General features: G+C 44.3%; 113 protein-coding genes and 1 other RNA gene (2 of these 114 only partly in view). 38 read left to right on the top strand and 76 right to left on the bottom strand.

What is annotated here, in order from left to right:
• The 4 genes in view from uvrB to ACPD8L_RS06930 are tightly spaced (at most 49 nt apart) and all read right to left on the bottom strand, a layout consistent with a single transcriptional unit that may run on beyond the window.
• Window positions 1–780: the start of an excinuclease ABC subunit UvrB gene (uvrB, locus tag ACPD8L_RS06945; RefSeq protein WP_423942667.1), read on the bottom strand. Its footprint begins 1209 nt before the window's first position; 780 of the gene's 1989 nt are visible here — the first part of the coding sequence; its start codon is at window positions 778–780; the stop codon falls past the left edge of the window.
• A gap of 49 nt (window positions 781–829) precedes the next feature.
• Entirely contained in the window at window positions 830–2560 is a 1731-nt protein-coding gene (locus ACPD8L_RS06940) for a T9SS type B sorting domain-containing protein (protein ID WP_421809815.1), read from the bottom strand.
• A gap of 27 nt (window positions 2561–2587) precedes the next feature.
• The gene (locus tag ACPD8L_RS06935; RefSeq protein WP_116218251.1) at window positions 2588–3421 is read right to left on the bottom strand and encodes an ABC transporter permease; all 834 of its coding nucleotides are present in this window, start codon (window positions 3419–3421) and stop codon (window positions 2588–2590) included.
• 12 nt (window positions 3422–3433) lie between these two features.
• Complete coding sequence (locus ACPD8L_RS06930; protein WP_293301748.1) at window positions 3434–4330, bottom strand: ABC transporter ATP-binding protein; 897 nt, start codon at window positions 4328–4330, stop codon at window positions 3434–3436.
• Between the two features lie 74 nt (window positions 4331–4404).
• On the opposite strand from ACPD8L_RS06930, the gene ACPD8L_RS06925 reads away from it, so the two are divergent.
• Entirely contained in the window at window positions 4405–5481 is a 1077-nt protein-coding gene (locus ACPD8L_RS06925) for a hypothetical protein (protein WP_116218249.1), read from the top strand.
• Here the strand turns inward: ACPD8L_RS06925 and ACPD8L_RS06920 are convergent.
• Genes ACPD8L_RS06920 through ACPD8L_RS06885 form a run of 8 tightly spaced genes read right to left on the bottom strand, consistent with a single transcriptional unit; the run spans window position 5478 to window position 13226 of the window.
• Window positions 5478–6536 carry a nucleoid-associated protein gene (locus tag ACPD8L_RS06920; RefSeq protein WP_423942665.1) on the bottom strand — a complete coding sequence of 353 codons (1059 nt, stop codon included), beginning with the start codon at window positions 6534–6536 and terminating at the stop codon, window positions 5478–5480. The genes ACPD8L_RS06925 and ACPD8L_RS06920 overlap by 4 nt on opposite strands.
• A 46-nt stretch (window positions 6537–6582) precedes the next feature.
• A complete protein-coding gene (locus ACPD8L_RS06915) occupies window positions 6583–7083 on the bottom strand; it encodes an IS1096 element passenger TnpR family protein (protein ID WP_293301743.1) in 501 nt (166 codons plus the stop codon).
• A 43-nt stretch (window positions 7084–7126) separates the two neighbouring features.
• Window positions 7127–8140, bottom strand: coding sequence for a COX15/CtaA family protein (locus tag ACPD8L_RS06910; protein ID WP_423942663.1), 1014 nt, complete (start codon window positions 8138–8140; stop codon window positions 7127–7129).
• Window positions 8137–9567, bottom strand: a complete 1431-nt coding sequence (locus ACPD8L_RS06905) for a CCA tRNA nucleotidyltransferase (RefSeq protein WP_421809811.1) — start codon at window positions 9565–9567, stop codon at window positions 8137–8139. The genes ACPD8L_RS06910 and ACPD8L_RS06905 overlap by 4 nt, the downstream gene beginning before the upstream one ends.
• A 1-nt stretch (window position 9568) precedes the next feature.
• The gene (locus ACPD8L_RS06900) at window positions 9569–10141 is read right to left on the bottom strand and encodes an L-threonylcarbamoyladenylate synthase (RefSeq protein ID WP_421809810.1); all 573 of its coding nucleotides are present in this window, start codon (window positions 10139–10141) and stop codon (window positions 9569–9571) included.
• The gene (locus tag ACPD8L_RS06895; protein WP_116218243.1) at window positions 10142–11011 is read right to left on the bottom strand and encodes an N-acetylneuraminate synthase family protein; all 870 of its coding nucleotides are present in this window, start codon (window positions 11009–11011) and stop codon (window positions 10142–10144) included.
• On the bottom strand, window positions 11001–12173 hold the full coding sequence (locus ACPD8L_RS06890; RefSeq protein WP_423942660.1) for a cytidylyltransferase domain-containing protein: 1173 nt from the start codon (window positions 12171–12173) through the stop codon (window positions 11001–11003). Before ACPD8L_RS06890 ends, ACPD8L_RS06895 begins: the two co-directional genes overlap by 11 nt.
• Window positions 12174–12182: 9 nt before the next feature.
• A complete protein-coding gene (locus ACPD8L_RS06885; protein WP_423942659.1) occupies window positions 12183–13226 on the bottom strand; it encodes a glycosyltransferase family 52 in 1044 nt (347 codons plus the stop codon).
• An 86-nt stretch (window positions 13227–13312) separates the two neighbouring features.
• On the opposite strand from ACPD8L_RS06885, the gene ACPD8L_RS06880 reads away from it, so the two are divergent.
• Window positions 13313–14125: a glycosyltransferase family 2 protein gene (locus tag ACPD8L_RS06880; RefSeq protein ID WP_421809809.1), complete on the top strand. Its 813-nt coding sequence runs from the start codon at window positions 13313–13315 to the stop codon at window positions 14123–14125.
• On the opposite strand, the gene ACPD8L_RS06875 is transcribed toward ACPD8L_RS06880, so the two are convergent.
• Window positions 14107–14910: a glycosyltransferase family 2 protein gene (locus tag ACPD8L_RS06875; RefSeq protein WP_293301728.1), complete on the bottom strand. Its 804-nt coding sequence runs from the start codon at window positions 14908–14910 to the stop codon at window positions 14107–14109. The two genes, ACPD8L_RS06880 and ACPD8L_RS06875, sit on opposite strands and share 19 nt — an antisense overlap.
• Window positions 14911–15164: 254 nt before the next feature.
• A complete protein-coding gene (locus tag ACPD8L_RS06870; RefSeq protein WP_293301726.1) occupies window positions 15165–15980 on the bottom strand; it encodes a 2,3,4,5-tetrahydropyridine-2,6-dicarboxylate N-succinyltransferase in 816 nt (271 codons plus the stop codon).
• Between the two features lie 100 nt (window positions 15981–16080).
• On the opposite strand from ACPD8L_RS06870, the gene ruvX reads away from it, so the two are divergent.
• The 3 genes from ruvX to ACPD8L_RS06855 are packed head-to-tail and all read left to right on the top strand — an operon-like array spanning window position 16081 to window position 17586.
• Window positions 16081–16491, top strand: coding sequence for a Holliday junction resolvase RuvX (gene ruvX / locus ACPD8L_RS06865; RefSeq protein WP_421809808.1), 411 nt, complete (start codon window positions 16081–16083; stop codon window positions 16489–16491).
• A gap of 3 nt (window positions 16492–16494) precedes the next feature.
• Complete coding sequence (gene def / locus ACPD8L_RS06860; protein ID WP_293301722.1) at window positions 16495–17085, top strand: peptide deformylase; 591 nt, start codon at window positions 16495–16497, stop codon at window positions 17083–17085.
• A gap of 54 nt (window positions 17086–17139) precedes the next feature.
• The gene (locus ACPD8L_RS06855) at window positions 17140–17586 is read left to right on the top strand and encodes a DUF5606 family protein (protein WP_116218234.1); all 447 of its coding nucleotides are present in this window, start codon (window positions 17140–17142) and stop codon (window positions 17584–17586) included.
• On the opposite strand, the gene ACPD8L_RS06850 is transcribed toward ACPD8L_RS06855, so the two are convergent.
• Together ACPD8L_RS06850 and ACPD8L_RS06845 are read right to left on the bottom strand one after the other, a co-directional pair.
• A complete protein-coding gene (locus ACPD8L_RS06850) occupies window positions 17587–19164 on the bottom strand; it encodes a family 20 glycosylhydrolase (protein ID WP_423942657.1) in 1578 nt (525 codons plus the stop codon).
• A gap of 2 nt (window positions 19165–19166) precedes the next feature.
• Window positions 19167–19829, bottom strand: coding sequence for a GDSL-type esterase/lipase family protein (locus ACPD8L_RS06845; RefSeq protein ID WP_423942656.1), 663 nt, complete (start codon window positions 19827–19829; stop codon window positions 19167–19169).
• 285 nt (window positions 19830–20114) lie between these two features.
• Between ACPD8L_RS06845 and mazG the strand changes: the two genes are divergently transcribed.
• The 6 genes from mazG to ACPD8L_RS06815 all read left to right on the top strand — a co-directional run bounded on the left by mazG (window position 20115) and on the right by ACPD8L_RS06815 (window position 26423).
• Window positions 20115–20900 (top strand): nucleoside triphosphate pyrophosphohydrolase, encoded by a 786-nt coding sequence (mazG, locus tag ACPD8L_RS06840; protein ID WP_116218231.1) that lies wholly within the window; start codon window positions 20115–20117, stop codon window positions 20898–20900.
• Window positions 20901–20935: 35 nt separating this feature from the next.
• Window positions 20936–22480, top strand: coding sequence for a sulfatase family protein (locus tag ACPD8L_RS06835; protein ID WP_423942654.1), 1545 nt, complete (start codon window positions 20936–20938; stop codon window positions 22478–22480).
• A gap of 85 nt (window positions 22481–22565) precedes the next feature.
• Complete coding sequence (locus ACPD8L_RS06830; protein ID WP_272609628.1) at window positions 22566–23933, top strand: MATE family efflux transporter; 1368 nt, start codon at window positions 22566–22568, stop codon at window positions 23931–23933.
• A gap of 37 nt (window positions 23934–23970) precedes the next feature.
• Entirely contained in the window at window positions 23971–24198 is a 228-nt protein-coding gene (locus ACPD8L_RS06825) for a hypothetical protein (protein ID WP_116218229.1), read from the top strand.
• Window positions 24199–24768 (top strand): phosphatase PAP2 family protein, encoded by a 570-nt coding sequence (locus ACPD8L_RS06820; RefSeq protein ID WP_293301709.1) that lies wholly within the window; start codon window positions 24199–24201, stop codon window positions 24766–24768. It begins immediately after the preceding gene.
• Window positions 24765–26423, top strand: a complete 1659-nt coding sequence (locus ACPD8L_RS06815) for an ArnT family glycosyltransferase (RefSeq protein ID WP_423942651.1) — start codon at window positions 24765–24767, stop codon at window positions 26421–26423. The genes ACPD8L_RS06820 and ACPD8L_RS06815 overlap by 4 nt, the downstream gene beginning before the upstream one ends.
• Here the strand turns inward: ACPD8L_RS06815 and ACPD8L_RS06810 are convergent.
• From ACPD8L_RS06810 to meaB, 3 genes are read right to left on the bottom strand one after another with little or no spacing between them, the layout of a single operon-like run.
• Window positions 26420–27292, bottom strand: coding sequence for a lysylphosphatidylglycerol synthase transmembrane domain-containing protein (locus ACPD8L_RS06810; protein WP_423942650.1), 873 nt, complete (start codon window positions 27290–27292; stop codon window positions 26420–26422). The genes ACPD8L_RS06815 and ACPD8L_RS06810 overlap by 4 nt on opposite strands.
• Window positions 27273–28235: a glycosyltransferase family 2 protein gene (locus tag ACPD8L_RS06805; protein WP_152131093.1), complete on the bottom strand. Its 963-nt coding sequence runs from the start codon at window positions 28233–28235 to the stop codon at window positions 27273–27275. Before ACPD8L_RS06805 ends, ACPD8L_RS06810 begins: the two co-directional genes overlap by 20 nt.
• A gap of 35 nt (window positions 28236–28270) precedes the next feature.
• Entirely contained in the window at window positions 28271–29314 is a 1044-nt protein-coding gene (meaB, locus tag ACPD8L_RS06800; protein ID WP_423942648.1) for a methylmalonyl Co-A mutase-associated GTPase MeaB, read from the bottom strand.
• Between the two features lie 227 nt (window positions 29315–29541).
• On the opposite strand from meaB, the gene ACPD8L_RS06795 reads away from it, so the two are divergent.
• The 4 genes from ACPD8L_RS06795 to ACPD8L_RS06780 all read left to right on the top strand — a co-directional run bounded on the left by ACPD8L_RS06795 (window position 29542) and on the right by ACPD8L_RS06780 (window position 32644).
• Entirely contained in the window at window positions 29542–29967 is a 426-nt protein-coding gene (locus tag ACPD8L_RS06795; RefSeq protein WP_293301701.1) for an Ohr family peroxiredoxin, read from the top strand.
• Between the two features lie 152 nt (window positions 29968–30119).
• On the top strand, window positions 30120–30662 hold the full coding sequence (locus ACPD8L_RS06790) for an RNA polymerase sigma factor (RefSeq protein ID WP_116218221.1): 543 nt from the start codon (window positions 30120–30122) through the stop codon (window positions 30660–30662).
• The gene (locus tag ACPD8L_RS06785; RefSeq protein ID WP_423942645.1) at window positions 30646–31233 is read left to right on the top strand and encodes a hypothetical protein; all 588 of its coding nucleotides are present in this window, start codon (window positions 30646–30648) and stop codon (window positions 31231–31233) included. Before ACPD8L_RS06790 ends, ACPD8L_RS06785 begins: the two co-directional genes overlap by 17 nt.
• Window positions 31205–32644 carry a hypothetical protein gene (locus ACPD8L_RS06780; protein WP_423942643.1) on the top strand — a complete coding sequence of 480 codons (1440 nt, stop codon included), beginning with the start codon at window positions 31205–31207 and terminating at the stop codon, window positions 32642–32644. Before ACPD8L_RS06785 ends, ACPD8L_RS06780 begins: the two co-directional genes overlap by 29 nt.
• 105 nt (window positions 32645–32749) lie before the next feature.
• Here ACPD8L_RS06780 and msrA read toward each other — a convergent pair whose 3' ends face one another.
• The gene (gene msrA, locus ACPD8L_RS06775; RefSeq protein WP_423942641.1) at window positions 32750–33442 is read right to left on the bottom strand and encodes a peptide-methionine (S)-S-oxide reductase MsrA; all 693 of its coding nucleotides are present in this window, start codon (window positions 33440–33442) and stop codon (window positions 32750–32752) included.
• Window positions 33443–33846: 404 nt separating this feature from the next.
• On the opposite strand from msrA, the gene ACPD8L_RS06770 reads away from it, so the two are divergent.
• Window positions 33847–34083, top strand: coding sequence for a hypothetical protein (locus ACPD8L_RS06770; RefSeq protein ID WP_421809799.1), 237 nt, complete (start codon window positions 33847–33849; stop codon window positions 34081–34083).
• Between the two features lie 179 nt (window positions 34084–34262).
• Here ACPD8L_RS06770 and ACPD8L_RS06765 read toward each other — a convergent pair whose 3' ends face one another.
• From ACPD8L_RS06765 to ACPD8L_RS06720, 10 genes are all read right to left on the bottom strand, one after another.
• Entirely contained in the window at window positions 34263–35840 is a 1578-nt protein-coding gene (locus ACPD8L_RS06765) for an amidohydrolase family protein (RefSeq protein ID WP_421809798.1), read from the bottom strand.
• A gap of 15 nt (window positions 35841–35855) precedes the next feature.
• Window positions 35856–38378, bottom strand: a complete 2523-nt coding sequence (locus ACPD8L_RS06760; RefSeq protein ID WP_423942639.1) for a M14 family metallopeptidase — start codon at window positions 38376–38378, stop codon at window positions 35856–35858.
• A 43-nt stretch (window positions 38379–38421) separates the two neighbouring features.
• Window positions 38422–39639 (bottom strand): sensor histidine kinase, encoded by a 1218-nt coding sequence (locus ACPD8L_RS06755; protein WP_116218214.1) that lies wholly within the window; start codon window positions 39637–39639, stop codon window positions 38422–38424.
• Window positions 39640–39806: 167 nt separating this feature from the next.
• On the bottom strand, window positions 39807–43169 hold the full coding sequence (gene secA / locus ACPD8L_RS06750; protein WP_293301685.1) for a preprotein translocase subunit SecA: 3363 nt from the start codon (window positions 43167–43169) through the stop codon (window positions 39807–39809).
• 135 nt (window positions 43170–43304) lie between these two features.
• Window positions 43305–43529, bottom strand: a complete 225-nt coding sequence (locus ACPD8L_RS06745) for a DUF2795 domain-containing protein (RefSeq protein WP_013551418.1) — start codon at window positions 43527–43529, stop codon at window positions 43305–43307.
• Between the two features lie 122 nt (window positions 43530–43651).
• Window positions 43652–44212: a cob(I)yrinic acid a,c-diamide adenosyltransferase gene (locus tag ACPD8L_RS06740; protein ID WP_421809795.1), complete on the bottom strand. Its 561-nt coding sequence runs from the start codon at window positions 44210–44212 to the stop codon at window positions 43652–43654.
• Between the two features lie 48 nt (window positions 44213–44260).
• Window positions 44261–44422, bottom strand: a complete 162-nt coding sequence (locus ACPD8L_RS06735; protein WP_423942635.1) for a hypothetical protein — start codon at window positions 44420–44422, stop codon at window positions 44261–44263.
• A 16-nt stretch (window positions 44423–44438) separates the two neighbouring features.
• Window positions 44439–44795, bottom strand: a complete 357-nt coding sequence (locus ACPD8L_RS06730) for a hypothetical protein (RefSeq protein WP_293301682.1) — start codon at window positions 44793–44795, stop codon at window positions 44439–44441.
• Window positions 44796–44941: 146 nt separating this feature from the next.
• A complete protein-coding gene (locus tag ACPD8L_RS06725; RefSeq protein WP_423942634.1) occupies window positions 44942–46819 on the bottom strand; it encodes an ABC-F family ATP-binding cassette domain-containing protein in 1878 nt (625 codons plus the stop codon).
• Window positions 46820–46834: 15 nt separating this feature from the next.
• Window positions 46835–48004: a lipoprotein N-acyltransferase Lnb domain-containing protein gene (locus tag ACPD8L_RS06720; protein WP_423942632.1), complete on the bottom strand. Its 1170-nt coding sequence runs from the start codon at window positions 48002–48004 to the stop codon at window positions 46835–46837.
• A gap of 90 nt (window positions 48005–48094) precedes the next feature.
• Between ACPD8L_RS06720 and ACPD8L_RS06715 the strand changes: the two genes are divergently transcribed.
• Together ACPD8L_RS06715 and ACPD8L_RS06710 are read left to right on the top strand one after the other, a co-directional pair.
• Window positions 48095–48829, top strand: a complete 735-nt coding sequence (locus ACPD8L_RS06715) for a CDP-alcohol phosphatidyltransferase family protein (protein WP_116218208.1) — start codon at window positions 48095–48097, stop codon at window positions 48827–48829.
• A complete protein-coding gene (locus tag ACPD8L_RS06710; protein ID WP_423942631.1) occupies window positions 48816–49271 on the top strand; it encodes a PH domain-containing protein in 456 nt (151 codons plus the stop codon). Before ACPD8L_RS06715 ends, ACPD8L_RS06710 begins: the two co-directional genes overlap by 14 nt.
• On the opposite strand, the gene lptB is transcribed toward ACPD8L_RS06710, so the two are convergent.
• Genes lptB through ACPD8L_RS06690 form a run of 4 tightly spaced genes read right to left on the bottom strand, consistent with a single transcriptional unit; the run spans window position 49268 to window position 52213 of the window.
• Complete coding sequence (gene lptB, locus ACPD8L_RS06705; RefSeq protein ID WP_293301672.1) at window positions 49268–50008, bottom strand: LPS export ABC transporter ATP-binding protein; 741 nt, start codon at window positions 50006–50008, stop codon at window positions 49268–49270. The two genes, ACPD8L_RS06710 and lptB, sit on opposite strands and share 4 nt — an antisense overlap.
• Window positions 50009–50065: 57 nt before the next feature.
• Window positions 50066–50416: a carboxymuconolactone decarboxylase family protein gene (locus ACPD8L_RS06700; RefSeq protein ID WP_293301670.1), complete on the bottom strand. Its 351-nt coding sequence runs from the start codon at window positions 50414–50416 to the stop codon at window positions 50066–50068.
• Window positions 50406–51248, bottom strand: coding sequence for a twin-arginine translocase subunit TatC (gene tatC, locus ACPD8L_RS06695; RefSeq protein ID WP_116218204.1), 843 nt, complete (start codon window positions 51246–51248; stop codon window positions 50406–50408). Before tatC ends, ACPD8L_RS06700 begins: the two co-directional genes overlap by 11 nt.
• Complete coding sequence (locus ACPD8L_RS06690) at window positions 51248–52213, bottom strand: KpsF/GutQ family sugar-phosphate isomerase (RefSeq protein ID WP_293301668.1); 966 nt, start codon at window positions 52211–52213, stop codon at window positions 51248–51250. Before ACPD8L_RS06690 ends, tatC begins: the two co-directional genes overlap by 1 nt.
• Window positions 52214–52399: 186 nt before the next feature.
• Here ACPD8L_RS06690 and recQ point away from each other — a divergent pair, with 186 nt between their 5' ends.
• Window positions 52400–54601 carry a DNA helicase RecQ gene (gene recQ / locus ACPD8L_RS06685; RefSeq protein WP_116218202.1) on the top strand — a complete coding sequence of 734 codons (2202 nt, stop codon included), beginning with the start codon at window positions 52400–52402 and terminating at the stop codon, window positions 54599–54601.
• Here recQ and ACPD8L_RS06680 read toward each other — a convergent pair.
• The 4 genes from ACPD8L_RS06680 to ACPD8L_RS06665 are packed head-to-tail and all read right to left on the bottom strand — an operon-like array spanning window position 54598 to window position 55924.
• Window positions 54598–54993: a DUF2752 domain-containing protein gene (locus tag ACPD8L_RS06680; protein WP_423942629.1), complete on the bottom strand. Its 396-nt coding sequence runs from the start codon at window positions 54991–54993 to the stop codon at window positions 54598–54600. The genes recQ and ACPD8L_RS06680 overlap by 4 nt on opposite strands.
• Window positions 54977–55246: a CD225/dispanin family protein gene (locus ACPD8L_RS06675; protein WP_220344575.1), complete on the bottom strand. Its 270-nt coding sequence runs from the start codon at window positions 55244–55246 to the stop codon at window positions 54977–54979. Before ACPD8L_RS06675 ends, ACPD8L_RS06680 begins: the two co-directional genes overlap by 17 nt.
• Window positions 55247–55280: 34 nt before the next feature.
• Window positions 55281–55604 carry a CCC motif membrane protein gene (locus ACPD8L_RS06670; RefSeq protein WP_293301662.1) on the bottom strand — a complete coding sequence of 108 codons (324 nt, stop codon included), beginning with the start codon at window positions 55602–55604 and terminating at the stop codon, window positions 55281–55283.
• An 11-nt stretch (window positions 55605–55615) separates the two neighbouring features.
• Window positions 55616–55924 (bottom strand): DUF2752 domain-containing protein, encoded by a 309-nt coding sequence (locus tag ACPD8L_RS06665; protein ID WP_116218199.1) that lies wholly within the window; start codon window positions 55922–55924, stop codon window positions 55616–55618.
• A gap of 72 nt (window positions 55925–55996) precedes the next feature.
• On the opposite strand from ACPD8L_RS06665, the gene ACPD8L_RS06660 reads away from it, so the two are divergent.
• Entirely contained in the window at window positions 55997–56548 is a 552-nt protein-coding gene (locus ACPD8L_RS06660; protein WP_423942628.1) for a Smr/MutS family protein, read from the top strand.
• Between the two features lies 1 nt (window position 56549).
• Here the strand turns inward: ACPD8L_RS06660 and ACPD8L_RS06655 are convergent, their stop codons facing one another.
• Window positions 56550–57524: a hypothetical protein gene (locus tag ACPD8L_RS06655; RefSeq protein ID WP_421809792.1), complete on the bottom strand. Its 975-nt coding sequence runs from the start codon at window positions 57522–57524 to the stop codon at window positions 56550–56552.
• Between the two features lie 110 nt (window positions 57525–57634).
• Here ACPD8L_RS06655 and ACPD8L_RS06650 point away from each other — a divergent pair, with 110 nt between their 5' ends.
• Window positions 57635–58783 carry a cysteine desulfurase family protein gene (locus ACPD8L_RS06650; RefSeq protein ID WP_293301658.1) on the top strand — a complete coding sequence of 383 codons (1149 nt, stop codon included), beginning with the start codon at window positions 57635–57637 and terminating at the stop codon, window positions 58781–58783.
• Here the strand turns inward: ACPD8L_RS06650 and ACPD8L_RS06645 are convergent, their stop codons facing one another.
• The 3 genes from ACPD8L_RS06645 to ACPD8L_RS06635 are packed head-to-tail and all read right to left on the bottom strand — an operon-like array spanning window position 58784 to window position 63608.
• On the bottom strand, window positions 58784–59434 hold the full coding sequence (locus ACPD8L_RS06645; RefSeq protein ID WP_116218713.1) for a hypothetical protein: 651 nt from the start codon (window positions 59432–59434) through the stop codon (window positions 58784–58786).
• Between the two features lie 9 nt (window positions 59435–59443).
• Window positions 59444–61912: a TonB-dependent receptor gene (locus ACPD8L_RS06640; protein ID WP_423942625.1), complete on the bottom strand. Its 2469-nt coding sequence runs from the start codon at window positions 61910–61912 to the stop codon at window positions 59444–59446.
• 4 nt (window positions 61913–61916) lie between these two features.
• Entirely contained in the window at window positions 61917–63608 is a 1692-nt protein-coding gene (locus tag ACPD8L_RS06635; RefSeq protein ID WP_423942623.1) for a M23 family metallopeptidase, read from the bottom strand.
• A gap of 167 nt (window positions 63609–63775) precedes the next feature.
• On the opposite strand from ACPD8L_RS06635, the gene ACPD8L_RS06630 reads away from it, so the two are divergent.
• The 4 genes from ACPD8L_RS06630 (at window position 63776) to rny (ending at window position 66161) form a co-directional block, all read left to right on the top strand.
• Window positions 63776–64066, top strand: coding sequence for a hypothetical protein (locus ACPD8L_RS06630; RefSeq protein ID WP_116218712.1), 291 nt, complete (start codon window positions 63776–63778; stop codon window positions 64064–64066).
• Window positions 64067–64079: 13 nt separating this feature from the next.
• On the top strand, window positions 64080–64373 hold the full coding sequence (locus ACPD8L_RS06625; RefSeq protein ID WP_116218193.1) for a cell division protein ZapA: 294 nt from the start codon (window positions 64080–64082) through the stop codon (window positions 64371–64373).
• A gap of 53 nt (window positions 64374–64426) precedes the next feature.
• Window positions 64427–64536: non-coding RNA, 6S RNA (gene ssrS, locus ACPD8L_RS06620), on the top strand.
• 53 nt (window positions 64537–64589) lie between these two features.
• Complete coding sequence (gene rny, locus ACPD8L_RS06615) at window positions 64590–66161, top strand: ribonuclease Y (RefSeq protein WP_116218192.1); 1572 nt, start codon at window positions 64590–64592, stop codon at window positions 66159–66161.
• 3 nt (window positions 66162–66164) lie between these two features.
• Here rny and ACPD8L_RS06610 read toward each other — a convergent pair whose 3' ends face one another.
• The gene (locus ACPD8L_RS06610) at window positions 66165–66989 is read right to left on the bottom strand and encodes a class I SAM-dependent methyltransferase (protein ID WP_423942621.1); all 825 of its coding nucleotides are present in this window, start codon (window positions 66987–66989) and stop codon (window positions 66165–66167) included.
• A gap of 271 nt (window positions 66990–67260) precedes the next feature.
• Between ACPD8L_RS06610 and ACPD8L_RS06605 the strand changes: the two genes are divergently transcribed.
• A complete protein-coding gene (locus tag ACPD8L_RS06605) occupies window positions 67261–68799 on the top strand; it encodes an IPT/TIG domain-containing protein (protein ID WP_423942620.1) in 1539 nt (512 codons plus the stop codon).
• 95 nt (window positions 68800–68894) lie between these two features.
• Here the strand turns inward: ACPD8L_RS06605 and ACPD8L_RS06600 are convergent, their stop codons facing one another.
• The 11 genes from ACPD8L_RS06600 to ACPD8L_RS06550 form a co-directional block, all read right to left on the bottom strand.
• Window positions 68895–71033 (bottom strand): DUF349 domain-containing protein, encoded by a 2139-nt coding sequence (locus ACPD8L_RS06600; protein ID WP_423942619.1) that lies wholly within the window; start codon window positions 71031–71033, stop codon window positions 68895–68897.
• Between the two features lie 141 nt (window positions 71034–71174).
• The gene (locus ACPD8L_RS06595) at window positions 71175–71927 is read right to left on the bottom strand and encodes a shikimate dehydrogenase family protein (protein ID WP_423942617.1); all 753 of its coding nucleotides are present in this window, start codon (window positions 71925–71927) and stop codon (window positions 71175–71177) included.
• The gene (locus ACPD8L_RS06590; protein ID WP_116218188.1) at window positions 71881–72918 is read right to left on the bottom strand and encodes a DUF368 domain-containing protein; all 1038 of its coding nucleotides are present in this window, start codon (window positions 72916–72918) and stop codon (window positions 71881–71883) included. The genes ACPD8L_RS06595 and ACPD8L_RS06590 overlap by 47 nt, the downstream gene beginning before the upstream one ends.
• A gap of 18 nt (window positions 72919–72936) precedes the next feature.
• The gene (locus tag ACPD8L_RS06585) at window positions 72937–73854 is read right to left on the bottom strand and encodes a DUF368 domain-containing protein (protein WP_293301644.1); all 918 of its coding nucleotides are present in this window, start codon (window positions 73852–73854) and stop codon (window positions 72937–72939) included.
• Window positions 73855–73876: 22 nt separating this feature from the next.
• Window positions 73877–75277, bottom strand: coding sequence for a tetratricopeptide repeat protein (locus ACPD8L_RS06580; protein ID WP_293301642.1), 1401 nt, complete (start codon window positions 75275–75277; stop codon window positions 73877–73879).
• 86 nt (window positions 75278–75363) lie between these two features.
• Window positions 75364–76560, bottom strand: a complete 1197-nt coding sequence (locus ACPD8L_RS06575) for an aspartate aminotransferase family protein (protein ID WP_423942614.1) — start codon at window positions 76558–76560, stop codon at window positions 75364–75366.
• Complete coding sequence (locus ACPD8L_RS06570; RefSeq protein WP_293304802.1) at window positions 76560–78215, bottom strand: OstA-like protein; 1656 nt, start codon at window positions 78213–78215, stop codon at window positions 76560–76562. Before ACPD8L_RS06570 ends, ACPD8L_RS06575 begins: the two co-directional genes overlap by 1 nt.
• Before the next feature lie 139 nt (window positions 78216–78354).
• Window positions 78355–78831, bottom strand: a complete 477-nt coding sequence (locus ACPD8L_RS06565) for a Dps family protein (RefSeq protein ID WP_116218184.1) — start codon at window positions 78829–78831, stop codon at window positions 78355–78357.
• A gap of 318 nt (window positions 78832–79149) precedes the next feature.
• Entirely contained in the window at window positions 79150–79578 is a 429-nt protein-coding gene (locus tag ACPD8L_RS06560) for a DUF1801 domain-containing protein (protein ID WP_423942612.1), read from the bottom strand.
• A complete protein-coding gene (locus ACPD8L_RS06555; RefSeq protein ID WP_423942610.1) occupies window positions 79571–80044 on the bottom strand; it encodes a GyrI-like domain-containing protein in 474 nt (157 codons plus the stop codon). Before ACPD8L_RS06555 ends, ACPD8L_RS06560 begins: the two co-directional genes overlap by 8 nt.
• Before the next feature lie 46 nt (window positions 80045–80090).
• Complete coding sequence (locus ACPD8L_RS06550; protein ID WP_293301633.1) at window positions 80091–80810, bottom strand: helix-turn-helix transcriptional regulator; 720 nt, start codon at window positions 80808–80810, stop codon at window positions 80091–80093.
• A 125-nt stretch (window positions 80811–80935) separates the two neighbouring features.
• Here ACPD8L_RS06550 and ACPD8L_RS06545 point away from each other — a divergent pair, with 125 nt between their 5' ends.
• Both ACPD8L_RS06545 and ACPD8L_RS06540 read left to right on the top strand, forming a co-directional pair.
• Complete coding sequence (locus tag ACPD8L_RS06545; protein ID WP_293301631.1) at window positions 80936–81226, top strand: hypothetical protein; 291 nt, start codon at window positions 80936–80938, stop codon at window positions 81224–81226.
• A 25-nt stretch (window positions 81227–81251) separates the two neighbouring features.
• Window positions 81252–81452, top strand: a complete 201-nt coding sequence (locus ACPD8L_RS06540) for a tyrosine-type recombinase/integrase (RefSeq protein WP_421809777.1) — start codon at window positions 81252–81254, stop codon at window positions 81450–81452.
• 1 nt (window position 81453) lies between these two features.
• Here the strand turns inward: ACPD8L_RS06540 and ACPD8L_RS06535 are convergent, their stop codons facing one another.
• Genes ACPD8L_RS06535 through ACPD8L_RS06515 form a run of 5 tightly spaced genes read right to left on the bottom strand, consistent with a single transcriptional unit; the run spans window position 81454 to window position 87519 of the window.
• On the bottom strand, window positions 81454–82722 hold the full coding sequence (locus tag ACPD8L_RS06535) for an adenylosuccinate synthase (protein ID WP_421809776.1): 1269 nt from the start codon (window positions 82720–82722) through the stop codon (window positions 81454–81456).
• Between the two features lie 12 nt (window positions 82723–82734).
• The gene (locus tag ACPD8L_RS06530) at window positions 82735–83190 is read right to left on the bottom strand and encodes a Fur family transcriptional regulator (protein ID WP_116218179.1); all 456 of its coding nucleotides are present in this window, start codon (window positions 83188–83190) and stop codon (window positions 82735–82737) included.
• A 43-nt stretch (window positions 83191–83233) separates the two neighbouring features.
• Window positions 83234–85438 (bottom strand): RelA/SpoT family protein, encoded by a 2205-nt coding sequence (locus tag ACPD8L_RS06525; RefSeq protein WP_116218178.1) that lies wholly within the window; start codon window positions 85436–85438, stop codon window positions 83234–83236.
• A 44-nt stretch (window positions 85439–85482) separates the two neighbouring features.
• Complete coding sequence (locus tag ACPD8L_RS06520; RefSeq protein WP_423942608.1) at window positions 85483–86715, bottom strand: M48 family metallopeptidase; 1233 nt, start codon at window positions 86713–86715, stop codon at window positions 85483–85485.
• Between the two features lie 3 nt (window positions 86716–86718).
• Window positions 86719–87519 carry a TrmH family RNA methyltransferase gene (locus ACPD8L_RS06515; RefSeq protein WP_116218709.1) on the bottom strand — a complete coding sequence of 267 codons (801 nt, stop codon included), beginning with the start codon at window positions 87517–87519 and terminating at the stop codon, window positions 86719–86721.
• Window positions 87520–87589: 70 nt separating this feature from the next.
• On the opposite strand from ACPD8L_RS06515, the gene ACPD8L_RS06510 reads away from it, so the two are divergent.
• Window positions 87590–88393 (top strand): DUF6503 family protein, encoded by an 804-nt coding sequence (locus ACPD8L_RS06510; protein WP_423942607.1) that lies wholly within the window; start codon window positions 87590–87592, stop codon window positions 88391–88393.
• Between the two features lie 56 nt (window positions 88394–88449).
• Here the strand turns inward: ACPD8L_RS06510 and ACPD8L_RS06505 are convergent, their stop codons facing one another.
• From ACPD8L_RS06505 to ACPD8L_RS06480, 6 genes are all read right to left on the bottom strand, one after another.
• Window positions 88450–89742 carry an amidohydrolase family protein gene (locus tag ACPD8L_RS06505; protein WP_423942605.1) on the bottom strand — a complete coding sequence of 431 codons (1293 nt, stop codon included), beginning with the start codon at window positions 89740–89742 and terminating at the stop codon, window positions 88450–88452.
• Between the two features lie 10 nt (window positions 89743–89752).
• Window positions 89753–92692 carry an amidohydrolase family protein gene (locus ACPD8L_RS06500; protein ID WP_423942603.1) on the bottom strand — a complete coding sequence of 980 codons (2940 nt, stop codon included), beginning with the start codon at window positions 92690–92692 and terminating at the stop codon, window positions 89753–89755.
• Window positions 92693–92751: 59 nt separating this feature from the next.
• On the bottom strand, window positions 92752–93825 hold the full coding sequence (locus ACPD8L_RS06495) for a DUF3810 domain-containing protein (RefSeq protein WP_423942602.1): 1074 nt from the start codon (window positions 93823–93825) through the stop codon (window positions 92752–92754).
• A gap of 70 nt (window positions 93826–93895) precedes the next feature.
• Entirely contained in the window at window positions 93896–95002 is a 1107-nt protein-coding gene (locus ACPD8L_RS06490) for a peptidylprolyl isomerase (protein ID WP_423942601.1), read from the bottom strand.
• A 13-nt stretch (window positions 95003–95015) separates the two neighbouring features.
• A complete protein-coding gene (gene gldI, locus ACPD8L_RS06485) occupies window positions 95016–95564 on the bottom strand; it encodes a gliding motility-associated peptidyl-prolyl isomerase GldI (RefSeq protein ID WP_293301614.1) in 549 nt (182 codons plus the stop codon).
• Window positions 95561–96577: a DHH family phosphoesterase gene (locus tag ACPD8L_RS06480; protein WP_423942599.1), complete on the bottom strand. Its 1017-nt coding sequence runs from the start codon at window positions 96575–96577 to the stop codon at window positions 95561–95563. Before ACPD8L_RS06480 ends, gldI begins: the two co-directional genes overlap by 4 nt.
• Before the next feature lie 75 nt (window positions 96578–96652).
• On the opposite strand from ACPD8L_RS06480, the gene ACPD8L_RS06475 reads away from it, so the two are divergent.
• The gene (locus ACPD8L_RS06475; RefSeq protein WP_423942598.1) at window positions 96653–97666 is read left to right on the top strand and encodes an alkaline phosphatase D family protein; all 1014 of its coding nucleotides are present in this window, start codon (window positions 96653–96655) and stop codon (window positions 97664–97666) included.
• Between the two features lie 49 nt (window positions 97667–97715).
• Complete coding sequence (locus ACPD8L_RS06470; protein WP_129652885.1) at window positions 97716–98135, top strand: nucleoside-diphosphate kinase; 420 nt, start codon at window positions 97716–97718, stop codon at window positions 98133–98135.
• A gap of 51 nt (window positions 98136–98186) precedes the next feature.
• On the opposite strand, the gene ACPD8L_RS06465 is transcribed toward ACPD8L_RS06470, so the two are convergent.
• Genes ACPD8L_RS06465 through recF form a run of 3 tightly spaced genes read right to left on the bottom strand, consistent with a single transcriptional unit; the run spans window position 98187 to window position 99986 of the window.
• Entirely contained in the window at window positions 98187–98483 is a 297-nt protein-coding gene (locus ACPD8L_RS06465; protein WP_116218166.1) for a DciA family protein, read from the bottom strand.
• Entirely contained in the window at window positions 98483–98905 is a 423-nt protein-coding gene (locus tag ACPD8L_RS06460; RefSeq protein WP_423942595.1) for a hypothetical protein, read from the bottom strand. The genes ACPD8L_RS06465 and ACPD8L_RS06460 overlap by 1 nt, the downstream gene beginning before the upstream one ends.
• A gap of 1 nt (window position 98906) precedes the next feature.
• Complete coding sequence (gene recF / locus ACPD8L_RS06455) at window positions 98907–99986, bottom strand: DNA replication/repair protein RecF (protein ID WP_293301600.1); 1080 nt, start codon at window positions 99984–99986, stop codon at window positions 98907–98909.
• Window positions 99987–100112: 126 nt separating this feature from the next.
• On the opposite strand from recF, the gene ACPD8L_RS06450 reads away from it, so the two are divergent.
• The 7 genes from ACPD8L_RS06450 to ACPD8L_RS06420 all read left to right on the top strand — a co-directional run bounded on the left by ACPD8L_RS06450 (window position 100113) and on the right by ACPD8L_RS06420 (window position 106307).
• Window positions 100113–100874, top strand: coding sequence for a tetratricopeptide repeat protein (locus ACPD8L_RS06450; RefSeq protein WP_116218163.1), 762 nt, complete (start codon window positions 100113–100115; stop codon window positions 100872–100874).
• A gap of 3 nt (window positions 100875–100877) precedes the next feature.
• Window positions 100878–101360 carry a 6,7-dimethyl-8-ribityllumazine synthase gene (gene ribH / locus ACPD8L_RS06445; RefSeq protein WP_423942593.1) on the top strand — a complete coding sequence of 161 codons (483 nt, stop codon included), beginning with the start codon at window positions 100878–100880 and terminating at the stop codon, window positions 101358–101360.
• Between the two features lie 184 nt (window positions 101361–101544).
• Window positions 101545–101829, top strand: coding sequence for a riboflavin synthase subunit beta (locus ACPD8L_RS06440; protein WP_116218161.1), 285 nt, complete (start codon window positions 101545–101547; stop codon window positions 101827–101829).
• On the top strand, window positions 101829–103667 hold the full coding sequence (gene mutL, locus ACPD8L_RS06435) for a DNA mismatch repair endonuclease MutL (protein WP_423942591.1): 1839 nt from the start codon (window positions 101829–101831) through the stop codon (window positions 103665–103667). The genes ACPD8L_RS06440 and mutL overlap by 1 nt, the downstream gene beginning before the upstream one ends.
• Entirely contained in the window at window positions 103668–104402 is a 735-nt protein-coding gene (locus tag ACPD8L_RS06430) for a rhomboid family intramembrane serine protease (protein WP_116218159.1), read from the top strand. It begins immediately after the preceding gene.
• Window positions 104403–104405: 3 nt separating this feature from the next.
• Window positions 104406–105269 (top strand): rhomboid family intramembrane serine protease, encoded by an 864-nt coding sequence (locus ACPD8L_RS06425; protein WP_423942590.1) that lies wholly within the window; start codon window positions 104406–104408, stop codon window positions 105267–105269.
• A 3-nt stretch (window positions 105270–105272) separates the two neighbouring features.
• The gene (locus ACPD8L_RS06420; protein ID WP_423942589.1) at window positions 105273–106307 is read left to right on the top strand and encodes an endonuclease/exonuclease/phosphatase family protein; all 1035 of its coding nucleotides are present in this window, start codon (window positions 105273–105275) and stop codon (window positions 106305–106307) included.
• On the opposite strand, the gene ACPD8L_RS06415 is transcribed toward ACPD8L_RS06420, so the two are convergent.
• From ACPD8L_RS06415 to scpA, 8 genes are all read right to left on the bottom strand, one after another.
• Window positions 106296–106604: a DUF6122 family protein gene (locus ACPD8L_RS06415; protein WP_423942588.1), complete on the bottom strand. Its 309-nt coding sequence runs from the start codon at window positions 106602–106604 to the stop codon at window positions 106296–106298. The two genes, ACPD8L_RS06420 and ACPD8L_RS06415, sit on opposite strands and share 12 nt — an antisense overlap.
• Window positions 106597–107229, bottom strand: a complete 633-nt coding sequence (locus tag ACPD8L_RS06410; RefSeq protein WP_423942586.1) for a WbqC family protein — start codon at window positions 107227–107229, stop codon at window positions 106597–106599. The genes ACPD8L_RS06415 and ACPD8L_RS06410 overlap by 8 nt, the downstream gene beginning before the upstream one ends.
• Before the next feature lie 29 nt (window positions 107230–107258).
• Window positions 107259–109001 carry a signal peptidase I gene (gene lepB, locus ACPD8L_RS06405; protein WP_423942584.1) on the bottom strand — a complete coding sequence of 581 codons (1743 nt, stop codon included), beginning with the start codon at window positions 108999–109001 and terminating at the stop codon, window positions 107259–107261.
• Between the two features lie 48 nt (window positions 109002–109049).
• The gene (gene dapB / locus ACPD8L_RS06400; RefSeq protein ID WP_423942582.1) at window positions 109050–109751 is read right to left on the bottom strand and encodes a 4-hydroxy-tetrahydrodipicolinate reductase; all 702 of its coding nucleotides are present in this window, start codon (window positions 109749–109751) and stop codon (window positions 109050–109052) included.
• 3 nt (window positions 109752–109754) lie between these two features.
• Window positions 109755–110411: a DUF5683 domain-containing protein gene (locus ACPD8L_RS06395; RefSeq protein WP_293301578.1), complete on the bottom strand. Its 657-nt coding sequence runs from the start codon at window positions 110409–110411 to the stop codon at window positions 109755–109757.
• Window positions 110404–111312, bottom strand: coding sequence for a ParB/RepB/Spo0J family partition protein (locus tag ACPD8L_RS06390; RefSeq protein WP_116218152.1), 909 nt, complete (start codon window positions 111310–111312; stop codon window positions 110404–110406). Before ACPD8L_RS06390 ends, ACPD8L_RS06395 begins: the two co-directional genes overlap by 8 nt.
• On the bottom strand, window positions 111313–112086 hold the full coding sequence (locus ACPD8L_RS06385; RefSeq protein ID WP_116218151.1) for a ParA family protein: 774 nt from the start codon (window positions 112084–112086) through the stop codon (window positions 111313–111315).
• 135 nt (window positions 112087–112221) lie between these two features.
• Window positions 112222–113697, bottom strand: partial view of a methylmalonyl-CoA mutase gene (gene scpA, locus ACPD8L_RS06380; RefSeq protein WP_423942978.1) — the 3' portion only. 612 nt of this gene lie beyond the right edge of the window; only the last 1476 of its 2088 coding nucleotides appear in the window; its start codon lies beyond the right edge, outside the window; the stop codon is at window positions 112222–112224.

Below are 113697 nucleotides of genomic sequence, written 5' to 3'. Positions count from 1 at the left end.
TTGTCGAATGGCATTTTGGAGTATATCCGGGGAGGTAACAAACATGTTTGCCGGATAAATGTTCAAGGAATCATAGATTTCAATGACCTTATTGTTGAAGGGGTCCAGTGCTTCTATTTCCTCGATTTCATCCCCAAAAAAATGAATGCGGAAAGCATGGTCCGCATAACCGGGAAATACATCCACCACATCGCCCTTTACCCTGAAATTCCCATTTCTGAAATCTGCCGTGGTACGGGAATAGAGGCTTTGTACCAATTGTTTCAGGAATTTTGTTCGTGAAATCACCTGGTCCCTATGGATGGTAATCACGTTCTTTTGAAATTCAATGGGGTTTCCAATACCATATAGACAGGAAACCGAAGCGACCACCAATACATCCCTGCGCCCCGAAAGGAGGGAAGAAGTGGCGCTTAACCGGAGTTTTTCAATATCCTCATTGATGGAAAGGTCTTTTTCTATGTACAATCTACTGGTAGGAATATAGGCCTCGGGCTGGTAGTAATCATAATAGGATACAAAATATTCCACGGCATTGTTCGGGAAAAACTGCTTAAACTCGGAATACAGCTGTGCGGCAAGGGTCTTGTTGTGCGCCAATACCAACGTGGGCCGTTGTACGGATTCCACCACATTGGCCACGGTAAAAGTCTTCCCGGAACCGGTCACCCCTAACAAGGTTTGGTGGCGTTCATTGCCTTCAATACCCTCTACCAACTGTTTTATCGCCTGCGGCTGGTCGCCGGTAGGCTTAAAGTCTGATACTACCTGAAATTTCATAGGATAAAAATAGTAAAGGGAGAGGCTATAATAAAGCGAATGGGAAATATTATCGCTTTAGGGCAAAGTGTCCGTGAACTTCCCTGTTGGAGTCGTCAATGGCCTTGAACCAATATTCCCCGGCAGGTAACGGTCGCCCCCGGAAATTGCCGTCCCAACCGATTGAATTTTGGGAGATTTCCTTCAAAAGGGTGCCGTACCGATTAAAAATATAAATACGTTTCAGTATGATTTCATCCGCGTTGGGAGGTTGTATGAATTGCCAGAAATCATTGATGTTGTCCCCGTTGGGGGTGAAAAATTTGGGAAACCCTTCTACGGTAAGGTCTTGGGTGAATGTTTTTTCGGCGATGCCGCATCCGTTTTTATCCCTTACGTAAAAGGTATGCGAGCCCGGTTCCAATCCACTGAAAATATTACTGTTAGAATAGGGTCCATTCCTGTTGTCCACGGCATACTCGTAGTTTCCGGCCCCTGAGGTATGCACGGTAACTTGGAGTGAACTTGTATTCTCAACAAAGTCCAAACGGTCAATGGTCGGAGTTTCGGAAGAGACAACATTGAATTCCATGCTTGTAGGACATTCTATCTCATTGCCGTTTTGGGAAACCAAGGTGTAGGCTTCGTATCTATACGTTCCATGCTCTAGAATGGATGCTTCCCTTGTTTCGGAAATTAAGGTTTCCTGGCCAAACTGATCTATTTGAAACCATCTAAAGCCATCTGCATCATCACTTGAGGAAATGGATAAGGGGGCTTGGTCTTCGCAAAAGGATACGGTTTCCGGAAAATCGATTTTTGGGTTTAGGGTTACGAATTCCCCTGAATCTATATCCAAATAAGGTCCACAACCCAATAAAGTGGTAAAGCTTTCCTGAATGCATCCCAAGGCTTCACCTGCATCGTTGAAAGGAGTTACTTTGATAAAAAAAGTGTTGTTGGGTTCAAAGTCAATTACCAGCGTGGAATTGGTATAAAATGTGGCATTGTCCAAGATGTCCCTTTGGTTGGGTGATGACCCAATGGTTACCCGATACCCTATAGCGTCAGGAACTTCATTCCATTGCAGCAAGGGTGTAAGTGGCACGTTGATTTCACCATTGGGAGGATATATCATGCTGGTACAGTTGGGCAATTCCGAAACGGCACTGGTGGTGAACAGTTGGGAAGAGCAGCCTATGGCTTGCCCAATTCTATTATAGGGTGTTATGGTTACATGGATGGTCTGTTCCGGGGGTAGGTCATCAATAGGGTTGAAGGTCAATGTATTTCCCGCGTCAAAATTGTCCAAAATATCGGTGCCGCCAGCGGTAGTGCCCAAACTTATTCGGTACCCAGTGGCTCCAGACGCATAACCCCATGAGATGTTGGTGGAGGGGTTTATATTGATGTCCATATCCAAAGGATTGGTCAACTGGGTACAAGTGGGGGGTGAGGTCAATAGTCCGGTCCTAAATTGCCTACTGGGACAGGTAATGTTGGGTTGGTCAAAAAAGAACAAGGTAATGGTCACATAAATGTCCGTATCCTCCGGTAGCCCCAAGGGAGGGGTGTAGGATGTTCCCCCGGAAAATTGAGGAGTCAAGAGATCAGAGCCTCCCGGAGTGGTCCCCAAGCTAATAATGTATGCCTGTACATCCTCATCAGGTTGCCAACTGATAGTGGTATCCACGGGGACATTGGAGGAGCCTTCGGCCGGACTGACCAAGTTGGGGCAGACCTGCGCCTGTCCAAAGACCATAAAGGAAAAGGTGAAAAAAAAGAGTACTTTTTTTAACATCCAAGATGATTAAATCATCATAAGATACTACAAATCACGCTTTTTAAGCAGTAGGTAAGACAAATAGATGAATATGGCCGTCCAAAAGATGACGATCAAGAACTCGTACCAATAGGTATGGTAGTCAAACCGAAGGTTTTCCCCGATTTGGTCCCCAATATTCTGTACTGCGGAAAGTCTGGAACCGGGTTCCTTGATCAAGTTCATCATGGATTCCAAAGGAAAGAAATCCTTGACCCGTTTGGCGGCGGGCCAACTCATGACCTTCCAACCCAGTAGGCCAAAGACGACCTGCTCCAATATGGTCCAAAGGATCAAGAACCCAAGGGCAAAGGCCGATCGTTTTACCAAAATGCCCAAAAAGAGACAGAAAGAGAAAAAGCCGACCAACTTTACAAAAAAGGCCAATAAAAACTCCAAATCTGAAAAAATGATGGACAACTCGTTGTAGTCCGAATAGGTCAACCCCAAAATCAAGGACACCACAAACACAAAAACCGTAGAAATCAAGGCAAAGGAAACTACGGTGAGTACCTTGGACATGAGGAATTCCTTTTTGGAAAACCCGTCTATCAAATTTTGTTTGATGGTCTTGTTGCTATATTCATTGGCCATCATGGAGACAATGACTATGGCCAAAAACAGCTTAAAAATGGCAGCCACAAAGGTGTTGAAATGCCATATATAGGGGAAATTAAAAATTCCTTGGTCGGCCAAGTGGAATTGCACCGGGCCAATGTCGAATTTGATGGCGGCAATCAGCGCAATGGAAGTCAATAGGATAAAATAGGAGATGATCAGTACTTTACTGGCCCTGTTGTTCCAAAGCTTTATGAATTCTATTTGTAGGAGACGTAGCATTCGTTTGGTGGATTAGTTGTTTTTGGTCAGGTTTAAAAATTGTTGTTCCAGACTTTCCTTGCGTTTTACCAGATGGGAAAGCACAATGCCTTTTTCAAACAACATTTTGTTGAGGGACTCAGCGTCCATTTCCTCCTTGAGATAGGCGGTAAGGGTGCCATTGTAACTATCGATTTTCCCAAAACTTGCATGTTGCTCCAAAAGGGTCTTGAGTTGGTCCATGTCTTCAGAACGAAGCTCAAAAAAGCCATGACTGGCCATCATGCCGTCCACAAGGCCCGAATACAATTTTTCACCTTTCCGAAGAATGACCACATGGGAACACACCTTTTCCACCTCGTCCAACAAATGGGACGCCAATAAAATGGTGGTCCCTTGCCCGGCAATGGTTTTGATGATCTCCCGTATCTGATGGATACCTTGTGGATCCAATCCATTGGTGGGTTCGTCCAGAATAAGGATTTCAGGGTCGTTGAGTAGGGCAGAGGCAATGGCCAAACGCTGCTTCATTCCAAGGGAATAGGTCTTGAACTTACTATCACGCCTGTCCCAAAGGCCCACCAATTCCAATTTTTCCTGAATCTTGGTTTCGGGTACTTCCTTGATCTTACAGACCAACTTAAGGTTTTGGATAGCGGTCATATACGGGTAAAAATTGGGGCGCTCTATAATGGCCCCCACTTTTTTCAAGGCCTCATGGGTAGAGGTGGAACCATCGAACCAACTAAAATCACCTGAAGTCCGGTTCACCACGTTCAAAATAATGCCCAAAGTGGTGGATTTGCCACTGCCATTGGGTCCCAATATACCATAGACGTTACCCTTCTCTATGGAAAAAGAAAGGTCTTTGACCGCGGTCAATGGGCCAAATTTTTTGGTGAGGTGATTTACGGTGAGTATAGTCTCCAAGATGGAATCGTTTTTTGATTAGTTTATAGTAACTTGACGAGGTATTGTACAATTTGTTACAAAATAGGAAAAGAATGTCCGAGGAAAGACTAATGTCCAAGAAAAAGCCTGCCTATCCGGTTCATAAAAAACTGGATAGTTATCTCCATAAATACAATAGAAAGATAGAGATCCCCATTTTTTATGATGATTTGCTCCGTTTTTCGGGTTCCGTGGTGGTCTACGATGCCAACGAGGAAGATACGCTTTGGGTAAGGGTGTATTATTCGGATTTTGACCGGCAGGAAATCGATCAGAGCTTAAAACAGGTCTATTCCATTTTGCATTCAGATGGTAGTGACCGAATTCTGGAGTACTTAAATGTTGATGCCATTGATTTTTGCACCTTCGGGAATTCTCAACCTTTTCGTATCAAAGTACGGAACATCCTCAACGACAACTACACCTATTTTTATGTGAAGAAGACCGATGCATCACGGGTGTACGGTTTGGAGTTGGAGCATATGCTCTCCCCGTACAACCTTAACTTTTTGGTGTATAAGGGAACGCTTATCGAGGAACATATTGCAGGAATTCCGGGGGATGTCTTCATCAAGGACATGCTGCCCAAATGTTCCGAATCCGAGAAGGCGCAATTGGCCAAGGAGTTTGTGAAGTTCAATGAGCGTTGCATGATCCGCTTGTTGGGCGATATGCGCTCCTACAACTATGTCATTGTCCCTGTCCATGATTTTGACCATGTGGTGTACCGCATCCGGGCCATTGATTTTGATCAACAGTGCTTCGAGGGGAAATTTAAGGTGTACCTGCCCCAATTCTTCAAGGAAAATTTGAAGATGGTGGAACTGGTGACCAATAAATTGCAGGAGTATTCCGTGGATCAATATAAAATTGAGGAACGCTCCATAGTGGCCAAACGTATCATCAGTTCCGGTACCCGAATCAAACGATTGATCAGCAGTGTTAAAATCGATGAGATTTCGTTGCCTGAAAATGTCGAACTTTTGAAGGGTGAACTACAGGATTTTACCCACGATGTGGAGTTTAAAAAATGCAAGAACATGGGCGAAGTGCTGGCCACGGCCTTGGATTTTGTGAAACGGAATTATGAGGATGTAAGTATGAAACAGATTATCGAAAAGAAATTCTAGCTCTTCTGTTCCTTGTTGAAATACACCAAATAGTAGTACATCTGTCGTTCCTCGTCCCAACCTTTTTCCACAAATTTTTGAGCGGATTCAGGATTGATGAAGTCCATTTTTATCTGGATGTTGGTGTCCAGATTAATGACATTCTTGATTTTCTTTCGGGCATCGGATACGGCCTTGTTGGCGATATCAAAATTGGAAACGTCCTCAATGCTGTATTTGGGACCTTTTTCAACCTTGTAGTGCTTAAATTCGGGAATCAATTCCGGGTTTTCCATCACCTCATTTAAAAAAGAGGTCTCCTCAAAGGCATCGTTCTTGGCAAAGTGGTTCACCGCGCGGTTCATGAATAGCACTTCCTGTTGTTTGTCCTCAGCGGGTAATACCACATCCTTGGCAAAGTTTTGGCAGAACTTGAGGTAGTTTTTGGTGTAAAAGTTTTCATCGGTCAGGGGAACAAGGCCCAAAAAGTTCTCCAACCAATATTTGGCGTCGTAACGGTTACTGTCAACGGACAGCACTTTGAAGCCTTCTTCCTTTTCCATGTTGAAAATGATGCAGCCCTTGTCCAGTTTGTTGATGTTGATGCCCTGTCGAATCAAGATTTCCAGATTCTGCTCCTTTTCCTGAAATTGAAGGAAATCATGTTTTAACTCACTTTTAAAAATGCCTACGGCATCGGTTTTTTTATTGTCGATGATCATGTCCGAAAAATGAACCACATACACTTCCCCACTTTTGATATGGGGGTGGTTGGATTGTTCAAACAGGTGACTCGTAATTTTTTTTGAGGCCTCATGTGCCGTTCCGTGGTCCAAGAACAATTCAGCAACCGATTTGTACACTTCGTTGAACTCCAAATCTACATCATTGAAAAATCGAAAATAGTTCTCTTCCTTCTCCCGAAAAGGTTTAAAAAAGTATTCTTTGAGCAATCCGGCCATTTCATCATTCAGGGAAAAAGGCTCCGCTGATAAAAAGGCAGATTCGTTTTTACTCTTGTTGCCCACTCTGTGGAGGGATATACTTTCAATTTGGGCGGAATATAGGTTTAGCATTTTTTAAGTTAGGAGTTAGGAGTTAGGAGTTAGGAGTTAGGGGTTGTTAGTTCCAGTTTTCGTCAAAATCCATGTCGTCATAACTGTCCAGAAGATTGTCAAAATCAACGGAAGCATCAGGGTCAGATTCAAACTTTTTTTCTGGGGGAGAATCAGGGAGTTCCCCAAAACTGAAGAGGACATTGGGATAAATTCTTCCATCTTCCTTGTCCACAATATCGGCCAATTCCACAAAAAAGGTCCACATGCTGAAAAAGTCGTACACGTAGATCATCTTTGGGTTTTTTTCGGTCATGACATCATCCAGTGCGGTTTCATTCATCAACCGGACGTCGGAACCGTTCTCACTCATATCAAACAAAGCGATTTCCTCATCTTGGTTCCATTCCTCGTCACAGGTATAAAAAGAGGCCATTTCACCACCCTCAAAACCAAAGGCTTGGGTTATGGCATTATGGAATTCTTCCAACGTGTTGTTATCCTCAATTTCAATGTCCCTGAAGATATCTTCCTCAGCATCAAGAATAATCCTGATCTTATAAATCATCCAAAAAATTTTAGAGTGGGCACAAATTTACGACAAATAGGTGTTATTTGGTGAACCGATGCAAGGTAAAGGTCATGGCCGCCAAAAGGAAAAATGCTCCGATCTGGTGTGCAATGCCCAACCACAAGGGAACCGCATATATTAGCGTAAGTACCCCCAGAACAAATTGCAAACCAACCAAGGCCAATAACAGTTTCAATCCTTTTTCCTGTAGGGGTGTGCGTTCCACTTTTCGGGTTTTGAACCAAATAAGGGCTATAAATCCAACCACAATATAGGCCAAGTAGCGGTGCACGAACTGCACGCCACTCTTACCTTCAAAAAAGTTCTTTATTACAGGTTGATGTTCGATGTAAACGGTCTCGTGCATCAATTTTCCCTCACTCATCATGGGCCAATGGTTGTGGATAAAACCAGCGTCCAATCCGGCCACAAAGGCACCCCAGATGATTTGGAGCAACAGGATCACATATCCAATCCGGATAAGGTTCCGTATACTGCGGTTGATTTCTTTTTTAGTAGGGTAGATCAGGTCCAAAGCCACCCAAAGGCTGAACGCAAAGGTAAGGAAGGCCATGGTGAGGTGGGACGCCAACCTGAAATGGGAAACATCGGGGTGGTCCACCAATCCGCTTTTTACCATATACCAACCCAAAAAGCCTTGAAATCCACCCAAAAACAAAAGGACCAAACATTTTTTAATGGTAGGCCGGTCCAGTTTTTTTGTGAACAGAAAATACAGAAAGGGCAAAATAAAGACCATGCCAATAAACCTTCCAATAAAGCGGTGCAGCCACTCCCAAAAGTAGATGTCCTTAAAATCCTCAATATCAAAATGGGAATTCAGCTTTTGGTACTCTGGGTACTGTTTGTAAAGGTCAAACGCCTCCTGCCATGCTTGTTCGTTCATGGGAGGAAGGGTGCCGTGGATCAATTTATAATCCGATATGGACAAGCCGGAATGGGTGAGCCGGGTAATTCCGCCTACCAATACCATCACAAAAATGAGCGCACAGCCCGTCAACAACCAATACACCACAGCTTTGTTCGTTTTCATTCCGATTGGACTTTTAAGTTCATTTTTTTGCCTTTTTCCAGCATAAACTGGTAAGCGGCCTCATATTCATTGGGAATTTCACCTTCCAAAATGGCCTCTTTGATGGCTTCTTTGATGATACCGATTTCCTTGGAAGGCTTTAAATTGAAGGTTTTCATGATTTCCTCACCGGAAACCGGGGGCTGGAAATTACGGATATGGTCCCGTTCTTCCACTTCCACTATTTTTTGACGGACGATTTGAAAATTGTTCTTGTACCTTCTTTGCTTCTTGGGATTTTTGGTGGTGATGTCCGCTTCGCAGAGGGTCATCAGGTCGTCCACATGATCGCCGGCGTCAAATACCAATCGCCGTACCGCGGAATCGGTAACATGGTCTTCGGCCAGAACGATAGGCCTGGAACTCATCAACACCATTTTTTGTACAAACTTCATTTTCTCGTTCAAGGGCATCCGCAAACGCTTGAAGAGTTTGTAAACCATTTTGGACCCAACAAATTCGTGGGCGTGGAAGGTCCACCCGATTTTTTTATGGAACTTTTTTGTGGGTGCCTTTCCAATGTCGTGCAGAAGCGCGGCCCATCGCAACCAAAGGTTGTCCGTGGTTTCGGAAATGTTGTCCACCACTTCCAAGGTATGCCAAAAATTATCCTTATGCCGTTGCCCTTCAATTTCCTCTATGCCCTGCAAAGCCGTTAATTCTGGAAGTATAATGGGCAAGAGTCCTGTTTTGTGCATCAACGAAAGACCTACGGATGGTTTTTCACTGAGCAATATTTTATGAAGTTCGTCCACAATGCGCTCCCCGGAAACAATCTTGATACGTTCTTGGTTTTCCGAAATGGCTTGGAGCGATTTCAATTCTATGGTAAAATGCAGTTGGGAGGCAAACCGGATGGCCCGCATCATACGCAAAGGGTCATCGGAATAAGTGATGCCGGGCTCCAAAGGGGTCCGGATGATTTCCCTGTCCAAATCGGCCAGTCCGTCAAAAGGGTCCAGAAGTTGCCCAAAATTGTTTTTGTTCAGTGCCAGAGCCATAGCGTTGATGGTAAAATCACGTCGGTTCTGGTCATCCTCCAAAGTGCCATCTTCCACTATGGGTTTTCTACTGTCCCGGTGGTAGCTTTCTTTCCTTGCACCCACAAACTCCAGTTCCAAATCCTTGTGTTTGATCATGGCTGTCCCAAAATTCTTGAAAACCGAGATGTCCGGTCTCCCCTTTAATTTTTTGGCCACTGCTTTGGCGAGCTGAATTCCACTGCCCACGGCAACGATATCAATATCTTTGGGTGTTTTTCGGTTCAAAAAGTAATCACGGACATATCCACCAATCACATAGGAGTCCACGCCCAGTTCATCGGAAGCTTCTCCAATAAGCTGAAAAATAGGATGTTGTATGGCCTCTGTGTGGAATTCTTGCGTCATTTTATTCCCGGATTACCTTCACCTGCCCGTCATTGCCCAATTTTATAATGGATGATGGGGAAGGATCTTTGTTTTCGTCCGGCAAATTTACCACATAGTCTACTCCTTTTAAAATTTCAGGACCGATATCCTTGAACCGTTTTGGGGTAGGTTCTCCAGAAATATTGGCAGATGTGGATACAATGGGCTTTCTAAATTTATTGATGAGGTATTGGCAAAACTTGTCCGAAGCCACCCGTATGGCCAAAGTATTGTCTTCGGCAACCAGGTTTTGAGCCACACCAATGGGTTCATCAAATACAATGGTTGTGGGTTTGGTAGCCAAATCCATGATATCATAGGCCACTTCGGGGACTTCTTTTACATGGCGCTCCAACATAGCCTGATTGGCCACAAGACAAATAAGGGCCTTGCTGTCCTCCCTGTTTTTAAGGGAATATACTTTCTGGACGGCTTCAGGATTTGTGGCGTCGCAACCAATGCCCCAAACGGTATCGGTAGGGTAAAGAATCAGTCCGCCTTGCTTCAGGACATCGAAGCATTTTTGCAGCTCTTCATTAAAATCGGCACCCATTTATTTTTTGTATTTCAACTTTTCGCGCTGTACACTCTCAATATCCAGAATGTCCTTTTGTTTGTAGGTCAATGCTTTGTGGGTGGCCCTGAGGTCCCTACACAGTTTGCGAAGTCCCATAGGCTCCAAGGAGGCGGCATGGTCGGTACCTTTCCAGGTCCGGTCAAGGGTAAAATGCCGTTCAATGACATGGGCGCCCAGAGTATAGGCGGCAACATCTATGGCAATTCCCAAGTGGTGCCCAGAAAACCCGATGCTTTTTACCTTGTCCCCATATTTTTCCTGAAGGGTTAAAATATCCAAGAGGCAGACATCCTCAAAAGGGACGGGATAGCCCGAGGTACAATTGTAGACGACCAAGTCTTTGCCTCTACCTCGCTCATCAAAAAAGTCCACAAGTATTTTGATTTCGTCCTTGGTGGTCATTCCCGTTGAGATATGGATTTCCCCATGGTAATTATCGCACAGCCATCCCAACATTTCAAAATTGTTGTTGCAGGCGGATGGGATTTTGATAAAATCCGGATTCAATCCGGCAATCTCCTTGGCTGATGTGGTTTCCCAAACCGAAGTGGAGTAAGTAATACCTACTTCTTCGCAATAGTCTTTCAATTCTTGGTGTTGGTCCACATCGAACTCCAAAAATTCTCGGTGTGCCCCATAAGTATCCCCGTAAGAGTTGATGGGATTAGGGTGGGGGGCATTATACTGCGCCTCGGTAAGCAATTCTTTATTGTTCCGCTTTTGGAATTTTACCGCGTTGGCATTGCCAAAAATCTTGGCCATGTTGATCAACTCCTTGGCGATTTTCATGTCGCCTTTGTGGTTGCATCCGATTTCGGCAATGATATAGGGTTCTTTATAGGTCATTGAATCTTAGATTATAGTTGATGATAAATTCGCAAGCCTCGCGAATGGCACCTTGCGCAGATTTGTTCTTTAAGACCATATCCGCATGGTGTTTGATATGTTTGGTTGCGTTTGATGGGCAAAAGGACCAGCCGGCCCTTAGGATGTTGCTCCAATCGTTTACGTCGTCCCCAATATAGGCAATCTCCTTTGGGGAGATATTTCTTTCCGAACAAAGGTTTTCCAGAAACGAATATTTGTCCTTTACACCCAAAAAGGTATCCGCTATCTTCAATTTTTTCATACGCTGACCCACTACTTGTGAATTTTCGGAAGTCATGACCATGACATTGACCCCATGCTCGCGCAATACTTCCAGTCCCATGCCATCGCGCATGTCAAAGCGTTTGGAAAATTCCCCTTCTTTGTTGAAGGTGACGCTTCCGTCCGTGAAAACGCCATCCACATCTAAAATAAAGTGGTTGATGCGTTGGGCGGATTTGTTGGATTTGAAATGGGAAATCAGCAATTGCTCAATAATCTGAAAGTCAGTTTCTGAATCAATCTCCACCAAGGTTTCCTCATGCATTTCAATAAGGCCAATGGAACCGCTCAACCTATTTTTGGACTCCAGAAGTACTTCTTTATTGGTGCAGTAGACCGCCCCATTTTCAATAAGAAGTCCATCAAAATCCTGTCGTCTGGGTCTTGCCTTGTAGTCGTAGTTCAACGGTTTGCCATCTTTGGACCAAGTGAAACGGTGGGTATTCACTACACTGAGGACAGCATCAAAACCTCCATTGTCCAATTGGGCCAAGGCCGCGTTGATGTCGCTCCTTTTGGTGAGGGGCGATGTGGCCTGTAGTAGACAAAAAATATCGAAATCTATCTGTGCGGATTCGCAGAACTCCAACATGGCGGCTTCGGTGGAAGCCGTATCCGAAGCATTTTCATCGGAGCGTTTCAAGGGTTTCACCTTTGGCGCCCATTTAAAATGCTGGGAAATGTAATCGATGATGTCATCGTCATCGGTAAAGACATAGACCTCGTCAAGGTTTGAGAAGATGGCCTCCGTCAAGACCCAAGTGAACAAGGGTCTGCCCAACAGTTTCTTTTTGTTCTTGCCGGGGATGCCCTTTGAGTTTTTTCGTAGTGGTATGAATCCGATGCTTTTTTTTGACATAACTGAATGCTATGGATGAACGTCCATGTTCTTTATCAGGTTCTTGGTTGCTTTAACGGTAAATTTATCCAAATAATCCTTGCCCAGAAAAAATCTGTGCTTAACAATTTCCAAATTGGAGAGTGCGGTGGAAAACAGGGTGTAGCCTTTTTCAAAGTAAAAACCTTGGCGTAGCCCCAATATTTCTATGGGGAAAAGGGCGGGTAACACGGTAATGTCCTTAAAATGTTCTTCGTATTGGGTGGTCTCCCTTGGATGGGTTTTCAAAATAATATTCATGTCCGAAGGGACCTTGGAAATCACATCTCGGTAGATGGCTATTTTTTCGGCCTCGCTCTTTATGACCTTGTCCTCGGATATGGGTTGGGTCAGTATAAGGGCGTTGTTGTCCCCTTTGATGGCAAAGGCATTTTCCGGCAGAAAAATGGAGAAGATTTCCTGTTTGGTTTTTTCATCCAGCTTGGCCACCTCTTTTTTAATATTCAGCTCCACAGCCTTTTTGGGGAGTGGGGCAGGTAACTTTTCAGGGAATTGGGCAAAAATGGTCTTTATCTCTTTATCAAAACCACCACCAATGGGCGTCTTGGTAAGATAGGTCTTTATGAATTGTTCAAAGCCACTGTGCCGCTGGCTATAGGTACGGGCACCATCCTCTATCATATTGAGGTCTTTTTTGCCAAACTCGTAGAGAAAATAGCTTTTGGACGAATCGGTATCGCACAGATAGATGTCCGAATTTTGGATAAAGGGCTTTTCCTTGGCGAGAACAGGGTGTTTGGATTCCAAGTAGGGAATGAGTTTTTGTTTCCTTCGGAATGAATAATTGAATTTTCCGAGGTCGGACACATGGTCTTTTCGTTCCGATATGATATGGACGTCCCGGAAAAAGTGCTTTTTTAGGTTGGGGATAAGGGTTTCGATCATGGGTGTGCTTTCCACCAAAAAAAGAAGATTTTCCCCTAGATTATGCGTTTCGTATCTCGAATCTTTCAGGATATGCAGGAGTGCAAGATAAATATGATATATGGTAGATCCCACATAGGTTCTGGACATACGGGTCAGATTAATAGGAGGAATTTATTGGAGATGAATGGCAAAAAACTACTTTTGTAAAATTACTCAAAAGTAAACAATATTCAGTGATTCAGGTAAGCGTCATAGTAAGTACCTACAATAACCCGGAATGGTTGAAAAAAGTCCTATGGGGTTTCAATTGCCAAACATACAGGGGTTTTGAGCTTATAGTGGCCGATGATGGTTCGGGGCCCGAGACGAAACAGATGGTAGAAGAAATGCGGGAGCAGGTCTTTTATGACATCAAGCATGTTTGGCAAGAAGATGAAGGGTTTCAGAAATGCAGAATCCTGAACAAGGCCATTGATGTTTGCGATGCGGAATACATCATCATGACAGATGGGGATTGTATTCCCAGGGAAGATTTTGTGCAGGTGCATTACATCAACAAAGAGCAAGGTTATTTTATTTCTGGGGGGTATTATATGCTGCCCATGAACATTTCAAAGGCCATTACTTTGGAGGATATTGAAAAACAGAACTGTTTTAATATCCAATGGTTGAAGGAGATGGGTATTCCCAAGACTTTTAAGAATAATAAGCTGACAGCAAGTGGGTTTATCTCAAAACTTTTGAATACGATTACACCAACCAATGCCAGTTGGAACGGTCACAATTCCTCGGCTTGGAAAAAAGATGTCCTTAATGTGAACGGCTTTGATGAACGGATGCAATATGGAGGCGAGGACAGAGAATTGGGAGAGCGTCTGTTCAATTTTGGAATAAAGTCAAAGCAACTCAGGTATAGTGCGGTCTGCGTTCATTTGGACCATAAGAGAGGGTATAAAACACCAGAGGCGATTGCCAAAAATCAATTGATAAGGAAGGAGACAAAGTCCAAAAAGGCAGTTTGGACGCACTACGGCATTACCAAATAGTAGGCCAATTCGTTTTTCTTTTCCAATCGTTTAAGCTCACGGAACCTTTCCAATACACCAAGGGCGTTAAGGTAACAGATTTTGATGCCTTTTTTGCCATCCAAGAAGCCAAGTCTTATAATGTAGTGGTTGAAGAATTTCCAAAAAGGTTTTACGATCATGAGCACATAGTTAAAATGCTTTTCCTTGTAAAAGTCCTCTTTGGCCTTTAACTGTCCGTACTTTAGCATTTTACCTTTATAATCTTCGTAATTTTTATAGCAATAATGGGTAAGCCTCTCTTTTAAGATACCGGAACAACCATCCACTTCCAACGTTTCATGCACCAATTTTTTGTCGGTGAAACGCACTTTGCTTTTCCTGAAGAGTCTATGGTTTTTGTCTGTTTGCCACCCACTGAAATTAAGTGGTGTGTTTTGGAACATGAACTTGCGATAAAACCAATAGGCTTCGCAGGCTTCAGGGTCATTAATGGTGGCCGTAATTTCCTTTTGTAATTTTTGGGTCACTACCTCATCAGCATCCAAAAAAAGAACCCAATCATTTTTGGCCTGTTTTAGGGTGAATGACTTTTGTGCAGTAAAATTCTCAAAAGGGTTTTGGATGACCCTTACTTTGGGATGTGCCAATAAATACTCGTAGGTACCATCAGTGCTGTAAGAGTCAACAACGATGATTTCATCAGCAAATGAAACGGAATCGATACATTTTTCAATGTAACCCATTTCATTGTAGGTAATGATCAATGCTGATATTTTTTGCTTTGGGGTGCTCACTTTGGGCATTTTCAATGGTATAGGGTTTGGTATGTACAAAACTATAACAAAAAAACAGGGATAAAATTGTTTATCCGTTTATTTTTCTTACAACAATTAAACATCAAAATCCCCTACTTTTTGAATGATTTTATGGTTGTTTTGTACATGATAGAGTATGAAAACACAATTGGGTTGCTTCTCTTTTCGGCTTTTTTTCAAAAAAGAAACAACCCAATGGATATACTGGCAATAGTTATTGTGTTTGCCTTCCCTTAAGTGCATTAAACAGCGACATCATGCTCGCGAAGAGCGTTGTTCAATGACGTTTTTTTGTCTGTACTTTCCTTTCGTTTTCCAATGATCAAGGCGCAAGGTACTTGGTATTCACCTGCAGGGAATTGCTTGGTATAACTTCCCGGAATGACCACGGATCTCGCTGGAACCCTTCCTTTAAGTTCTACGGGTTCGTTTCCTGTAACATCAATGATCTTGGTGGAGGCGGTCAAGACCACATTAGCCCCTAGAACGGCTTCTTTTTCAACACGGACCCCTTCCACAACAATGCATCGAGAGCCTATGAAGGCATTGTCCTCAATAATTACCGGAGCAGCTTGTAAGGGTTCCAATACCCCACCAATTCCTACACCGCCACTTAAGTGGACATTCTTCCCAATTTGGGCACAACTACCTACTGTGGCCCATGTGTCCACCATGGTGCCTTCATCCACATAAGCACCAATGTTAACGTAGCTGGGCATAAGAATGGTCCCTTTGGATATGTAGGCGCCATGTCTGGCCACGGCGTGTGGCACCACACGGACCCCTTTCTCCTGATATCCTCTCTTCAATGGGATTTTGTCATGGTATTCAAAAATGCCAGCTTCGAGAACTTCCATTTTCTGGATAGGGAAATATAGGACCACCGCCTTTTTTACCCATTCATTGATTCGCCAACCATCTTCTGTGGGTTCAGCGCATCGCAGTTCTCCCAAATCAATCAGGTTGATTACTTCACGGATGGCATTCTGGGTTTTTTCCTCAGACAACAATTCCCTATTGTCCCATGCTTTTTCAATAAGTGCCCTTAAATCTGTCATTTTTTCTTAAAATTTTGACAAAGATAACCCCCTCCTGAGAATATTACGGCCTATTTTAAGGGCATAACATTTTTAGAGTTATTTTTGCCAAAAAATTGATTTGGCTAGAATTGTGGCTTTGGATTATGGAAAAGTGAGAACTGGGGTTGCGGTTACCGATGAGCTGCAATTGATAGCCTCTGGTCTTACCACGGTCCAGACCAAGGACTTGATTCCGTTCCTTGCCGATTACGTGGGAACCGAGTCGGTGGAGCGATTTGTGGTGGGATTGCCCAAGCAAATGGACAATACCCCTTCGGAATCGGAGGCGTTGATTCAAACCTTTTTGCAAAAACTCACGACCCAGTTTCCGGATATCCCTGTGGAACGCCAAGACGAACGTTTCACTTCCAAAATGGCATTTCAGTCCATGCTGGACAGCGGAATGAAAAAGAAAAAGCGCCAGGACAAGGGCCTGGTCGATGAAATAAGTGCCACGCTTATATTGCAGGCATACCTTAACAGAAATTGATTTATGATTTTACCCATTGTTGCTTACGGGGACCCCGTTTTGCGTAAGGTCGCAACCGATATTACAAAAGAGTATCCCAAACTGGACACATTGATTCCCAATATGTGGGAGACCATGTACAATGCCCATGGCGTTGGGTTGGCCGCGCCACAGGTGGGATTGCCCATTCGCTTGTTCATGGTGGACACCTCACCTTTTTCAGATGATGAAGATCTTAGCAAAGAAGAACAGGAGCAGTTGAAAGGTTTCAAGAAAGTGTTCATCAATGCCAAAATCGAGGAAGAAACTGGGGCCGAATGGGATTTTAATGAAGGTTGTTTGAGCATTCCGGATATTCGGGAAGACGTAAAGCGCAAACCTGAGGTGACCATTAGTTATTTGGATGAGAACTTTGAACCCCATACCGAGACCTATAATGGTCTGTTGGCCCGGGTAATCCAACATGAATATGATCATATAGAGGGGGTTTTGTTCACGGATAAGCTATCATCCCTTAAAAAGCGTTTGCTAAAAAACCGATTGGAAAAAATTTCCAAGGGAAAGATCAGTGTGGACTACAAGATGCGATTTCCCAATATCAAAAAAGCACGTTAAAAAAATCGGCGTTCGCGATAAAAACATATTTTTGCGCGCATAAATTTATTTTGAATGGCATTGGACAAGATTTTATCGATAGGAGGTAAACCAGGACTTTACAAATTATTGACCCAGACCAGGAGTGGTTTTGTGGGGGAATCCCTGTTGGACGGAAAGCGTATTACCGTTGGAATGCGGAGCAACGTGAGTGTCTTGTCTGAAATTGCCATCTACACCTTGGAGGAAGAAATGCCATTACGGGAAGTCTTTCAAAAGATCAAGGAGAAAGAAGGAGGGGAAAAGACCTCCGTTAGCCATAAGGCGGACAAAATAGATTTGGAAGAATATTTCTTCAGTGTACTGCCCAACTATGATGAGGATAGGGTGTATGCCAGTGATATCAAGAAAATTATCCAGTGGTACAATCTTCTTACCGATAACAACATCACGGATTTTGTAGAAGAAAAAACTGAAGGCGAAGGGGAAGAATCCGCCGTCGCCTCCAGTGAAGAAGAATAATTACTCCTCTTTCCAATCCACCAATTTGGTGGGATAATATGCTACTTGCTTTTTATTGAGGTACGCTACCTGTTGTGCCAGGCGTTGTCTGTAGTCCTCCCAATTGCAGTGTTCCGCGGGGGACCAGCCCAATTCGGCATACCCTATGGCACGCGGAAAGGCCAAGTACTCCATTTCGGTGCTATTGCTTATGGTCTCGGACCATAGTGGGGCTTCAATGCCCAAAATACTTTCCTTGGGCAAGCCTTCTATGTAGGTTTCGGGGTCCCACTTGTATGCTTCATCAACAGGAATATAGGCGGCCCAGTGCAAACCAAATTTGGAAAGCGAATCATACTGCATATCCAAATAGGCTTTTTCGGCTGGGGATAGAATGATTTTGGAACCATCTTGTGCGGCCTTGGTGGCATATTTTGCCTCGTTCCAAAGTTGAAGCACACTGGAAGAGCTAATGTCAGCTTGGGCCACTTCGTTCCATCCCACCATTTTTTTGCCGTGTTTTTGGATGATTTTCTCCACCTTTTCCACGAAGAGGATGTAATCACTTTTCTTGGTAACATGGCTTTCATCACCTCCCATGTGGAAGTATGGACCAGGGGTCAATTCAACAATCTCACCGATTACATCATCCAGAAAGCTATACACGGTATCTTTTTGGGCATCAAAAGTACTGAAGCCCACTTGGGTCCCGGTGTAGGTTTTCACAGGTTTTCCATTTCCATTTAGGAATGGATAGCTTACCGACGCGGCATTGGTGTGTCCCGGCATGTCCACCTCAGGGACTATGGTGATGTGTCTATCTGCAGCATAGGCCACAAGCTCCTTGTATTCTTCTTGGGTGTAAAAACCACCTTTACCACCACCTACTTCAAATTCACCACCCACTTCGGTCAATTTGGGCCAGGATTTGATCTCCAAACGCCATCCTTGGTCATCGGTCAGGTGCAAATGCAGGGTGTTGTACTTGTAATAGGCCAAGATATCGAGGTATTTCTTTACTTCATCCAAAGTGAAGAAGTGTCTGGCCACATCCAACATGGCACCTCGGTATTCAAACTTTGGACTATCCACAATTTGTCCCGAAGGGATGGGCCAAAGGGCATGGTCCGTCAAGGTATCGTTGCTTTTTTCAGGGATGAGCTGTCTCAGGGTCTGTATTCCCCTAAAAGCTCCCGCCGCAGATTTGGCATTCAACAGGATGGAATCTTTTTTAATGTCCAATTGATAGGACTCCTCCGTTTCCAAGCTGGCATCATCGGCCAAATTGATGTAGATGAACCGTTCCACGGATTTTGAATCGTCCGTGGCATTCACGGAAAGATCCAGCCCAGTGGACCATTTTATTTTTTCGGAAAGGAATTGCCCGACTTTTTCAAGCTTCGGGTCGGTCGTGGAAGTGTAAATGGCCGTGTTTTGGTCCAATCCGAACGCGCTGTGCGTGGCCACGGTCTTTACGGGTTTTGGAATCAATGGTGCCGCTCCCAAATCGGTCTTTGGGAAATTGATTTCCGGCTTGGCCGGCTGGCAGGCGGCCATGACGACCAATGCCAAAACAATTGCTGAAATTCTGGAGATCATAATTAATTAAGGTTTGTATTAAGGTTGATATAATCTTTTAGGGTTTGCTGCCAAATGTCGTAACCCTTTTTGTTCATGTGCAATCCATCTTCTATGAAGATGTCATCCATTACTTTTCTGTTGTCGAGCATGGGTGTCCATACATCCACAAATTCAATACCATTGGTCTTTTTGGCCAGTCTGCTGAGTTTTCTGTTCAAACGTTTGTACTTACGTCTCAAATGCCACCGGGAAAGGCTGGGTTTGGCGGAAATGAGCACAATCTCCATTTGCGGCCTCTCCTGTTGTAGGGTTTGCAGGATTTCCTCGGATAATTTTAGGATGGCCCTTGGCCTTTTTTTGGCACTGATATCGTTGTCCCCTTCATAAATGAACACTTTTACAGGATTATAGTCCAAAATGAGCTCGTCCAGATAGTGTTGAAGGTCAGAAAATTGGGAACCTCCAAATCCGTTGTTTAGGATTTGATATTGAGGAAACCGTTGTTGTACATCTTTCCACATACGAACACTGGAGCTCCCGGTAAAGACCAGGGTGGGTTTTGTGGCGTCCCAAATGGAATCATTGTTTTTCTGGATGGTTTCCACTTCCTTTTGGTAGCGTTGGATATCTTGGGCGTGTAGTAAAAAGGGTAGTAATAATAATGGTAGGAGTAATTTATTCATTAGAGTGATTTAGTTGGTGTTGGGAACTCGGGTAAGGAGTCATTGCATTGGTAAAGTCTTTCTGTATGATGCAAATATTGCCATGGATAAGAAAAGTTTTGAGCTATCGAAATGATTTCATGCTTGCCATTTTTTCAAAAATACGATTTTCACCATAGCACCCCCTTAGGTTTTTTGGGTCTATTTTAATAAATGTTGAAAAAATGGCGAAACTCTTTATAAATATGGAATAAATTTCACGTTGGCCTTTTCAAGGTCTTTGTATTTTTGGACAAAACCAGATGAATGAACCCAAGAGCTGAACAATTGGCGGCGTTTGACCGACTTCTTACCATAATGGATGAGTTACGGGAACAATGTCCGTGGGATAAAAAGCAGACCATGGAATCCCTAAGGCATCTTACCATAGAGGAAACCTACGAGTTGGGCGATGCCATTTTGGACAATGATCTGGAAGAAGTCAAAAAGGAACTGGGCGATTTGTTGTTGCACATCGTGTTTTATGCCAAGATTGGTTCAGAAACCCAAGATTTTGATATGGCTGATGTGGCTCATGGCATCTGCGAAAAATTAATCAACCGTCATCCGCATATTTATGGTGATGTCAAGGTGAAAAATGAAGAAGAGGTAAAGCAGAACTGGGAGAGCATCAAACTCAAGGAAGGAAAAAAAAGTGTGCTTGAAGGGGTCCCCAAAAGCCTTCCAGCTTTGGTCAAGGCCAATAGGATTCAAGAAAAAGTGGCCGGGGTGGGGTTCGATTGGGAACATCCGGAACAGGTATTTGAAAAATTACAGGAAGAACTGGGCGAATTACAGGAGGAAATCAAATCCAACAATGCCGACCAAATGGAATCCGAATTTGGGGACGTGTTCTTTTCCATGGTCAATTATGCCCGTTTTTTGGGAGTGAATCCGGAAAATGCGCTGGAACGGACCAATAAAAAATTTATAGATCGCTTCCAGTATTTGGAGGGAAAGGCCAAAGAGCTCGGAAAGACTTTAAAGGAAATGACCTTGGCCGAGATGGATGTGTATTGGGAAGAGGCCAAGAAAATGCAAAAAGTTCAATAAGTATGATACGATCCAAACGAGTACAAAATCTGTCAATGCTACTTCTTTTGACCATGGTAACATGGAGCTGCAAGACCAAAGAAGAGCCCAAAGTTGAAGAAAAACCCAACATTCTCTTCATTCTTTCCGATGACCATACCTCGCAAGCTTGGGGGATTTATGGCGGAATTCTGGAAGAGTATGTGCAGAACAACAGCATTGAACGGTTGGCCAAGGAAGGTGCGGTACTCAACAACGCCTTCTGTACCAATTCCATCTGTAGCCCAAGCCGGGCCACCATTCTCACAGGTCAGTATAGTAATCTGAATCAAGTATACACCTTAAGGGAACCGCTTCCGGTGGGCCATCCCAATGTGGCAAAAACCTTTGGCGAGGCTGGGTATCAAACCGCGGTGATAGGCAAGTGGCACTTGTACAGACAGCCCGAAGGCTTTGGCCATTTTGAGGTTTTGCCGGGACAAGGGGTTTATGTGAACCCTATCTTGAAGACCAAGGAAAATTGGGTGGATGGCTCTGATGGAACCCAAGGCAAACAATACGAGGGCTTTTCCACCGATGTCATTACCGACCTGACCATTGAACACCTTAAAAACCGGGATGCTGAAAAACCCTTTTTGATGTTCACCCATTTTAAGGCTACGCATGAGCCTTTTGATTACCCGGAACGATTTGCGGATTTATATGTGGATCAAGAAATCCCAGAACCCGAATCTTTACTGGATTTTGGTCCGGAAACCACGGGAAGGACATTCAATGGACAAATTTTGGAGCGCTTGGCCGATCGTTGGCAGGCCGCAACCGAAAGGCCGGAAGAATTCTGGACCTACTATCCGGGGTTGCCTTATCCGTTGGATGGTTTGGACAGTGTCCAGAAACGTAAAAAAATCTACCAAAAATTGGTCAAGGATTTTATGCGTAGCGGTGCTGCCATTGATGACAATATAGGTAGACTGCTCGATTTCTTGGAGGAAGAAGGTCTGGCCGATAACACCGTGGTCGTATATACAGCCGATCAAGGTTATTTTCTGGGCGAACATGGCTTTTTTGATAAGCGTTTGATTTACGAAGAGTCCCTAAGAATGCCCTTCGTAATCCGTTATCCCAAGGAAATTAAGGGTGGGCAGCGTATAGATGATATTATCCTAAATATTGATTTTCCTGCCTTATTGGCCGATTATGCGGGTATAGAAAAGCCATCTTATATGCAAGGGAGAAGTTTTCGGGAAATCCTAAACGGAAACGCACCGGCCGATTGGAGAAAGCAAATGTACTACCGCTATTGGTTGCATGAACCCAAAAGACCGGCTCATTTTGGCGTGAGAAACCATCGGTACAAACTTGCTTTTTTCTATGGACAGGGATTGGGTATGAGTGGGGCTTCCTCCGAACCTACGGAACCCCAATGGGAGTTCTATGATTTGGAAAATGATCCCAAGGAACTCCACAATGCGTATGGGGAACCCAAGTATGCCGATATCATATCGGAAATGAAGAAAGCCATCGTGGAGGAACGTCAAAAGTATGGCGATACCGATGAAAATTTCCCCGAGATGCAATCCATTTTGGAAGAAGCATTTTAAAAGTTTTTTTCTAGAGATTTAGCATTTTTTTAATTCGGACAACCGTACCAAAGGTTCTATATTTGTCGGTTCCAATTGCATGGCCATGTTTCAACGGTACACCAAGGAATTTAAATACAACCTTAAGCTCTCCTACCCCGTAATTTTGGGGATGTTGGGGCATACGTTTGTGGCCTTTGCGGACAATATCATGGTGGGGCAGTTGGGAACCGCTGAACTGGCAGCCGTATCGTTGGGGAACAGTTTTGTGTTCATAGCCATGTCCTTGGGTATTGGATTTTCAACGGCCATTACCCCTTTGGTAGCCGAGGCCGATGGGGCCAAAAATCAGGCAGATGGCAAAAGTGCCCTCAAACACGGATTGGTCCTGTGTACCTTATTGGGATTGTCCCTCTTCGGAATTATTCTACTATGCAAGCCATTGATGCATTCCATGCAGCAACCCCCGGAAGTGGTGGAATTGGCCATACCCTATTTGGAGTTGGTGGCCTTCTCTTTGGTTCCCTTGGTCATGTTTCAAGCATTTAAGCAATTCTCGGAAGGGTTGTCGCAGACCAAATACCCCATGTATGCCACCATTTTGGCCAATGTGGTGAATATTTCACTGAATTACCTATTGATTTTTGGTTCGTTTGGATTTCCCAAGTTGGGCATCGTTGGAGCGGCAATTGGTACCTTGGCCTCACGGTTTATCATGGTGGGATACATCTGGTTTCTACTGAAAAGAAAAGAGAAGTTTCAACCCTACGTGACCGGGTTCAACTTTAAGGTGATAGAGAAGAAGGTGATGAACAAGATCATCAGTCTTGGGTTTCCTTCGGCCATGCAAATGTTCTTTGAAGTGGCCATATTTACCGCCGCCATTTGGTTGAGTGGGGTATTGGGTAAAAATGCCCAAGCGGCCAACCAGATAGCATTGAACTTGAGTAGTATGACCTTTATGGTGGGAATGGGGCTCAGTGTGGCTGCTATGGTCCGTGTGGGCAATCAAAAGGGATTGCAGAATTTTAGGGAGCTCAAAAGAATTGCGGAATCCATTTTTTTCCTCACCCTATTGTTGGAAATCGTTTTTGCTGCTCTCTTTTTGATCGGGAGACATTGGTTTCCCACCATTTATTTGGATGTGGACGACCTTGTCAATCAAATGGACAATACCGAAGTAATCGTCATTGCGGCCAAGTTGCTGTTGGTGGCAGCATTTTTTCAAATTTCAGATGGATTACAGGTCGTGGTTTTGGGTGCTCTAAGGGGACTTCAGGATGTAAAGATTCCAACCTTGATCACGTTTGTGGCCTATTGGTTGATCGGATTTCCCATTTGCTATTACTTGGGTCTGCATACCCATTTTAAAAGTACCGGGATTTGGATAGGATTGTTGTCCGGACTAACAGCTTCGGCGGTATTGTTGTATATTCGATTCATCTATTTGACCAAAAAATTGATACAGGACTGATTCGGATTTTATTGACCGGATTTAAATCAAAAAACATATGGAACTGCCCAAATTTCTTTTAGCGGATAATACAGATCATCCCGATGCGATATTCATCGTCCATACCGAGTATCCACGGTTCATCATTAACTTGGAGAATGATGAAGTGGAATGGATGGAGGAATTTTCAAAAGAAGATGAGGCAGAACTTGCCGAAGAAGCGGAGGGCCTAATTGAGGCGGCCACGGCATTCTACGATCGCGAAGTTTCCAGATACGACGCGTAGATGCTGGACCAACTGCTGCAATACGACAAAGACCTTTTTCTCTTCCTCAACGGATTGGGGACCCCCACTTGGGATGGGTTTTGGATGTTCATGACCAAGACTAGGAATTCATTTCCCCTGTATGTGCTGCTGCTTTATCTCTCCTATAAAAATTTTGGATGGAAAAAGACAGGCATCATTTTGGTAAGTGTGGCCTTGTTGATTACCTGCACGGACCAACTATCCAATTTTTTTAAATACGGTGTCGGCCGATTACGACCTTGCCATGATCCGGAGATCAGTGAGATTATGCGCTTGGTGAAAAGTTATTGCGGAGGACAGTTCGGCTACTTTTCTGCCCATGCCGCCAATTCCTTTGGACCGGCTACTTTTTTCACTGTCCTGTTCTGCGGAAAGGTAAGGTACATGGGATTTATCCTTATGATATGGGCTTGTTTGGTGGCCTATAGCCGGATTTATATCGGGGTTCATTTTCCTTTGGATGTATTCACAGGGGCTGTTGTAGGCCTGGTGTTCGGATGGTTGTTTGCCAAGTTGGCTATATTTGCATTCCAAAAAATAGGGACATGATTTCAACGACCAGATACTGGTTTTTACTTACCCTGATAGTTCTGGTCTATATCGCTGGAATGTTTGTGACCCTTTTCGAGAACGATTCCGCGCAGTTTGCCGTCATGGCCATGCGGATGGTTCAAGAAAATGATTTTTTGAGCCTCTTCAAAGGACCAGAGGAATATTTGGACAAACCACATATGCACTACTGGTTGGCGGCACTCTCCTATAAAATTTTTGGCATACACGACTGGGCTTACAGGATTCCGGGTATTTTGGCGACCCTGCTGGGGGCCTATAGCTGTCATGGTTTGGGGAAATTGCTCTACAACAAAGATGTGGGTCGGTTTGCTGCCCTAATTTTTATGACGGCACAGACCATTGTGTTGGCGAATATCGATGTGCGTACTGATGCGGTTTTGACCGGCTTTGCCATTTTTTCCATTTGGCAGTTGGTCACATACATCGAAAAAAATACCCTTAAGGGTATAGTCTTAGGTGCTTTTGGAGCTGGAATGGCTTTTTCAACCAAAGGTCAAATTGCCCTAGTGGTCATTGGGGTTTCGGTACTTTGCCACTTGGCCTATACCCGAAAATGGATGCGATTGATGAACTGGAAGGTATTGGTGGCTTTAGTAGTTTTTGGTTTGACCATAACCCCCATGCTCTACGCCTATTATCACCAATTTGATCTGCACCCGGAAAAGGTCATTCGGGGTAAGGACCACCGCAGCGGTATCTTCTTTATTTTTTGGGAGCAAAGCTTTGAGCGCATGAGTGGCGAAGGGGTAGGCAAGAACAGCAGCGATTTCTTTTTCTTCTTCCATACTTTTTTATGGGTGTTTTTGCCTTGGACCGTCTTGGCCTTGATAGCCTACTGGACGAAACTCAAAACGTTTTGGAAAACCAAGTTTGCCTACAGGCCGCAATTGGAGTTCCTGACCTTTGGCAGCATCACCATTCTTTTCTTTCTGATCAGTTTTGCACAGTTTAAACTGCCGCATTACATGAACATACTCATTCCATTGTATGCGGTGCTTTCAGCAGGATATCTGTATCGAGTCCATCATGAACAAAAGGAAAAGGTGGCCAAAGTATTGGTGATAGTACAGTACTTTATTTTGAGCCTGGTCTTCGTTTTTACCGTTCTGGTTTGCTTTTATGTGTTCAAGTTGGAGCATTGGTACGGCTATTTGGTGTTGTTGGCAGCACTTTCTGGCGTTGTCTACTATTGTTTGAAACAAGAGGCGCCTTATCTTAGGATTTTGACCATTTCAGTTTGCAGCTCGTTATTGCTGAATGGATTGCTCAATACCCATTTTTACCCACGCCTGCTTCAATACCAAGCCGGTTCCACCATGGCTGGGAAAGTTGCGGAGAACAACATTCCTGTGGACAAAATCTATAAGATTTCGGAAGGACATACTTGGGCCTTGGATTTTTATAACAAAAAGCCCGTTAAGATTGTTTCCTTATCAGATTTGGCAGATAAGCATGATGTTTGGGTCTATGCTACGGACCATGAATTGGAAAGACTCCAAAATGATAGGTACCATTGGCACGAGCAGATTACCGTGGACCAATTCCGGATTACCCGCCTTCAGATTAAATTCTTGAACCCCAACACCCGTCAAAAGAAATTAAACCGAATGCATTTAGTGCATTTGGATTAGGAAACCGTTTTCATTTCAGGCTTTTTAAAATGATAATACATTCCCATAAGGGAAACCAAGGCCGTGATCAGAAAAAAAGTAAAACTGATGCCAATGGAAGTACTGGCATTCAACCCTAACCACTCCGCACCATATAAAAAGGTGACCTCCCTACTTCCAATTCCACCAATGGTCAATGGAATCACCGATACAATGGAAGAAACCAAGAATACAAAAAGGTACTCCACAACATCCAATCCAATGGACAATGATTTCAGAATGCATAACACGCAGACCAACTGGGCCAATTGTACCAAGGCCGAATAGCCCAAAGATTTCCAAAACACAGGAAACCCAGAAATGAAAAAGCGTTTGTTCACCCACCAAAAGACCACGACACTTAGGGGAATGGCCAGAGCAATAAGTCCGTTCAATCCATTAAAAAAAGTATTGGAAGATAGGAGTGCCAAGGCGCAGGCATAGACAAACAGTAGCAGCATACCACTTAATCGGTCTACCAGCAACACGGAGACCACTTTCTTAGTCCCGGGCTTATATTCTTTTTGGACTACGTAGCCTTTGTAGGCATCACCGCCAATTCCACCGGGGAGAAACAGGTTATAGAACATGCCCAATAGATATAGTTTTAGGTTGGCCAATTGCGTAATTCTTGCCCCGATCTGGTGAAAGTAGAGCTGCAGCCTAAACGCGGCCAAGACTTTTGAAAGGGTAAATAAAAGAATGGCCAAAACCAGATAGATGGGGTCGCTCTTTTTTAACGTCTGCAGAACGTCCTTGAGTTCTATTTTGGTGAAAATAAAGTAAATCAATACCGCACTGATGACAATTTTCAGAGCTGTAATGAGCTTCTTACGCAGCTTTTCCGTCACCGATAGAGATTTTTTTGATGCGATAGGGTCGTTTCTGTTGGGATTCGTAATAGGTTCGAATCAATAGCTCCATCACAATACCGATAGTGAAGAGTTGAATGCCCCCCAAAATGAACATCATCCCAAAAATGAGTAAGGGTCTACTACCGATATCCTCACCAAAACCAAGCTTTACGATAAGCAGATATAGGTTGATAAAGATACCGAGGATGATCAGCAACACGCCAAAAATTCCAAAGAGGTGAATGGGTCGTTGAAAATATTTTCGAATAAAGAGCAAGAGCATCATATCGGCTACCACCTTGAATACCCGTTCCAGTCCATATTTGGAAACCCCGGCATGACGGGCATGATGCTTTACAGGCACTTGCTTTATTTGGGCGCCTTCCAAATGCGCCAACAGTGTGATAAAACGGTGCATTTCACCGTATAGGTTGAGTCCCTTGGCAATATCCTTGGTAAAGACTTTGAGGGCACAGCCATTGTCTTTGATATCGAGTTTGGTTACCCTCCGAACCAAGAAATTGGCAATTTTGGAAGGAATCTTTTTAATGAGGGAATCCTTTCTTTTCTGACGGATGCCCGTGACCACATCGTATTCTCCGCTTACCGCATAGGTCAACATTTGGGGAATGTCAGAGGGGTCATTTTGAAGGTCCCCATCCATGGTAATGATGTATTCCCCTTCGGCGTAGTCAATACCGGCGGCCAAGGCCAAACTTTGTCCGTAGTTCTTTTTCAACTCGATCAAATGGACTTTGGAATCATCCATTTCCTTGACCTTTATGCGGGTCTTGTCCGTTGAAAAATCGTCCACATATACAATTTGATAGTTGTACCCTTCAAGACTTTCATGGATCTTTTGGGTAAGAAGAACCACATTGTCTTCTTCATTGTACAACGGGACTACTATGGATAAAAGGGAATCGGTGACGGTGCTCATTCGTTTTGGAATCTGTGCAAATTTATTGCTTTTATTTAAAGTTCCTTGGTAATATCTTCCAATAGGACCTTTGCGGCATAAAAGGGAGAGATTTTATTCTCATCAATGGCCTTCAGCATTTTTTTCTGGGCCTTTTTAAAGGATGCTTTTTGATGAAAAAACTGCTTGATTTGTTCATCCACGGTTTGAAGGAACCAATTTCGGTTTTGTAGCTGTCGATTTTTTATAAAATGTCCATTCTTTTTATTCTGTTCGACAAAACCCTTGACCATGTCCCAAATTTCTTGAATGCCCATATTTTCTATGGCTGAACATTTTAAAACTTTGGGAGTCCAGCCGTTTGCCTTGGGCGGATAGAGGTGAAGGGCTCTTGAAAATTCGGTAGCGGCCAGTTGGGCCCGTTGCAAATTGTCACCATCGGCCTTGTTGATGGCAATGGCATCGGCCATTTCCATAATGCCCCTTTTAATGCCTTGCAATTCATCGCCAGCCCCAGATAATTTTAACAGCAAAAAGAAATCCACCATGCTGTGTACGGCAATTTCACTTTGTCCCACACCAACGGTTTCCACTAAAATGACATCGTATCCAGCTGCCTCGCACAAGATGATACTTTCCCGGGTCTTTTGGGCCACTCCACCCAAGGAGCTTCCGGAAGGGGAGGGTCTGATAAAAGCATTGGGATCCTTGGAAAGGGATTGCATTCGAGTCTTGTCCCCAAGAATGCTCCCTTTGCTCAGGGAACTAGTGGGGTCTACCGCCAAAACGGCCACCTTTTTTCCTTTTGAGGTCAGAAGGGTGCCCAAGGCTTCAATAAATGAGCTTTTTCCCACCCCGGGAACCCCGGTAATCCCCAGACGGATACTGGAATTAGGTTGGGTAAGGCACTTTTCTATGACTGCGTTGGCCTTTTCAAAATGCACGGGATTGGTGCTTTCCAACAAAGTAATGGCCTTGGCCAATAAGGCCTTGTTTCCTTCAAAGATGCCTTTGGTCAAGGTATCCACGGAAATTTCCTGTTTCCGTAGTTCCTGAATTTTGGAAATGGTACCGGGAGTTGTATTTTTTTTGTTGGCCAAGATGTTTTTTAATGGAGTCGGACCACTAAGGTATAAAGTTTTTGCGGGTTATCCCGTATTGGGGTTGATTGTGGCAACTGCTTTTGAAGGGAGGGAATCCACACTATTTCACACAAATTTAATAACTGTAATTAGGGACATCCGTCTACAAATGGTAACTTCTCATATAAATATGGAAAGCGGGCGTTGCCCCATCCATTTTAGGAACTTAATAAACATTATTACAGATGAAAACTATTTTTGAGAGTAAGGCCACCAATACGGGAGGAAGGTCCGGGCATGTGCAGAGTGAGGACGGGGTAATCGATTTTGATATCAGCATGCCCAATTCCAAGGGAAAACCCAATGCAGCATCCACCAATCCCGAAGAGCTTTTCGCTGCGGCATATTCCACCTGTTTTGCAGGGGCTTTGGAGGCTGTGGCCAAGGAACACCATATTGAAGATTTGGGTGATTATACTGTTACCGCCACCATAGAGTTCAATAAGGAAGAAGATGGTTTTTACTTGGAAGCTACCTTGGATTCCTATCTGCCCACAGTGGATAAGCAAATGGGGGAGACCTTGATCAATGCAGCCCATGAGATTTGTCCGTACAGCAAGGCCACACGGGACAATATTACCGTACACTTGAACCTTCTTATGGACGAGTAAGAGCTTAATGTATATATGTTGAAAGAAATCCCGTTGAACCCTCAACGGGATTTTTTTGTTAAAAAACCGCCAAAAGAAAACTATTTTGCAACGTTGCTTTTTTTCCATCGTCCTTACATAGAACAACAAATTAATCAAACATAGAACCGACCGTGTTTCAAATTGATCTGGTTGAAAGATGCAAGGCCAACGACCGTAAGGCCCAGATAAAACTGTACCGCCAATACTGCAATGGCATGTACGGGGTGGCCATGCGCTTCCTGAAGAATCCGGATGATGCAGAGGATGTGCTCCAAGAATCCTTTATCAAGGCATTTGAACGGATAGATCAATTTAAGGGAGAGGTGACCTTCGGGGCATGGTTAAAGCGGATAGTGGTGAACGGGAGCATTGACTTTTTAAAGTCGAAACACCAAAGAACGGTTGAATTGAACGAGAATTATATGCAGGTAGCTGAAGAGGATGATTGGAAGGTGGAGGATGGAATTTCCATGGAGGAAGTAAAAAAGGCCATTGAGGAGTTGCCTCCCAAATACCAGTACGTGGTACAGCTCTATTTGGTGGAAGGATATGATCATGGGGAGATTGCCGAAATCCTGGACATCTCGGATTCGGCATCAAGGACCCGATTGCTTCGGGGAAAGGCACAGTTAAAAGAAACTTTAAAAAATATGGCTTATGGCACAGGATCTTAAGGAAATGTTCGCCAAAGAGCGGAAAAGGACGCTTAGTATGAAAGAAGGGCATGAGGCCCGGTTTCTGTCCAAATTGGAGAAGGATCTTCCGACTTCTACCCAAAGGAAATCCAACCAGTTGTTCTGGATACGGGTAGCGGCTTCGGTGGTAGTTGCCTTGGGGGTTACTGTTTTCTTTTTGTCAAGAGAGCAAAAGGAACTCCCTGTTACGAACCCAGTGGTGGAAAACGAGACCAAGACTCCACAAATCCTTTCGTTGGGCGATCTGTCCCCGGATTTGAAGAAAGTGGAGAATTATTACCTCACCAATATCAATCTAGAGCTTTCCGATTTGGAGTTCGATTCGGACAATAAGGAAGTGTTGGACAGCTATATGGACCGTTTGGCAGAACTGGATGCCGAATACAGATTGCTGAACAAGGAACTTAATGAGATGGGACCCAATGATCAGACCATTGGCGCCTTGGTAAAAAATCTGCAACTGCGCTTGCAGTTGTTGCAGCGGTTAAAATCAAAGTTAAATCAATTAAAATCATCAAAAAATGAACAGGAATCATCAAATATGGTTTAGTCTGATGCTCTTGGTGATGGCGGGCTCCGCTATCCGGGCACAGGAGAAATCGAAAACGTACAAGGAAACTTTCAATGTGGATAAGGAGGCGGTCATCAACCTCAACACCAGTTATGCGGACATTGAGTTTGAAACCTGGGACAAGGACCAGGTGGAAGTCACTGCTGTGGTGGAACTGGAAGGAGCCACGGAAGAGGAAGCCACATCGTATTTTAAGAAGGATTTGATCAAGATCATGGGCAACAGCAAAGAAATTGAAGTGCGTACCCAAGGGAACAGCTTTGGTCCCATGGTACACGGTTTCAACAATTTTGACTTTGTTGTTTCCGAAGTGCCCTCCGTGGAGCATATCTTGGCTGAGGTTGAAATTCCCGAGATACCTGAAATTCCCGAGATGGTGGTCATTCCAGAACTGCCTCCAATGCCCCCAATGCCTTTTATGGAGTTTGATTATGATGCCTATAAAAAGGACGGGGACAAATATTTGAAAGAGTGGAAAAAGGACTTCGACAAGAATTTTGACAAGGAGTACAAGAAGCGTTTTGAGGAGTGGAGCGATCAATTGAAAGATCGGGCCAAGGAAAGGGAGGAAATGCGAAAGCAGATGCAAGAAGACCGTAAGCAACTTATGGAAGACCGGGAACAGCTCCGTGTGGAAATTAGGGAGGAAGTAAAGGCCCAGCGGGAGGAGATGAGAAACCAACGGGAAGAAATAAGACGCGAGAATGAAAGGGTAATGCGCATCCATAATGATGGTACCAATGTGTTTTATTTTTCTTCAAAAGATGGTGAACACAAGGAGTACAAGGTAAAAAAACGCATCAAGATCAAAATGCCCAAATACATCAAACTTAAAATGGATGTACGGCACGGAGAGGTGAAATTGGCCGCAAATACCAAGAATATCAACGCAAGCTTGTCCTACGCAAGCTTGCTTGCCTCTACCATTGATGGCCATAAGACCAATATCAAGGCTTCCTACTCACCCATTGTGGTACAGCAATGGAACTATGGCCAACTGCAAACGGATTTTGCCGAAAATGTAAACCTGAACGAAGTAAAGGAGCTACAACTGAACTCGGTGTCTTCCAACGTAATCATTGGGCGTTTGAAAGGGAAGGCCCTGGTGAACAGTACATTGGGAGCACTTAGTATTGATGCGGTGTCCGAGAGTTTTACTGATCTGGATGTTTCGGTGGAGAACGGAGAGGTGGAATTTAAAATGCCATCAGTACCATTTTCTATTTATGTGAATGGAACCGCTTCGGAATTTACATACCCGAAAACCATGGTGTTGGAAACCTCAAAAAACCATAATGCCCAAATACACAAGGGGTATTATATCAGTAAAACGGATGATAAGTCCATCACTATCAACTCCAGATACAGTGACGTTGTCTTGAAGCAATAAGACCCCTACTTTCCTTTTCAGGCCTTAAGTAAGGAACCACTCAACTCTTCTACCTGCCAGCATTTCCTTTTGGGCCATCTCTATACTTCTTAATAAAAACACGACTTAGTGGGCATCATCCTTTAAATAGGATTTGAATTTTGCCTTAAATCGATTCAATCGGGGAATGGATACCTGTTGCACGTATGGATTATTGGGGTGATTTTTCTCATAGTCCTGATGGTAATCCTCGGCCATGTAAAATTTATCAAATGCCTTTACTTCGGTAACTATGGGCTTTCCAAATACGTTTGCAGCCTCCAGTTTGGCAATGTAGTCTTCAATGATTTTTTTCTCGGCATCATTTTTATAGAACGCAATGGACCGATATTGTGGACCTCGGTCCGGCCCCTGTCGATTAAGGGTGGTTGGGTCATGGGATCCAAAGAAAACCTGGACCAGTTCAGTAAAAGAGACCACATTGGGGTCGTAATATACCTCCACGGCTTCGGCATGCTTGGTGAGCCCTCGGCCGACTTGCTCATAGGTAGGGTTCTTTTTCTTTCCACCGGAATATCCAGAATAGACTTCTTTGACCCCTTTCACACTTTCAAAAATAGCTTCCACACACCAAAAGCATCCGCTGGCAAAATAGGCGGTCTCGTAGTTTTGAAGCTCATCTGCAGAAAGCCCCGATATTTCAAAACTCTCTTTCTGTTCTTTTTGAGTGAGTTCTTGTTTGTTGGATTTGGTCTTGGACTGGCAGCTTGTGGAAACCAAAAGAAGCAAAACCAAAAAAGGAATCTGTACGATTTTCATGGTGTTGTTTTTTGCTTAGTAGGGATAAGATAGCAACTATTACGACGAGGCGTGTTAAAAAGTGTTAATTGGGGGTTTTGAACATCTTCGAATGCCCCTTTCCTATTCTACAGTAAAAATCAAATTTGTAGGTTTTTTACCACTCAAGATTACATTTATGTATTTCTTTTCCTACAAATAATTCCTTTGTTTACAAGGGTTTACAGGGATGGGGTCTTTAGAATAATCGATGAAATGCACACCCTGTCGGTGTGTTGTTTTTTGACCCGAAAACGTTCATCGACGATAAAAAACACTTTGTCCAAGAAAAGTTTCTACACCGAAAAAAAAGGGGGGTTTAGCGACGGAAATCTGATTCAGGGGCCCTACGGAGGTAGCTTTACTTCGTAATAAAAACCCAAATCATGAAAACAGTTTTAACCATCATCGCAGTAATTTTCTTCGGAACCGTAGCTATGGCCCAGGACACTTCCAACGAAATTAAAGTTGATACCATTACTGAAGGAGTTGAATTGAACATCGATATTCAAAAGCAAACTAAAGGTGAAACTGAAGTGGCTAGATTGTACAAATTCAAAAACTCCAGGGTTAAAAAAGAGCTTTCTTTCAAAACTAAAAAGGACAGAGCTAAATTGGCTTAATCATGATGATGGGTATTATCGTTCTGTTCGCATTGTTTTTAAGCGTTGCTTTTGTGATTGCCTCAATAGTCTTTTCGTTTCGAAAAAAAATGTTCCAATAACAAATACAAAGAGCAGGAATCGTTGACCACATTCCTGCCCTTCATTCTAATTTTAATACCAGACTTATTTAATGGATGCTATTTTGATCCCGGTTGTTTTAGGTTGTAGTTCAATTTTTCTTTTGCTTGCTGTACTTGTTTCTTTACGTCCCGTAAAAGTGCCTTCGCGTCGTAAACGATTCCGTCTTTAACGGTATAGGCAACCCCGCCCACACGGACCACTTCGTTATCCTCGGTAAGTTTAATGGCCCCGGTGCCATACAGAACCTTGAAATTTCGTAGGGGATTTTCCGAAAGGATTACAAAATCGGCCATCTTGCCCACATCCACAGTGCCAATTTTATCTGCAGCGCCCAAAGCTTCGGCACCGTTTAGTGTGGCTGACCGAATGATTTCCAAAGGATGGAACCCGGTTTCACGGAGCAATTCCATTTCCCGGATATAGGCAAATCCATACAGCTGGAATATAAACCCGGAATCTGACCCCGTGGCCACACGACCACCTCGGTTCTTATATTCATTGATGAAGGTCATCCAGAGCTTGTAGTTTCGTTTCCATGCCACCTCTTGTTCAGTGCCCCAATCGTGCCAATAAGAACCATGGGAGATCATACTGGGTTGATAGAACTCCCAAAGGGAGGGTAGGGTATAGTCCTCATGCCATTCGGCCCTTCTGGCACGATGCAAATCCCTACTGGCTTCATAAATATTGAATGTGGGCACTAGCGTAAAATCCAAGCTGATAAGTTCATCCATGACCTTGTTCCAATGCTCTGAGTACGGTTTGGCAGCCTGTTCCCATAATTTCCCCGCTTCTTCAAAGCGATGCTGCTCATTCTGGTAGTTATAGTCCAACGGATAATCCTGAACGGTCCTATCTTCAAAAAGCGCTTCTGGAAGCCCATACCAATGCTCCATGGTGGTTAGACCTGCACGGGCAGAATGGAGGACGTTCCAACGGGCCACATCGGTTTGGGCATGGTGACATGCGGACCGTAGTCCCAATTTTTTGTTTTCATCCAAAGCCGCGGTCATGATTTCCGGTGGAGCCCCAAAGAACTTAATGCCATCCGCTCCCCGTTCGGCATTGGCGCGCACCCACTTCCTTGCTTGTTCAGGGGTACTTATGGCAGAACCGTTCAAGGGGTTGAAATCTCCTCCTTGCTGACCAAAACCGGTATAGGCATAAATACGGGGGGCGATGATTTGGTTCTTTTCACTTTTCCGCTTGAGGTCGAGCGTCCAGTCCACACCCCGGCCACTGGGCTCCCTTATGGTGGTAATACCGTGAGCCATCCAAAGTTTGAACACATAATCGGAGTCAGCACCTTGGGCTTCACCGCCAATATGGCCATGCATGTCTATAAATCCCGGAAGGAGGTACATACCGGAGCAATCCAACTCTTTGCCCCCGGGTTTTAACTTGGGTCTTTTGGACGCATCTATCTTTACCCCGGGATAACCCACTACCTGAATGTTCACAATTTTATTGTTCTCCACAACAATGTCAATGGGACCTCTTGGCGGTGAACCGTTGCCATTGATCAAGGTTACTCCTCTGATGATAAGTTGTGAAAATGGCCCTTCACTCATACTCTCTTGACCTGCGGCCCATAGAAATTGGAGTGATAGTACAAGGAAAAGTATTTTTTTCATGATATCGGGTTTTGGTTATTCAGGAACTTCTATTTTATCCCCCAAAAACAATGCATTCAGAAACAGTCGGTTGGTGCCGTACCATGATCCCCTGAAATTGGGGTTGTCTGCAAACAATACTACACGACCACTGCCTACCTCACTAACTATTAATGAGGCCGAAGGTTTTAGGTTTTCTTCCATATTCTTGGAAGTGATAAAGCCATCCACATGCGGATTTTTGGAATATTTCCCTACGGTGGCATAGGCATTTTTGCTAGGTGCCAACCAAACAGAGTTGTTCTTGTACACAGGAATGGTTGTGTCCCGATACCCAAAGGCCAAGGGGTGGGTCACATCAATATCCACTTTAAAAATAGCACCGCCCACACTTTCCTTGCCGATGTTCTCGGGTGCGTCCACATAAGGTTTACGCTCCACGGTTGCGGTGGAGTCCTTTTCTTGTTTGGTCAATTTTTCCATCACCAATTTCTTGTCGATGGCCCATTCGGAGGCTGTTCCTATCGTAATAAGGGTATTGCCCTTGCTCACCCAATCCTTGATTTTGTTGAATTGACTTTCCGAAAAATGGTATGAGCCGGAGACCATCACCAGCGTATTGTACTTGTCCAAATCCAATCTGCCAAAATTTCGCATGGGAACTTTGGTGATGGGCATATGCACACGGGTGTCCAACAGGTGCCAGACCTCACCGGCTTCATAGGAGCGGGTACCCTGTCCAATAAGCATTACGGCTTTGGGCTTGGTAATGGGAGAAATGTACCTACTTCCCAAATCAACCCCTTGTACACTATAGCCCGAAGGGATGGAATAGGTGGGGACCTGAAATTTTTGTTGTGCCTCTTGGACCAATTGGTACACGGTATCGGCATCTTTCTTTTGCTGTAGGCTAACAGGCACCACCAAGGCCCCGTAGTTGAACCTTTTGTTTCCAACTGTGGTTTTGACCGTGAAGGGCTTAAAGGCAGAGGACAGTGCCAATCCTTTGGATTGTAAATAGTTGAGGGCCGCTACGGCATTGTAATCATCATAATCAATGATATAGGCATACTCGGATTTTTGCACGGCCTGTGGGTTCACCAAACTCTCAGTGGAGGTGACTTTCTCGCCCAAGTTTAAACTGTTGACCGGACTGTATTTCATGTTGTAGAAATTGGCCAATGACCAGGCGGAAGCATCATAATAGACACTGTCCCGGTATTTGTCATAGGTCTCGAACATGGTCTGGACCATTCTGTACTGGGGCTGCCGTGTAGGGACCACAAATCGGTTCCCGGATTTATAGACATCAATTTTGTGCAACAACAGCTTGTCCACAAACGCTTTTACCCGGTTGGCATCGTAATCATCCCCGAACGTATACCCTTGAATTCTGCTTTTGGAGGCATTGGTAAGCCCACTCTTAAAGAAATCTTGTTGGTATTTGCGTAGCATGGCCTTGTTTTCAACAGCGGCTTTTACCGTGGTAATGCTCGAGGTATACTGGTTTCTGATGGTAAAGGGAAAGGTGATTTCCCCAAAATCAGTGGTTTGTTTATGCCCCCTTGAGCTGGCCTGTTCAAACAATATTCCCAAACCACCTTGAAGATCGGGGTAGGAGGAACCGTAACCTGGATACGTGCCATCAAAGACTTCTTTGGTGAAGTAAAACGAGCCGATGCTGTCCAACGCCTCGGAGAAATAATCCCCAAACAGATTGTTGAGGTCCTCGTAATTTTCCTTGGGCATAATGGGGTTTAAGGAGCCATTGGTCTTCATCGGTTCAAAGAAATAGGTACTCTGGCTACCCATTTCATGAAAATCGGTGACCACATTGGGGTACCAGTCATGATACCAGTTGAGTTTACCACGGCTTTCCGGGTTGATGGCCAATAACCAATCCCGGTTCAGGTCAAACCAATAATGGTTGGTCCGGCCCATGGGCCAGTATTCGTTATGTTCAGCATCTGCAGGGTCGGCCACCAATGGGTTGCCTTGGTACATATTGGCCCACTGGGTATGCCTGTCCCTTCCGTCTGGATTGATGGTGGGATCAACAAAAATGACACCTTTGTCCAGATAGTTCAATATTTCCGGATGGTTGGAAGCGGTCAAGGTGTAGGCGGTCAGCAAAGCTGCCTCGGAACTCGAGGGCTCGTTCCCGTGGACGTTATACCCCAAATTGATGAAAATAGGCACCTCATCATAGTTGGTCGGGGTTTGCGAAGGATCTGTAAATTGAAGGTGTTTTTGCTTCAATTGCTCCAAGTTGTTGAGATTTTCCGGTGATGAGATGGTCAGGATGACCAATTTCCGTCCCTCATGGGTCTGTCCATATTGGTGGATACTGGCCCTGTCCGAAACCTCGGAAAGCTTCGTCAAATAGGCCACAATAAGGTCATGGCGGGTATGCCTATCCCCAATGCCATATCCCAAAAATTCTTCGGGTGAAGGTACCTCTGGATTGAAGGGATGGAATTTCTTAAAAAAATAATCTTGAGCGGAGACTGAAAAGGTGATACAGGCAAGGAATATGCCTAGGAGTAGTTTTTTTGACATGCGATGAAGATTAATGATAATCTTCTAAAGATAAAAAAACCGTTTAATCAACCGAGTTGAATTCCTCTATAATTTCCTCAAACTCTATACGATAGTAGGTTCCTTTCTTGTCGTAATCCCGGCTAATGGTGCCCCGGAGCTGGCGTGTGAGGTTGTAAATAAGCTTTAATCCCAAGGAGTTTGATGTCCTTGGGTTGATATCCTCTGAATACCCAATGCCATTGTCTCCCAAATACATCTCGTAGCGGTCATTGGGAAGCTTGTGCAGGGACACATGGATTTCGCCATCATGCCCTTCTGTTATACCGTATTTAAGGGCGTTGGTAATGGTTTCGTTGATGATGAGCCCAAGCGGAATAATCGTATCTATACTCAGTTTGTTATCGTCAATGTCCAGATTTACCTTGACGTTGTTCGAGGTCCCTTTTACGGAACGTACGAGATAATCGCACAACTCCTGAACATAGGGTTTGAGTTCAATCTTTGAAAGGTAATCGTCCCGCTTATAGAGCATCTCGTGCACCATGGCCATGGAAACTACCCTGTTCTGGCTGCTTTTGATGATGTTACTGATCTTATCATCGGCGATGGCCCGGGATTGCAGGCTCAAAAGACTGGATACGGTCTGTAGGTTGTTCTTTACCCTGTGATGCACTTCCTTGAGCAGGATTTCTTTTTCTTCAATACGTTCTTGGATCTCATTTCGGGATTTGTACAACTTATGGTGTGCCCTAAGCAGATTTTTCCCAAAGACCCCTCCCAATAGATATACTGCAAAAACAGCACTTAAAAAGGCAAACCAGTCCCTGGCTTCCAAAGGAATGGTGTTCTCGGTGACCTTAAAGTTGCCTACATCATATAGGAACAAAATGGCTAGAACCGAAAGGTTGATGATCAGATAAAGTTGCCCAAACACTTTGGTGGTGACATAGCCAGCAAAGACCACAATGGCCAAAACAAAAACAAACGGACTTTGTATTCCTCCACTATAAATAGTTACCATGGTGGCCCCGATCATGGCCAAGATGGAGGTGAGGTTATAGGTAAGGATAAGGTTTCCGTGCTTTTTATATAGAACCGTATTTAACAAGTTCAAGAAGGCAAAACCAAAACAGGCATAGGGAATCATGCCTTGAATATTCAAAAAGAAGAGGCATATTATCCCGAGGATAAAAGCGAACACCGAAGAACTATAATTAACTTTAAGTATCAAATCAATCTTATCTTGTAAACGATATCTGTCCTTAATAGGAATCTTCATATGCTACGCTTGGTGTTTTCCTCTACTACACTAAAGGTTGATTCATTGAAGTAGTAAAAGTAGCTCGTTACGGGGTGTTTGTGGTGTAAATCTAAATATGTTTTTTGATATAATCAAAAGCGGCAGCGTAAATCGCTGCCGCTTTTAAAACTTTATGTAGGAAAAAATCAGTCCTCTACGAGTACCCACTCGCCCTTATCGATAAGGGGTTCGGCTTGTTTGTACTTACAGGTCTTGCTTTCCCCGGACATCACATTTTTTATGGTGACTTTGTCATTCCTGCCAATTTTTGGTTTTTCACGGATTATGGTCTCGGTCACCTGTGGCCTCTGTCGCTGGGTTTGTCCCGCAGCCCTGTTCTGTGCGGCCAATTCATCACTGTTCGGGATTTCTTCTTTTGAGGTCTGAAGATTTTCCTTGGGCCTGCGAACGTTGCGTGCCTCTTGGATTTGATTGGTATTTTCTGAAGGAAGTTCACCCTTGAACAAGAATGAAATCACTTCTTTGTTCACTTTATCTATCATTTCCTTGAAGAGTTCAAACGCCTCGAACTTGTAGATCAATAAAGGATCTTTCTGTTCGTGTACGGCCAACTGTACCGATTGTTTCAGCTCGTCCATTTTGCGCAAATGCGTTTTCCAAGAGTCGTCAATAATGGCCAAGGAGATGTTCTTCTCGAAATCGGTGATCAACTGTTTGCCATCGGTGGTGTATGCCTTCTCAAGATTGGTGACCACGTTCAAGCTTTTGATGCCATCCGTAAAGGGAACCACGATACGCTCAAACTTGTTGGACTGGTCCTCGTATACTTTTTTAATGACCTGGAATGCCGCACTGGCACTGCGTTCCATTTTCTGTTGGTAGAAATCGTAGGCAGTCTTGTATATGGTATTGGCAATTTCTTGGAAGCCCAATTTCTTAAACTCCTCTTCGCTGATGGGGGAGGTTATGGAAAAGTACTTGATCAGTTCAAACTCAAAGTTTTTGTAATCATCGGCCATTTTATTGGTTTCCGCAATCACCTCACAAGTGTCATAGATCATATTGGCAATGTCCACTTTAAGGCGTTCTCCTTGCAGGGCATGCCTTCTTCTTTTGTAGACCACCTCTCTTTGGGCATTCATGACGTCATCATATTCCAAAAGACGCTTACGGATACCAAAGTTGTTCTCCTCTACTTTTTTCTGGGCACGTTCAATGGACTTGGTCATCATGGAGTGTTGGATGACCTCACCTTCTTCCAATCCCATACGGTCCATCATCTTGGCCACCCGGTCCGATCCGAACAAACGCATTAGGTTATCTTCCAAGGAAACATAGAATTGCGAGCTTCCCGGATCTCCTTGTCGTCCAGAACGACCTCTCAACTGTCTATCAACACGTCTGGAATCGTGACGCTCTGTACCAATAATGGCCAGACCTCCAGCTTCTTTTACGGTGGGGGTCAATTTAATATCGGTACCCCTACCGGCCATGTTGGTGGCAATGGTGACCACGCCTGCATTTCCTGCTTCGGCTACAATGTCGGCCTCTTTCTTGTGGAGTTTGGCATTCAACACATTGTGCGGAACCTTACGAACGCTCAAGAGTTTGGAGAGCAATTCGGATATTTCCACAGATGTGGTACCAATAAGGACAGGTCTTCCCGCTGAGGAAAGGGTGGTTACCTCTTCAATGATGGCGTTGTATTTTTCACGTTTGGTCTTGTAGATCAAATCATGACGGTCATCCCGGGCAATCGGTCTGTTGGTTGGGATTTCCATCACATCCAACTTATAGATTTCCCAAAATTCACCTGCCTCGGTAACCGCTGTACCGGTCATCCCGGCCAGCTTGTTGTACATTCTAAAATAGTTCTGTAGGGTAATGGTGGCGAAGGTCTGTGTCATGGCCTCGATCTTCACACTTTCCTTGGCCTCAATGGCTTGGTGGAGTCCATCGGAGTAGCGTCTACCGTCCATGATACGACCGGTTTGCTCATCCACGATCATTACCTTATTATCCATGACCACGTATTCCACGTCTTTTTCAAAAAGTGTGTAGGCTTTCAATAACTGTGTCATGGTATGGATGCGTTCACTCTTTACGGCAAAATCCTTGAAAAGCTCTTCCTTGAGTTCGGCCTCTTGCTCAATCTCAAGTTCCTGTCCTTCTATTTTGGCGATTTCGCTACCGATATCGGGCATTACAAAGAAATCTTTGTCCTGGTCCCCGGAGATGTAATCCACTCCTTTATCGGTAAGCTCAATCTGATTGTTCTTTTCATCAATGACAAACAACAATTCGGCATCCACTTTGGGCATTTCCCGGTTGTTGTCCTGCATGTAGAAGTTTTCGGTCTTCTGCAACAATTGTTTCACGCCTTCCTCGCTCAAAAACTTGATGAGGGCTTTGTTCTTGGGAAGTCCACGGTGTACCCGTAGCAAAAGGAACCCACCTTCCTTGGTATCGCCAGCGGCGATAAGCTTTTTGGCTTCTGCCAAAACACCTGTCAGATATTGGCGTTGTTTTTGGACAATGTCGGAAACCTTTGGTTTTAATTCGTTGAATTCATGGCGGTCACCTTCGGGTACGGGACCTGAAATAATCAAAGGGGTCCGGGCATCATCGATCAATACGGAATCCACCTCATCCACAATGGCATAATGGTGGGGACGCTGTACCAAATCTCCCGGAGTATGCGCCATATTGTCGCGTAGGTAGTCAAAACCAAATTCGTTATTGGTACCGTAGGTGATATCGGCATTGTAGGCGGCCCGTCTTCCATCGGAATTGGGCTGGTGCTTGTCTATACAATCCACGGATAGGCCATGGAATTCAAAAATGGGCGCCATCCAAGCGCTGTCCCTTTTGGCCAAGTAATCGTTAACGGTGACCAAGTGTGCGCCTTTGCCTGCTAGGGCATTGAGGTAGAGAGGGAGGGTGGCCACGAGGGTTTTTCCTTCCCCGGTCTGCATTTCGGCAATTTTTCCTTCGTGCAATGCAATACCTCCGATCAACTGTACATCATAATGTATCATGTCCCAAGTGACTTCCTTGCCGGCAGCATCCCATGAGTTCTTCCAAATGGCACTGTCACCTTCCAGGGTTACATAGTCTTTATCACCGGAAAGAACACGGTCAAACTCCGAAGCAGTCACTGTAAGGGTTTCGTTATTGGCAAAGCGTTTGGCAGTTTCCTTCACCACGGCAAAAGCCTCTGGAAGGATAGTGCTCAGTGTCTTTTCCGAAATTTTATAGGCTTCTTCGTTGAGTTTGTCTATTTCAGCATAGATTTCCTCGTTGCGATCAATGTCGGTGGAGTTTTGGACCTCGTCCTGTAAAGCAGAAATTTTTTCATTCACCTCTTTACAGTCTTCTGCAATTTGGGCTTTAAAGGCAGCGGTCTTTTGTCTAAGTTCGTCGTGGGACAGTCCTTCCAGTTGTTGCTCAAAGGATCTTATTTCTTTGACCAAAGGTTGTAGGGACTTGACATCTTTCTCTGATTTATCACCCACAAAAACCTTCAATACGGAATTGATAAAACTCATGAATTGTTTTTTTGTTTGAGTGGCAAAAGCTGTTCCATTGATGGGATTATGTTGGAAATCTTTTGCTAGGCTGCCAAAATTACATAAAAAAAAGCCTCAAATGAGACTTTTTAACGTGCTTTGTGTATTCAGAGGTCAATACTCATCCTCGTTCCAGAGGTAGTCCTCTTCCGTAGGATAATCGGGCCAGATTTCCTCGATGGACTCATATATCTCGCCGCCCTCTTCTTCCATGGATTGAAGGTTTTCAACAACCTCCAACGGTGCTCCGGTACGGATTGCGTAATCTATCAGTTCGTCTTTGGTGGCTGGCCAAGGCGCATCACTTAAATATGAGGCTAGTTCTAATGTCCAGTACATAGTAACGGTTTGATTTTAAATTTTTTGCAAAAATAATTTTTAAACCCAATTTGTCAAGTAAAAACAACATTATTTAAAAATTATTTTGGAGTTGGCAAAACTCTAACGTTAAAAAAACGAATTTATTGGTCCAATTTCTCCGGGATCCACTTGACTTCATCGGCTTTTACATCTTTTGACAACTTTCGTGCCAAGACAAACAAATAATCGGAAAGGCGGTTGATGTAGGAAAGTAGGGTTTCGGGAAGGGGTTCGTTTTCATTCAAATATGAAATCATGCGTTCCGCCCTGCGACAAACCGTTCTGGCAATATGACAGTATGACACGGTTGGGTGTCCTCCTGGCAAGATAAAATGTGTCATCTGGGGAAGATTTTCGTTCATGGAGTCCATTTCCCTTTCCAACAATGCAATATCATCGGCATTGATGCGTGGAATTTTGAGTCGGCTGTCTTTTTTGGGCTCGGTGGCCAAAATAGACCCTACCGTGAACAGTTTTTCTTGGATAAGGGTAATTGTTTTTTTGGAATGGGAATCCATTTCCTGATCGCGGAGCAGTCCTAAGAATGCGTTGAGCTCGTCAATGGTGCCGTAGCTCTCTATGCGGATATGGTGCTTGGGTACGCGAGTCCCCGTGAACAATGCCGTGGTGCCTTTATCGCCTGTTTTGGTGTAAATTTTCATAAGTTTTCAGTAGTCAGATTTCAGATATCTGATATCAGAAGTCAGTGATTATTGTTCATCGTCCCGGTCACGCATTCGTTTTCCATCCATAAATCTTCTGGATTTCCTGCGACGGGTACCGCGCTTGTTTCGGAATATGATAATCAAATAAACGAGCCCCAACACGGCCAGAACGTACCAAATGGTGTTATCTGTTGCTGCATTTTCCATACCTAAAATTACTTCTTTATATCCGAATGGTGAAATGTTCCTTGACCTGTTCTTTTCGAACAAATAGGACGCCACAATGGAATAGGTCCATACTTACGGAGATATTTGGCGATTCAATGAGGTCTTTCCATTCCTGTTCGCTTTCCGGGTCTTCATGAATGGAGTCTATCAAGACCATACTATCGTTGTGCAACTTTCCGCTGGAAAGGAGTCTGTCAAGACCATAAGCGTCCAAATGCTTCGTGAACAATAGGTCTACCGTATTCTCGCTGGGGCGGATATCTGGGTATTGCGCCTTGACCAATTCTTCAAAGTCTGGATTTTCGTTGATGTATAGGGTTTTGATATTGAAATAACCGATGCTTTTCAACAATACATTAGCGGTTTTATCTTGGTCGAATTTTTGTTTACTGTACAAGCATTGGGTTACATAGCTGAACACGAAAGGGGAGTGGACTCCGTGTTCGTTTTTGGATTTGGATAGGAATTTTAGGAAAGAAAAAAGTCTGAACCACATATTTACCCTTCTAAAATAGCGGAAAGTTCGAACCAACGCTCCGTTTTTTCCTCAATGGTATCCGACACTTCTTTGAGCTCAATGGAGAGCTGGTTGATTTCGTCACCGCTTAAATCGGGATTGGTGAACTTGTTCTGTAATACCTGTTTTTGTTCTTCCAGTTTTTGAATGTCCTTTTCCAATTGTTTGTATTCTTTTTGTTCCATGTAGGACAGCTTACCGCTGTTGTCCTTTTCCTTCCAATGGGTTTTTTCCGATTTTTCCGAAGCGTTGCCCTTGTTTTCCCGTTCCTCGGCAATCTTGCTGCTCTCGTACACCCTGTAATCGGTATAGTTGCCCGGAAAGTCTTCGATTACCCCATTTCCTTTGAAAACAAACAAGTGGTCCACGATCTTGTCCATAAAATAGCGGTCGTGCGATACCACGATCAAGCAGCCCGGAAAATCCAAAAGGAAACTTTCCAACACGTTCAGGGTAACAATGTCCAAATCGTTGGTGGGCTCATCAAGAATCAGAAAATTGGGGTTCTGTATGAGCACTGTACATAAGTACAGGCGTTTTCGCTCCCCACCACTAAGTTTTTCAACAAAATCGTACTGCTTTTTTCTATCAAAAAGGAAACGTTCCAACAACTGTTGGGCGGAAATCTGCTTGCCCTTCTTTAGGGGGATATAGTCCCCAAATTCCCGAATGACATCAATGACCTTTTGTCCTTCTTTCTCCGGAATACCTTTTTGGGTGTAATAGCCAAATTTTAAGGTGTCGCCTACTACTACCTTCCCGCCATCGACCTGTTCTTGCTGGGTGATGATATTTAAAAATGTGGACTTGCCCGTGCCATTTTGCCCAATGATGCCCACGCGTTCCCCTTTGGTGAAGGTGTAATCAAATTTGGATAGGAGTGCCTTTTCCCCATACGCTTTGGAGACATTGTGCAGTTCCAGGATTTTACTGCCCAAGCGTTCCATGTTCAGTTCCAGTTGTACCTCATGTTCCTTGCGACGTTGGTGCGCCCGTTTTTTGATTTCGCTAAAATCATCGATTCGGGATTTGGACTTGGTGGTACGGGCTTTGGGTTGCCTTCTCATCCAGTCCAACTCTTTTTTGTACAGTTGTTTGGACTTGTGCTGTTCCACTTCCTCCCGTTCCATACGGGATTCCTTTTCCTTAAGGAAATAGGTGTAATTTCCCTTGTAGCTGTATAGTTGGTTGTTGTCCAGTTCAAGGATTTCATTGCAGACCCGATCTAGGAAATATCGGTCGTGGGTCACCATGAAGAGGGTGATGTTCTCCTTGGCAAAATAGGTTTCGAGCCATTCGATCATTTCAAGATCCAAATGGTTGGTGGGTTCATCCAGAATGAGCAGATCTGGTTTGTTGAGCAAGGCATTGGCCAGGGCCAAACGTTTTCGTTGTCCACCCGATAGTGTTTTTACCTTGGCATCGAGCTGAGTCAATTGGAGTTGAAAGAGAATTTGCTTGTATTGGGTCTCAAAATCCCAAGCGTTGAGCCGTTCCATGGCCTCAAAAGCTTTTTGGTAGCGTTCGGTGTCCTCAGGGTTTTCCACCGCTTTCTCATAGTTGGAAATGACCCTCAACGTTTCATTGTCCGTGGCCAGAATGGTCTCTTCAATGGTAAGGTTGGGGTCTAGATCAGGCTCTTGTTCCAAAAAGGCCATTTTAATCCCCTTGCGCATGGTTATCTGTCCCGTTTCGGTGGCATCCTTCCCGGACATGATGTTGAGGATGGAAGTCTTTCCAGTCCCATTTTTGGCAATGAGGGCTATTTTTTGGTCCTTGTTTATTCCGAAGGAAATATCGGAGAACAAGACCAGCTCCCCATACGATTTAGATATGTTCTCTACCGTTAGTAAATTCATGGATGCGGTTTGGTCCTAAGGTTTGGAATACCGAATGAGATACCCATATCGGATGGCCAGGGTCAAAAATAAGGGAATCAGGACAGGTGAAAAAATCTGCACCTTGAATATCCAGAGCACCAGTGTGAGCCCAATGAGGGCCAATACTGTCCATAGATACTTGGGCGACCATGCAGGCAGTTTGTCCTGAAAGGCAAAAACAAAGGCTACAATTGCATTTAGTGGAAACGCCCACAGCACATTGAAGTTTTTGGGTGTCGACGTATGGTCGGTAGCCAGCCACAACACCAATAAAAAGGTGCCCACCAATCCGGTGATAAAGAATAGGGTGAAATCCAGCCAACGGCTCCGCGTTTGGTGTTTATGGTCAAAATAAGTGATAAGGGCCGTGAATGCCAATAACGAAACAAACCAAAATAATGGGGTCAGCGGAAAAAAGCTTTGTTGTACATGCTCTGCATAATCCAAGACAGATCGCTCCCTTTTCAACAATGGTTTTCCATTTAAGGAGGTATGCCGTATCTGTTCCATGGCATAGTAGGGTAAGAACATATGTTCCTGAACGGTGGCCTTTCGGTCTACCACGGAACCAAAGGCTAGATCTATGCCGAACATGGACCAAGAATTGACATCCATAAATTGCCGGACCAATTGACGGAAGGTGTATTGTTCATCCAAATAAGAACCATCAAAGACAACGGCATCCCCAAATTGGTCTTTTAGGATGTCCCCGGTAATGCTGGAGCAATTGTTCAGTAGCGGGTCGTAAAGATAGTCCCGGTTTTGGGGCAGGTAATTGTTCTCGAAAAAAGCGAGCAGTTGATTTCTCTGCTCAAGGGAGAGGTCCAAAATTTGTTCTTTGACCCATCTTTTCTCCATTTCATATTCAAAAAGAAAATCATCAAAACTACGTCTGGAAAGGGAGTAAATCAATTTTCCCTTGACAAAGTTTAGATAGAAATTGGGTCGGTTGAAATCAAAAGTACCATAGTTGTAGACCACATCTATCCCCAATACGGAATCCTGTACCCGGAACGAACTATGCCCAAAGGCGTAGTAGAGTTCATCGCCAGCGGCGCAGGTAAGGAGACTTATCTGTGACTTTTCCGAGAGCTGGGGAGCTTGGGCCAAGGCTCGCACCCCTAGTAGAAGTAATATGATGAAAAAGAGGGTTCTTGCCTTCATGGTTTGATTTGTCTGGGCAAATATCAGAATAAATACGGCTCAGCCGAACATCAAAATCTTTTTGCCTTATTTTTACGGAAATTGAAGTTTATGAAATCGTACATTCCCAATTTTCTAACGCTCCTCAATGTATTCAGCGGTTGTGTGGCAACGGTTTTTGCGGTGCTCAACCATTTGGAATGGGCAGCCCTGTTTGTTTTTATTGGGATATTTTTTGATTTTTTTGATGGATTGGCAGCGCGTTTGTTGAAAGTGCAAAGTGAAATAGGGGTACAGCTGGATTCCCTAGCGGATATGATCACAAGCGGATTGGTGCCGGGAATTGTTATGTTCCAGTTGCTCAATATGGCGGAACGTGGCGGATGGAACCTCGGTTTTTTTGGACATGACGATGAAATGACCCTGCTACCCTTTTTGGGATTTGTAATCACTTTGGCTTCGGCATACCGCTTGGCAAATTTTAATGTGGACGAGAACCAAGTATCGTCTTTTAGGGGGCTACCCACACCGGCCAATGCCCTTTTGATCCTTTCCTTGCCCCTTATTTTGTTATACCACACCAATGAGGTGCTCAGCGGAATTATCCTAAACCAATGGTTTTTGATAGGCTTGACCTTGGTCAGTGCGTATTTACTGAATTCCAGAATCGAACTTTTTGCCTTGAAATTTGATAATTGGAGTTTTAAGGACAATGCGGTTCGATATTTATTTTTGATAGGCAGCCTGATCATGCTGTTGACGTTAAAGTTTCTGGCAATTCCTTTGATCATTGCGTTTTACTTGATTGCTTCGGTTCTGAACTTCCAAAAAAATGGCCAAAGCTGAACAACGAAATTCCGATAGTAAAGTGTACCCTTCCAAAGTAGGGCTGGAACTGCTTATTCCTGTTCTATTGATTTCTGGTGCGGGCATAGTCCCCGTTATCAAAGATGGGGATTGGATGAAATTGGGTATTCCAATCGTAATTTTACTTTTCGTTGTTGCCGTTTTTTATTCCATTAGTTACGAGGTGAATTCGGAGAGGTTGGTTGTCAAATCCTTTTTCTGGTTCAAAAAAGTGATTCCCATTGCATCGGTTACCGGAATTGAGGAAACCTATAATCCCATTTCAGCTCCGGCAGCATCCTTGAAACGGTTGGAAATACGCTACGACCGATTCAACAGCATCATTATTTCTCCCAAGGACCGGATGGGTTTTATAACGCATTTGAAGGAGTTGTCTCCCTCCATAGAGGTAAAAGTGAAAAAGTGGAAGGAAAAGGACTAAAAGTCCAATTTCTTTTTACGAAGCTCAAAGTTTTGACCCAAGTATACCTTTCGGACCATCTCGTCCACGGCCAGTTCCTCGGGAATCCCAGCTTTTAAGATTCCCCCTTCGAACATCAAGTAAGACCGTTCGGTAATGGCCAAGGTTTCCTGGACATTGTGGTCCGTGATCAAAATACCAATGTTTTTGTTCTTCAATTGGGCCACAATTCGCTGAATATCTTCCACGGCCACGGGATCTACACCGGCAAAGGGCTCATCCAGTAAGATGAACTTTGGGTCGGTAGCCAAGGCACGGGCAATTTCGGTACGTCGGCGTTCCCCTCCGGACAAAAGGTCGCCCCGGTTTTTTCGGATATGCCCCAGACCAAATTCATCAATGAGCGACTCCATTTTCATGTGCTGCTCCTTTTTGCTCAGTTTGGTGAGCTGCAACACACTAAGGATGTTTTTTTCAATGCTCAGCTTTCGAAACACAGAAGCTTCCTGTGCCAAATACCCAATACCGTTCTGTGCCCTTTTGTACATGGGAAAGGCGGTGATGTCCATATTGTCAAGGAAAATCTGGCCCCCATTGGGTTTTATGAGGCCTACGATCATGTAGAACGAGGTGGTCTTACCTGCTCCATTGGGTCCTAGAAGTCCTACGATTTCACCTTGGTTTACTTCGAGTGAAATGCCTTTTACGACCTTTCGGCCACGATAGGCCTTCATGATATTATCTGCGCGTAGCTTCATAGATGTGTGCCAAAACTAAACATATTCTGTTTCTGTGGGGTGGTCTTTTGGTTTTTTTTAAGCATCATGCTCCTCCAAATCTTCCCAAAACTCATAAGCCCTGCGCAAATGGGGAACCACTATGGTACCGCCCACCAAAGTGGCAATACCCAAGGTTTCCATGACTTCTTCCTTGCTGGCCCCTGCCTTTTTGGAGTGCTCCAAATGATACTTCACGCAGTCATCGCAGCGAAGAACGGCAGAAGCAACCAAGCCCAACAACTCTTTGGTCTTTACATCCAAAGCACCGGCCATATAGGCGTTGGTGTCCAAATTAAAGATACGCTTGATGAGTTTGTTGTTCTCGGTAAGCAATTTTTCGTTCATTTTGGAACGATAGGCGTTGAACTCATCTACACTATTTGGCATTTTTTCTCTCTTTTTCTTTTTTGGCTTCCCTCTTTACGACCATCTTGGAAATCCGGATACTGATCTGGTACAAAATAAGCACCGGTACGGCCACCACAATTTGGCTGGTTACATCGGGCGGTGTAATGATCGCAGAAAGGATCAAAACGATCACCAAGGCTATTTTCCGATACTTTTTCAGGATTTCCGGGGTCACCAATCCTACTTTGGTCAAAAAGTAAATGATAATAGGCAATTCGAACATGATTCCACAGGCAATCACCGAGGACCGAACAGCGCCCACGTAGGAGGCCAAGTCGATTTCATTGAGTACCTCTTTACTGACTTGATAGGAACCCAAAAAGTTAATGGATAGGGGAGCTACCACGTAATACCCGAAAAGTACCCCTAAAAAGAACAGGGAAGATGCCGTTAGGATAAAACCACGGGAGTATTTGCGTTCATTTTCATAAAGTCCTGGGCTGATAAACTTCCACAATTCGTACAAAATGTAGGGAAAACCAAGGATGATACCCGCCCAGATGGAGGTCCAGATGTGGGCTGAGAACTGTCCGGCCATCAACCTACTTTGAATGGTAAAGGGCATCTCATCCCCACAAAACTCAGAATCAATGCCAAAATAGGTGGCAATTCGGCAAAAGAATTTATAAGTTGGGAAGTCCATGTTTTTGGGACCGAACAAAATAGTGTCAAAAATAAATCCTTTAAAAATAAACGCCAGACAGGCAATGATCACTACTGCCATAGTTGAACGCAACAAGTGCCATCTCAATTCTTCCAAATGGTCCAAAAAGGACATTTCATCTGGATTCTTCTTTGCTGTTTTTGCCATTATAGGATTCCCTCGTTTATAAGGTTATGGATATGGACTACCCCAGCATAGGCCCCATTGTCAAAGGCCAATAGTTGGGAAATCCCTTTTTCTTGAAGTAGTTTCAAAGCGTTTACCGCCAGGGTGTCAACATCTACCGATTTTGGATTGGATGTCATGATGTCCTTGGCCGTGAGCCCATTGATGTTGTCGTGTTTGCTGAGCATCCTACGGATGTCCCCATCGGTGACCACCCCAACCACTTTATCATTTTCAATGACTGCGGTAACACCCAACATCTTTTCCGAAATCTCAACGATCACCTCTTTTACATTTGAGTTGACGTCGACTTGTGGTTTTTGGTTGTTTACCACAATATCGGCGACCCGCAAATATAACTTTTTGCCCAATGCGCCGCCAGGGTGGTATTTGGCAAAATCGGCACTGGAAAAGCCCCGAAGTTCCAATAGGCAAATGGCCAAGGCATCTCCCATGGCCATTTGGGCCGAGGTACTTGTGGTGGGTGCTAGGTTATTGGGACAGGCCTCTTTTTCCACAAAGGTGTTCAGGACAAAATCGGCCTGTTTGGCCAATACGGATTCCATGTTCCCGGTAATCCCGATCAATTTGTTCTTCCCAATTTTAATCAGGGGGAGCAGTGCCTTTATTTCTGGGGTGTTCCCACTTTTGGATAGACAAATGACAATATCGTTCTCTTGGATGGTTCCCAAATCGCCATGAATGGCGTCTGCGGCATGCATAAAAATAGCTGGGGTACCGGTAGAGTTAAGGGTAGCCACAATTTTGGAGGCTACAATGGCACTTTTGCCCACTCCGGAGACCACAACCCGGCCTTTGGATTCCATGATAAACTGTACGGCATGGGCGAATTCTTCATCGAGCAGACCAATGAGATTGGCTATGGCCTTGCTCTCCGTTTCAAGGGTTCGCTTTGCGATGGATAAAATAGACTGGATGTCGCTCAAGGTAATTAACGGATTAACTGATTGTATTCCTAAAAGAATGTCTTATATTTAAGTTTACAAAGCTAATCAAACTATCTTTTATGTCCATTTATGGAAGATAGAATACTTCCTACTTTTAAATGACGTTGAAAATTTAAAACCCATTTTCCCTTTTCAAGGCATGGGATTAAAATCGAAAATGCTGAAATGAGTCTTACGAATACTGAGTTGCATACCTCACTAAAAAAGATTTTTGGTTTTTCAAAGTTCAAGGGACTTCAGGAAAATGTAATACAGAATGTGCTTGAGGGGAATGACACTTTTGTGATCATGCCAACAGGTGGGGGTAAATCGTTGTGTTATCAACTTCCGGCCATTATGAAAGAGGGGGCGGCCATCGTCATATCGCCCTTGATCGCCTTGATGAAGAACCAAGTGGATGCCATTCGGGGAATATCCGAAGAACAGGGTATTGCACATGTGCTCAACTCGTCCTTGACCAAGACCGAAGTGAAACAAGTGAAGGAAGATATGGTCAATGGTCTTACCAAACTACTGTACGTGGCGCCGGAATCCTTGACCAAAGAAGAGAACATAGAATTTTTAAGAAGCGTTACCATTTCCTTTGTTGCGGTGGATGAAGCCCACTGTATTTCGGAATGGGGGCACGATTTCAGGCCCGAATACCGAAACCTGAAAGGAATCATCAATCGATTGGGTGATGATATTCCCATTATTGGACTTACGGCCACGGCCACGCCAAAGGTGCAGGAAGACATTATCAAAAATTTGGGGATGACGGATGCCAAAGTGTTCAAGGCATCGTTCAATAGGCCCAATCTTTTTTATGAGGTCCGCCCAAAGACCCAAAATGTGGATGCGGATATTATCCGATATGTAAAGCAGAACCAGGGAAAATCCGGAATCATTTATTGCTTGAGCAGAAAACGTGTGGAGGAGTTGGCCCAAGTGCTTCAGGTCAATGGAATCAGCGCGGTGCCCTATCATGCTGGTTTTGATGCCAAGACACGTTCCAAATATCAGGATATGTTCCTGATGGAGGAAGTGGATGTGGTAGTGGCCACTATCGCTTTTGGGATGGGGATAGACAAGCCGGATGTGCGTTTTGTCATCCATCATGATATTCCAAAGAGTATAGAAAGCTATTATCAAGAAACCGGTAGGGCCGGTAGGGATGGCGGTGAAGGACATTGTTTGGCCTTCTATGCCTACAAGGATGTGGAGAAACTGGAAAAGTTCATGTCCGGCAAGCCCGTGGCCGAACAAGAAATAGGCAATGCCCTCTTGCAGGAAATCGTGGCCTATGCCGAAACTTCCATTTCGCGGAGGAAATTCATCCTACATTATTTTGGGGAAGAGTTTGATGAGAAAGATGGGGAAGGGGCGGATATGGATGACAATGCCAGAAACCCCAAGCCCAAAGAGGAGGCCATGGATGAGGTGGTGAAGCTTCTGCGTGTGGTCAAGGATACCAATGAAAAGTTCAAGACCAAGGAAATCGTAAAGGTGTTGGTGGGTAAGGTGAATGCCATGATATCCTCACATAAGACCGATGAAAAGCCCTTTTTTGGAATCGGTTCCAACAAGGACAAAATGTATTGGATGGCCTTGGTGCGACAAGTACTGGTGGCCGGTTTACTGAAAAAGGAGATAGAGCGCTACGGTATTTTGCATCTGACCCAAGCCGGTCAGGAATTCCTAAAGAGCCCGGAATCCTTTATGATGACCAAGGACCACGAGTATACCGAGACGGGTAATGAAGCGGTGGTCACAGCCGGAAAATCTGCAGGAGGTAGTGCAGATGATAACCTTTTAAAATTGTTGAAGGACCTCCGAAGAAAAGAGGCCCAAAAAATAGGTGTCCCTCCCTTTGTGGTGTTTCAGGACCCTTCCTTGGAGGATATGTCCCTAAAATACCCCATTACCATGGAGGAGATGCTCAATATCCAGGGTGTAGGGGAAGGCAAGGCCAAAAAATATGGAAAACCTTTTGTGGCATTGGTCGCCAAGTATGTGGAGGAAAATGACATTATGCGTCCGGACGACCTTGTGGTAAAGAGCACAGGGGCCAATTCGGCCTTGAAATTATATGTGATCCAAAGTGTGGATCGCAAATTGCCTTTGGATGATATTGCCTCTGCCAAGGGGTTGGAACTGCCAGAGCTCATAAAGGAAATGGAGCAGATTGTCTTTAGTGGCACAAAATTGAACCTAGGCTATTGGATCGATGAAATTTTGGATGAAGACCAACAGGAAGAAATCCATGAGTACTTTTTGGAGGCCGATACGGATTCCATTTCACAGGCCGTTGAGGAATTTGATGGCGATTATGAGGATGAGGAACTTCGACTGTACCGACTCAAGTTTATCAGCGAAGTGGCCAACTAAGGGGCCAAATATGCAAAAGGTTCAGCTTTTAAGTTTCGGAGCACCATGTAAAGCAATACAATGGCCAACAATACCAAAGGGGCATATCGATAATTCAATAGACTTTTCCCGTTAAGAATTCCAAATTTTACAAGAAAGTGTTGTGCGAGCACAAACAGTGCGGGCAATATCAGAATATTGTGGCTCATGGCATCCCCGATACGCAAATGCAACAGGTCATGAATGGCCCTTTGGCTTCCGCAGCCGGAACAATATATCCCCAAGTATTCATGTATGGGACATTTGGGAAATAGTAGCCCATTTTCCGGATTGAATGAAAAGTAAAGGAGTATTGCCCCGATGGACAATACTCCCAAACCTACTAATAGTGTTTTTTTAGTAGCTACCCGCATTGGACAGGGCTCCTAAAAAGGCAAATCCAAAAAAGGCGATGTAGATGATCCAAACCAGGGCGGAAACCCCGATTCCGATAAAGGCCCACATCTTTGCATTCTTTGAAGCTTTTTCCGCTTCTTCGTATTCACCTCTGGCGTAGCATTCATTTACTTTGGATGCATAAATGATACTGGCAATTCCCGTTGCAATGCAGCAGAAAATAGTACTTAAGATGGCCAAAACCATATAATTGTTTGGTTTAGCCGGCATGTTTTGGTTATTCTCCATTGTTAAGATTAATTATTTATTGGTATTGTTCCATCATTTGATTTACCCGTTCCATATAGCCATCCCAGCCGCCCATTTGGTTGATTGACCAGAAGGTGTAGATGAGATAAAGTAGACCTAGTACCATTCCTATGATGGCAAGGATCTTGACCGTTTTTAAGGTGCTATAGTTGGAGTATTCCTCTGGATTCTCGGCATAGGACTTTTCATCTTTCTTGACCAAGAAGAAAGCAATGGCCGCCAAAATTAGTCCAGGTGCTCCTCCAAAGCAGCAGCACAGCAAGGATAAAATGGCCAAAACCAAGGCCAAGGTAACGTTGGGTAATTTTTTTTGTTCCATGATTTAAAGTTTTAGAATATCAGTTTTATGGTGTAATTGATCAATATCAGGCCAACACTTGCAATACTGAGCCCAATGACCAAACGGTTACTATACTTCATATTAAATACTTCGCCACCGATCAATACCACAAATAATGGTAGTAACGTGAACAAAGCGGGATACATTTTAAAAGCAGCCCAAAGTTCTCCATTAAATAATAGTAAAACGGAGCGTTGTAGGCCACAACCTGGACAATCCAATCCGAGCAACTCCTTGTTTAGGCAAGGCAACATATAATCGTTTAAACGAAGTGCTTGAATGGTTAATGATAGGTTCATGGCCGCTATAAAGGTCAAGAAAAATACTATTATTTTTGCTTATGGGATTAACTTTTTTGGCATTTTTTTAAGATGGGTCATAGAGAGGGTATTACGATTGGAGATAGGGTAGAGGTCTTGGACGAGGCCATTTCCGGAAAGGTGGAAGCTATTTCGGACAATACGGCAACCATTGTTACCCCCGAAGGTTTTCCCATGCAGTTTCCCATTGCGGAGTTGGTGAAAATATCTGGGGATATCAGGGTTTCCAATTTTGAGGTGTCGCAAGTGAAAAAGGAAAAAGAACTGCCCAAAAGGAAAACGGCCCCAACCACAAAGCCCAAACAACGAAATGCGCCAAAAATGGAAGTGGATCTACACATTCATCAATTGGTAAAATCGACCAAGGGCCTTGAAAAGTTTGATATGCTCAACTTACAATTGGAAACAGCCAAAAGACAGTTGGATTTTGCCATTTCCAAGCGGATACAGAAAGTGGTTTTTATCCACGGGGTGGGCGAGGGCATTTTAAAAGAAGGACTGTACTACCTTTTCAACAAGTACGATAACATCAAGTGTTATGATGCCGACTACCAAAAATATGGACTCGGTGCCACTGAGGTCTATATTTTTCAGAATGGTTAGGCTATTCAGAGGTAGTGGTAAACGTACCAAAAACATAGGCCTCCTCAAATGTACCTGCACTGGAACCGTTCATATCCTGAAGCACAAAATCAGTCAATGAAATGGTATGTGTGTAAGTCACTATGCTATTTTCATCAGGTTCGGATGCGGTGGTGGTTACCGATATCTTGCCTTCCGTAGTGGAAAATTCATTTTTAAGTTCTGATGCATCAATTCCGGAGCAAACGGTTTCCGAAGACAAAATGGAACCCGAAATACCGTTCCTGAACACTATGGTTTCGGATAAGTCCATTTCCCTGGGAGTGTCCCCTGTTTCAGCATTTTCCAATAATGCAACAGGCATGGTCAAAGAGAGGAACTCGTCTTTAAGAATCTTTGATAATACAATTTGGTCATTGGAAACCCCGCAGGAGTTGATGGAAACATCTTCAAAGTTGGTAAATATAAGCCCAACACTACTCTCCACAGTGGTCTCGTAATCTCCGAAATCTATCCCGGTTTGATCTATGATACTTTCATTGGCCCCATTGGTCAATACAACCTCGGTGATGGTAAAGACGTGGTTGTAGGTTTTGGTGGATCGGGTCACCGTATCCAAAGTACTTATGATTTGGACCACCCCATCGGTTGCATTGATTTCTTCAATGACCGTAGGTGAGGCCGGAGGGATTTCACTACAGAAATAGGAACTGGCCACCTCTCCGGAAAAAAAACGGTAGGTCAAGCTAGATTGACTGCCTATGCTGCTGGTGATGGGACTTTGGGAAGGTTCATTTTTTATAAGGTTGGACTGAAGATCCAAGATCAGTGCCTCACTGGTATTAATTTTAAAGAACAATGTGGTTTCAATGTCCTCTTGGCCCGAGCAGAACTGGATGGAGCCTTCATCAAAATCAATAGTCTCGATTTGCAGATCACCATCGCTACAAGACCAAAGCATGGTAAGACAAACACCTAAAAAGAAAAGTTTTCTCATGCGCCAAATTTAAAGCAATTCCAATATAATACCCCAAACCTAAGATTTACTTTAAAAGAAATTAACTTTATTTCCCCTATTTTTGACCCACTTAACTTGACAACTGGACTATGCAAAAAGTATACCTGGACAACGCTGCCACAACACAGGTAAGGGATGAGGTAATTGCACGGATGCAAGAAGCACTTGCCCAATTTTACGGCAATCCGTCCTCTACCCATAGTTACGGTAGATCGGCCAAGACCGCTGTGGAAAAGGCTCGTAAGACCATTGCCAAAACCTTGAACGCCCAACCCTCGGAGATTATATTTACATCGGGAGGAACGGAAGCCGACAATATGATTTTGCGGTGTGCCGTAAGGGATTTGGGCGTCAAAACCATCATCACTTCCAAAATAGAACATCATGCAGTGCTCCACACCGCGGAAGAATTGGAAAAAGAGTATGGTATTACCGTGGCGTATGTGGACTTGGATGAGGTGGGCAATCCTAAAATGGACCATCTGGAACGTCTTTTGAAACAGGATGAATCCAAAAAGTTGGTCAGTTTAATGCATGTCAACAACGAGATAGGAAATATTATTGATATAGAGGCCATTGGTGCCCTATGTAAAGAGCATGGCGCGCTTTTTCATTCCGATACCGTACAATCCATTGGCCATTATCCTTGGGATGTGCAAACCGTTTCCATTGACTTTATGACCGCTGCCGCCCATAAATTTCATGGCCCAAAGGGGATAGGGTTTGCCTTTATCCGAAAAAACTCGGGATTGAAACCAATGATTTTTGGCGGTTCCCAAGAACGTGGGCATAGGGCGGGGACCGAACCTTTTCATAATATTGTAGGCTTGGAAGAGGCTTTTGTAAAAGCCTATGAAAATTTGGAAGAAGAAACCCAATTGGTCAAAGAGCTGAAACAATATTTTATAGAAAAGACACGGCAAGAAATTCCCGATGCCATTTTCAACGGGCTTTCCGGGGATATGGAAAAAAGTACCTATACCTTGGTGAATGTACGTTTGCCCTTTGACAAACAGAAGGGGTTAATGTTGTTGTTCCATTTGGATATGAAGGGGATTGCCTGTTCCAAAGGAAGTGCCTGTCAGTCCGGGAGCAATTTGGGCTCGCATGTACTTACAGAAATTCTTTCTGATGCGGAACTGGAAAAGCCTTCTCTGCGCTTTTCCTTCTCTAAATATAACACCAAGGAAGAGTTGGATTATACCATAGACGTGCTCAGAGAGTTCGCCGAGAGTTGATCATCCTTTGCTTTTACGCTTCTTTTCTTTGTCGTAAGGGAATTTTCGCGAAGCGGTCTTCATCATCTTATCAATGAGTTCCGTGGTGTTCTTGCCTGTTTTTTTGGTGATTTCGTTTTCGTATTTCCACAACAACTTTCCGGTTTCACCATCGCTTATCTTCACCCCGATCCTGCCATAATTGGCATCTCCACTGAAGTAGTCCAAGAGACTGAAATTAGTGGGCACACCTTCGGATAACAGAATATTAAGGTTGAGGTTGCCGCTGATGATGCCATCCACTTTGAGAATGTCGCACAGCTCCTGGGTGGTATGGATGTCAAGATTGTTGTAGTCGATGCCGTTTTGGGCAAGAATGGCATTGGTATTGGCCACATTTTGAAAGTCTACATTGAACTTTTTCCGTTTTTTCCGTTTCGAAAAATAGGTTTCCAAGGCATTCTGTACCGCATACCCTTCCCTCTGGGCCAATGTTTTTAGTTCATCACGATCCACAGCTTCCTTGAGCTCCAAATGGGCAATAAAGGGAATGATGGCCAGCACACGATGGTCTTCGGTGAGTTCGTCAAACTTTATGTTCTCATAGATGTTCTTCTGGGCCATTGCCAAGGAAACGGTGAAAAACACGATAAGAGGAAGGATTTTTTTCATCAGTTGCATTTAAAATCGCATCTCAAATTTGAGATTGAGGACCCGGCTTGTCAGGTAATTGGGTACGGCAAATTGCCTATGGGAATCTACGTCCCTCACCCAAGTATTGGTTATGGAATTTTGGTTGTTGAACACATTGAAAATTTCAAAACCAACGCTGAACTCCTTGAACTTGTGGAGCCAATGTCCTTTAGGATGTTTGTTTTTTTCGTCTGCAAAAATATAGGAAATTCCCATATCGGCCCTTCTATAATCTCTTAATCTATTCTGAAAAATGTAAGGGTCCGCGTTGTTGGGGGAACCTCCGGGCACTCCCGTGTTGTAGACAAGGTTCAGGGAGAGTCTAAGATTGGGTATACTGGGCATGTAATCCTGGAAAAGCATGGCAAACTTTAGACGTTGGTCCGTAGGTCTGGAAATATATCCGCGATGTTCAATATTTTCCTTGGTCTGTAGGTATCCCACGCTTACCCATGATTGGGTCCCCGGAACAAAAGCCCCAGTAAGTCTTAGATCTAGACCTTGGGCAAATGCCGTTGCGTTGTTTTGGGCGGCATAGCGCACCCGAACATCCTCCACAGTGTATGGATTTACATTTTTCAAGTCCTTGTAATAGGCTTCCCCTATCAAGGTGAAGGGTCTATCCCAAAGCTGTATGTGGTATTCGCTTCCCAGTACATAGTGGATGGACTTCTGCGCTTTAACCTCGGGATTCACCTGTCCTGTGATATCCCTGAGCTCCCTATAGAAAGGTGGTTGTTGGTAGCTGCCCATTGCAAATCGGAACAGGACCTCTTTGTTCCAATTTGGTTTGATGGAAACCTGACCTCTGGGACTGAAAATAACTTGGGAATTGTTGTTGATGCCCTCCCCGCTCAAGCTCCAATGCTGGGCCCTTGCCCCTAAGTTAAAATATAGTTGGTGACGGTTCCATTCCATTTGGTGGGTATATTGCAAATAGGCAGAAAATCGGTCTGTCTTTACAAAATTGGTGGCACGTGCACTTTCGTAAGGTAAGATATCGACTGTGAAGGGTTCTTCGGGCTGGTTGTTGATGATCGGGGGTTCGGAGGGGCGTATGATAAAACCAGCTGAATCGATAAATTCAGCTTCCCTAAGTTGGTCACGCACATCTTCATGGGTGAATTTCACTCCCCATTCCAAAGAATTTCCATTTTTGGTGGACTTGCCCTTGTGGGAAAGAGTGAAAATTAGGGCGTCCAGTTGGTTGCGTGCCCGGTTGAATTGGGAGCCAATGCCCCTTGGATTGACTGCTTCGCCCAGTTCCCCATTCCCAAGACCCGTATCCACCTCTCCCAGTTCGTAGGATGCAATGATATCCGAAAATTCTTCTTCTTGGGTATGGTAGAGCGACGAGGTGAACTCCAGTTTTACATCGTTGTCCAAGAAGTATTCCGCCTTAAGGGCTCCAAGTGCATTTTTGTAAGTGCTGTTCTCCTTTCCTTGGTAGAAAATGGATAAGGCTCTGGGTTCATTCAAGGTTCCAAAATTGGTTTGTCGGGTTGAAGGCTCATTTTGGTAGTCATTGATGGATAAGGTGCCCAAAAAACTTAAATGGAACGTATTGGAGAATCGATAAGTGAGATAGTTTTGGATATCGAAAAAATGGGGGTTAAAATTCCCTTGCGTTTGTTGGCTGTTCACCAATAGACTATTGTTTCTGTATCGAGCACCCGTCAAACTTGTCAGTTTTTTGTTCTTGGATGCCGTTTCCAAAGTGGCGCTGCCTCCCAAAAAGCTGCCATGTATCCGAAGTCCAAAAGAGGTTGGTGTCCTATAGGTGATGTTCAGGGCTGAGGATAGTTTATCGCCGTATTTGGCTTGAAACCCCCCGGGTGAAAACTCCAGGTTGGAGACCATATAGCTATTCACAAAGCTCAAACCCTCCTGTTGGGCCGAACGTATCAAAAAAGGGCGGTATACCTCAATATTGTTCACATAGACCAGATTTTCATCAAAATTGCCGCCGCGCACATTGTATTGCGTACTGAGCTCATTGTTGAAAGAAACCCCGGGGAGCAGTTTTAAGATATTTTCCACCCCGGCATTGGCCCCTGGTATGTTACGTATCAACTCTGGAGGTACTATGGTGATGCCTTCCAATGTTCTTTCACCCAAGGCGGAGACTTCCACCCCGGCTATTTGGACAACATCGGTTTTCATCACGGGATTGAGTTCAAAGGTCTCGTTGGGAGCGAGGGTCAGGTTTTCCAACACCACATTTTTATAACCTACATGGGAGAAAATCAAGGTTTGGGGCACGCTGGCATCCAATGAAAGTGTGTAATGTCCATAGCTATCCGAGCTTGTCCCGTTATTTCCCGAAACAATGTTCGCATTGGGTATGGGGGAGTGATTTTCATCCAATACAGTACCGAAAACCGTGGCTGTTTGTCCTTGGAGCGTAACCGTCCAAAGCATCACTAAAAATACGGTTATGGACTTGAGGTGGATCAATGTGTTACTTTCTAAAAAATGTACCCGTATAAGTACTGGAGTTGCCTACATTATCCGTAACGGTTACTTTGAGTTCACATTGTGTGTCGTTCAAGATCTTGTCGTCGAAATTGTAGGTAATGGTATTGGTCTTTGGCTCATACTCCATTAAGATCCATTTGCCATTGATGGTGGCAGAATAGGAGTCTATACCACTGAGGTCATCCGAGATTTTCAAGCTCAGGTAGCTGTAATTGCTCAGCCATTGTTGCTCCTTGAAGTTTTTTGGGGATATCGTGGGGGCAACACTGTCCTTTGCCAAAGTGTACATTCCCAAAGCCCGCGTTCTGGTGGTAAAGGAACCGTCCCGCTTATAGGTTTTGGAATAGGAGGGTCTCATATGGTCGTCCAAACGGGCTATGAACAATTGTCTTCTTTCCTCCAAAGGATATTGCGAGGGGTCAAAGCTGATCGTAAAGTTTCGGTGGGCCGCTACACTGTTGTTGTGTATGGTAATGGTGTCCTTGCCTTTTTGCAGGTTCATGTAGAAATCCTCATAAAAGGTATTTGCAGGAAAGTACACCTTGGCGGCCCCAAGGTCAAAATTGTTGGGTTTGTCCGCCATGATAAAATCTTTGGTGGTCGTATCATCTTTTTTGATTTTGATGGCCTCTTTCTTTCCCTCAACCGGGATGACGAGCTTGGTTTCGTTGCCCTCTATGTCGGAAATCAGCAATTCCACAGTATAGGACATCTCTTCTTCAATATCTATTTTTCCATTATTGTATAGGGTTTTGTAAATGCTTAAATGATTGTAGGGTTCCTTGAAACATTTTTGGATGCGCTGCCTATATTTCCCAAAATGGGCATAGTCTATCAAGGTGTTGATGTAGCGCGTCTCCCCAAAGGAAAAAGATTCAAAATCATACTCCAGATAGACTTGGCCGTTTACGGTTTGTTTAACGGCATAAACGCCATTTTGGTTGGCGGCCATGTCTTGGCGGTCAAAACTGTTGATCCCAAAACCAATGGTGCCATGGGCAGTGACCTTATCGGCCAAAAAAGAACCATCGGCTTGTCTGGTAAAATTCAGCTGTATTTTTTGGGCACTTTGGTTCACCAAAGCGTCGTTGGATAGAGGATAGGCAAAAAGTCCCACCAATGAAGGGTCGGTGGCATCCCTTACCTCATAGCCGTAAAGTAGGGGGTTTGTGGGTTTTTCAGAAACACTGCTTCGTATTTCAAAATGGAGGTGTGGTCCGGAGGATCCCCCTGTATTCCCGGAAAAGGCCACAATATTGCCCTTGGAAACCTTTAACTCGCCATATTCCGGGAAAATTTCAACTTCATAAGACTGTTTGTCATATTGGATTTTTTTGACGTACTCTTCTATTTCGGGGCCAAACTTTTTGAGATGGCCATAAACTGAGGTGTGTCCGCTGGGATGTGCTATATAAAGGGCTTTCCCGTACCCCCAATGCGAAACTTTTATCCGGGTAACGGTGCCATCCGCAACAGCAAGAACAGGCAGACCTTCCCGTTGCTGGGTTTTTATGTCTATGCCGGAATGAAAGTGGTTGGACCGTAACTCCCCAAAAGTGCCAGCTAACACTATTGGGATTTCCAACGGGGACCGAAAAGTGTCCGTTGGATATTTTTCTTGTGCAACAAGGATCAGGGAAAGCAAAAAGAAGACTCCAAAAAAATTGAGACGCATACGATGTTTTATAATTAAATACGAAAATAACCAATGTTTTGATTTGTAAAAAGTGCCAAAGATGGGGCCATGGGCTTAAAGTAGCGCATTAAGAATAAATCCAAAAAGTATTGCGAAGTTACCCAAGGTTGGTTAACTTTGTGTAATACGCATTGATGTTTGCATATATGGGCGAACTTGTTGAGATTGTTGATTCTTTGGAAAACAAAGTGAGCAAACTGTTGCACAAAATGGAATTGTTGCATCAGGCCAATGCCAAGTTGAAAGAAGAATTGAACCTGGAAAAGGAAGAAAACAAACGCATACAGGAAGCCGTTTTGGAATGGGAAGAAAAGTACAATTCCTTAAAAATGGCAAACACAATGCTGGGTAGTAATACTAGCAAGACAGAAGCTAAGCTCAAAATAAATACGTTGATCCGCGAACTGGATGTTTGCATTGCCAAGTTAGCGGATTGATAGTACCGATAAGATGGAAGAAAAGCTCAAAATAAAGCTTTCCATTGCTGATAGGGTATATCCGTTGACGATAGACCCCAAACAGGAGGAAGGATTGCGAAAAGCGGCCAAGAACATAGAAAGTTTGGTCAAAAAGTTCGAGCAAAACTATGCGGTTCGGGACAAGCAGGACGTTTTGGCCATGTGTGCCTTACAGTTCGCTTCAAAAATAGAGCAAGGCGGAATAGACCAGTCCGAAGGAACAAAAGCCGCCATGGAACGGCTCAAGGCCCTGAACGATTTGGTATATTCCAAACTAGGGGAATAAGTTCTTTAAAATAAATATTGTTACTGCCCACGTTGGTATCATTTTTTTGACAAACTCAACACTATTATAATTCAAAAGGGTGAGTTTAGGTTGTAAAAGCAGGCCCTACCTGTATAGGGATCCTTGAGCAGCTTGTTAGCCCTAAACCTGTAATTTGGAGTTTGTACAAAACTTCGACCAATGTGGGCTTTTTTTTTATAACCAAACATAATCGAAATGGATAATATCATAATAATTGTTGCGGCGGCTGTTGTAGGGCTGGCAATAGGATTTGCCATAGCCAAGATGATGGAAAAGGGAAAGGCTACCAAGATGATTTCCAATGCCAAAAGAGAGGCATCGGATATCATAAAAGAGGCAAAGAAGGAAGGAGAGAGCATTAAAAAGGATAAGATATTCCAAGCCAAGGAAAAATTCTTGGAACTAAAGGCCGAGCATGAGAAGGTCATCATCAATAAGGATAAAAAGATAGGTGAGGCAGAAAAAAGGACCAGGGACAAAGAGTCGCAGGTAAGCAGTGAACTCGCCAAGAACAAAAAATTGAACGAACGATTGGAGCAGCAGATCAAGGAGGTTGACTACAAAAGTGAAATCCTTGAGAAGAAACAATCCGAAGTTGAAAAATTGCACAAAAGCCAAGTGCAACAATTGGAGGTCATTTCCGGACTTTCCGCTGAGGATGCCAAAAGTCAATTGTTGGAATCCTTGAAGGAAACCGCAAAGTCGGATGCCATGGCCTATCTACAAAGTACTTTGGAAGAGGCCAAGCTCACCGCCCAACAAGAGGCCAAGAAAATTGTGATCAATACTATCCAACGGATAGGTACCGAGGAGGCTGTGGAGAACTGTGTGTCCGTCTTCAATTTGGAGTCCGATGACGTCAAAGGACGTATCATTGGACGTGAGGGTAGAAATATTAGGGCTTTGGAAGCGGCCACAGGAGTGGAAATCATAGTGGACGATACTCCAGAGGCCATCATTCTTTCCTGTTTCGATTCGGTACGGAGAGAGGTTGCCCGTCTGTCCTTGCACCGTTTGGTGACCGATGGACGAATCCACCCGGCACGTATTGAAGAAGTCGTTAAAAAGACCGAGAAGCAAATCAATGAAGAGATTGCCGAAATAGGAAAGCGTACCGTCATAGATTTAGGTATCCATGGCCTGCATCCTGAACTGATCAAGGCAGTTGGACGTATGAAATATCGTTCCTCTTATGGTCAGAACCTATTGCAACACTCCAGGGAAGTGGCCAAACTTTGCGGGGTAATGGCTGCCGAATTGGGACTTAACCCAAAAATTGCCAAGCGTGCCGGACTACTGCACGATATTGGAAAAGTGCCGTTGGCCGAAGCAGAAGTGGAAACACCACACGCTATTTTGGGAATGCAATGGGCCCAGAAGTATGGTGAAAAGAAAGAAGTGTGCAACGCGATTGGAGCCCACCACGATGAGATTGAAATGACTACTTTGATATCACCTATCGTTCAGGTTTGTGATGCCATTAGTGGTGCCCGTCCCGGAGCCCGTAGACAGGTTTTGGATTCCTATATTCAACGTTTGAAGGACTTGGAGGACATTGCCTTTGGATTCAATGGGGTACAAAAGGCTTATGCCATTCAAGCCGGTAGGGAGCTTCGTGTAATCGTGGAAAGCGAAAAGGTGAACGATGACAAGGCGGCCGAACTTTCCTTTGAAATCTCACAGAAGATACAGACCGACATGACTTATCCGGGTCAGGTAAAGGTTACTGTGATTCGTGAGACCCGTTCGGTGAACGTGGCTAAATAAAGGTCATTTTTGGTAAACCCCGCTTTCCAGTAGTAATACACCTTTTTGAAAATGCTCTAAAAGGTTGGTGAGCTTACGTTTGGTGGATTCCCCCATCAGAACGTTCAATCCCAGAGTTGGAGGTCCGTATGCCTTGATTCGGGCCAACAGGGAGGTGAAAAATTCCACTCCGGCTTCGGTTTGGTCTGTTTTTGATTTCAAAGTAAAGCCCAGTTCTGCCATTATTTTCGCCATTTCTTCACCTTTGAAGAGAAAGCTTAATCCTTCATGGGCGGCCCAGGGCATGGGGTACGTGACAAGGTCATCGTTTTTTCTGAAAATATCGTAATATAAAAAGTGTCCACCGGGGCGTAACACCCTGTACGCTTCGCTGTAGAATTTCTGTTTGTCCGGAATGTTCATCTGTACATGTTGGGTCCAGACCATATCAAAGGAGTTGTCTTCAAATGGAAGCTCGGTGGCGCTACCCTGTACAAAATGGGTTTTTTGGGAAAGCCCTACCAATTTGGACAAAGCATTGGCCGTATGGACAAACTCGGAGCTCAAATCAATCCCAGTGGCATGGCAATCATATTCGTCCGCAAGCATCCTGCAGGGCCCTCCAAGACCGCTACCCATATCCAACACCTTCATACCTTTTAAGGGAATGATGGATGCCAATTCCTTGGAGACTGCGGCCCCACGTACATGGAACTCGTCCACCCCGGCAATGTCGCTGCGTTGAACGTGATTTAGGTCTACGCCTTTCTCTTTCAGTCGGTTTAAAATGTCCCCATAAAGGTTTTCCTTCAGATAATGGGCTTCAATGCTTTGGTTCAATGCATCCATATCTTGGTATAAATGGGTTTAATCCCAGTGAATGGGCTTAGTAGGGGGAATGTTGAAATTCTTACAAGACTTTGCCAGAATCCTTTAGGGAGACTGAATACGTATAAAGAATAAAGTTTCCCCACAAATCTAATAATTCCTCTTTAAAATATGCATTTATCAATTCAAATGGGGTATCTATCAACTCAAATGGAGCATCCATCAATCACTTACTCAAAAACTATGGGTCATTTAATATTTTAATGATGAATAACCATATTATGCCAAAATCATGAAAAGGGCTTTTCATTTAAAATTGATTTTCATGCTTATTGGATTGACAATATCTTCATGTGGAAATGATGATAATGCTCAGCCTGATATTCCGGAGGAAGAAAATAAATCACCAATCATAACAAACATTTCTCCATCAGGTGCAGCGGTTGGGTCGGAAGTAACAATCTATGGAGAGAATCTTGGAAGTGATATGGATGGAATTGCGGTATCTTTCAATGGTATTGTGGCTACAAGTGTTTCATTGGATGAAAATGGCAATATAGTGGTAGTTGTTCCACAAGGGACTACGGATGGGGGAGTGGTCGTTACGGTTAATGATGAAGCCAGTATGGCTTTTAATTTCAATGTACTACCTTCAATTTTGGATTTTTATCCTGTGGAGGCTATGGAAGGTGACCAGATAACGATCAGTGGTACCAGTTTTGGTGACGACATTAATCAAGTGGGTGTTGTATTTGGTGGCTCTGTTATGGCAGATGATGTAATCCTTAATGATGATGGGGACATTGTTGCGGTTGTACCTTCGGGAGCAGAAGTAGGAACCATTACCGTCAGCATAGGTGAGGAAAGTACTGTGAGCGAAGCATTGTTAAAAATATATGGTATTTACGTTGCGGGTCATGTTAATATAGGGGATACTAATATAGCCACCCAATGGAAGAATGGGGTTGAACAGCAATTATCAGAATATAAATCGAGCGCTTACGCTGTATCTGTGGAAGGGACTGATGTATATGCTGCGGGTTATGTCATGAAAAACAATTTGGAAGCCATAGCTACAATATGGAAAAATGGGGAAGTATTCATGGAACTTACAGATGGCTCATTGGAGGCCGTTGCAGTTTCTGTGGCCGTGGCCAATGGAAATGTATATGCTGCAGGTGGCGAATGGGACCCAAATGAGAATTCTTACTTTCCCAAAATATGGAATAATGGAGAAGAAGTCCTTATCGATGAAGTAAACCTTGGGTTGGCACGTTCTGTCTTTGTGGATGGAGATGATTTTTATGTTGGCGGAGATGAGAGGGTAGATGGTAAAGAAGAGGCCGTGTATTGGAAAAATGGGGAACGCCATCTTTTGGAAAGTTTTCCTTACGATATAAGTACTAACCATACTGTTTCGTCTATCCGTGTAAAAGATGGGATTGTTTATGCGGTAGGGGCGATTAATAATTTTGTGGCCAATGCTTGGACAGCGGATAAGGATGGGGGCAATGTAACTTCCACGGTTTTGGTTGAGAATGAAGAACTGTATAGTAGGGCCTCTTCTGTATTCGTGGATGGTAATAATGACGTTTATATCGTAGGGAGATATGACAAAAAAGCGGTGATTTGGAAGAATGGTCTAATGACAGAACTTCCCGATGCTTCTGACCCTAATTTTATCTCTAATGCTCAATCAATATGTATATACAATAATGATATCTATGTAGCTGGAGGTGATGGGAATGCTGTAATTTGGATTAATTCACAACCAATGCTCCTCCCTACAGTGGGAGAATCCGCTTATGCGAAATCAGTCTTTGTGCATTAGGTAAATATTTATGAGTGTTTCTTCCCATTGTACAAATTTTTAAGGTTTGTACACTAAGTAATAGATATGGCTTTTAGTAAGTGATTTATATTTGCCTATTCCTCTTCGGATGAATTTTCCTCTTCTTCCGCTTCCCTGTTCAATTTGTTTTCAAGGATGTTCAGCTTTTTAAGTTTTTCCTTCCAGGTTTGGAGGGCTTCTTTCTGCTTGTTCAGGTTATCGACTACCTGCTTCACCAACGGATTGTCTTCTGAATCTCCTGAGAAAAACTGAAGATTGTTCTCCAATTGTCGTATCTCTGACTTGCTCTCGTCGATTTTCCGTCGGATAAAGACCCGTTCATTGCCAATGGCCCGGTTATCCTCGGTTTGTGCAAGCTCTTGTACCTTATTGCCATACTTGAGCAGTTCGGTCTGCTGTTTTCCTATTCCCAATTTGTTGAAAAGGGCATCCGTAATCTTGTTGAACTTGCCGTTAATGTGTTTTTTGTTGTAGGGGATACGCCCATACTCCTTCCACTCGGCCAGAAATTTTTTGAGGGTCTCCAAATCCTTTTCCCGGTCCCCGCTCAATTGAAAGGCCCGAAGGCGGTCCAAGCAGGCCATTTTCTTATCAAGGTTTTCGTACTCCTCTTTATGGCTCTCGTTCTTTTCGGCATGCAATCGGTTAAAATAATGGTTGCAGGCATTTTTGAACTCGTTCCAGATTTTGTCGGAATACTTTCTGGGCACGTGGCCGATTTTTTTCCACTCGCTCTGGATACGCTTCATTTCTGGGGTTACCGCACTCCAGTCATCGCTGTCTTTCAAGGATGTGGCCAGTTCCAATAAAGCTCTTTTCTTTTCCAGATTTTGGTGTTGTTCCTTTTTCTGGTTTTTATAAAATGCGTTTTTGTTCCTGTTGAACTTGCGTACAGTCTCCTTAAAGGCGTTCCAAGTTTCCTCATTGACCCTTTGGGGAACTTTTCCGGCTTTGAAAAAGGAGTCCCTGAGAGCCTCTACCTCTTTGATTTGTTGTTGGAGGGCTCTATGGTTTTCGGTTACATTTTCGGCAATATTGGCAATTTTACCAATAATCTCCTGTTTTTTTTCAAGGTTCTTTTCATAGACCTTCTCCAGTTCTTGGAAATGCTCTTGCCTTCGCTGGTGCATGGCCTTGGTGGCGTTGCTGAAACGTTCCCAGACCTCTTCGCGTTGTTCCTTGGCCACAGGGCCTATATCTTCTTTCCAGATTTTGTGCAGGGTCTGCAGTTCCCTAAAAGCCTTGGTCAGGTCGGGTTCATTGACCAATCCTTCGGCACGCTCCACCAATTTGAGTTTTTCCTCCAAATTGTGTTTAAAATCCAAGTCGCGCAACTCACGGTTCAAGTGCAGGAAATCATAGAAAATTTCCATATGGTGGTGGTAGGTGCGCCAAACATCATTGTAACTCGCCCTGGGTACCGGACCGGCATTCTTCCAGTTTTCCTGAAGGTCTTTAAAGTTTTTGTAAGTGGTGTTGATGTCCTCTTCAACATCAATGAGTCCTTTTAGTTGTTCAATGATTTCCAAGCGCTTTTGGAGGTTGTCCTTGAGACTTTGCTCCAATTGCTTGTAATAGTGGTCCCGTTTTTCGCGGTAGTCTGCATACACCTCATTGAATTGCCTTTTGGCCACGGAGTTGTATTTAAAATCCACTTCGTTTCCTCCCTTGGACACGAACTCTTCCTTTTTATGTTCCAAAAACTCCTGGAATTTTTGGTCAAACTCGTATTTAATGGAACTTACGTGTTTGCCAATGGCCTGTATTTTTTCATTCCGCACCAAACGTTGCAGTTCACCTACAAGGTTTTCCATGGACATGGAGTGGTAATCCAACATGGGGATAAAATGCCTTTTTTCATTGTCGGAATCCTCTGCATCCTCTGCATTGTCGGCGTCAATTTCATCAATGACCTCATTGGAGTCCTCGGAATCGGACGTGGTATTATCTTCTGACTTGGTATCCTCGGTTTGCTCGGGGGTACTTTCATCAGTGGTATTGGAGACCTCTGGGGTGGCTGCTTTTTCCACTTCTGGATCTCCGGTCTCCTCAGGGTTGTCTTTGGGGGTTGTGTTCTCTATTTGTTCAGGAACGGCATTGTCGGATGGTTTTGGTTCAGAAATGGGGCTTTCTTCCAAGGTTTTTTTTGTAGTGTCCGATATGTTCTCTGCGCCACCTTCAGCTTGCTGAAGTTTATGTTCATTTTCCTGCATTAGTAGTCTCTTTACCGTTGGATTGATGATAATTATAGCCAAGTTAGCAACTTAATTGTCTAATAGCAAAAGTATTGATTCTTCTTTTGCACAACTTTTTTGTTGTATTGATTGCCCTGAACAGTATGTTTTTCGCTTTTTTTAGGGGGTATTCCAAATTTCCCACGCTTTTTCAGCTTGGTATTGCAACATCTTCAGCCCATTGCAGATGGCAGCCCCATTGGCCTCTCCAAGGGCCAAAAAGGTAGTTTTTTCGGGATTGTAGATGAGATCGTACAGTAAATGGTCATTTCCAATGAACTGATACGGCAAGTCGGGTTTGTTCTCCACATTGGGGTGGGTGCCCAATGGTGTGCAGTTAATGATCAGGGTGCATTCTTCAAGGATGCTTTGATCCAATTCCTCATAGGTGAGTTGACCTTCTTTTTTGGTTCTTGAGACGAAAGTGTTGGCGATGCCCAGTTCATCCAAGACAAAACGCACGGCTTTGGAGGCTCCCCCTGTCCCCAGAATAAGGGCTTTGGTATGGTGGGGCTTTAGGAAGGGTTCCAATGATTTTTTAAAACCATGGGCATCGGTATTGAAGCCTTTTAGGCCCAGCTTGGTGAATTTAATGGTGTTTACGGCGCCTATTTTTGCGGCTTGGGCGTCCATTTCATCCAAATAGGGGATGACCTCCTCTTTGTAGGGGATGGTAACGTTGAGTCCCTTAAGCTGATTTTGGGACAAGACCCGCTCCAGTTCGGTGATTTCCTGAAGGTCAAAGTTTTCATAACTGTGGTCGTTCAACCCCAAGTCCTTGAATTTTTGGGTAAAATACCCTTGGGAAAAGGAGTATGAAATGTTCTTACCGAGTAGTCCGTACCTTTTTTCTTTCTTTTCTGTTTTTTCCATACCAGTCCAAGAGCAATAATACCAAAATTCCCAAAATCACAAAAAGTATGGCCCACCATGTTTCGGTAAGGCCCAAATTGGGAAGATAGCGTTCGTAATTGAGGATTATCTTATCGCCATTGGAGTCCAATAATGGATTTCCTACGGCGTCCATTTTGTACATGGTACGTTTCCAAGGCCACAATACCCCTAAAGAGCCGGTAATGAAACCCAAGATGGCTGCGGTTGTCGATGCCTTGTAGTGTTTGAGCACATAACTGAGCAAATGGGAAAAAGTGACTAGTCCGGTTGCAGAACCCAAGGTGAAGATGCCCAGTATTTTTAGGGTCCGCATTCGTTCCGCATTGTTCAAAAAGCCAAAATCCCCAGCGAAAATGTCGGAGAAGGTATCATAGAGTGCGTTTACCGAATCGACCAATAGCAAGACATAATTCCCTAAAAGAATCAATATAAACGATCCAGAAAGTCCGGGGAGGGTCATTCCCGAAACGCTGATGATTCCACAGAAAAAGATAAAAAATAGATTGTCGTTCTCGGTGGCCGGGCTTAAAAAACTGATGGAAATTCCAATCAACAGACCTACAATCCCTACGGGAATGGTCCTTTGGTTCCAAGCATTATAATCTTTGGCGATGTAATAGATGGAGCCCAATATCATCCCAAAAAAGGTGGCCCATACAAGGAGTTCGTTGTGTTCCAAGAAATAATCCAAAATTCGGGAAACGCTGAAATAGCTCACCAGCATCCCGAAAATGAGGAGCATTAAAAATTGGGCATTGGTGTATTGGTAAAAACTCTTGAACCGACCATTGAAAAGGAGTTTTACGGCTTTTGAATTGAGTTTTTGGAGTGAATAAATGAATTCCTCGTAAAACCCGCCCACAAAGGCCACAATGCCTCCTGAAACCCCTGGCACCTTATTGGCCGCTCCCATGCAGAGTCCTTTGATGACCAAAAAGAAATTATCCAGAAATGTTCTCGGTTGATGCATTTGCCCAATTCGATTTGTCTATTTTTTGGAAGCTACCCTTTCCAGGATAAAAATAAGCGAAAAACCGATTATGGCTAGGATTATGGCTAGGATTAACTGATTGTCCCCTTCAAATGCGGAGGGCCAGACATTGATATCGTCCACAACAATGGTCTTGTCACCAAAAGTTTTGGTTTCCAATACTTTTTTCCAAGGCCAGATTTGATTTATGGAACCAATGATCAGGCCTGTTAAAACCGCAAAGGTTTGTGTGTTGTATTTATTCAATAGCCATTTCAGTACTTTGGAAAAGCTCAATAGCCCGATTACGGCACCAGCCACAAAAACTAGGAGTCTCTTGATGTCGAAATCCGAAACGGCGGCGCTCAATGTGCTGTACGCCCCAAGTAAGATTAGGATAAAGGAACCAGAAATACCGGGAAGTATCATGGCGCATATGGCAATTGCCGCACAAACAAAAAAGTATATCAGGTTGTCGCTGGTATGGGCACTGGGAAGGGTTGTCAGCAGATAACCAATAATAATCCCAACACCCATAAGTATAATTGTGGCCAAGCTCCATTTGGGAATTTGTTTTGCCATATACCAAATACTGGCCGCGATGAGTCCCAAAAAGAAGGACCAAATCAATATGGGGTGGTATTCCAAGAGATATTTGGCCAGTTTCATGAATGATACATAGCTGACCAGAATGCCAATGCCCAATGCCAAGATAAAATTGCCGTTAGCCTTTTGCCAAAAATCACGGAATTTTCCTTTGAAGAGTAATTGCAACAGTCCATAGTTGATATTGCCAATGGTTTCTACAAGCTCCTTATAAATGCCGGAAACAAGGGCAATGGTTCCTCCGGAGACACCGGGTACGGCATCCGCGGCACCCATGGCCATTCCTTTAAGGGTAATAATGATGTAGTCGGCTAATCGTCGTACTTGCATGGATTTGGGATGTGATTTTAGATTAGGTAGAGGTCTTCTTGATTTTGGATACAAAGGCTTTTACCCATTTAATTTCGCTGAACTCAGGGAATTCCTCATCAAATAACTGTAGTTTGTCCATATCCAAGTGAATGGCCTCCGCCAATTTTTTCTTGGCTTCTGCCATTTCCCCATTTTTCAGGTAGAGTCCGGCCAATTTGTATGTGAGTTCAGGATTTTCAGGGTAAAACTCAAGCCCTTGGATGACCACTTGGATGGAAGAATCCAAATCCCCGATTCTTTTGAGGGTCTCGGCCCAGTTTCTCCAAGTACTCAACTCATAGTTCCCTAGATCTACGGTTTGTTTGTACGCAAAATCAGCTTCGTCATAATTTTCCATGGCGAAATAGATTTTTGCGGCCTTCTTCCAATACAATGTGTTTTCGCCATCAATATTTATAGCCTTGTTGATGTAGTACAATGCCTTTTCATAATCCTTCAGATTAAAGTGGAAATCGGTAATGGCCAGCCATCCTTTGTCCAATAATGGGTCTTCGTGAACGGTATTGTAATAGTAATATTTGGCCAAATCCGTATTGCCCAATTTTTCATGACATTTACCCAATCGCAGGAAAGCATGGGAGGTTGGGTCCTCTATGGTGATGGTGGTCTCATAGTTTTCAATGGCCTCATTGTAGCGGCCCAGTTTTTCGAGCACCTTGCCTTTTTCAAAATAGGCTCCTATGAAGGAGTCGTCGGAGATGACCGCAAAATCAAAGGCAGTCAACGCCTCCGGATACATATCCATGGCATAGTACATTTTGCCCAATTGGTGCCAAGCGACCTCACAGTAGGGGTTTCGCTCCAAATAATCGTTCAAATAATGGATGGCCCCATCAAAATCTTCCAAAAACTCAAAACAGTATACCACATTGTAGAGCGATGAATAGTCCCGGTCATCATACTCCACACATTTCATAAAGCTCCGTTTGGCCTTCTCATAATCGTCCATAAACAGGTATTCCATGCCCAATAGGGAATGGATATCAAAACTGTCGTCCGTGAGATGCAGGGCTTCCAGAAGCAGGTTTACGGCTTCTTGATGGTTATCTTGCTTGGATTGTAGGTTGGCACGCTGTATGTAGATTTCCTCATTGTAGGCGTCCAAGTTCTGGATTTCGTCCAACAACTTTTCAGCGGCCTCATATTTGTCCTCAAAAGCAAGCACTTCTACCTGTAACAACTTTAATTCAAGGGAATTTGGATGTTGTTCCAATCCAATCTGGATGGCCTTTTTGCCCAAGGAAATTTTACCGTTGTTGAGGTAGTGGTGAATAATCTCTTCAAAGTCCTCTGCATCAAAAAAGTAGACATCATCTGTCCGAAGCATGGACTCGAATTTGCTAATGGATTTGTCAGGATGTTCGTTAGAATCTAACGCCATAGGAACTTGTTTGGTTTGACTATGGACTTAAAATTAACCGTTTGCACAGGTGAATTGGTCCAACTTTGGGGTATGTTATCAACAAATTAGTTAACAGTGGCCGGTTTATAGCGATTTAAAATGTCGAGAATTTGGTCGCAACCTTTCTCAATTTCTTTCATTGAAATGGTCAATGGGGGCGATATCCGAACCGCTTTTGGCTCAAAGAGCAACCAAAAAAGAATCAGTCCTTCCTTGGCGGCGGTCAGGATCAAATGATTAACGATTTCCTTGTTTTGCAATAGCAAGGCGATCATTAATCCTTTGCCCCGTATTTCTTCAATCAAAGGATGTACCAAAAGCTTTCGGAAGAGTTTTTCTTTTTCAAGGGTGTCCCCAATAAGCTGTGATCCAGTGATTTCCTGTAAAGTGGCCAAACTGGCAGCGGCTATGACGGGATTTCCGCCAAAAGTGGTGATGTGTCCCAGTTTAGGATGGTCTTGAAGGGTGGCCATCATTTTGTGGGAGGCCACAAAGGCACCAACGGGCAATCCGGATGCCATTCCTTTTCCAATGACCAAAATGTCCGGGATACAGTTAAAATGTTCAAAGGCAAACAGCTTGCCGGTACGTCCAAATCCTGGTTGTATTTCATCCAAGATCAAAAGGGCACCGACCTCGTTGCAACGCTCCCGGACTTTTTGCAGATATCCATTTTGGGGGAGAATAAAGCCGGCACCACCCTGAATGGTCTCTAAAACCACCGCAGCGGTCTTGTCCGTGATCTTTTCCAAATCTTCAACAGCATTGAAGTTGATGAACCGAACATCGGGCAGTAAGGGTCTAAATGCGCTTTTACGCTCCTCAAAGCCCATGATGCTCAAGCTTCCCATGGTATTGCCATGATATGCCCTGTGGGCCGCAATAATTTGGGTACGTCCTGTATATCTTCGGGCCAATTTTAGGGCGCCTTCCATGGCTTCAGTTCCAGAGTTGACCAAATAAGTGGTCTCCAAATCCTTGGGAAGGTGCGCAGCCAATAATTTGGTGAACTCCACAGCAGGTTGCTGAACGTATTCGCCATAGACCATTACATGCATGTAGCGGTCCACTTGCTCTTTTATGGCCTTTACCACCTTGGGGTGGCAGTGGCCCAATCCACAGGCGGACACACCGGCCACAAAATCCAAATGGGCGTTGCCATTCCTATCATAGATGTAGCTGCCCTTGGCATGGGAAATCTCCAAGCCCAAGGGGTGCGGGGAGGTCTGCGCCTGATATGTGAAAAAGTCCTCTTTTGACATTAGGGGGTCTGCACTTTTTGGACCTGTGTCTTTTTAGGTTTTGTGGCTTTGGAATTGATGTTGTTGACGGGGTCGTTTTCATTCTTGCTCCGCTCCTCTTCCTCGGCATCAATATCAATGGGATTTTCAATGCCCCGAATCTTTACCAGTTCGATGTTATTGTCGTCCTCGTCAAAAATTTCATCCTTGGAGCGGATGCGTTCATCGCCACGCCAGATAAAGCCTTTTAATTTTCTACTTTCAACAGGTAGATCCTTTTCCGGAAAAATGTCACCATCCGGGTTTACAAAAAAGGTGATATCCTCAATATCATTATTGGCCATGAGCAAGCGTATTTTACTGCAAATGGTTTTGTCTATACCAACCAGTTCGTCATCATCATTGTACACGTAATAAATGACTTCGGTGTTTTTGACGAGGTCTATGATTTTGAGCTCATTTTCAACAAACTTTCCAAAAAGGTCCTTGCCCTTGGCCTGGTTGTAGCCTGTTCCGCTGATGGTGTCCAAAGAGATGATAAATGCATTTTCCAACACTTTGAGGGAATCCAATTTTTCCGTTTCCAGGTCTGAAATCAGATGGATACTGTCTCCTGTAATTTGATTGTCCACGTTCCAAAGTATGGGATTGGTGATCAATTGGGTGATGCCTGTTTTTTCGCTAAAGTGGATGGAATCGCATTTTCCACTCAGGTCGGTTTTGTAAAATTTTGCATTGCGAAAGGCGCGCACGATTCGTTCATCGGTTTTGCCTGTCGCCATAAGGGTGTCCCCATGCATATACAGTGAATCGTTTTGCACCAAGCTGATGGAAACCGCCCTTTTGGTGGCAAAAACAGAATCCTTGGCCTTGAACACTTCGGCATAGTGCGCTTTTATAACCCCATCGTTGATCGTGTCCGTAATTTTGATGTTGTTGGTGGCTGAGGCATACTCCGTGGCCTTATCAAAATAAAGACTATCCCCTTTGATGATTTTATTGTCGTAATCAATTCGGGTGTTTTTTATTCCGTACCCTTGCTCCACCTTGGTGTCGTAAAAACCGCGTTCACAGTAGATTTTGTAATCTTCCCCTGTTATGGTGGAGGGGCCGTACATGTATACGTTTTTGGAAATCCTGTAATAATCCAATTGCTCCGAGTCGATGATGTACTCAGGGTTGTCTATATGGACCTTGTTCTTGAACTGGACTTTTTTAAGCTCGGTAAAGTAGGTGCCAATTTTACTGGTAAGCACATTGACCGAGTCCACTACCTTTCCCCCTGAATTGTAGTAGGAAATCTGCTTTTCCCGATCAAAATAGAGGGTGTCCGTGGTCAAGGTCATTTTTCCATCGGAAAGGTCTACATTTTCCCATGCCTTGGCCAAACTGGTATTACCGTTCCAGTCCAGTCGTGCACTGTTCATTTCAATGGAATCGCCCTGCTGCAACCGAACATTGCCCACTGCTCTCAGTCTATTCTCTTTGGAATAAAAAATGGCGATATCGCACCATAAATCGGCTCCTTGGTGTTCAAACTGTACTTGGCGCTGATCGTCCTTACTAAAGATGGATGCTCCTGGATATTCGGCCTCATTCTTGGTGAAGTTGGCCCCATATACAATGTTGATTTGCCTACCTTGGGTCTGTGGTGCTTCCTCTTGGGCCGTGGCCATACAAAAGGAAAGGACCAAAATGAAAAAAGAAATCCTTTTCAAATCCGCAGAATTTTGTCCAAAAGTATGACTTTTAGAGCAAGTTGTACATGGACTTTAGAAAGCTTTGGGATTTGAAGAAAGGATTATCTTGTTTTTGCTACCCGTTCAAGTAGGCGGAATACATCCAAACCAGCTTTTCCTGCTCCCTGATGTAATCACTCATTAGGGCATTGGTGCCCTCATCGTTGGAGTCGCCGGACATTTCCAAAAGCTCCCTTTCCAAGGGTAGAAGCACCTCGTATCCGCTTAAAATTTGGCTTACCGCTTCTTTACCATCCGATACGTTTTTGGCAGTCTTGATGGTGGACAGTCCAGAATAGTCCGCAAAGGTATGGAGCGGGGTAAATCCTAGGGTAAGGATTCTTTCGGCAATCTCATCAATTTTTAAGAGGGAATCGTTGTAAAGTTCCTCAAATTTTAAATGCAGTTCAAAAAACTTTTCCCCTTTGATGTTCCAGTGGAATCCTCTGGCATTCATGTAGAAAATCTGGTAGTTCGCCAGAAGTTCATTCAGTTTTTCGGACAATGCGTTTGACGCTTTTTTATCGAGACCAATTTGATTGAGGTTTGACATGATATTTTCTTTTTAGTGTTAAGGTTTTGTAGTTTTATTACTGTATCAAATTTATGGAAAAGGTATTGTCTTGGGAGTGACCAAGGTTACAGATGTGTCAAAAGTACCTTATTGGTGCTGGCCGAGCGGCCGAAGGCATTTTGCCAACGGTCTAGTGTAATTGTCAGTTACGGGTTTTAAGTTGTTGTTTTTTGGTTAAGTGCTGGCATTAGCAATTCCGAGTGGATTCGATTGAGCCTGCCCCGGGTGCAGTCGACGGGTAGTTGAACCCGCCGTGATTGCGGCTATGGTTTCATATTCATTGTTACCCACTGGCATTCATATTCCTAAAGTTAAATCATTTTTCACTTTATGATATATTAAAGTCGCTTTTATACATTTTTTCAATTCTAATACTGGAATTTCTTGCTCAAGTTGAAATATTATTGCCCTATTCTTCTCGTAAGTGAACAAATCTCCAAATACCAATTTAAAGGTCTTTACCAATCTACTTGTACATTTGAAATACATCTGATATTGTTCTGGTGCCTTTTTCTTCCAATCCATTCTCAAGGTACTTCCAGTTCTGGTTAAAAAACTTGGTTCACCCCATTTCAAGGTCTCTTCCAAGTTTGTGATTTCAGGTATCTCTATGGCTGTTTCAAGGACGAGTTCCCGTAGAAATTGCATCTTACCCCGGACAAAGTCGGGATATGATAAAAGCTTGTCTTTAAACTCAGGACTTGTTGTTACATTTAGGTTAATCATTTTTGCCATTTTTGAGTCCTACATAAATTTCAACTTCTGCGTCAGTTGGATTTTGTGATTTTGGGCCATAAATTTCAAAGTCCGCGGTGAAGACTCTATTCAAGCTTTTGTTCCAGATTTCTGTCCAGGTTCCAAATACCACTCCTTTGGTCAAATCACCTTTTGAAATAAATTTACCATATGTGCCACCATTAAAGGATTGCCCCACCATTCCTTCTGGAATTTCTTCCAATGAACTTACCTTACACCCTAATATTGTGTCATAAGGCTGGGTATGGTCTCCTTGGTAGTTGGTATAAACCGAAAATATGCTATCATCAATTTTGTTCGGGATTTTTTCTGCAATTGCTTCTAACATAAATTTTACCCAAAGTTGACCTATGTCTTGGGCTGATTGTCCATTTTCATTTGTAGTTCTTATTGCAATTCCGATTACCTTAAAAGGTTCAATTTTTACTGTTTGCATCGTTGATTATTTTATGATTCAATGCAAAGGTAAAGTTGCCTTGTGTCTAAGGTATGTCAGGGGTGCAATCCCAATGCTTCTTTCTTTCTTCAAAGTACTCTTCAAGCGTTATTTTATGGGGCTCAAAGTTGATTGTAGTCAGAAAGAGATGTTCTATTCTGTCCAGTCTAAATGTCCTGAACTCATTTCGTAATCTGCAAAACGCAATTAACAACCAGTTTTCTTGGGTTTGAATCAAGGCAAAAGGTTCTACCCTTCGGTTGGTTTGCTCACCTTTTTCCGATAAATACCTTAATTCAATAAGTTGATATTCTGTTATTGCCTTTTGGAGTCTTATAAGATACTGGCTTGTTCTTTCAGATTTGCTGTAACTCCTTATTTGTAGTCTTTCCGTAAGCAATTCAGTCTTTTCTTTTTGGGAATACCTTAGAACTGCTCTTATTTTTTCGAGAGCCGCATCGAACGATTGTATCAAGGATTCGTCAGGATTGTTTCCAACAATTTGCTCTGCTGTTATTAGGGCATTGGCTTCTTCCTCTGTAAATAATACCGGAGGAAGTTTGTATCCATCCATCAAAGAATAGCCCTTACCTTCTTCCGTGACTATCGGAATTCCCGATTGTTCCAAAGTACGAATATCACGATAAACAGTTCTGATGCTTACGCTATGCTTTTTGGCAATGTCCCTTGCAGTTACAATCCGTTTTGATTGTAATTGGGTCAGGATTGCTGTCAATCTTGCAAGTCTTGGTTTTTCTTTGCCCATTCGTTTGTTCAGCTTGTGCCTAACGGTTGTATAAAGATACGTCAACTAAAATAGGCTGACTGTCAATTATAAACCCTTAAAAGGTTGTGCTTAAGTTGGTTAAAAAATTTAATATAACCACCAAAATGGCAGATAAAGATACAATTGCTAAGTTTTCAGTTTTTTTAGCACTAAATCATTACAGTCCCAGTACCGTTAAATCCTATGCCGCACATCTGGTCAAGCTTCAAGAATTTTCGGCACAGACTCCAATCGAAAGATTTAATGTGCCTAGAATCCTTTCCAAAATAGTGGAGTTTATAGAGCAAAGAAATTATGGGGCCTCCACCAAAAAGTTATTGGTCCATTGGCGAGAGTATGACCGGAGCTATTGTTCCCAAAATCATTTCTTCTATGGTGCCCATAGAAAGGTATAATCTGAATCCAGTCTGGGAAAAATAGTTGAAAACCGCCCGCTCCACGGCAAAAATTAAAAAGCATATTACCATGCACAGCCTTAGGCATGCTTATGCCTCACATCTTTTGGATGCTGGGACAGATATTGGAATAATACAGAAATTACTGGGCCATAGTGCACACGTCACCAACAGCTCACTACAGCATATTACAAGCCCGTTGGATACCTTGGGACTTGCAGTTTAGTTCAACGCAGTATGGTCTGAAGTCTGTCCGGACCTACGGAAACAATCTTTATAGGAACACCTAGGTGTTCTTCCAAAAATGAGATATAGTCATTTAGGGAAGAAGGGAGTTCTTCCGCTTTGGTCATTTGGGTCAGATCTTTGGCCCAACCTTTTAGTTCCTCATAAATGGGGGTCACGTTCTTCTCCTCAATGTTGTAGGGCAAATGATTGATTTTTTCACCATTGTAATCGTAAGCGGTACAAACCTTGATGGTTTCAAAGCCACTGAGTACATCGGCCTTCATCATCATCAATTCGGTTACCCCATTGATTTGAACGGCGTATTTCAATGCCACCAAATCCAGCCAACCACAACGTCTTGGTCTTCCTGTGGTGGCGCCAAATTCATTGCCCACTCGACCCATGGTCTCGCCATCGGCATCAAAAAGCTCTGTTGGGAAAGGTCCACTGCCCACACGTGTGGTATAGGCCTTGAAAATACCCAGTACCCTATCAATTTTATTTGGGGCCACGCCTAAACCTGTACAGGCTCCTGCTGCCGTGGTATTGGATGAGGTTACATAGGGGTAGGTGCCAAAATCAATGTCCAAAAGAGACCCTTGGGCACCTTCCGCCAATATTTTTTTGCCTTCGGCCTGGGCCTTGAAGATATATTCCTCGCTATCTATGAAAGTCAACGTTTTCAACCTTTCCACACCTTCACAGAATTCGGCTTCCAATTCAGCCAAATTGTACTCTATTTCCACGTTGTAGAAGTTGATCATGGCCTCATGTTTGTCAGCCAAGGCACGGTATTTGGTTTTCCAATCCTCAAACTCCAAATCACCCACGCGCATTCCATTGCGTCCGGTCTTGTCCATATACGTAGGGCCAATACCCTTTAAGGTAGACCCTATTTTGGCCTTTCCCTTGGAGGCTTCGGAAGCGGCATCCAATAAACGGTGGGTAGGCAGGATTAGGTGTGCTTTTCTGGATATCAATAGCTTGGATACAATATCAATGTTGAATTGATCCAGATTCTCCAGTTCCTTTTTAAATATCACGGGGTCTATGACCACTCCGTTGCCCACAACATTGATGGCATTTTTGTGAAAAATCCCGGAAGGGATGGTATGCAATACGTGTTTAATGCCATCGAACTCCAAGGTGTGGCCAGCGTTTGGACCACCTTGAAAACGGGCTATGATATCGTATTCCTTGGTCAGTACATCAACAATTTTTCCTTTTCCTTCGTCTCCCCATTGGAGTCCAAGCAATAAATCTACCATGAAATGTGTCGGTTATTCAGTTAGGTTCTTTTCTTTGTTTCGGGTGCCGTAGAAATATAATGAGTGATTGCTGATCTTGATATCAAAAACCTCTTCAATGGTTTTCTTGATGGATTGAATGCGAGGGTCGCAGAATTCAACCACCTCACCGGTATCGGTCAAGATCACATGGTCGTGCTGGCGATCAAAATAGGATTTCTCGTATTGCGCCTGACTTTTTCCAAACTGGTGCTTGCGTACCAGTTTGCATTCCATCAGCAATTCTATGGTATTGTAGAGTGTGGCCCGGCTTACCCGGTAGTTTTTGGTTTTCATCTTAATATAGAGGGACTCCACGTCAAAGTGGTCATCACTCTCATAGATTTCCTGTAGGATAGCGTAGCGTTCCGGTGTTTTGCGGTGTCCTTTTTCCTCAAGGAAGGCAGTGAACACATTTTTTACGATTTCCTGATTTTTGTTGTTCCCCATGGCTTTCTCTACCTATGCTAATGCACAAAGGTACAGCTAAAAATTAAATTCTGGTCACTTTATCTATTCCCTCGACCCGCTTTAGATTGTCCATTAACTTTTTCAGGATGTTGTTGTTTTTTACCACCAAGGTGATCTTTCCGGTAAACGTGCCTCCATCTGCATTAAAGTTAAGGTTGCGCATGTTCACATGCATATTGTCCGAAATGATCCGGGTAATATCGTTTACCAATCCTAAGTTATCTATACCGGCCAATTTAATATCCACCGAAAACTCTTCTTGCGTGGAATCTATCCACTTGGCGGTCATGATCCGGTAAGCGTAGTTGGATTGTAATGAAATGGCGTTGGGACAATTTTTCTTATGCACCTTGATGCCATCGTTTACGCTTACAAAACCAAAAACATCGTCACCCGGAATGGGATTGCAGCATTGGGACAGTTTGTAGTTCAGCTTTTCCTCTTCCTTTCCAAATACGAGCATGTCATATTTGGTGGTGATTTCATCCTTGTCAACATCCTTTGGGGCAGGACTCCTTCGGATTTTATTTTTGAAGAAATTCAGGAAGGCGTTATGATAGGATGAGGCAAAATCCTTCAATTTATCATTGTCTATGACTCCGATGCCCACTCGGTAGAAAAGGTCCAGACTGGTCTTTAACTTAAAATAGGTGACCAACTTGTTGATGGCATCCTCATTCAAGGTTATTTTTTGTGACTTTAACTTTCTGCGCAGGATTTCCTTTCCCTCGGCAGCAACAGCTTTCTTTTCTTCACTTAATGAGGATTTGATCTTGGAACGAGCCCTTGCCGTTTGGGTGTAGTCCAACCAAGTCTGTGAGGGTTTGGCACTTTCCGAGGTGATGATCTCCACTTGATCGCCACTCTTGAGTTGGGTGCCTAGGGGTACCAGCTTTCCATTTACTCGGGCCCCACGGGTTTTCATACCAATTTCAGTATGGATATGGAAGGCAAAGTCCAAGGCAGTGGCCCCTTTAGGCATGGATTTTAGATCTCCTTTGGGGGTAAAGACAAAAATTTCCTTGGAATATAGGTTGAGTTTAAACTCTTCCACAAAGTCCACGGCATTGCCATTGGCACTTTCCAAGGCTTCCTGCAAACGGTTGAGCCATCCTTCAATACCTTGTTCCTTTTGGTCCCCGTGTTTGTATTTAAAGTGTGCGGCATAGCCTTTTTCGGCTATTTCGTGCATCCGCTCACTGCGTATCTGTACCTCTACCCATCTGCCTTTTGGACCCATGACGGTGATGTGCAATGCCTCATATCCCGTTGATTTTGGGGAGGTGATCCAGTCCCTGAGTCGAACAGGGTTGGGGGTAAAGTGATCCGTGACTATGGAATAGATTTTCCAGGCCAGAAATTTTTCATTCTTGCGATCGGATTTATAGATGATCCGTATGGCAAACTTGTCATACACCTCGTCAAAGGAGACATTTTGGGCCTTCATCTTTCTCCGGATGGAAAAAATGGATTTCATCCGCCCTTTGATGTAATAATTGAGACCTTCCTTGTCCAATGAATTTCGGATTACATTGGAGAAATCCTCGATATAGGCCATTTGGTCCTCCTCAGAGTCCACGATTTTTGCCTGAATGTCCTTGTAGACTTCGGGTTCCGTATATTTTAGGGCTAGGTCCTCCAAGTGGGTCTTGATGTTGTACAGACCGATCCTGTGGGCCAACGGAGCGTAAATGTATAAGGTTTCCGAAGCGATTTTTACCTGCTTGTGCTCGGGCATGGAATCCATGGTGAGCATGTTGTGGTAGCGATCGGCAATTTTGATGATGATTACCCGGACATCGTCATGCAGGGTCAACAGCATTTTTCGGAAATTCTCTGCTTGCTGACTGATGTCCATATCCTTTTTGAGGTGGGCTATCTTGGTAAGTCCGTCCACAATACGGGCCACGGTTTCGCCGAACATGCGCTCAATATCGGCCAAGGTGTAGGGAGTGTCCTCAACCACATCATGGAGTAGGGCAGAAGCAATGGAAACGGCATCCAGACCAATTTTGGAGGCCACAATCTTGGCCACCGCTATGGGGTGGAAAATATAGGCCTCGCCAGATTTTCTACGTTGTTCCTTATGGGCATCCACGGCCACATCAAAGGCGGAGCGTATCAGTTTTTTGTCCTCATCGGACAAGGTCTGATAGCTAATGCGAAGCAATTCTTTATACTGCTTGGCAATCTCTTTGTTTTCTTTTTCAATGGCTGCCTCCGTCATAGTATATTAAAGTTAGCACAATCTTTACAGCTAAACAACAAAAACTATGCCTTTAAGTTCCTGATGCGCTCAACCAATGGGGGATGGGAATAGTGCACAAAAACATATGCGGGATGCGGGGTGAGATTGCTCAAACTGTTCTTGGAAAGCTTTTTTAACGAGGTGACCAGCGGAGTGGCCGCAAAGGTCGTTTTGGCATAGTCGTCCGCTTGGAACTCAAATTTTCGTGACAAATAGTTCATGGCAAGTCCCGTGATTTCCGAAATGGGGCTGTACAATAAAGCAAACCCAATAAGCCCTGCATGAAAACTCGGAATGGAAACCCCAATGGCCCTTGAAATCTCTGGATGGTTGATGAATACCGACAGGATGTATAGGGTAAGGCCCATGGTACCCAAGGAGGCCAAAAGGTTGAATATGATATGCTTTCTTTTGTAGTGACCTACTTCATGGGCCAATACGGCCACGATTTCCTCCTCATCGAGGTCATTGATCAATGTGTCAAAAAGTGTAATGCGTTTTTCCTTGCCCAATCCAGAAAAATAGGCGTTGGCCTTGGTAGATCGTTTGGACCCATCGATCACAAAGATATTCTTGAGTTCGAATCCCACTTTTTGGGCATAATTTTCAATGGCGTTCTTTAGGCTACCATCATCCAGAGGAGTCTGTTTGTTGAACAAGGGTACGATCAGTCGGCTGTAGAACAGGTTGATGAAAAGAATGACCGTTCCAATGAGCAACCATGCATAGAGCCAAAAATTTGGACCGGTCCATTGGTAAAAGAGCATGAACAATGAAAGTATTCCACCGCCAAAAAGAATGGTAAGGATAGCTCCTTTGAGCTTGTCCAAAAAGAACAGTTTTTTTGTGGTCTTGTTAAAACCGTAGGTTTCTTCGATCACAAAGGTTTTGTAGTATGAGAATGGCAGCCCTATGATTGCGCTTCCCAACATGATGAACCCAAAAAATAGCAATGCCATGGGAATGGGGTTCTCTGTGAAGGAGCGTGTCAGTTGGTCTACCCATTCAAATCCCCCAAACCATAAAAAGCCCAAGGTGATGACAAGGGAAAATCCATCGGAAAGCAACCCAAAACGGTAATTGGCCTTTTTGTATTCTTGGGATTTTTGATATTCCGCTTCGTCAAAAACATCGGAAAGCTCTGGGGGTACTTTGGATTTGAATCGTTTGGCGTTCAAATATTCCAGTAGCAAATGCACCAAATACTGGATGGCCAAAATCGCAAGGATCACATAAAAGAGTAGATTTTTCTCCATAGCTTAAAATCCACGTTGCCGCTTGGCTTCAAATATAAGTATTGCCGCCGATACGGAAACATTCATGGAGTCTATTTCACCCTGCATGGGAATGATCACATTTTGGTCGGAGTTTTGCAGCCAATCTTTTGTTAGACCTGTAGCCTCGGTGCCCACAACAATGGCCGTAGCGGGTTTAAAGTCGCATTCCACATAGTTTTTGGAGGCCGATAAGGCCGCGCAATGGATGGTTACGTTATTTGTTTTAAGGAAATCAATGATTTCTTCGGTGGTACCCATTCCGATCGTATTGGTAAAGACACAGCCCACACTGGAACGGATAATATTGGGGTTATACAGGTCGGATTTTGGATTGGCGATTAGCACAGCATCCAAGGCAGCTGCATCCGCGGTTCGCAACAAGGCTCCCACGTTGCCCGGTTTTTCGGGGGCTTCGGCCACAAGAATCAAGGGGGATTTGCTCTTGAATTGAATCCCATCCAAGGCATGGGACTTACTTTTCGCAATGGCCAGAATACCTTCCGTGGTTTCCCGATAGGCCAGTTTTTCATAAACCTGTTGGGTAAGTTGGACCAATTCGGTTTGAGGGTTCCCTAAAAAGGCATCGATATTCGTATCAGCAAGGACTTCAGTGCAAAAAAATACCACTTCCAAAACATAGCCTCCTTTTTGGGCCAGTTCCATCTCGCGCCTGCCTTCCACAACAAAACGGCCGGTTTTCTTCCGTTCCCTGGCTTTTTCTTTAAGGAGCAGTGTTCTTTTTACCAAAGGATTTTGGAGACTGCTGATCAATTTGGCTTCCATCACAGTCCAAAAATAGAGATTCCTGTAATTAATGAAAGGGGTTTTCGACCAATCGTGAAATTTATTGACCATGAAAAAAATAACCATCCTTGCCCTTGTTCTGATTCTAGGGGCATGCAAGCCCAATGACAAACAAGAAGCTGCCCAAGGTTCTGTTCCGGAAAAGCTTACCGAAGACACCTCCAATTATCCCAATGCCATGATGCAGGTTTTTGATGCCCATGGTGGATTGGAACTGTGGAAGCAACAACGAACCTTGTCCTTTGGTATCCCTCATTCTGATAACCCAGAAACCCATACGGTGGATCTTTGGTCCAGAAGGGACCGGGTGGATTCCAAAGGGGTCTCCATGGGGTTTGATGGTACCGAAATATGGTTGTTGGACCCTGAATCGACCTACAAGGGGGATGCGGCGTTCTACCATAACCTGATGTTCTATTTCTATGCCATGCCCTTTGTGCTGGCCGATGACGGTATTGTGTATAACGAGGCCGATGCGTTGGCGTTCGAGGGAAAAGAATATCCGGGTGTACGGATTGCGTATGAATCTGGGGTAGGAGTTTCGTCCAAAGACGAATACTATATCCATTTTGATCCGGATACCTATCAAATGGCATGGTTGGGGTATACGGTCACCTATCGTACTGGAGAAAAATCGGATAATGTAAAATGGATTCGCTATGATGATTGGCAGACCGTAAATGGATTGGTACTGCCTAAATCCATTACATGGTACAATTATGAAGGGAATACTATTCTTGACCCCAAAAGCACCGTGGTTTTCACTGATGTGGCCTTGGGCACCACACCTAAACCCAAAGAATTTTATGCCAAACCTGAAGGGGCTATATCTGTGGTTGCCAAAAAGAACTGATAACTATTGGAGATTTGTTAAAAAAGAGCGGCGTTCATTTGAACGCCGCTCTTTTTTTATTTTCCTTCGCTTTCGTACTTGCCCATATACCGTTTCCAAAGTTCGGTTTGGTGGGTTTCCAGTGAAATGTCCCTGCCATCAATAAAGGCTTTGGTAAGCTGATTGGTGCGCATATCCAAAGCATCTCCTTCGGAGATGAATAGGGTAGCGCTCTTACCTACTTCCAGGGTGCCATAATCGCCATCGATTCCTAAAATCTTTGCAGTATTTCCAGTTATCAGCTGAAGTGCTTTTTCTTTATCCAGGCCCTGTCCGGCAACATGTCCGGCGTAAAAGGGTAGGTTTCGGGTCTGGAAGTTGGACATGGATTCGTTCTGTAGACCTACCAAGAGACCAGCCTCCACCAATAGTTTTGGCAACTTGTATGGAAAGTCGTAATCATCATCATCAAATTGGGGTAGGGCATGAGGCTCACTGACCAATACCGGAATGTTATGTTGCTTTAAAAAGTCGGTAATCTTATGGGCCCGGTACCCTCCTACCACAACCATATGCGGTATGCCCGCTTTTTGGGCGCTGGTCACGGCGTCCATGATTTCCTTTTCTCCATTGGCGTGGATGAACAAGCGTTGGGAGCCGTTAAAAAGACCTTGCATGGCCGCAAAGGGGAGATTGAGTTCTTGGGATATTCCCGCTCCATACGCTTTGGCATTTTGTACGAAGGTCAACACCTCATCAACCTGTTCCTGATAGTTTTTATTGGGAAGAAAGGCATTGGGTTCTCCCAGCCAGGAGCTTCCTTTTCTGAACAAGGAGGGCCAGTTCAAATGGATGCCGTCATCCCATTTTACCGCGGCATCTTCCCAGTTCCAGGCATCGAACTGTACAATGGTGGAGGTCCCGGAGATTCTACCGCCTTTAGGGGTTACCTGAGCCAAAAGTATCCCGTTGGGCCGCATGCTTTCCACTACCTTGGATTCTGCATTGTACGCAACAATACTGCGTATGTTTGGAATCATTTCCCCAAGTTCATCTTGGTCATTACTGGCACGTACTGCATCCACTTCCACAAGTCCCAAAGATTTGGACGGGGCAATAAAACCGGGATATACATGCTTTCCTTGGGCATTGATCATGGTGCCGATGGTCGGTGCCATAAGGTCGGCCCCAATGGCCGTTATCTTTCCATCATTAAAAATGATGGTACAATTCTCTATCACTTCCCCATCGCCAATATGGGCCGTTGCACCAAAAATGGCAACTTGTTCGGTCTGTGGGGCAGCAGGGGTTTGTTGTGCTTGTAGTAAAACCCCAAAAACGAGACATATGATGGTTATTATTTTCTTCATGATTTGCGTATTAAAGGGTTTCACATTCAAATCGTTCTTTCTTGTTCTGGACCGGGGTCTGTGTTTTTCCCCCTTTTTCCTTTTCGTTCAGCATCATATTGATGAGCTGGTTTCTTTCCTGTTGTACGGATTGACGTATGGCCTTGTCCTTCTCCAGGTCGAAATACACGGCACCTTCGATTAAGGTTTTCTCAGCTTTGGCATAAACGGATAGGGGGTGGTCGCTCCAAAGCACCAAATCGGCGTCCTTGCCTTCTTCAACACTTCCGACCCTATCATCCAAATGCAACAGTTTTGCTGGGTTCAAGGTTACGGTCTTCCAAGCCTCAAGTTCGGACATGCCTCCGTATTTTACCGTTTTTCCGGCTTCTTGGTTTAATCTTCGGGACATTTCGGCATCATCACTGTTGATGGCCACGGTAACCCCTTGGCTGGCCATGATGGCGGCATTGTAGGGAATGGCATCGTTCACTTCAAACTTATAGGCCCACCAATCACTGAAAGTGGAACCTCCCACACCGTGCTCGGCCATTTTATCGGCCACTTTGTACCCTTCCAAAATGTGGGTGAAGGTATTCATTCGGAAACCGAATTTTTCCGCAACCTTCATCATCATATTGATCTCGCTCTGTACATAAGAATGACAACTGATAAAGCGCTCGCTATTCAGAATTTCGGCAAGTACCTCCATTTCCTCATCATGTCGAACGGGTTGTCCGCTTTTTTTCTTGGCATCGTATTCCTTGGCACGTTGGAAGTAATCCGTATAGACCTGTTCCACACCCATCCGTGTTTGTGGAAAACGGGAGTAACTGCCCCAGTTGGATTGTTTTACGTTCTCACCCAAAGCAAATTTTATGAACTTGGGAGAACCAGGGAATACCAGCCCATCGGCATTTTCACCCCATTTCAAACGAAGAATGGCGGAACGCCCTCCAATCGGGTTGGCAGAACCGTGCAACAATTGAATGGTAGTGACCCCACCGGCCAAGTTTCTGTAGATGTCCATGTCTTTTGGATCTATGGCATCCTTCATCCTTACTTCGGCTGAGGAGTTGTGCCCCGCTTCATTGATGGACAAGGCCGCTATGTGCGAATGTTCATCAATGATTCCGGCTGTAAGGTGTTTTCCGGTGGCATCCACGGTGGTGGCACCTCCGGCACGCAAATCTTTGCCCACCTTGGCAATCTTACCATTTTTTACCAGTACGTCGGTGTTTTCCAAAATGCTATTCCCCGTCCAAACGGTGGCATTCTTGAAGAGGATGCTTTCCTGTTGGGGTTTTGCTTTGTACCCGTAGCTTACATTGGGGTAGGTGACCGCCATAAGCTGTGGTTTTTTGTCGTCCGAAGTCTTGGTAGTCTCCTTGAATGGACCTGTCTTGGTAAGAGTGGCCGTGGTTTCAGTTCCGTTGGGAAGAACCATTTTTCCTGAAATGTCATCGGAACCTGATACAATTTTGCCTGAAAAACGATAGGATTCCGTCCCGTTTTCGGAAAAAGAGACGTTCAACCAATCTGTGGTGTATTCCAATTTGGAAGAGACTTTTTCAGTTCCTTTTTTAAGTTCTACTTTGGGTTTGTTCGCGTCCCCGGTTATGGAAACGGTATAGTTCTGTCCATTGGTGGTAAGGGTATATTCGCCACGTACGTCTTTCTGGTCTTTGGACTGGATAATGTTCTTGTTCCCTTGGACCCAGTTTTCGTAGAGTGAGGTCGCTTCATCAAAAATGTCTCCTGAAGTAATCAAAAAGTTGGCTTGACTCCCAAGTTGAAGGGAACCTATTTCCGCCGATTTTCCCAAAATGGACGCCGGTACCGTGGTCAACGCTTCCAAAGCCTTGGTTTTTGAAAGGCCGTAGGTGATGGCCTTCATCAACTTGGATTTAAGGTCCGATGGTGACTTCAACTCATGCAGGGTAAATGAAAATTGGACCCCATTGTCCTCCAAAACCTTTGGGTTGGAGGGGGCCAAGTTCCAATGGCGCATATCTTTCAAGGCTACGTATTGGGCCTCGTAGGGGTTGGAAACATCATAGGCATCGGGGAAATTTAGGGGAACAATCAATCGGGCATTGGTGGCCTTGACATCCGCTATGCGCTCATATTCATCGCCTCCTGCCAAAATGGTATACTGGATTCCAAACAAATCCCCAATCTTATCGGCCCGAAGGATATTACCGTTGCCCCCGGCAGCAAAGATTTGATTTAGGCTTTTGTTCTCCTCCAAGGCTTCCAAGGAACGGTCCGTGGTTTTAATATTTCCTTTGTTGTACCAATCCAAATCATAATATAACTGACGCATCAAAGCGGTGGCCCCCATGATGGAAGTAGGGTAGGATTGCCTTGAGGTAATGCTTTTCTCAAACGAAAAATACTGGGCCGATTTATCGGAGAGGATTCTTTGTGCCTCGCTGCCCGAATCGTTCAGAGCGACCAGAACACCTGTACCGCGGGCTATTCCATCTTGAATGTGTGAATTGACCACACCAAAACCTGCCTTACGGAGTTCTTCCGCCTTTTTCTTGTCATAGGTGAAACTACCAATGGCGCTGTTTTCAGGCATAATGTGGTCGTTCCAATAAAACCCATCGCGGTTTGGATTGTATTGTGATGACCTGCCACTACCATCCGCATTTTCGGGCTTGGCCATACCATAATCCGAGAATACGTCGATGAAAGAGGGATAAATGAATTTTCCCTGAAGATCTTCAACAATGGCATTTTTGGGAATGGTTACGGATTTGCCCACTTGCACCACTTTGCCATCTTGGATGAGCAGGGTTCCGTTTTGGATAATCTGTGTTGGACTTACATAAATTTTGGCATTGGTGAATGCCATGTAGTTGTTGTTCTTTGCTTTGACACCATCATTTTTTGGAAAATAATCTTGTGCCATTAAAAAAGCACCACCTAACAAAAAGGTCAGTGCCAAGAGTTTCATTTTCATATTTATGTCAATTGAATTAGTCGGTTTAAAGGTAAAGGAAGTGGAGGTATTGCACAACCCTAAGGCAAAGTCTCTTTTTTGAAGTGGAAATTGATCATAAGCCCCACCACGGAATTATAGCTATGGATGCCTTCTTTCTGATTGTTGATTTTTAAAAAAGTATTGAAGATGGACTTGAAAACGGGTTCCAACGGATTTTGGTATTGTTCCCAGAAATCCCTGAGTTCCTGAAAATTCTTTTTCACCCCGGGATGCAATGTGGCAATGATCTGCTTGGAAGTTTGTTCATCTTTTCTGGACAGGTCGGATAGGCAATATCCCAAGGCGTTGTGGTAAGCCGCATATTTAAAATAGGGGTCGTCATTCTGTACCGTGACCAAATACCCGATAAAGTTGGTGGCATCTTCCGCGGAATACCCCAACTGGTGACCCACTTCGTGTCCGCTTACGGTAGGCAAGCGGAACAAAGGGGTAATGCCATTCACTTGCGCCTCATTGGTAAAAGGGTTTAAATACCCTCCATACCCCATATAGGTGAGTGCGACGCTAAAAATTGAGGATTTTAGGCTTGGGTTTTTGTATTCCAAATTGGGGTATTGGTTCTTCAACTTCGCATATCCCTCCTCGGTCTTTTTGAAAATCCCTTTTCGGGAATAGGGAATCTGTACCGGTTCAATACTGTCCCCGGTGATTTGCTGTTGATATGCATTGGCTTTTTTAGCAAGGTATTGGGTGAACTGCGTAAGTTCTTTGAGGGTGTACTCCCGTTCCATACCCAATTTCCAAGTGATCGGTTGTCGATAATAGTTCATTCCCCAAAGAAAATGAAAGGCAAAATAGGTAATGGAAAGTGCCACGGCCACATCTTTGAGAAAGTACAATGGTTTGGCTTTGATGGATTTCCAATATTTATACAAATACCGAATGGCAAGAATTCCCAGGGCCAAATAGAACAGGTCTCCCACTGAAAACGGAATCCACCCCAAAAGTAATCTTGAGAATTGGGAGATAGGTGGATACAGTCCATTACTGTAATACGTCTCAACAAAGTCAGGGTAGGCTGCCATCCATTTTACCAATACAATTTGCACAGGAAGCGCTATGGCTATGATGGTTTTAACTTTGTCTTTCATCTATGATTGATTGAACGCATAAAAAAAGCCGCACGGAAAAGTACGGCTTTTTATGTTTTTAATGGGCGGTCTATTGCGAGATTGAGGTGATCTCCACATCAAATATAAGATCGGAGTTCGGAGGAATGGGACCGCCACCTTGAGGGCCAAGACCCAAGTGGGGAGGCATAAAGATGCGAACTTTGTCCCCCACTTTCATGGTAAGAAGTCCTTCCCGGAAACCTGGGAACAATCTGGCTTCAGGGCTGTATTGCATGGAAACCGGGGCATATCCGCCGTGGTCCCTTCTGCCTAGGTTCAATTGATTGAATTTTTCCGCTACCTCTTGGATGTTGGTGTCGAACAGGTCTCCATTGGCCAAGTATCCTGCATAGTTCACCATCACCTGTTGCCCTTCTTTGGGTTGTTCCCCCTCTCCTTCGGTTACGGTATAGATGATAAGACCGGTAGGGGTTTCCTCTCCTGCTTCTTTTTGTTGGGCAAATTCGGCAATCAGATCTTCTTTCATCTTTTGAAAGGTAGCCTCTGCAACTTTCTCTTCCTCAAAATAGTCGCCCATGATCTTGACGGCATCGAAATTTTTGGCTTCTTTTCCTTTGCGGACAATTTCCACCTTTTTCATGATCACAGGAACCATGGGTTTGTCCCTAGGGTCGGTTTTTACATTGGCGATGGAATCCACCACTTCCATACCGCTCACCACTTCGCCAAAGACGGTGTGCTTGTCATTGAGCCATGGTGTGGCCTTGTGTGTGATGAAAAATTGACTTCCGTTGGTTTTGGGACCGGAATTGGCCATGGAAAGCATTCCTTTTTTGGAGTGTCTAAGGGAATCGTTGAACTCATCCTTGAATTTATAACCCGGGTTTCCGCGTCCTGTACCGGATGGGTCGCCCCCTTGGATCATAAAATCCTTGATGACACGATGGAATATAAGTCCATCAAAGTATTTCTTCTCTTTCAAGCTATCCGAAACAAAAGGACTGTTGCCTTCGGCCAAGGATACAAAATTGGCCACGGTGACCGGGGTCTTTTGGTATTCCAGTTTTACAATGATATCGCCTTGGCTGGTTTGGATGTCCGCAAAGATGCCATCCCCCAAATCAGCAAATTTGCTGGATTTACACCCAACAAAAGCGAGGGAAAACAAAGCGATGAATACTAAGGTATGTTTCATGGTATGTGTGAATTTAATTTAGACTGTCTTTGTGTATAATGATCGTATGCAATTCCACGGATGATTTTACAGGCGTCCTTGGGGCTATGGCATTATTGTCCCCTTGGTAGCCATAAGCCTGCAAAGATGGAAAAATAAAAGTGGCTTTTTCACTTATCTTGAGGAGTTTTACCGCATTTTGAAGTCCAGGGAACAATTGCTCCTTGTCCACAACATAAGAAGTTGGACCTATGCTTTCCGCCGTATAGATGGTATCGTTGTCCAAGGTCATCAGATTATAGGAAAACAACACCTGGTCATTGGTTTTGGGAAGGTAGGTGGCCGTATCGTTTTGGGTTTCAAAATAGTACCAGAACCCATTGGGGCTGGCCAGATAGTCATGGAGGCTGTCCTTGGCGATGATTTGCTGGATGAGTTTTTCCTCTTCGGCGATCAAGGCCTTGTTGCGCTCCACGCTTTCCTTAAAAAAGCTACCGGATTTTACTTCCACAGGCCTTCGGGGTTCTGGGCCTCCGCAAGCCACAAATAGGAACGTGGTGATTAGAATAAAAGCTATTCTCATGGATTCAATGTGCTTTTATAGGTTTTTAGGATTTCATTGAACTGTTCCAAGGTCTCGTCCATGGACAGATCACTTCTGCCCCCGGCCGCATTGTCGTGTCCACCACCATTAAAATGTTTTCGGGCAAACTCGTTCACCGAAAAATCCCCTACGGATCGCAGGGAAATCTTTATGATGCCCTCGTCCTTGTTCTCAATAAAGATGAGCGCAAAAATAATCCCTTCCAGCGTAAGTCCGTAGTTCACAAAACCTTCGGTATCACCCTTTTTAAAATCGTTGGCATCCAACTCCTCTTGGGTAAGGGTAATGTAGGCCGTTCTATATTCCGGAAGAATGACCATATTGCTCAGGGCCACGCCCAGCAGATGTAGGCGGGAAGGTGAATTGGTATCAAAAACCTGTCTATGGATCTCCATGTTGTCCGCGCCACGCTCAATAAGATCGGCTACGACCCTATGGGTCTTGCTGGAGGTGGATCGGTATTTAAAAGAGCCGGTGTCGGTCATGATCCCCGTATACAAGTTCGAGGCAATATCTGCCGTAATGCTATCTGTTTGACCTAAAAAGGCAATGAAATTATAAATCATCTCGCAGGTGGAGCTCATGCTTACATCGGAGTAGGTGACCTTGGCATAGTCACTGGGCTGTTGGTGATGGTCGATCATAATGAAATCGGCTTCCTTGCCCTCCAAAACCGATGCCATTTGCCCGGTACGTGAAAAGTCATTGAAGTCCAAGGTGAAAATGACCGTGGCCTCATCCAGCAGTCTTTGGGCCTCACCATTGTCCCATTCAAAGTTCACGACGGTGTCATGTCCCGGCATCCATTTTAGGAATTTGGGGTAGTCGTTTGGCGCGACCACACGGGCATTCTGTCCCATTCCCTTTAAAAAACCATAGAGCCCCAAACAGGCGCCCATGGCATCGCCATCTGGGTTTTTATGGGGAATGATAACGATTTTTTGAGGTTGGGAAAGTATAGACTTAACTGTTGAGATGTCCGCTAAATTCATGCGGCCAAAGATACAATAATATAATACAGAGGTAACTCGCTATATCTTATTTTTGTTTAAAAGTAAGCCGAGCCCATGAAGTATATTTCCATTTACTTGAGCCTATTGATTTTCCTCTCGGGATGCAAACAAAAGCAGGACACGCCAAGCTCCACCTTTTTGGTGGCCTTTGGTTCCTGCAACATGCCCCAGGAGCCCAATCCGTTTTGGGACGATATTTTAAACGAGAACCCCGATGTTTGGGTGTGGGGAGGCGATATTGTCTACGCAGATACGGACAATATGGAAAAACTCAGGGCCATCTATGCCCTGCAGGACAGTGTTGAAGGGTATGCCCAATTGAAAGCGAAGGTGCCCATAATTGGTACTTGGGACGACCATGATTTTGGGGTCAATGACGGTGGGGAAGAATTTTTGGTAAAAAGCCAAAGCCAACAGGTGTTCCTGGATTTTATGGAGGTGCCTAAAAACAGCCCCAGAAGGACTAGGGAAGGGGTGTATGCTTCACATGATTACAAAACATCCAAGGGCAAAGTGAAAATCGTGGTTTTGGATACCCGTTATTTTCGAAGCGCCTTGGTCAAGGATACGGTTTCCGAAAAGCGATACAGTCCCAATTTGGATATGGATGCCACCGTCTTGGGTGCCGCGCAGTGGGCATGGTTGGAAGATGAGCTCAACCACTCCGATGCCGATTTTAACCTAATCATGTCCAGCATCCAGTTTTTATCTGGAGAGCATGGGTTCGAGACTTGGGGGAATTTTCCCAAGGAGGTGGAAAAGTTGGAAAAACTCATTGTGGATTCCAAGGCAAAGGGTGTTATGATTTTGTCCGGGGACCGACATATTTCAGAGTTTTCCCGAAAAAGTGTACCCAATTTGACCTATCCTTTGGTGGACTTTACCAGTAGCGGACTCACACACTCCTATTCCAGTTTTTCTGGGGAGCCCAATCCGTTTCGGGTGGGTGATGTTGTTTCCCGAACCAGTTATGGCACCATAGCCATCAACCTTGAAACCAAGGAAGTGGATTTTAAGATCATGGGGGAGGAGGGTGCTGTGCTTCAGGAACTAAAACAAACCTATTAAGCCTTGCCTGTTGGTTGAAAAACCGTAAGTTTGCGCAAAATTTTAAAAAATGACTGGAAATAGAACATTTACCATGATTAAGCCAGATGCGGTTGAAAACGGCCATATTGGTGCGATCTTGGAAAAAATAACGGCTGCAGGATTTAAGATTGTGGCCATGAAATACACCCAATTGAGCCGAAGGGATGCCGGAGAGTTCTACGCCATCCACAAGGAGCGCCCATTTTTTGGGGAATTGGTGGAGTTTATGACCAGAGGTCCTATTGTAGCGGCCATTTTGGAAAAGGATAATGCTGTGGACGATTTCCGTGCGTTGATCGGGGCCACCAACCCAGCGGAAGCTGCCGAGGGTACCATTAGAAAGTTATATGCAGCCAGCATTGGCGAGAACGCCGTACATGGTTCCGATAGCGATGAGAATGCGGCCATTGAGGGCGCTTTCCATTTCTCGGGAAGGGAAGTGTACTAGTTTTATGTAGAAAGCCACAAAAAAAGCCACCGTTAACGGTGGTTTTTTTGTTTAGCGTAACACCAGCTTTTTTACCAACTCTTTCCCTAGTTCCTCATTAATCATGGCAATGATTTTGCTTTTGCCCAGGCTCAGTTCTTCCCGGAGTACGGAAGAGGATAGGGAGACGAACAAGGTGTCGTTTTTGAGTTCCACCGCAGTGGTATAATTGTTTACCCCATTGCCCATTAATCTGGTCCAAGCTTCACGGGCATCTACCTTGTCCATGCCTTTTTGGAGCTTGTTTTCCTTGATGAACTCGTTCAGTGCTTCGCCCAAGGGCAGATGGGAGTTGTGTCTTTTGGACATTACTTGGGAATTTTAATGGGTTCAAAGCGTTTGTAGGAGTAGGTGACGCCTTCTTGGTTCACTACGGAAAAGGAGGTGGAGTCTACCTGCACCAAGGTTTCTTCCCAATCGCTGAATTCACTGGAATAGCGTAGGATAAATATCGCTTCTACCTCACTTACGGTGAGCAGTTCCACATCATGGGAGGTCTTGTAGGTGCCATTAAAACGGGGCTGCATTTTTTTACGAAACCCTGTTCCATTGTCCAGTTGGATAAAATCTATGGTGGGATTTACCCCATATTCCTTTTTGGAACCGTCAGGGAATTGCACTTCGGCGATTTCCCAATACCCGTTGAGATATCGAAGGTTTTCTTTTGGAATGGAGCTTTCCTGGCATCCCCATACCATCAAAATCGAAAGAAAAAATAGAATCCGTGCCATGTTACAAGGTAAAGATTTTATAGCTCTGATGAATGTTCTTGACCACATTTTCAGTGCGCTCCGCATGGGTGTCGCTGATAAAGATCTGTCCGAAATTATCATCCTTGACAAGGCCCACAATATGGGAGACCCGGTTTTCGTCCAACTTATCAAAAATATCATCCAACAGAAGGATGGGCGTGGTGCTGGCCTGCTCCTTGATAAAATGGAACTGTGCCAATTTCAGGGCGATCAAAAAGGACTTTTGCTGGCCTTGACTTCCGAATTTTTTGATGGGATGTCCGCCAATGGTAAAATTCAAATCGTCTTTATGGATGCCCACACTGGTGTACTGCAAGGCACGGTCCTTATCAACATTCTTTTCCAATAAGTCCAAGAGATTTCCTTCGGAAAGTTGACTTTCATAGGAGAGGGTAATCTGTTCGTCCTTTTCGGAAATATGGGCGTACTGTTTTTGGAATATCGGGATAAGTGAGTCAATGAAGTCAACCCTTTTTTTATGAATCTCCGTCCCTAAATTGTGCAATTGTTCATTGTAGATGGCCAAGGTGTTAGGGTCGAAGGTGTGGTTGGCCACAAAATACTTCAGCAAGGAGTTTCGCTGTGTCAACACCTTGTTGTATTTGATAAGGGTCTGTAGATAGGCCTTGTCCGATTGTGAAATCACCCCATCCATGAACTTCCTTCGGGTGTCGCTACCTTCCAGGATTAGGTCCCGGTCCGAAGGCGATATGATCACCAAGGGCAAAAAGCCAATGTGTTCCGAAAACTTTTCATAGGCCTTTCCGTTTCGTTTGATGACTTTTTTGGTCCCTTTCTTAAAGCTACAGATGATTTTTTCGGTCCTGCCTTCCTTTTCAAACTCCCCATCCACCACAAAAAAATCCGTGTCGTGCTTGATGTTCTGGGTAGCTACGGGATTAAAGTAGCTTTTCCCGAAACAGAGGTGGTAAATGGCATCCAATATATTGGTCTTTCCCACCCCATTATCGCCTACAAGACAATTGATCACAGGGTCGAAATCCAAGGTCTTGGAATCGAAGTTTTTGTAATTCACTAAGGATAAATGTCTTAAAAACATAAACGTTTATGGGACCAAAAGGGTTCTGTGATTTTGCGGACCGGTTAAAGATTCCAAAAATAACGAATAAATTGCCTTTTGATTTTGGATAAAAACTTTATTTTTGCCCGACCAATAAAATGACGCATGGCAACATACAAGAGAAGAGGCTTTAAACCCAAAAACAAGGCAGAGGAAGCCCAAGTTGAAGAACAGGACAGTACAACGGCAGAGGTGTTCAACACGCTGGACGAGAGTGCTTCCAAGACCGAGGCGTGGGTACAACAGAACCAAAACTATATTTTGGGGGTTATTGGTGCCATTGCATTGGGGGTATTGGCCTACTTGGGATACCACCAGTTCATCCAAAAGCCAAAGGAGGCTACTGCGGCCAATGAGCTTTTTTATCCACAGCAATATTTTGATCAGGCCCTGGCCAGTGAAACCGAAAAGGATTCCCTCTTTACCAAAGCATTGAACGGTGCCGAAGGGAAATATGGATTTTTGGACATCATTGAGGAATACAGTGGTACCAAAGCGGCCAACTTGGCGGAATATTCTGCTGGGATGACCTATTTGAACCTACAGCAATATCAGGAGGCCATTGCGCATTTGGAGAACTTTTCTTCAGATGATGCCGTATTGGGAGCCATGGCCAAAGGAGGTATTGGGGATGCATTTTCGCAACTGAACCAAACCGAGGACGCCTTGGACTTTTACGAGAAAGCCATTGCGCACAGCGACAATGAGTTCACCACACCAAGATTTTTGTACAAGGCAGGGGTTGCGGCCCTTGAGTTGGATCAGAAAAGTAAAGCGCTTGGTTACTTTGAGCGCATCAAGGAAGACTATCCGAAATCCTCGGAAGGGGTAGGCATAGACGCTCTTATCGGATTGGCCAAAAACTAATCTATGGCCACCGAGAACAAAAACCTATCCGTTTACGATAAGACCAAAATCCCAAATGCGAAGCAACTTCGGTTTGGGATTGTTGTTTCTGAATGGAACCATGAAATCACAGAAGCTCTTTATCAAGGCGCTCAAGATGCTTTGGTGGACTGCGGAGCGTTGCCTGAAAATGTGGTTCGTTGGAACGTCCCCGGAAGCTTTGAGCTGACCTTTGGGTGCAAAAAAATGATCACGGACCAACAGGTAGATGCTGTTATTGCCATTGGGAGTGTCATTCGTGGCGAGACCAGTCATTTTGACTTTGTGTGCAGTGCCACGGCCCAAGGCATCAAAGACCTGAACATAGCCTATGATGTTCCCGTGATTTTCTGCGTATTGACCGACAACACCTTGCAACAGGCCCAAGACCGTAGTGGTGGCCGACATGGGAACAAGGGTATGGAAGCCGCCATTGCCGCCATTCAGATGGCTGTTTTGGGAAGGTAATGTGAAGTTTCAAGTACAAGTACAAAATACCATATCTGCTCTTGGTTCTTGATTTTACACTTCCTTGTTCCTGAACTTGTACTTGAATTTGCAACTGTGTTTTCTTGTTAACATTTTTTGGGAGCATCCCCTGATCCTTTTTTTCTATTTTAAGTACCTTTGAGGTTACACGGATACAAATGCCATGCGAAATCCTTTTAAACTTAAAAAGAATAAATCGTTCAGTTACTCGCCGCGCTACTACAAGGGCGAGGGCAATCCGTATAAAATAGAACACAAACTAGATAAATTTCGAAGTACCGCGCATACGCAGAGGGGGCTATTGAACAAAATCGGTTCGGCCAAGGAAGATCTAAAAATGGAAGGTGATAAGAACATGAAACTTCGTTTTCTCGTTATTGTGGCCATTTTGGTGTTGTTGTTCCTTTTTGTGATCGACTTTGATTTATCCATATTCCTAAATCCCTAATGACGGACATCATTAAACTTTTACCTGACCATGTTGCCAACCAGATTGCAGCAGGGGAAGTGGTCCAACGTCCGGCCTCGGTGGTCAAGGAACTTATGGAGAATGCCATTGATGCAGGGGCCACTACAGTCAAACTGATTGTAAAAGATGGGGGTAAAGCATTGATTCAAGTGGTGGATGATGGGATGGGGATGAGCGAAACCGATGCCCGGTTATCCTTTGAACGGCATGCCACTTCCAAGATTTCATCGGCACAGGATCTATTTAACTTGCATACCAAAGGATTCCGGGGAGAGGCATTGGCTTCCATTGCGGCCATTGCCCATGTAGACATGCAGACCCGGACTGAAACCAATGAGGTAGGTGTCCATATAAAGATAGAAGGGAGCAAAATTGTGTCCCAAGAAGTGGTGGCCACACCCCAAGGCACCTCCATATCGGTAAAAAATCTCTTTTTCAATATTCCGGCCCGACGCAATTTCTTAAAGTCGAATCAGGTGGAATTGCGTCATATCACGGATGAGTTCCACAGAGTGGCTTTGGTGCATCCCAATATCGAGTTTCATTTTTACAATAATGGTTCAGAGATTTTCAATCTGCCCAAAGGAAAGCCGCGCCAACGTATAGCGCATATTTTTGGAAGTCGCATGGAAAACCGGTTGGTGCCGGTTAGCGAGGAAACCGAAGTGGTTAAGATTTCCGGTTTTATCTGTAAGCCGGAATTTGCCAAGAAGAGTAGGGGGGAACAGTTTTTCTTTGCCAATGATAGATTCATCAAAAGTCCGTATTTGCACCACGCGGTGGTGGCGGCTTTTGAAGGACTCATCAAACCGGATACCTACCCCGGGTATTTTATTTATTTGGAGGTAGATCCGTCTTCGATTGATATCAACATCCATCCCACCAAGACAGAGGTGAAGTTTGATGATGAGAATACACTGTATGCCATATTGCGGTCAACCATAAAGCATAGCTTGGGACAATTCAATGTGGCCCCGGTATTGGATTTTGACCATGATCCCAACTTGGACACGCCTTATGCGTACAAGGAGAAAGGGGCGGTTTTGCCCAAAGTAACGGTGGATGCCACATTTAATCCTTTTCAGGAGAGAGAACGAAAAAGTGGGGGTTCCTTTCAGAGAGCCAGTTCCAAGGGTTGGGAAAATCTGTATGAAGGTCTGGAGCAAGATGTGGACACGGATAATTTTAGTAGCGTGGCCATTGAATCGGATAGTGATGCCCAGGGAACCTTGTATGATGATGGGGTTGGTGAACACATGGCCACCACGTTCCAGCTACGGCGTAAATTTGTGGTGAGTACAGTGAAATCCGGAATGCTGGTCATTCACCAGAACCGGGCGCACGAACGGATTCTTTTTGAAAAGTTCCTGGGAGAGATCACGGTAAAGGAAGGGGTGAGCCAACAGCTGTTGTTTCCGTTGGAGCTTACCTTCAACCCACAGGAATTGGGGATATTGAGGGAAATTAAGGATAGCCTGACAAACATTGGTTTTGCCTTTGAAAGTTTGGAGGAAGAGACTGTAAAACTGACAGGAGTGCCCTTGATGGTCCCAGAAAGTGGGATTGGCACGGTATTGGATCGTTTGATCGCGGACTATGCAGAAGGATTTAATGAAGGCACTGTTTCCCAAGCCGAAGTCTTGGCCAAGGTGCTTTCCAAAAACCTGGCCGTGAAAACAGGGGAACTCTTGGACCAAGAATCCCAGTTGGCCTTGGTGAACAATTTGTTTGCCTGTAAGGAACCGACCTTGAGTCCGTTTCAAAAACTGACGTACACCATTATCTCCGAAGGGGATATCGATAAAAAATTTAGTTAGATGGGTAGAATGACCGAGGCAGTAAAACACTTATTGATCATTAATGTGATCATGTTTTTTGCCACACAATTATACGGGGACCAAATGTATCAATGGATGTCCCTCTGGTTTCCAAAGAACGGCAATTTTGAATGGTGGCAGGTAGGCACCCATATGTTCATGCATGGCAACCTTATGCACATTGTGTTCAATATGTATGCGCTATGGGCCTTTGGAACTCCATTGGAGCGGGTTTGGGGCCGAAACAAGTTCCTGTTCTTTTATTTTTCGGCCGGCTTGGGCTCTGCAGCTTTGCATACCGGGGTAAATTATTACTTCTTCAATGAAGGGCTGAATGCATTGGAAAGTGCAGGTTTGGCCAGAACGCAGATCATGGATATCATATCCGCAGGGCAATACAGTCCTGATTGGTACAATCTGGCCTCCAAAAGCACGATCGATAGTTTTCTGTCGGCATACAATGTTCCTGCCGTTGGGGCTTCAGGGGCCATTTATGGTATTTTGGTAGCTTTTGCCTTTATGTATTCCGAAGCAAAACTAATGTTGATTTTTCTTCCCGTGCCTATCAAGGCCAAATACTTTGTACCCTTATTGATTGCAGGGGATTTAATATTCGGTATTAGTAATGTGAATACGGGAGTGGCGCATTTTGCCCATATTGGTGGTGCGTTGATTGGGTTCATCATGATGTGGTACTGGAAAAGAAACCAGTTTAACAATAATCGTTGGGACTAGGCTATGGCAAACGGCGGATTACAATATCAATTTGCTCGGTTGAACATTGCCGAAAAGCTCATTGCCATCAATGTGCTGATCTTTATCTTGGATGGGCTTTCCACGGCCTTGTTGGGCTATTCGGTTTCCCAATGGTTTCATTTGCCCAAGGATTTTCTGGAGTTTTTTGGACAGCCGTGGTCCTTGATCACCTATTCCTTTTTTCATGCAGGACTGGGGCATATTTTTTGGAATATGCTCATGCTCTACTTTACAGGAAGGATTTTTTTGAACCTTTTTGACAATCAGCGTTTCTTGAATGTATACTTCTTGGGCGTTATTATTGGAGGGATTGTTTTTCTCCTCAGCTATAATATCTTTCCAACCTTGTTGAACACCAATACGGCACTGATCGGGGCTTCGGCAGGGGTGACCGCCGTTCTGATTTTTATCTGTGCGTATATACCCAATCAAGAAGTGCGCGTGATTTTCTTCAATGTCAAATTATGGTATGTGGGCGTGTTCTTTGTTTTGGTGGATTTAATCCAAATACCCTACGGAGGAAATGTGGGGGGCAGGTTGGCACATTTGGGAGGTGCCTTGTTGGGGTATGTATACGCCCGCCAACTGTTGAACGGAAAGGATATTGGAGTGGGTTTCACCAGGTTCAGGGAAGCCGTTGCCCAGCTTTTTAAGCCAAGGGAGAAAAAAGCGCCTATGAAAACCGTGTACAAGAAAGATACTTCTGGGAAGCGTTCCGGCGACTATGATAAGATGGCCCGACAGAAAAAAATTGACTCCATTTTGGATAAAATAAGCAAGTCGGGGTATGAAAGCCTCTCCAAAGAGGAAAAGGATTTTTTGTTTAAAGCGGGCAAGGAAGAGTAGCGCATGAAAAAATCAACCTCTATACTGGAATGGGTAATCTATGCAATCAATATATTGATTGCCTTTTTATTGCTCGTTACCTGTTTGTCCTCTTACCTTTCATTTCAGATTCTGCCGTTGTTTTCAGCACTGAGCTTATTTGTCCCTTTTTTGTTTATCCTGAACATTTTGTTTTTGGGGTATTGGGCGGTCAAGCGAAAACGAAAACTATGGGTCCCTTTGATGGCATTATTGATAGGGTATTTTGGTTTTGGACCGTTTTATAAGATGGGCGATGAGCCGGAGGAGCACTCCTCTTCTAGTCTTAAGGTGATGACCTATAATGTTCGGGGGTTTAATAAATATGGGTGGATGAAGGGTCCCAATATTGGTGACCAAATTATTTCATTCATCAAGGAGAACGACCCGGATATCCTTTGCATTCAGGAACATAGTAGAATACGGTATCGGCAACTGGACCAATATCCATATCGGAGTGAAACACCGTATGAGACGCCAAGATCGATTCAAGCCATATTTTCAAAGCACCCCATATTGGGAAATGGGTCCTTGGATTTACCGGAAACGGCAAACAATATCATATATGCAGATATTCTTTACATGAGCGATACCGTTAGGGTATACAATCTGCATCTACAATCCTTTAGCATAGTTCCAAGGGCCGAAACGCTCTCGGACGGGGAGGAATCCGAAAAAAATTACAAACGCTTGGTAAGGACCTTTGCCAAGCAATTGGAACAGGCAAAGATTTTCGCGGAGCATATGGAAAAGAGTCCATACCCCAACATTGTTTGTGGGGATTTAAATAATACGCAGTTCTCCAATGTCTATAAGATTGTGAAGGGGGATATGCAGGATTCTTTCCTGGAAAGTGGAAAAGGGTTTGGAAGAACCTATAACCTCTTGGGATTCCCCATTCGCATTGATTATATTTTGGCCGATTCGGATTTTGAGATACTATCCCACCAAAACTTTAATGAAAAACTGTCCGATCACTATCCTGTGATGTCTACCTTACGGCTTACATCAGATCAGTAGGCAATCCATTGTGTCCGCGGCAATATGGATAAGCAAAGCTAGACCAATGATTCGTGTGGGTTTAAAAAACGGGAGAACGGCATACACCAAGATGGCCCAATAGCTATGTAGTGGATGAAATCCGATACTGCACCGGTTGGGGTCGAACAGGGGTTCTGCCCATAGGTGGTCCACATCAATTACAATTCCCAGCAAAAGGATAATGGCCACTCTGAGCTTATTGTCCTTAAAAAACAAAAGTGCAATGAGTATGGGGACTAAAAAATGAATGCCATAATGGATGAAATGTCTAAGCATGCAAAAACTCCAAGGATTGGTCTTTTAGATAGGATAGGGCATTGGTCCCTTCGTTGAACAAGAGGTCCAAAATGCTTAGGTTGGGGATAAACCCATGCCGATCATCAAAGACCTGTGGGTATGCATCCAATTCCATTGCCATTTCTTTTTTGGCGTTAACCAAAAATCGGGCATCCTTGTTTTGGGAAAGGGTCGTCTCATATGTATCGGTATGGATGATTGGAATTTTCACTCCCAAACAATCGCCAAGGATTTGTATGGCCTTTAGGTTGAAATGGTATAATGAAGTATCTGTTCCTTCAAACAAAGGTCTTAGGTCATCTTCGTAAAACTCAAAAAAGGGAGAGGTCCTGTAAGCGGTCTCCAAGGTGCGCCAATGGATTTTCTTCCATGGATAGCTGTTGTCCATTTCCACCTCGGCATATTTTTGCCTTCCTTCTTTCCCTCCCACATGTTTAATGGGGATGTTGAGCATGTGCTTTCCTTGGTCGGTACAGATATAGCAACGGTTCCGGTAGGTCTGCTTTTGAAAATTGTCATGTGCTTCCCAGACCACACCGTTCTGGACCATGGCAGAAAACGTGGCTATGTTGGGGAAATAGGATGGATGCAGTACAAGTTTCAAGAACGTGGTGTTTTACGCGACAGGGTGTGTTACTCTGTCTTTTTCTTTCTGCGTTTATTGATAAAATCGAAAAGGATCCAAACTACAATAAGGCCCACAAAATATTTAAAGTAAGAAATGGGTTCCCCACTCCCCCCTACGGTGGTAAAAATACGGTCCCAACGTGGTTTCCAATTGGCAATGCCTTCCTTGAAATTATCAAAACTCATCCATAGAAAAACAGGTTTGCCCACTATGTGGTCTTCCGGGACATAGCCCCAGGTCCTACTGTCCTCGGAATGGTCCCTATTGTCGCCCATCATCCAATAATAATCCTGCTTGAATGTATAGGAGTTGGCCTCTTCTCCATTGATGAAGACCTTTTGTCCAGAGACCTTTACGTCGTTATGCTCGTAGTCCCGTATGATTTTTTTGTACAATGGGATGGTCCTGGAGTTGATTTCCACAGTAGTTCCCGCTTTGGGAATGTAAATGGGTCCAAAATTATCATTGTTCCAAGGGTATAGGTTGGGTTTTTGTGGAAAGGCACCCATGTAGACCCCTTTTCCATCATCGGTTTTGATCACGGAATCTATGGCTGGGTTTTCCCGGAGTTGGACTACCATTTCATCGGTTAGATTTGCAATGCGCGACCGTGGTTTTTCTTCCGTCAAGGATAACCTGAGCTGTCTGATAACATCGGTTGGAATCCCTTTTTCCTCAGTAATGAGCTCTATTTTGCCATCTTGGGTCCTATTGGCCCCAAGGACAAACGGAGCTAAGGCGTTATATTGATTCTGGTTGAGGTTTCCCGAAATATACGTTCTCAGATAATCTGAGGCATCCACTTCCTCCAATAGTCTGCTGGATACACCGTTCTGGGCATAAATGTCGTAATTGTACATGGGCTTGGCCCGATCGGATAGCTGAAGCCTTTTCCCATTGATATGGACATAGCCATTGATGACCTCCAAAGAATCCCCAGGGGTGCCCACACATCGTTTTACATAGTTGGACTTTTTGTCTATGGGCTTTTTTACCGCTTTTTCGGCCTTAAAAAATTGGTAGAGTGTATCTGAAGGCAAGCTAAAGACCACTATATCGTTTTTCTTGACCTTTTGAAAACCAGGGATGCGCATGTAGGGCAGTTGCAGCTTGTTGATCCAAGAAGTTTTATAGGTTTCTGGGTTCACATCGGCCAAATAGGACCTCTTTTTCATGCCGGGAAGTGTGTCATGCACCATAGGGGCCGCCAAAGTGGTCATGGGAATCCTTGCTCCATAATGGAACTTGCTCACGAACAGAAAATCACCGATGCGCAAGGTACGCTCCAATGAGCCGGTAGGAATAACATAAGGTTGAATAAAATAAGTATGTACAAAAGTGGCCGCCACAATGGCAAAGACTATGGAGCTTACCCACTCGCCAAGGCCGGTTCTTGGTTTAAGGCTTCGGTCTTCAATATAGCTGACGTCTTCCGCATAATTGATGTAGTAAGTGTAGAACCCAAGGCTCAGTATCACCAACCACGTGTCCAACAGCGAATTTTTCCCAAAACTACGGATGGTCTCTACCCATACCACGGGAAACATCAATAGATTGATAATGGGGATGAACAAGAGCAAAACCCACCACCAAGGTCGGTTGATGATCTTCATCAAAACTACGGCATTGTATACGGGAACCGCAGCTTCCCATGCTTTACGTCCTGCTTTTACATAAAGTTTCCATGTACCCAAAAAATGGATGATTTGGATGACCAATATAAAAATGATCCATTGTGTACCGCTCATATAAAAGTTTCTTTGTAAGACTTAATGTCTTTATTGTTGTTACGTTTTTTAATACAGGTTTAACACATCTTTCATGGTGAAGATACCTGTTTTGCCCTGTATCCATTCTGCGGCAATGACCGCTCCCAAAGCAAATCCTTCGCGATTGTGGGCTGTATGTTTTATTTCTATGGAGTCTACCGCACTATCATAGGATATGCTGTGGGTACCAGGAACCATTCCCTCCCGTTTGGATGTAATTGGAATGGTACCTTCCCCAGTTTGGTCCAGTTTCCAATCCTCATAATTGGTGTTGGCAATGATGCCTTCTGCCAAAGTAATGGCCGTACCACTAGGGGCATCCAGCTTTTGGGTGTGATGGATTTCCTCCATGGAAACATTGTACTGTTCCAATCCGGACATCATTTTGGCCAAATGGGCATTCAGCTCAAAAAAGATATTCACGCCCAAGCTGAAATTAGAGGCATAGATAAATCCCCCTTGGTTTTTGTTGCAGATATCAATGGCCTTTTCGTAGTTGGATAGCCAACCTGTGGTGCCACAAATCACAGGGACACCGTTTTTAAAACAGCCTGTGATATTTTCGAATGCAGCTTCGGGCGTACTGAAATCTATGGCAACATCCATGTTGTCATAAGGGATTTCCTTGGTGTCCACATCTATCTTTGCAACAATGGTATGTCCTCTGTCTTGGGCAATTTGCTCAATCATTTTTCCCATTTTCCCATAACCAAAGAGAGCAATGTTCATAGTTTAAAATTTAATGACCAGGGCCATTCCATAATTTGGCTCCTGGGTAAAGGGGTTTATATCCAGATAGGGTTTAAAATCAACTGCAAGATCATCATCAACATTATATTGCTTTAGGTGCGCGTCCACGTTGGCATCTATAATGTTCAGGGCGTAAAGGGCAATAGTGATCACCAAGGAAAGGTCCCTGCTACGTTGGGTGCGTTCCTGCGCATCCTGTAGGGCCTCGTCAGACACGTCAGGGCCTTCGCCATCCCCGTTGATGTCGTAAAATTCGTCATCCGTGAACCCGGCCAACCTTCTTTTAAAGGCATCCCGCGCGCCTCTGTATTCGGTATTGTTGAACGAATAGGTATAGATGGCGGTCCCTAGGGCGCCCCACACAATGGGCGCTTTCCAATACCGTTTGTTGTAAATCTGTCCCAAGCCCGGAAATACGGCAGAATAGAATGCGGCTTTACTGGGGGCAAGGGGATTGATTTTCTTCTTTTCGTAGGTGACTTCCTCGAGCGTGATTCCTGCGCCCTCCAGATTTTGGGCCAAGGAGTCAATCTCGGAAGGATGGGGTTGTTCCGCATCATCCGTTTCGCCTTCCTCTTGGGCAAAACCAGAATACAGGCACAGTACGGAAAACAACAAGAAGAATAGGTTTTTATTCACCTGTCAATAATTTTTTTATGCGCTGAAATTCCTCTTGGGAATGAAAGGGAATCACAATCTTGCCCTTCCCGGTTTGGGATGAGGTAACGTCTACCTTGGTGGAAAGGTATTCCTTGAGCTCGTCCATACCCTTGGAAACAAATCCAGGGGTTGTCTTGGATGATTTTGGTTTCTTTTCTCCCGAATCGTTTTGCGGATTTTTAAGGGATTTTACCAGTTGCTCGGTATCCCTTACCGAAAGACCATCGGAGACCACTTTCTCGTATATGGCAATCTGTTCTTTTTTCTTATCGATATTGATCAAGGCCCTTCCATGTCCCATGCTGATAAAGCCATCCCGCATTCCGGTCTGGATAATGGGATGTAGTTTTAAAAGGCGAAGATAATTGGTGATGGTGGAGCGTTTTTTCCCCACGCGGTCACTCAATTTCTCTTGGGTAATCTGGATTTCGTCAATAAGGCGCTGATAGGAGAGGGCAATCTCGATGGGGTCCAAGTCTTGGCGTTGGATGTTTTCCACCAAGGCCATTTCCAAGGATTCTTGATCGTTGGCAATGCGTATGTATGCAGGAATGGTTTCGAGCCCAACCAATTTGGAAGCACGGAAACGGCGTTCCCCGGAAACCAACTGGAATTTGTTGAAATCCAATTTCCGAACCGTAATAGGCTGTATAATGCCCAATTCACGAATGGAACTGGCCAACTCCTCCAAAGCCTCGTCATTAAAATTGGATCGTGGCTGGAAAGGGTTTACCTCAATGGATTCTATATCCAGCTCAACTACATTTCCTATGACCTGGTCCGCATTTTTGTCCCCAACCGATTGGATATCGTTCTCGGGGTCTTTCAATAGAGCGGACAGGCCTCTACCCAAAGCCTGTTTTTTGGTTGCTTTCGCCATTTAAACTTTCTCCTTATTTTTCTTCAAAATTTCATGGGCCAAGTTAAGATAATTTGAGGCACCCTTGCTGCTGGCATCATATTTTATGATGCTCTCGCCATAACTGGGCGCTTCACTCAGCCTTACATTTCGCTGTATAATGGTATCGAAGACCATATCGGCGAAGTGTTTCTTCACTTCTTCCACGACTTGGTTGGATAGGCGTAACCTTGAATCGTACATGGTCAATAACATGCCTTCTATATCCAAATCGTTGTTATGTATTTTCTGGACACTTTTTACCGTGTTCAATAGTTTTCCGAGGCCTTCCAGTGCAAAGTATTCACATTGGATGGGAATCATGACTGAATCTGCTGCGGTAAGTGCGTTTAGCGTCAGCAGTCCCAAAGAGGGGGCACAATCGATCAAAACAAAATCATAGCGGTCGCCCAAGTTTTTGAGGGCTTCCTTCAACATGTACTCCCTGTTGTCCTTGTCCACCAATTCTATTTCAATGGCCACCAAATCGATGTGCGCGGGCACCAAGTCCACATTCGGGGAATCGGTCTGTATGATCACATCCTCTACGGGCATGGTATGCTCCAAAAGCTGGTAGGTACCATGTTCCACGGAGTCCACATCGATACCAAGACCTGAAGTGGCATTTGCCTGGGGGTCGGCATCAATCAATAACACTTTCTTTTCCAATACACCAAGGGAGGCCGCAAGGTTTACCGTGGTGGTAGTTTTGCCCACACCGCCCTTTTGGTTTGCAATAGCAATAATCTTGCCCATTTCATAGTAAGTTAGGTGCTAAAAATACGATTATTTAAGATGCTAAAAAATGTATTTTGTTAACAGTGGGTGAATAACCATACCAATCTGCGTTAAAGAAAGTTAAAGTTATATTTATGAGATTATTAAGGGGGATTATCCCATCAAAATCTTTAAGATCTCAATGGCGGTGTCCCCAATTTTGGTCCCAGGGCCAAATACCGCTATGGCACCGTGGTCCAACAGGTGTTGGTAATCCTGTTTGGGGATGACTCCACCCACAATGACCATGATGTCTTCCCGCCCCTGTTTTTTTAGCTCCTTGACCACTTCGGGTACCAAGGTCTTGTGACCACCTGCCAAGGAAGAAATGCCCAATACGTGGACATCATTTTCAACGGCTTGTTGGGCTACTTCGGAAGGCGTTTGGAACAGGGGGCTAATGTCCACATCGAAACCGAGGTCGGCATAGCCGGTCGCCACCACTTTTGCGCCACGATCGTGACCATCCTGACCCATTTTGGCCACCATGATTCTAGGTCTTCGACCTTCTTGTGCCGCAAACTCATCGGCCATTTTCTGGGCCTTGGCAAAACTTTCGTCGTTTTTGATCTCTTTGGAATACACGCCGGTAAAGGATTGGATTTTTGCTTTGTAGCGCCCAAAGGCACTTTCCATGGCATCACTGATTTCGCCCAAGGTAGCACGTGCTTTGGCCGCTTGTACCGCTAAAGCTAACAAATTTTCACGGTCAGTATTGTTCTGACTGGCTTTTTTGGCTGCCAATTGAATGCTGTCCAGTGCTTTTTCAACCGCCTTGGAATCCCGTGTCAATTTGATTCGTTTCAGTCGCTCCATTTGCTGTTGGCGTACTTTGGCATTGTCCACCTCCAAAATTTGGAGCTCATCCTCATCTTCCAGTTGATACTTGTTCACGCCAATAATGACATCCTGTCCACTATCGATTCGCGCTTGTTTCTTGGCTGCGGCCTCTTCAATCCGCCTTTTGGGAATTCCAGCTTCAATGGCCTTGGTCATGCCGCCCAGTTGCTCCACTTCTTGAATCAACTTCCAGGCTTCCTCGGCAATCTCTTCGGTCAATTTTTCAACGACATGACTTCCGGCCCAAGGGTCTACCGTTTTGGTGATATGGGTCTCTTGCTGTAAGTAGATTTGGGTGTTCCGGGCTATCCGTGCCGAAAAATCGGTCGGTAGGGCAATGGCCTCATCCAAGGCATTGGTATGAAGGCTCTGGGTGCCGCCGAATACCGCGGCCATGGCCTCAATGGTGGTCCGTGCCACGTTGTTGAAGGGGTCTTGCTCGGTCAAACTCCACCCGCTGGTCTGGCAATGGGTGCGGAGCATGAGTGATTTTTCATTCTTGGGATGGAATGGGCTCACCAATTTGGCCCATAGCATACGACCGGCACGCATTTTGGCGATTTCGGTAAAATGGTTCATCCCAATGCCCCAAAAGAAAGAAAGTCTGGGGGCAAATTCATCGATTTTCAATCCTGCCTTGATTCCCGTCCGGATGTATTCAATCCCATCGGACAGGGTATAGGCCAATTCCATGGCTGCAGGAGCTCCAGCTTCGTGCATATGGTACCCGGAAATGCTAATACTGTTGAA

Origin of the sequence: Flagellimonas algicida, from assembly GCF_049629585.1 — a bacterium.
GTDB lineage: Bacteria > Bacteroidota > Bacteroidia > Flavobacteriales > Flavobacteriaceae > Flagellimonas.
This window is presented reverse-complemented; position numbering and strand designations above follow the sequence as displayed.

What these genes read in the sequence shown, in the direction of transcription:
- ACPD8L_RS06940 (WP_421809815.1), bottom strand. Translation starts at nt 2,560, where the DNA reads ATGTTAAAAAAAGTACTCTTTTTTTTCACCTTTTCCTTTATGGTCTTT.
- ACPD8L_RS06935 (WP_116218251.1), bottom strand. Translation starts at nt 3,421, where the DNA reads ATGCTACGTCTCCTACAAATAGAATTCATAAAGCTTTGGAACAACAGG.
- ACPD8L_RS06925 (WP_116218249.1), top strand. Translation starts at nt 4,405, where the DNA reads ATGTCCGAGGAAAGACTAATGTCCAAGAAAAAGCCTGCCTATCCGGTT.
- ACPD8L_RS06920 (WP_423942665.1), bottom strand. Translation starts at nt 6,536, where the DNA reads ATGCTAAACCTATATTCCGCCCAAATTGAAAGTATATCCCTCCACAGA.
- ACPD8L_RS06915 (WP_293301743.1), bottom strand. Translation starts at nt 7,083, where the DNA reads ATGATTTATAAGATCAGGATTATTCTTGATGCTGAGGAAGATATCTTC.
- ACPD8L_RS06910 (WP_423942663.1), bottom strand. Translation starts at nt 8,140, where the DNA reads ATGAAAACGAACAAAGCTGTGGTGTATTGGTTGTTGACGGGCTGTGCG.
- ACPD8L_RS06905 (WP_421809811.1), bottom strand. Translation starts at nt 9,567, where the DNA reads ATGACGCAAGAATTCCACACAGAGGCCATACAACATCCTATTTTTCAG.
- ACPD8L_RS06900 (WP_421809810.1), bottom strand. Translation starts at nt 10,141, where the DNA reads ATGGGTGCCGATTTTAATGAAGAGCTGCAAAAATGCTTCGATGTCCTG.
- ACPD8L_RS06895 (WP_116218243.1), bottom strand. Translation starts at nt 11,011, where the DNA reads ATGACCTATAAAGAACCCTATATCATTGCCGAAATCGGATGCAACCAC.
- ACPD8L_RS06890 (WP_423942660.1), bottom strand. Translation starts at nt 12,173, where the DNA reads ATGTCAAAAAAAAGCATCGGATTCATACCACTACGAAAAAACTCAAAG.
- ACPD8L_RS06885 (WP_423942659.1), bottom strand. Translation starts at nt 13,226, where the DNA reads ATGTCCAGAACCTATGTGGGATCTACCATATATCATATTTATCTTGCA.
- ACPD8L_RS06875 (WP_293301728.1), bottom strand. Translation starts at nt 14,910, where the DNA reads ATGCCCAAAGTGAGCACCCCAAAGCAAAAAATATCAGCATTGATCATT.
- ACPD8L_RS06870 (WP_293301726.1), bottom strand. Translation starts at nt 15,980, where the DNA reads ATGACAGATTTAAGGGCACTTATTGAAAAAGCATGGGACAATAGGGAA.
- def (WP_293301722.1), top strand. Translation starts at nt 16,495, where the DNA reads ATGATTTTACCCATTGTTGCTTACGGGGACCCCGTTTTGCGTAAGGTC.
- ACPD8L_RS06855 (WP_116218234.1), top strand. Translation starts at nt 17,140, where the DNA reads ATGGCATTGGACAAGATTTTATCGATAGGAGGTAAACCAGGACTTTAC.
- ACPD8L_RS06850 (WP_423942657.1), bottom strand. Translation starts at nt 19,164, where the DNA reads ATGATCTCCAGAATTTCAGCAATTGTTTTGGCATTGGTCGTCATGGCC.
- ACPD8L_RS06845 (WP_423942656.1), bottom strand. Translation starts at nt 19,829, where the DNA reads ATGAATAAATTACTCCTACCATTATTATTACTACCCTTTTTACTACAC.
- mazG (WP_116218231.1), top strand. Translation starts at nt 20,115, where the DNA reads ATGAACCCAAGAGCTGAACAATTGGCGGCGTTTGACCGACTTCTTACC.
- ACPD8L_RS06835 (WP_423942654.1), top strand. Translation starts at nt 20,936, where the DNA reads ATGCTACTTCTTTTGACCATGGTAACATGGAGCTGCAAGACCAAAGAA.
- ACPD8L_RS06830 (WP_272609628.1), top strand. Translation starts at nt 22,566, where the DNA reads ATGTTTCAACGGTACACCAAGGAATTTAAATACAACCTTAAGCTCTCC.
- ACPD8L_RS06825 (WP_116218229.1), top strand. Translation starts at nt 23,971, where the DNA reads ATGGAACTGCCCAAATTTCTTTTAGCGGATAATACAGATCATCCCGAT.
- ACPD8L_RS06820 (WP_293301709.1), top strand. Translation starts at nt 24,199, where the DNA reads ATGCTGGACCAACTGCTGCAATACGACAAAGACCTTTTTCTCTTCCTC.
- ACPD8L_RS06815 (WP_423942651.1), top strand. Translation starts at nt 24,765, where the DNA reads ATGATTTCAACGACCAGATACTGGTTTTTACTTACCCTGATAGTTCTG.
- ACPD8L_RS06805 (WP_152131093.1), bottom strand. Translation starts at nt 28,235, where the DNA reads ATGAGCACCGTCACCGATTCCCTTTTATCCATAGTAGTCCCGTTGTAC.
- ACPD8L_RS06795 (WP_293301701.1), top strand. Translation starts at nt 29,542, where the DNA reads ATGAAAACTATTTTTGAGAGTAAGGCCACCAATACGGGAGGAAGGTCC.
- ACPD8L_RS06785 (WP_423942645.1), top strand. Translation starts at nt 30,646, where the DNA reads ATGGCACAGGATCTTAAGGAAATGTTCGCCAAAGAGCGGAAAAGGACG.
- ACPD8L_RS06780 (WP_423942643.1), top strand. Translation starts at nt 31,205, where the DNA reads ATGAACAGGAATCATCAAATATGGTTTAGTCTGATGCTCTTGGTGATG.
- msrA (WP_423942641.1), bottom strand. Translation starts at nt 33,442, where the DNA reads ATGAAAATCGTACAGATTCCTTTTTTGGTTTTGCTTCTTTTGGTTTCC.
- ACPD8L_RS06770 (WP_421809799.1), top strand. Translation starts at nt 33,847, where the DNA reads ATGAAAACAGTTTTAACCATCATCGCAGTAATTTTCTTCGGAACCGTA.
- ACPD8L_RS06765 (WP_421809798.1), bottom strand. Translation starts at nt 35,840, where the DNA reads ATGAAAAAAATACTTTTCCTTGTACTATCACTCCAATTTCTATGGGCC.
- ACPD8L_RS06760 (WP_423942639.1), bottom strand. Translation starts at nt 38,378, where the DNA reads ATGTCAAAAAAACTACTCCTAGGCATATTCCTTGCCTGTATCACCTTT.
- ACPD8L_RS06755 (WP_116218214.1), bottom strand. Translation starts at nt 39,639, where the DNA reads ATGAAGATTCCTATTAAGGACAGATATCGTTTACAAGATAAGATTGAT.
- secA (WP_293301685.1), bottom strand. Translation starts at nt 43,169, where the DNA reads ATGAGTTTTATCAATTCCGTATTGAAGGTTTTTGTGGGTGATAAATCA.
- ACPD8L_RS06745 (WP_013551418.1), bottom strand. Translation starts at nt 43,529, where the DNA reads ATGTACTGGACATTAGAACTAGCCTCATATTTAAGTGATGCGCCTTGG.
- ACPD8L_RS06740 (WP_421809795.1), bottom strand. Translation starts at nt 44,212, where the DNA reads ATGAAAATTTACACCAAAACAGGCGATAAAGGCACCACGGCATTGTTC.
- ACPD8L_RS06735 (WP_423942635.1), bottom strand. Translation starts at nt 44,422, where the DNA reads ATGGAAAATGCAGCAACAGATAACACCATTTGGTACGTTCTGGCCGTG.
- ACPD8L_RS06725 (WP_423942634.1), bottom strand. Translation starts at nt 46,819, where the DNA reads ATGAATTTACTAACGGTAGAGAACATATCTAAATCGTATGGGGAGCTG.
- ACPD8L_RS06720 (WP_423942632.1), bottom strand. Translation starts at nt 48,004, where the DNA reads ATGAAGGCAAGAACCCTCTTTTTCATCATATTACTTCTACTAGGGGTG.
- ACPD8L_RS06715 (WP_116218208.1), top strand. Translation starts at nt 48,095, where the DNA reads ATGAAATCGTACATTCCCAATTTTCTAACGCTCCTCAATGTATTCAGC.
- ACPD8L_RS06710 (WP_423942631.1), top strand. Translation starts at nt 48,816, where the DNA reads ATGGCCAAAGCTGAACAACGAAATTCCGATAGTAAAGTGTACCCTTCC.
- lptB (WP_293301672.1), bottom strand. Translation starts at nt 50,008, where the DNA reads ATGAAGCTACGCGCAGATAATATCATGAAGGCCTATCGTGGCCGAAAG.
- ACPD8L_RS06700 (WP_293301670.1), bottom strand. Translation starts at nt 50,416, where the DNA reads ATGCCAAATAGTGTAGATGAGTTCAACGCCTATCGTTCCAAAATGAAC.
- tatC (WP_116218204.1), bottom strand. Translation starts at nt 51,248, where the DNA reads ATGGCAAAAACAGCAAAGAAGAATCCAGATGAAATGTCCTTTTTGGAC.
- recQ (WP_116218202.1), top strand. Translation starts at nt 52,400, where the DNA reads ATGAGTCTTACGAATACTGAGTTGCATACCTCACTAAAAAAGATTTTT.
- ACPD8L_RS06680 (WP_423942629.1), bottom strand. Translation starts at nt 54,993, where the DNA reads ATGCGGGTAGCTACTAAAAAAACACTATTAGTAGGTTTGGGAGTATTG.
- ACPD8L_RS06675 (WP_220344575.1), bottom strand. Translation starts at nt 55,246, where the DNA reads ATGCCGGCTAAACCAAACAATTATATGGTTTTGGCCATCTTAAGTACT.
- ACPD8L_RS06670 (WP_293301662.1), bottom strand. Translation starts at nt 55,604, where the DNA reads ATGGAACAAAAAAAATTACCCAACGTTACCTTGGCCTTGGTTTTGGCC.
- ACPD8L_RS06665 (WP_116218199.1), bottom strand. Translation starts at nt 55,924, where the DNA reads ATGAACCTATCATTAACCATTCAAGCACTTCGTTTAAACGATTATATG.
- ACPD8L_RS06660 (WP_423942628.1), top strand. Translation starts at nt 55,997, where the DNA reads ATGGGTCATAGAGAGGGTATTACGATTGGAGATAGGGTAGAGGTCTTG.
- ACPD8L_RS06655 (WP_421809792.1), bottom strand. Translation starts at nt 57,524, where the DNA reads ATGAGAAAACTTTTCTTTTTAGGTGTTTGTCTTACCATGCTTTGGTCT.
- ACPD8L_RS06650 (WP_293301658.1), top strand. Translation starts at nt 57,635, where the DNA reads ATGCAAAAAGTATACCTGGACAACGCTGCCACAACACAGGTAAGGGAT.
- ACPD8L_RS06645 (WP_116218713.1), bottom strand. Translation starts at nt 59,434, where the DNA reads ATGAAAAAAATCCTTCCTCTTATCGTGTTTTTCACCGTTTCCTTGGCA.
- ACPD8L_RS06635 (WP_423942623.1), bottom strand. Translation starts at nt 63,608, where the DNA reads ATGCGTCTCAATTTTTTTGGAGTCTTCTTTTTGCTTTCCCTGATCCTT.
- ACPD8L_RS06630 (WP_116218712.1), top strand. Translation starts at nt 63,776, where the DNA reads ATGGGCGAACTTGTTGAGATTGTTGATTCTTTGGAAAACAAAGTGAGC.
- ACPD8L_RS06625 (WP_116218193.1), top strand. Translation starts at nt 64,080, where the DNA reads ATGGAAGAAAAGCTCAAAATAAAGCTTTCCATTGCTGATAGGGTATAT.
- rny (WP_116218192.1), top strand. Translation starts at nt 64,590, where the DNA reads ATGGATAATATCATAATAATTGTTGCGGCGGCTGTTGTAGGGCTGGCA.
- ACPD8L_RS06610 (WP_423942621.1), bottom strand. Translation starts at nt 66,989, where the DNA reads ATGGATGCATTGAACCAAAGCATTGAAGCCCATTATCTGAAGGAAAAC.
- ACPD8L_RS06605 (WP_423942620.1), top strand. Translation starts at nt 67,261, where the DNA reads ATGAAAAGGGCTTTTCATTTAAAATTGATTTTCATGCTTATTGGATTG.
- ACPD8L_RS06600 (WP_423942619.1), bottom strand. Translation starts at nt 71,033, where the DNA reads ATGCAGGAAAATGAACATAAACTTCAGCAAGCTGAAGGTGGCGCAGAG.
- ACPD8L_RS06595 (WP_423942617.1), bottom strand. Translation starts at nt 71,927, where the DNA reads ATGGAAAAAACAGAAAAGAAAGAAAAAAGGTACGGACTACTCGGTAAG.
- ACPD8L_RS06590 (WP_116218188.1), bottom strand. Translation starts at nt 72,918, where the DNA reads ATGCATCAACCGAGAACATTTCTGGATAATTTCTTTTTGGTCATCAAA.
- ACPD8L_RS06585 (WP_293301644.1), bottom strand. Translation starts at nt 73,854, where the DNA reads ATGCAAGTACGACGATTAGCCGACTACATCATTATTACCCTTAAAGGA.
- ACPD8L_RS06580 (WP_293301642.1), bottom strand. Translation starts at nt 75,277, where the DNA reads ATGGCGTTAGATTCTAACGAACATCCTGACAAATCCATTAGCAAATTC.
- ACPD8L_RS06575 (WP_423942614.1), bottom strand. Translation starts at nt 76,560, where the DNA reads ATGTCAAAAGAGGACTTTTTCACATATCAGGCGCAGACCTCCCCGCAC.
- ACPD8L_RS06570 (WP_293304802.1), bottom strand. Translation starts at nt 78,215, where the DNA reads ATGGCCACGGCCCAAGAGGAAGCACCACAGACCCAAGGTAGGCAAATC.
- ACPD8L_RS06565 (WP_116218184.1), bottom strand. Translation starts at nt 78,831, where the DNA reads ATGTCAAACCTCAATCAAATTGGTCTCGATAAAAAAGCGTCAAACGCA.
- ACPD8L_RS06560 (WP_423942612.1), bottom strand. Translation starts at nt 79,578, where the DNA reads ATGATTAACCTAAATGTAACAACAAGTCCTGAGTTTAAAGACAAGCTT.
- ACPD8L_RS06555 (WP_423942610.1), bottom strand. Translation starts at nt 80,044, where the DNA reads ATGCAAACAGTAAAAATTGAACCTTTTAAGGTAATCGGAATTGCAATA.
- ACPD8L_RS06550 (WP_293301633.1), bottom strand. Translation starts at nt 80,810, where the DNA reads ATGGGCAAAGAAAAACCAAGACTTGCAAGATTGACAGCAATCCTGACC.
- ACPD8L_RS06545 (WP_293301631.1), top strand. Translation starts at nt 80,936, where the DNA reads ATGGCAGATAAAGATACAATTGCTAAGTTTTCAGTTTTTTTAGCACTA.
- ACPD8L_RS06535 (WP_421809776.1), bottom strand. Translation starts at nt 82,722, where the DNA reads ATGGTAGATTTATTGCTTGGACTCCAATGGGGAGACGAAGGAAAAGGA.
- ACPD8L_RS06530 (WP_116218179.1), bottom strand. Translation starts at nt 83,190, where the DNA reads ATGGGGAACAACAAAAATCAGGAAATCGTAAAAAATGTGTTCACTGCC.
- ACPD8L_RS06525 (WP_116218178.1), bottom strand. Translation starts at nt 85,438, where the DNA reads ATGACGGAGGCAGCCATTGAAAAAGAAAACAAAGAGATTGCCAAGCAG.
- ACPD8L_RS06520 (WP_423942608.1), bottom strand. Translation starts at nt 86,715, where the DNA reads ATGGAGAAAAATCTACTCTTTTATGTGATCCTTGCGATTTTGGCCATC.
- ACPD8L_RS06515 (WP_116218709.1), bottom strand. Translation starts at nt 87,519, where the DNA reads ATGGAAGCCAAATTGATCAGCAGTCTCCAAAATCCTTTGGTAAAAAGA.
- ACPD8L_RS06510 (WP_423942607.1), top strand. Translation starts at nt 87,590, where the DNA reads ATGAAAAAAATAACCATCCTTGCCCTTGTTCTGATTCTAGGGGCATGC.
- ACPD8L_RS06505 (WP_423942605.1), bottom strand. Translation starts at nt 89,742, where the DNA reads ATGAAGAAAATAATAACCATCATATGTCTCGTTTTTGGGGTTTTACTA.
- ACPD8L_RS06500 (WP_423942603.1), bottom strand. Translation starts at nt 92,692, where the DNA reads ATGAAAATGAAACTCTTGGCACTGACCTTTTTGTTAGGTGGTGCTTTT.
- ACPD8L_RS06495 (WP_423942602.1), bottom strand. Translation starts at nt 93,825, where the DNA reads ATGAAAGACAAAGTTAAAACCATCATAGCCATAGCGCTTCCTGTGCAA.
- ACPD8L_RS06490 (WP_423942601.1), bottom strand. Translation starts at nt 95,002, where the DNA reads ATGAAACATACCTTAGTATTCATCGCTTTGTTTTCCCTCGCTTTTGTT.
- gldI (WP_293301614.1), bottom strand. Translation starts at nt 95,564, where the DNA reads ATGAGAATAGCTTTTATTCTAATCACCACGTTCCTATTTGTGGCTTGC.
- ACPD8L_RS06480 (WP_423942599.1), bottom strand. Translation starts at nt 96,577, where the DNA reads ATGAATTTAGCGGACATCTCAACAGTTAAGTCTATACTTTCCCAACCT.
- ACPD8L_RS06475 (WP_423942598.1), top strand. Translation starts at nt 96,653, where the DNA reads ATGAAGTATATTTCCATTTACTTGAGCCTATTGATTTTCCTCTCGGGA.
- ACPD8L_RS06470 (WP_129652885.1), top strand. Translation starts at nt 97,716, where the DNA reads ATGACTGGAAATAGAACATTTACCATGATTAAGCCAGATGCGGTTGAA.
- ACPD8L_RS06465 (WP_116218166.1), bottom strand. Translation starts at nt 98,483, where the DNA reads ATGTCCAAAAGACACAACTCCCATCTGCCCTTGGGCGAAGCACTGAAC.
- ACPD8L_RS06460 (WP_423942595.1), bottom strand. Translation starts at nt 98,905, where the DNA reads ATGGCACGGATTCTATTTTTTCTTTCGATTTTGATGGTATGGGGATGC.
- recF (WP_293301600.1), bottom strand. Translation starts at nt 99,986, where the DNA reads ATGTTTTTAAGACATTTATCCTTAGTGAATTACAAAAACTTCGATTCC.
- ACPD8L_RS06450 (WP_116218163.1), top strand. Translation starts at nt 100,113, where the DNA reads ATGGCAACATACAAGAGAAGAGGCTTTAAACCCAAAAACAAGGCAGAG.
- ribH (WP_423942593.1), top strand. Translation starts at nt 100,878, where the DNA reads ATGGCCACCGAGAACAAAAACCTATCCGTTTACGATAAGACCAAAATC.
- ACPD8L_RS06440 (WP_116218161.1), top strand. Translation starts at nt 101,545, where the DNA reads ATGCGAAATCCTTTTAAACTTAAAAAGAATAAATCGTTCAGTTACTCG.
- mutL (WP_423942591.1), top strand. Translation starts at nt 101,829, where the DNA reads ATGACGGACATCATTAAACTTTTACCTGACCATGTTGCCAACCAGATT.
- ACPD8L_RS06430 (WP_116218159.1), top strand. Translation starts at nt 103,668, where the DNA reads ATGGGTAGAATGACCGAGGCAGTAAAACACTTATTGATCATTAATGTG.
- ACPD8L_RS06425 (WP_423942590.1), top strand. Translation starts at nt 104,406, where the DNA reads ATGGCAAACGGCGGATTACAATATCAATTTGCTCGGTTGAACATTGCC.
- ACPD8L_RS06420 (WP_423942589.1), top strand. Translation starts at nt 105,273, where the DNA reads ATGAAAAAATCAACCTCTATACTGGAATGGGTAATCTATGCAATCAAT.
- ACPD8L_RS06415 (WP_423942588.1), bottom strand. Translation starts at nt 106,604, where the DNA reads ATGCTTAGACATTTCATCCATTATGGCATTCATTTTTTAGTCCCCATA.
- lepB (WP_423942584.1), bottom strand. Translation starts at nt 109,001, where the DNA reads ATGAGCGGTACACAATGGATCATTTTTATATTGGTCATCCAAATCATC.
- dapB (WP_423942582.1), bottom strand. Translation starts at nt 109,751, where the DNA reads ATGAACATTGCTCTCTTTGGTTATGGGAAAATGGGAAAAATGATTGAG.
- ACPD8L_RS06390 (WP_116218152.1), bottom strand. Translation starts at nt 111,312, where the DNA reads ATGGCGAAAGCAACCAAAAAACAGGCTTTGGGTAGAGGCCTGTCCGCT.
- ACPD8L_RS06385 (WP_116218151.1), bottom strand. Translation starts at nt 112,086, where the DNA reads ATGGGCAAGATTATTGCTATTGCAAACCAAAAGGGCGGTGTGGGCAAA.